Below are 115,343 nucleotides of genomic sequence, written 5' to 3' on the forward strand. Positions count from 1 at the left end.
TCCTGAGTAGCATCTTGGTTTAGTATATCCTCTGTATTAATGCCCTCTGCAAGAGTGGGTTCCCCTTTTGAATAGTTATCTTTTTTCATAACTGTCACCTCTGCCGATTTATTTGTGTTAGATAAACACTAGAGTTATTTTCTGCAAAAAGGGAAAAGGCATACTTAGTAATGGAGAATAATGAAGCAACCTATATGGTTTGTGTTTTTTTACAGTGTCATAAAAAGAAGGGATTTTATTTTATATAGAGAATAACTATCTTCATACTTTATGGAACGCAGGAGGCCAATATGAAATTTGTTTTGATATTTGGTCCACAGGCTGTAGGAAAAATGACTGTTGGGCAAGAATTAGCCAAAATTACGGGTTTAAAGCTTTTTCATAATCATATGACTATTGAACTGGTTACGCCTATTTTTGATTTCGGTACGAAGGAAGGACAAAGATTAGTAACCATGTTTCGGCAGGAGATATTCGAGGCCGTTGCAAAAAGTGATTTAGAAGGATTAATTTTTACATATGTATGGGCCTTTGACCATCCATCTGATTGGGAATATATAAAAAATGTCTGTCAGATATTCGAATCTAGAGGCGCTGATGTTTACTTTGTTGAACTTGAAGCAGATCTAAATGAGAGACTTGAGAGAAATAAAAGTCCTCACCGTCTAGAGCATAAACCGACTAAAAGAAATATTGAATGGTCTGAAAATAATCTAAAGAAGTCGATGGAAAAATACCGGTTGAATTCACTAGAAGGCGAAATTACAAAACCAGAATATATCAGAATTAATAATACAAACAGAAGTGCAGAAGAAGTAGCGAAAGTAATAAAAGAGAAATTTCAATTATAAATATCATTAAATTGAGATTTTAGAAAAGGAGACCATCATGAACACAAATTTCTTCAAGTTAACCGAACCAACCCAATACGATGTTGACGCATTTAACCGCTGGGAAAACAATCCGGAGTTAATACCGTTTACACGGCCTAACCTAAACCAAGCAGCATTGGAACGACATGACACTATGACACTGGATGAATTAAAACAAAGACTGGAATACCACCAAACGTACCTGATTTATCTTGATAACCAGTTGGTTGGTGAAATGAACTTTATGATTGATCCTGATCACCTTTACAAGAAAGAAACAGGAACTGCTTGGATTGGTATAACCATTGGAGAACCTGCAGGCAGGGGAAAAGGAATTGGATATCAGGCGATTCAATATTTAGAAGAAGAAATTAAGAAAGCAGGATTAACTCGTGTGGAGCTTGGCGTGTTCGAGTTTAACACACAGGCAAGGAAGCTATATGAAAAGCTAGGATACAAGGAAATCGGGCGCATCGAAAATTTTACATACTGGGCAGACAAAATGTGGTTTGATATACGAATGGAAAAATATTTATGAAGATAAAGGATGCAGGCAGCATGACCAATATTCAAACATTAGACACACCAACATTACTATTAGATCATCAAAAACTGTTAACCAATATAAAGGATATTGCTAATTTTGCAAAACAACAGGGTGTTTCTTACCGTCCCCATATTAAAACACACAAATCCGTCAAAATAGCTCAAATGCAAGTGGAAGCAGGAGCAGTGGGAGTAACAACGGCTAAAATTAGTGAAGCAGAAGTAATGGCCGCTGGGGGAATTAAGGACATACTAATTGCCTACCCCATTTCAAATCCAGAAAAAATTAATAGATTAATAAAACTCTTACAAAAAGGGGTTCAACTGAAGGCAGCTGTAGACAATCCTGAATCATTGCGTTATTTACAAAGTGGATTAGAGCATACTCCTTATACATTAGAAGTATGGATAAAAGTCAATTCTGGACTCAATCGATGTGGAGTGGAACCTGGGGAAGAAGCCGTTCTTTTAGCAAAGGCCATTAAGAATCATTCCAAACTTAAACTTGGTGGGATTTTTACACATGCTGGTCATTCGTATGCAGCAAAATCCTATGAAGAAATCCAAAACATTGGTCTACAGGAAGGTTATGCAGTAGTAAAAAGTGCCATACTATGTGAGCTAGCTGGTATTCCGATACCAGTTCGAAGTGTTGGTTCTACCCCAACCTACAAGATTGCAGGAAAAGTACCTGGCATTACAGAAATTAGACCTGGAAATGCAGTGTTCTTTGACGCCATTCAAGTAGGTCTCGGTGTAACAAACATCGAGAACTGTGCCGTAACACTTCTAGCATCTGTGGTGGGTGTCTATAATGATCGCATTGTTTTCGATACAGGCAGTAAATGCTTATGCTTAGACAAGGGTGCACATGGCAATCAAACAGTAAGCGGATTTGGTAAGATCATCGGGCATCCTGAAGTGATGATTGAGCGCTTATCGGAAGAGCATGGTGTAGGAATTTTTGTGAATGGTACCAATTTAAAGTTAAATGATAAAGTACAAATCATTCCAAACCATGCCTGTACCGTCGTTAATCAGTTTGAAGACTATACCCTGCATGAAAACGGACGTGTAATCGACGTATGGAAAGTAGACGCTAGAGGAATGGTTAAATAATGATATATCTAATGACAATAGTAGGGGTTTTGGCGATTGTAATAATACTTTTTATTACTTTACACCCGGCTTTTGGGGGCAGCGATAGTAAGCAGGAACGTGAGCGGTATCATAATTTCGGCCATTATAATGGGAGATTTGCCAATCAAAGTCCTACCGACATGAAAATGGGTGTATCTACGATTCTCTCTTTAATGAAAGACTCCTTAACAGGAAAAAAGGATCGCAGTCCCACTAACTCTATTCCGATTTCTATCGATTGGGATAAGATTAACAGTACCGAAGACAGCTTAACGTGGTTTGGTCACTCAACGATGCTTCTCACATTGGACAAAATGAAAATCCTGATTGATCCGATGTTTGGACCTTCTCCATCACCCGTCTCGTTTGTGGGAAGTAAGCGTTACAGTGAAGATCTCTTATATGTGCTTGAAAAATTACCGCAAATTGACCTAGTGTTAATTACACATGATCATTATGATCATCTAGACTACCCATCCATTATCAGGTTAAAAAATAAAGTAAATCATTTCATTGTTCCGCTTGGGGTGGCTGCACATTTAAAGAGGTGGGGAATTAACGGAAACCGAATAACAGAATGTAATTGGTGGGATGAGGTCAAGTGGGAAAGTTTAACGGTTGCATCCGTTCCGTCACAGCATTTTTCCGGCAGGGGATTGTTCAATCGAAATAGTACCTTATGGAACGGCTGGGTCATTCTTGGAGGAAAACAAAGAATTTATACGAGTGGGGATGGCGGCTATGGACCCCATTTTAAACGTATTGGTGAAAAATATGGTCCTTTTGACCTTACTTTAATGGAAGGCGGCCAATATGATCAACGGTGGTCAGCGATCCATATGCAGCCAGAAGAATCCGTTCAAGCCCATCTTGATGTAAAAGGTAAAGATATGATGCTGATTCACTGGGGAGCTTTTACATTAGCGTATCATACCTGGACAGATCCAATAGATCGAGCTATACGTGCAGCTGAAGAAAAGGAAGTAACTTTAATTGCACCAAATTTAGGGGAAACGGTTGTCTTAAATGGCAGCTTCTTAAGACCTGGTTACTGGTGGAAAGAGCTCAATACGAATAAAGCTCCTGAAATAGAATCATCAACACCACTATAGTTGTGCCTCACTAATGTCAACCAAATTGACATCCGTTTTTGGATTTTGTATAGTAGGGGTGTAAGTTATGATTGGAGTGAATCAGTTGATCCCAACCTCTGAATTACAAAATTTAGATCTGATTGACCTGTTGAGCGAACGTCATAGTTTGGTCCGAAGAATCTCTGAGAAAGCATGGAACAGCCAAAGTGAGATTCATATTTCTAATTCCGAATGGTATATCATGGCTAGGATTTATAAAAAACAGCCTACCATTTCGTATATCACAAAAAATGTAGAAATTTCTCGTCAAGCTATACATAAATTTATCAATAAGCTTGCTGAAAAAGGATTAGTTGAAGTTAATAATGTTGAAAATAATAAGAAAGAAAAGTGTATTCGATTAACAGCTTTAGGAGAAGTGTGTTACGAGAAAAACGAAGCACTAAAAGCCCAACTTGAACATAAAATCGCCGAAAAAATAGGTGATGAGCAAGTAAAAATTCTTAAAAATCTATTAAAGTTAGATTGGGACATTAAATAAGAAAGCATTGAACCCTCGATTTTGAAAATCGGGGGTTTTTTTATATTCCCTTAAATAATTTAATTACCACGTGCGGAATAGATAACCAAATCTCCAATATTAAACATTTGATCACTCCTACAATATCGTCAACTAAGTTGATCATAACGCGAAAAATATTTTTTGTCAACCAAGTTGACATTATCGAAAAATTTTTGGTATATTGAACAGGTTCATTTTTTAGAGGTCAAATTTATTAATAAGGAGAGTAATATGAGTACACAAATTCAAGTTAAAAATCCTAAGACGATGGCATTTATCTTAATGTTAGGTGCTTTTGCCGGATTATTTGGTGAAACAGCATTAAACATGGCATTATCAAATATTATGGAGCAATTTTCTGTTCCTGCTGCAACGGCACAATGGTTGACCACAGGATATTTATTAGTATTAGCGATATTAGTACCAGTTTCAGCATTATTAATGAAATGGTTTACGACAAGACAATTGGTAATGGGAGGAATGACGATATCTCTGGCAGGGGCAATATTAGCAGCGTTAAACTTCAACTTTAGTATTCTATTATTAGGACGAGTTGTTCAAGCGGTCGGAACAGGTCTGTTATTACCGGTCATGCTGAGTGTTATGCTGATTATTTTCCCCATTCAGAAGCGCGGAGTCGTTATGGGGCTTATGGGTCTTGTTATTACTCTAGCACCTGCCTTAGGACCAACACTTTCGGGGGTCATCATTAGTACGTTGAGCTGGCCATATATTTTTTGGTTTAGTTCTATTGCTTATGTGTTATTGATCTTGGTTGCAATGGCGAAAATTGAGAATGTTTCTGAAATGACAAAACCTAAAATCGATATTTCCTCTATCCTATTATCAACCATTGGTTTTGGAGGATTAATTTTTGCATTAAGTACGATGGCGGAAGTGGCTATTTCCTCACCTAGAGTGTGGGCACCTTTACTTGTCGGTGTTCTCGCGCTGATATTATTTGTTATTCGTCAAAATAATATGGCACAGCCTATGGTTAATTTACGTGTTTTTAAATATCCAATGTTTACCTTAGGAACATTGACGATGTTCCTTGGTATCTTGATTATTTTATCAACGGGTATTTTATTACCTATGTATTTAAAAGGCGCCTTATTATATAGTGCTGCGATGGCAGGGTTATTATTACTTCCTGGTAACGCCGTCAATTTTATTCTGTCACCTATTGTAGGAGCTCTATTCGATAAAGTTGGAGCACGTCGTTTCACCATTTCTGGCTTTATTTTAGTAGTGATGGGGAATATCGTTTTTCTTGCCACACTCTCTAGCCAAACTCCGGCATGGCAAGTTGTAGTAGCGTTTATGATTTTATTCTTTGGGTTAACGATGGTTATGATGCCGGCCCAAACTAATGCAATGAATCAATTACCACGTGAGTTATATGCCGATGGATCAGCGGCTATGAATACATTAAACCAAGTTGCAGGTGCTGCAGGTACTGCAATTGCCATCACATTATTTACAAGTGGACAAAACAGTTTTGTAATGGATTTCCCTAATGCCACTCAGCCTGAAATTTTAGCTGCTGGGATTAAACATGCATTCTACTTTATTACAGGAATTTCCGTCATTGGCTTAATATGTTCTTTCTTTGTTAAAAAACCAAGTCCAGTTCCCGAAAAAGCTGCAGCTGCGGTGAAAACAGCAGAACCAGTACGTAATTTGTATCTTTCATGAACACTAAAAAACCATTCGAAGAGTTTTCGAATAGTTTCTTTTATTTTGAGGAAATTATTTTTTTAGAAATATTAGAAATGATTTCTCCTCTGCTGAGTACACCAATGACACGACCCGCACCATTAACTACCGGTAGTTTTTTAAAGTGATGTCTCGCTAATAAACGGAGGGTCTTATCAAACTCTTCATCAGGCGATACGAAGAGAAGATTTCTTTTTGTCATGATATCTTTTACGAGTGTATCCAGCTTTTCTTGGAGAACCTCCTCAATTTCTCCATCTTCGATAATATAAACAAGACCAGCAATGCCAAGAGGTAAAACGCTGTTCTCTAATAAAAAAATATGTGATTTTGCGACCTAAGCTGGCAACTCCATATAAAAAGGAGGAATTGTCAAGTATTACTATTTTTCTTTTGGAACAGTATAATCAGGGATGGGAGTTGAGAATATGAATTCAAAAGATATCGCAAATATCCGGAAGCAATTTAAGTTAAACAACAATCTCATGCAAATACGAGAGATTTTAAATGTGTATGTTCAGAAAGAATCAGGTGAAATCTACCATTCCGTCATTTCACCCTTTGAAATGTTAGACCAAGAGTCTCAAGAATTATTCTTAATGAATTTCAAAAAGGTTTTAACGGGACAACTCGATGCAAAACTATTTGAACTGAAATTTAAACGGGATGTGGAAGACAGTACCCAAATCATCCTTTTTGACGGTTTACAGGCAGCAACCACCGATGATTGGATTGACCATATGCATCAAATCGTCGGAAAGATGTTCGCACATACGGTTTATGAATTTGATACTGTGGTAACATTTATACGAGGTGAGTATAGAAAAGCGACCAAGAAACGAGATCAAGAATCAGAAGAAGGCGGGGATGATGAAGTTTATTCCAACGAATTTATCCTCTGCAGCCTGAATAAGACGGATCAGCCGAAACGGGCCTTGGTGTTCGATTATGTTGAAAGAGAATTTAGATCAAGTAATGCCTTTGATCCTATCATTAATTTAGCTTCTCCGATGACTGGATTTTTGTTTCCTGCTTTCAATGACAATGCGGCCGATGTGAACCATATTCTTTATTGTGCAGGTAAAGCGAATCAGCCAGATGAGACATTTATGGAAGAGGTACTGAATTGCGAGGAAATTATTACCGCATTAGAAGAAAAGGACAGCTTCGAAATCATCCTTAATAAAGTAATTGGTGACAAAGTAGAATCCCAGGTCATTTCGAATGTCTATGAGGAAATTGACAGGGTGGTCCAGGAGAGCAAAGAAAATGAAGAAAGTGAAGCTCCGATGTTGGATTCCCGGGATATCGAACGCATTTTAACGGTCAGCGGTGTTGAAAATGTAAATACTGCAAAAGTGGAGCATGCTTTCAAAGCCATCTTGGATGATGAAAAACATGAACTGAAAGCAAGCAGTTTACTTCCTAAGACTATAAAAATTGAAACAAAGGTAGCGAATTTATCACTAAGCCCGAAAGAATTGAAATATGTAAAATATATAATGTTCCAAGGAAAACGGTGCCTGATGTTGGAAATAGATGATGATGTAGTTGTCGAAGGATTTACATTAGAGTCTGAAATAATGTAAAGGGGTTATGCAAATACTGCTTGATTCTATAAATGCAAGTTGGTTCTCTAGTAATAGAAGAGGACCAACTTTTTTGTATTGGTTAACAGACAACTTGTTAGCTGACTTACTGATTTGATATCATCTGCTTAGGTGATTAACTTGGAAGAACTGATAAGTAAATGTTGGCAAATTAACAAAGCCTTTCAAATTGGTGTAGAAGCAATAGATGATCAACTAAAGACAATCATACATATTGCCGATGATAATGAACCTTTGATGATCATTGAAGCCCGTAAGAGAATGGTAATAGACATTCAATCAGAATTAGAACAGGCAAATAAAGATAGTTTTTATTATCAAAATGATACTTTTCAATTATCTTATTTAGCAGTACCCATGCACGAAGATGTGAGGTATAAGGGAACGGTCGTTGTTGGACCATTTTTGAGTGAACGGGTAAATGACCAAATGATTTGGAATGTAATAAAACACAATAATCTGGAAAGTAGTTGGCTGAAACCAATAGAAACCTATTATAAAACATTACCTATATTGGCAAACTCCTATCTAGCAATTGGTGATTTGATCGTTAATATCGTAAGGAATCCACATGTTAAAGCTCAAATCATAGCCTCTAAAAATAGCGGAGGACACTATCGTCTAGATGTTGAACCTCAGGACTTTGACGAGAATGGTTTTGAAATCATAAAAAGGTATGAGGCAGAAGAAAAATTATTGCACTACATTGAAATCGGTGATAAAGAAAACGCTAGGAAAGCAATGCTTGATCATCATTCAGGAGACTTTTTATATCGAGTGCCGGGAAATCCATTGCGAGCCAGAAAAAACATTACCTTTTCGGGCAATACCATGTATAGGATAGCTGCTGGAAGAGGCGGGGTTGAACCACAATACTTACATGCCATTTCTGAAAAATTTGCACTTAGGATTGAGTCAGCGGTGGTAATGTCCGAATTGAATACGATTGATGTTAGTATGGTAGATGAATATTGTGAAGCGGTAAATAATTTTGCTATCAAAGGCTATAGTTCGGTTGTAAAGAAAGCGTTAATGTATATAAATCTTCACTTCAATGAATCGATTAATTTGCAATCTGTTGCAGATGAAATAGGATTCAATCGAACATATCTAGCGAGAAAATTTAAATCCGAAACAAACTTTTCAGTGATCGATTATATCCAAAGAAAGCGCATTGATGAGGCCAAGTTTCTAATTAAATTGGGCCGGTTATCGATAACAGAAATTGGTCTGCAGGTGGGTTTTAGCAGCTATAATTATTTTTGTAAAGTATTTAAAGAACTAACAGGAATAACGGCTACGGAGTATAAAAGCAGGAACCAAACGAAAAATGAGGCACATGCATAATGCATGCCTCATTTTATTTTTTCAAACTGAAAAAATTTTAAAATCTAAGTTGCAATTTTATATAAAAGGAAACAATATTGGGTGTGAAAGCCTCACCAAATTGCTAATATTAACAGTAGGTATTAAACAAGGTTTAGGAGGCATTACATTGGAGAGTAACCAAAAACAACCGAAATTAGAAGTAAGAGTTAAAAATATCATTGAGGTAGACGGGTTAAAATTTAAAGATTTAAATAATAGCGGGAAACTAGAACCTTATAAAGATTGGCGTTTAAGTCCGAAAGAACGCGCTGAGAACCTGGTCTCATTGATGAATATGGATGAAAAGATCGGTATGATGCTCATTAATACTCGTAAAATGGGTCTCTCCCAAGAAGATAAGAGTAAGACCAGTCATGATGGTGTACTTGATGAAGCAATTGTTGAAAAAGGTGAAAACATTTTTGCTGTTGCAAAAATATATGGAACTACTCACACAATTGAAAATATGCATTTACGACACTTTATTCATAGAGACAATCATAGTCCAGCACAAATGGCAGAGTGGATCAATAAGATGAATGAAGTAGCGGAGGGGACACGTCTTGGTATTCCTTGCTTAATCGCATCGAATTCACGGAATGAAAATGGGGAATCTATCTTTGGTATGAACGATGCAGTTGGTATTTTTTCAACATGGCCAGGTACGTTAGGGCTTGCTGCTGCAGCAATGGGAGATATCAAAAATGGTGGTGATGCATCACTTATTAGTGAATTTGCTCAAATTGCACACGATGAGTGGGATGCAACAGGAATCAGAAAAGGCTATATGTATATGGCTGATACCGCCACAGATCCTAGATGGCAGCGAACATACGGTACATTTGGGGAAGATCCTGAATTTATATCAGATGTAATTGGCCGAATCATAGACGGATTCCAAGGAAAAGAGTTAGGGAAACACAGTATTGCCATGACAACGAAGCATTTTCCAGGCGGTGGTGCAAGGGAAAATGGATTTGACCCACATTATGCGGAAGGAAAATGGAATCTATATCCAACTCCAAGCAGTTTGGAAAAATATCACCTACCGCCTTTTAGAGCAGCGGTGGAACATGGAACTTCCTCCATTATGCCATATTATTCAATACCAAGTATAAGTAAGAGTACAGTTCAAGAATTCGAGGGTGAAGACATTCCATTCGAAGAGGTTGGCTTTACGTTTAATCATTATTTCTTACAACATATCCTAAGAGAAAAGCTTGGGTTTAAGGGCTATGTCAATAGTGATAGCGGTATTACGAATAAAATGGCATGGGGCCAAGAAACGAAAACGGAAGCTGAGCGTTTTGCAAAAGCAATCAATGCTGGAACAGATCTCGTTGCGGATACAAATGATATTGAAAATCTTAAAATTGCAATCGAAAAAGGCTGGATTAGTGAAAAGCGTATTAATGAAGCCAATGTTCGTTTACTAGAGGAAATGTTTACGTTAGGATTATTTGATGATCGTACGTATGTTTCGCCAGAGCATGCGACTGAAGTGGTAAGTACTCCAAGGCACTGGGAAGCATCATATGAAGCGCATAAAAAGTCTGTAACGGTTCTAAAAAATTCAAATATGACGTTACCTTTAAGTGCTGAAAAGCTTGGAAATAAAAAGGTTTATGTAGATGTTTTCCATAAGGATCAAGAACTTGCAGCTACGTATACAGAGCAAGCAAGAAAAGAATGTAAAGAACTCGAAACCTTCACTTTAACGGAAAACCATGAAGAAGCTGATATAGCTATCATGTTCGTGCAGCCGAAATCCGGATCTTATTTCAATGCAACTCCTGGACTATTGGAACTTGAATTAACTGAAAATAAAACAGTAAAAGCTTTAGATGGTTCGGAGTATCAAGAAACAACATTGAGTGGGATTGAGCATCTAAAAGCAGTTTGTGATAACATTCGTAACCGTGGTGGTAAAGTTGTAATAAGTGTTAATGTTACATTGCCATGGATTCTTGGAAATGTTGAACCTTTAGCAGATGCATTGGTTGCTGGGTATGATACTTTCTTCAAGCCGCAATTTGAAGTGATCGCTGGCGGGTTCCAGCCAGTGGGTGTATTACCGCTGACATTACCTGCAAGTGAAGAGGTAATTGCTGTTGATGAAAATGGTGATTGTGTATCGCCAAATGATGTACCAGGCTATGACAAGGACAAATATATGCCAGAGGGACTTTCTTATGCATATAAAGATAGTGATGGAAATGTCTATAAGCTTGGTCATGGATTAACTTATTAATGAATTGTTTTTTTAGCTAAGGCAAAATTGCCTTAGCTTTTTTTATACAAACATCATGATGGTAACTATGAAAAATAGGGAATATGGACTAACAATCACTGCATATATTTGGGGGGAATGTATAGTTAAGGAGGGTCAACATGGCAAATCCCATTGTTGCTCGGTCGTTAGACGAAATTAAATTTTGGTCTAGGATTATGAAAGAACATTCATTGTTTTTAAGTCTTGGATTCACGTATGAACAGAAACAATTAATTGCAGAAGCCCAACAGTTTATGGATTTATTCGAGAGGATTGAGGAAAAGCTTTCTAGATTTACGGTAAATTCTGATTTGCGGCAAGTCCAAGCCTTTAATACAGAGGTTTATCAAGCTGCAGCATCTATTTATGCGTATAAAAGAAAGATATTGGATTTAACGTTACGCTGTCAAATTAGGCACAACAATTTCCCTTTATTAATTGACCATATTAGCAGAGAAGCTGCGTATTTTGCGAATCGGTTAAAAGAATTAAATGAAGGGAAATTAGCCCCGACACCAGATACGGTTATTCAAGAAAATGTATTTTTCTTAAAAATTATGGCTGATCATGCAAAGTTTATCGGACACCTTTTAGATCCTTCAGAAAGAAAATTAGTTGACCAGGCTAGAGAGTTTAGTCATGATTTTGACCAATTATTGTTTCAAGCAGTGGATTTGGATTATATGCGACCTCAATCTGAAACAGAACCATTACTTAGTCAGTTTTTAAACCAAAATAAAGTTTCCGTTAGATCCTTAAGGGACTTTAAGAAAACTGCTAGAGAATTAATTGAAGCCTGTCGAATTAAAAGCATTATACACCCGCTTTTAGCAGACCATACATTTAGAGAAGCCGAAAGATTTCTAGAAATTATTGATTTATTTGAGGCAAATCTGAGTAGCCAGCAATAAAACATAACCAACCTTCTGCTAGAAGGTTGGTCTTATTTGTTTTTGGATGCTTACTAAGCCTCTTTTGTTTTTCTCTCTAAATCTAAAAGTTGGCCGACAAAAGAAATTTCTTTAATGGTCACCAACAGTTCTCCGGTTGGAATTTTGATTGAAACCTTGTCACCGAGATTTTTAAAAAGGAGCTGTCTGCCAACAGGGGACAAAAAGGAAATATAGCCCAAGTCTGGATCAGACTGTTCCGGGTAACAAATGACATAATCCTCTGTTTCATCTTCCTCATCGTATACTATCGTAACCTTTGTTCCGATAAAAACCTTTGGAAAAAATGAAATAATCTCATTACGTTTATTCGTTTTTAATAAGTCCTCAACTTCTAACACATATAAATTAAAAAAATGCTTTAATCGTTCTTGTATAGGAGTGGAAGAAAGATATAGATTTGTTAACTCTTTTATGTTTTCGTCTATATAATGCAATTGTTGAATATAGTAATCCTTGGTTTGATGCAGACTATGGTTCATAGTAGATAACCCCCAAGCTTGGATTGAACTTCTTGCAAAACTTCATAGATTGTTTCATTGATAACTCCTCCTAAATATAAAAAATAAACCTTCCTTACAGAAAATAAGATAACTCACAGTAAAAGTGGCGGTATCTGTATTCCTGTACATAAAGAGGACGAATCCCCTTTACTTAACGGAAGATATTAGTTCTATATTACCATATATCAACAAAAATAGCATGATATGCAATTATTGTTGAGAAGTACTTACCGAAAACTAAAAATATAATAAAAAAACAGTCTCTTCAAATGAGAGACTGCAATTAAAATCATTAGGTTTTAAAAAGTACTATTCACTTCATTTCTTAGAGTACCAGCGCCAAACTTTCTTAAAGATGAGTAAACCAAAAATAATACAAACAAGAAAGCCGATTAACCCAATGATGAAGTTTAAAATAGGGGCAAGAGCGCCTAGAGTAAGAATTGTAAGCACAGTAGTAATAACACCTAAAGTGGTAAGCAGCAACCATACTAAACCTGTTAAAAACCCAAGGAAAAGACCTAAAATGCCACAGCAAGAATGACCATTACTCATGAAATTCACCCCCTCACTATGGTAGTACAATATCATCGTATGCTGTTGGTGAAGAGCATGTTTTACAACTACAGTAAAAGGGGCGCAAAATAGGCGAGAAAACGGTGAAATAAACGGTGACAGGCACCGCTCGTGGACACTGTCCACCTCAGGCGGACAGTTGTTAGGAGGTTATATGAAAAGCGATTACCTTAATTCAGTAATCGCTTAAAACGAGATCATTGCCCCTCTTTCATCAAATACAGATGAAGGGTTCCATGCTACTTCCCAGAGGTTGTTTTCGGGGTCGGCAAAATAGGCTGTTCTTCCTCCCCAAAAGGCGTCGCTGGGTTCTCTGAGTATTCTGCCGCCTGCATTCCTTATTTCTTCAATCGTTGTATCAACCTGACTAGGATTATCTACATTGATTGCAAAAGTCACACCATGATACGTTTCTGGCTTTTGTGCGAATTCCACTCCCGCATCTTTTGCTAATTCCGTAATAGGAAAAATGGATAGGAGAACTCCAGCTGTTTTGAATACCGCATAATTGTCTGAGCTTATTTCTGTTTCCTTCCAACCTAAACGTTTATAAAAGGATCGTAGATCAGGTACGTTATAGGCTCCAATTGTAATCAAACTAACTCTCTGCATAACCATTAAACATTCCTCCGCTGAAATAAAGTTAACTTTCTAAGTATTCGAGTAAAGAAAGCATAAATCCTTCAACAATCAAAAAGGATTAATTGGAAGGGTTAACGATTCACTAAGTATAAATTGAACTTTAATTCGGGAATTCTAAGTATTATGGAGGGATACCAATCACGAATAAAATAGAGATAGTTAAATTAACGAGTGCTGAAATATCAGCACTATGGACAGCCAATATTAATATCAGTATAGTAATCTGCATGATGACGCACTTTTTAGAAACATGTACGGATCCTGATATCCGAACACTTATAGAAGAAACCAAGAACAGCCTCCCCAATTTGAGGCAGCAAAATAAGGAACATTTCTGAGAAAAGAGCAGTTGGCTACTGCTCTTTTCTTGTATGTTTCGAGTACGGGCTGTAAAATTACTATCAATCACATAGGTTGAGGTATGGTTATGAAAAGATATAGATTAATAAAAGATTACAGAGATATACATAAGAAGGGGACCATTTTCTTTCTCATATCCGAATCTGAGTTTATTGGTGTAAAAGAGTATGTTTTACAAACAAAGAATTTAGACGGCAAAATCATTCTATCTGAAAAAGAATTAAAGGACCACTTTAGGCAAATATATTAATTCATTAAAGATGACTTTAAAAAATTCAAAAAACGAGTTGTGACTTTTTTGAAGATTGTGCAAAATAAAGTATATAGTTGTATATAGCTAAAATACCATTTAAAGAAATGTTAGTTGTAAAAAACGAGAGGGGTAATTCAAATGATAAAAGTAGTGGCAAAATGCAAATTAAAACCAGATGCAAATGTGGAAGATTATTTAAACCAAGCTAGAGAACTAGTAGCAGAAACCAGAAAAGAAAAAGGATGTATCACATATGGTCTTCATCAGGATATCAACGATCCTACTATCGTCACTATGCTTGAAGAATGGGTAAATGAAGAGGCTTTAAATCTACATAACGAGACGGATCATGTCAAAAGAATTGTACCTGGACTTAGAGAACTACGAGAAAGCACCGAAATTAACATTTATAAAGAAGTAGAATAGAACGCAGCATGAGCTGTTCATCAACCCCTAGTGGAAACTATTGTAACAGAATTAACCACTGATACGCGCAGATGTCCTAGTGCCGAATGGATAGGAGAAATGGTAAAGAAATATTACCTTTAAGGGATGATGATAATGAGTGAAAGCATAATAGAAATCATTAAGTATAACCCCAGCTATGCTGCTGAAACAGTTGAAATGTGGCGGAACAGCAAGGAACAGGCAATAGGTCAGAAAGAAATGCACAGCTTTGAAAATCACGTTGATTTTTTAAATCAAATCTTAGCAAAACAGAATCAAGTAGATATTGCATTCATGGATGAGAAGGTAGTCGGAATGATTGCCTATAATGAAAATGAAATCAGCCAGCTTTATATTCATTTAGATTATCAAGGACTGGGAATCGGGCAGATTTTACTAGAAAAAGTAAAAGAACAATCGGCAGGGCGATTAACGTTATATACTTTTGAAGTGAATAAGAGAGCACAACGATTTTATGAAAAGAACGGATTTAACATTATTGGCAGAGGAAATGAAAACGAAGAAGGTTTACCTGATATACTTTATGAATGGAAATACTAAAAAAAGTAACCACCCCTTAAGATAAGGAATGGTTACTTTTTTAGCTATTAAACTAAAATAAGTCTGACGGCACCAATTAAGGCAAATCCAAGAATAAGAGTTTGGAAGACTTTTTGTGGAATGAGTGGCACCACTTTAATTCCGATAAATGCTCCTATTAGAATAGTAGGAATCAACCACATATTAAACGTAATAGATTCAAAGGTAATTAAACCTAAACTGATATAGAACGGTATTTTTATCAAATTTACGAACATGAAAAACCATGCCCCTGTCCCAACAAACTCATTTTTCGGCAAGCCTTTCATTAATAAATAGATGGCCATGACGCCGCCTGCAGCATTTCCAATCATGGTTGTAAATCCTGCTAAAATTCCCATTGAGATAGTAAACCATAACGACTTTGGCAGAGCTTTCGTAAACTTTTCTCCAAATCGTTCACGGCTGATATGCAAAATAATGAGTGCTAGTACGATGACGCCGATAAGTGGTTTTAACTGATCACTGTTTATAGCATTAAGAACAAAATAACCAAAAACAATTCCAATCATAACCCAGGGAATTAAAGAAATTAGGTATTTCCAAACCACACTTCGACGGTAAAAAATGACAGCAAACAGGTCACCGACTACCAACATAGGCAATAGAATTCCTATTGATTCTTTCGCTGGAAAAACATACATTAAGATCGTTGCAACAAGAATACCCATGCTGGATACACCTGTTTTGGTAAATCCAATAAACACTGTACTTAAAATAACAATCAACCATTCGATGTAGGATAGTTCAAAAATGATGACTCACCTCAGTTTTTTAAATAATTCTCTATATTATTTTAAAGCAGAAAAGGATTAATTTCTATGTTAAGTTTTGTTTATTAGTAATAACAAAAAGATTCGAGATATTAAGTAAGAAGAATTCACAAAATCTTAAAAATGCCCTTATTAGGAAGAATAAGATAGTAGGTTGAAAGGAGTTTTAATATGAAGAAAATTGATGAGTACTTTGAAACTGCGATGGAAGCGTGGAGTATGATGCAAGAAACATCAGGTGATGAAGGGGCAGAATGGGCAGAAAGGTTTGAACGCTACTTTTATGAATTTATCGATGAACTAAAGAAATGGTGGGCAACGCTTGATCCTAAACCCCAAAATATAGAAGAGGCAGAGGACCTGCCTCAAATAAAAAAGTGGATGGAACGAATCCCCGCTCCCGTACAACTCAATTTTCTTACAGAATTAGAGGATATTTTGGATGGGGTAGACACAGTACGGTTCGATTAAGATGCAGCAGGGTAAAGTTAGTTGTAAACTTACTGGTTAAAAGGAGGAAAACTCACCAATAACGGTGAGTTTTCTTTTACTATTTGAACAATACTAGTTCTTTTTAAATTTGCTGCCTCTACTTTGTGAACGTAGCGCTGCCATCAAATCATCCACTTTTTCCTTTTCAGTCTCAGTTGTTTTCTCGTCCAATTTCATCGATGTGATTTTGTCATTTTCGACTGTAATCTCAAAATAGGTATTTACTTTGCTTCCTTCTGGCAATTCCTGTTTTGGAACAATAAATTCTTTTTTGATATCCTCGACTAATATAACTGCATATTGATCATCTTCAATTCTATCTAAGTAGCCCTTAATGATCCTAACCTCCTACGCAAGCCAGGCCTTGCGATTTTATATCTGCGATTCTTGCTGGTCCAATCCCTTTAATTCTTCCTAAATCATCCACTGAGCTAAACGGCCTTAAATGAATCAAATCTTGTGCACGGGCAAGACCGATATGTATGATCTCTTGCAACTGTTCGATGTTTGCTGTATTAATGTCTATACATTTGCCAACAATTGGCGCAGGCTCCACTTTATCCTCATCTTTTGGAGTGCTTCCGCTGTTCGAGGGTGTAATGGTCCCATCTTTTTTCGTCAGTACTTTATAATTTTTTCCATCTGTTTCCACCAGTATGGTCCCGTGTACATCGGTCCCATAAAGCTGGATACCAGCATTTTGAACAAGATGGACCACTTCATCATGGGGATGACCATATGTATTGTTCAATCCGGCACTGTAGATCGCCACAGCTGGCTGCACTGCCCTTAAGAAAGAAGGGTGCGTTGATGTAGAGGAGCCATGATGACCAAGTTTGAGAATTTCAGCATCGACCTCAATTCCACTTTGAAGCATTTTTAATTCGTCATCCGTTGTCGCATCACCTGTTAAAATAAACCGAATGTCACCATAAGTTAGTTTTACCGCAATCGATTCTTCATTATCCTGTTCACTAATACTTTTAGGATATAAGACATCAATTTTGAGCGGACCTACTTCAAACTGTTCTTCCATTCGGGGTTCAAAATAGTCAACTTGTTTAGACTGGATTGCTTTTAACAGTCTTTGGAAGGTTTGGGAGGGATTTGTGTTTCCTGATAACCAGACCTCACCAACATTGAAGGTATTAATGACCTGATCTAACTGCCCAATATGATCGGCATCCGGATGTGTTCCAATCGCGATATCAATTTCTGATACCTGCTGTGACCTGAGATAATTGACAACCTCATTACCATTCCAGTTGCCAGCGTCAATCAGAATCGTGAAGTCCTTCCCGCCATCAGAAAACTGAAATAAAGTCGCATCACCTTGACCGACATCAATAAAGTGAGCCTTAAGTCCAGTTGAATCGGATGGCAGCACCTTACTTTCTTCAGTACTTGGTGGTTTTTCTTTTTCTGCTGGGACTGATTTTTCTACAATGTTTTCTTCCCGTTGCGCTATATCTTTGGATTCGAGGTGTTCTTGGCCACATCCACTTATGAGAAATATAAGAATGAAGCTATATAGAGCAAAAAGGTAACGTTTCTGCATTCAATTCCCCCTTTTCACCTATTAGCTTAACACAAATCAACCATTTTCAGATAATTTATATCCGACCTAGTTTTTTGTCTAGTCAATGATAAAAAGGGAGTATAGTATAAAATTAAAAGGGAGAGTGGCTTTAAATGGAGATTACAAAATTGGAAATAAGTGATATTAAAAATGCTCTGGATCTAATTTGGAAGGTATTCTTAGAATTTGAAGCCCTTGATTATTCACCCCAGGGAATAGAGGAATTCAAGAAATTTATTACGTACGATTCAATGATAAAACTAGTTGAAAAAGAAGAAATCATCTTTTGGGGATGCCGTGTTAACCTTGAATTAACTGGGGTAATCGCAACTAAAGGCGGCAATCACATATGCCTGTTTTTTGTAGATAAAGAGTATCATAGACAAGGGACTGGGAAACGTTTATTTCATAAAGTTTTAGAGGAATGTGTAAGAAAGAACAGTAGGAACTCCATTACCGTTAATTCATCTCCTTATGCGATTGAAGTGTATCATCGTCTTGGATTTGTTAATCTTGATCAAGAACAGATTGTGAATGGATTGAGATTTACGCCGATGAGGTATACATTACAGTAATTTTAAAAAGATTAAGTTAATATCTGGCCGAAATTTTATCACTCTTAATCTATTTTCTCGCTGATGATAATTCAACAGCTTTTTTATTTACCCACAAATCAAATTGTAAATATTTACAAAATTGTTGATAGTAAACTAGATTTACATTATACTTAAGATAACTTAAATGTTTATATAAATAAAATTTTAATTAGAAAGAAGTAAGGGGTTGTTAATGATGGCAAAGGCAGCAGAACTGGGAGAATATCAAGGTAAAGAGGGGCAGATCCTTTTTACTTATCATAAACAAACCGGATATATCGGATTCATTTGGGCGATGGTCGCTGTGATGGTTCTTGAAACAGCAGGGGTATCGTATCTTCTTTATAATTGGAGTCCCATCCTGCACTGGATTCATCTGATTCTATCATTCTCGGTCATATTATTTCTAATCGCTGATTTAAGAGCAGTCATCAAAAACCCAATCATGGTAAAAGATCATGAATTGATATTGAACATTGGCGTCCGTCCGAGAGTCATCATTGCAGCAAATAATATTAAAGAAATAAAGAGCGGGAGTGGCTATCAGGAGGGTAGAAAGAATAAAGATGTTTTGGATTTATCACTGATCAGCTTTGACGACCCAACCTTTGAAATAGTGTTAGACCTGCCAATTGTAGATAAATCAATGTTCGGAAAAACCAAGCAAATTACGAGAATTTTCTTCAGTGTTGACGACAAAACCAAGTTCTTAAATTTATTTAGCGAGCAAAAATAAAGGACAGAGTAACAGCTGGGATAGGAGGTTGTTACTCTTTTTTTGTAGAGAAAGAAAAATGTGACTGAATACCCAAATCAAATCATAGTTGAAATGATAGATTACTATACCATTGATGGAATGTGAAAATAGAGTTGCAGCTGCGGCACTATTTTTTCGTAATTAAAGGGATGCCTAGGAAATAAATGGTATAATTAAAAAAATAGAATAAAAGGAGATGTGAGGATTGATGAATTATAATGGGCGAAAGTTTGTTTCAATAGAAAATACGGAAAATGGAGAGGTTTCTTCACAAACAGTCTTTGAGTATAAACAAGATGGTAGAATCATCTCTGCAACCTACAGCGGTGGGGAAATACTACAAGGGACTTTAATTGGATTGGTCATGGACGATGGGAGCTTAGAGTTCAGATACAATCACGTGAATTCAAAAAATGAACTTAGAGGAGGAAAATGTATTTCTACACCAACCATCTTACCAGATGGAAGAATAAGACTATATGAAAAATGGAAGTGGCATGACGCTGAAGCTACAGAGGGAAGTTCAATTATTGAAGAAATGATTTGATGTATACATCGGTTCAATTGACTGTAAGAGATATAAATTAAGTGCGAGTTACCGCCCAATTCATTGGAAGGTGACTCGCACTTTTTTAGCAGACAGTAGTATCAAGACGATTTAACCCTGTTCAATCTGATTCAGACGCTCCAAGATTCTCCGTTTCCGAAACAACATTTTTCCTGCCTCGGCAACATCATTTATAGACGAGCGATTGATAAACGCACCAAAGATCATACCCGCAATCGGGATCATTTGAAATAGCTTTTTCCATCCAAAGGTATCCCGGTAGGTTGTAACCACTTCACGCCATCCCTGCAATTGAGAGATCATTTGTTGGTTCTGACCTTCCTGTTTAAAGGATGATAGCTCCTCTAAAATCGCCTTTTTCCCAACAATATCAGAAGATGTAAATTGCAGACATTTCACGATAAAAATTCTTTCGGATTTTTCCTTAGGATCATACCCATAACAAATCGAAATTTCTTGAAGGACTTTAAGTGATAATCCTAATAAAACCGGAATATCAATTGCCAGCGTAAATAGCCCGCCGATTCCAGTAGTTGCACCTTGTACCGTTGCCATTTTTGAACGGGAATTCCTTAATTCTTCTGCAATTTCATCCATTTTGCTTATAGGGACCTGTTCAAGCAACCCCATGTGAAGGTCATCGGAAGATGAATTTGGTGCAAACTTCTTTAATATCGTTTTTTCATTTACTAAATACTGCCCGCCTGTCTGGATGTAGTTCCCTATCTCATCGAGCGCCAAGCCAATTTTATCTTGAATAAATTTGGGGGTTAACTTATCAAGGAGCATGAAGGGCAAACGGCCGATTTTTTCCCAAAACCATAAATCCTTTTGTTCATGCTCCCAAATTTCAATTTTTTTCAATTCTTCCTGTAAATAATCTATTGATTCTACTGTGTTCAAACCCTTCCACTCCGTTTTCAACATTTATATTAAACTAAATAGGTATACGAAAAAAAATAAAATTGGTTTCACCCAAGTCTGATGTCGTGTCTTCATAAAAATCATTTGGAACTAAATTTACCAAGAGGTACGTCTGTCATTTGTGTCTTTAGAATAAACTCATAGTTCATTTACAAACAATAATAAAGATAATATTGTGTTTATCAACTCAGTTTCCGGAATACATCAAGAAAGGAAAAAGTAAATGAAAAAACCATTTGTAATTTCATTTTGTTTGATTTTCTTACTGCTTATGTATACTTCTCCTGTACTTGCAACTAATAACCCAAGAAATATATATGAAGTGAAATCAGGGGATTATTTATGGAAAATAGCCACAACCTACGGGACTTCTGTGGAAGATTTGAAATTAATAAATGGACTTCAATCTGATTTGCTAATTGTGGGTCAGAAATTGAGGGTTCCGATTATGTACGAAGTGGTTTCAGGGGATACTCTTTGGAAACTATCACAAACATTTAATTCTACAGTGCAATTAATAAAGACAGCTAATGGACTTACATCCGATGCAATTTATGTTGGGCAAAAAATAAAAATTCCTCCTAAAAAACTGAACATGCAAGGACAATTTATACTTATGAATAGAGAGGAATTTAAAGATTGGATCTTTAACCAAAAGTTTATTAGAAAAGTGGGCAAGATCCAACAACATCATACATACCAACCGTCTTATCAAGCATTTAATGGGTCAAATCATTTTGCTTTGTTAAATGGTATGAAGGATTATCATGTAAATGGGATGAAATGGAGTGATATCAGTCAGCAATTAACCACATTTCCAGATGGAACTGTAGCAGTAGGAAGACCATTTAATACGCCTCCTGAGGGGTCATTTGGGTTACTGAATAAGTCAGTTATGCATGCCATTGAAGCTGACGCTTTAGCAATTGAAAACGTTGGTAACTTTGATGCTGAGCATATGACGGCTGAACAAAAAGAAACTATTATAACGGTCACAGCATTACTTATGTTGAAATATGGATTAACGCCCTCCATTGACAGTATTACCTACCACCATTGGTGGGATATTAATTCGGGGGAACGGGTGTTAGATAACGGTCATGGGCACGCCATTAAAACATGTCCTGGAACTGGTTTTTTTGGTGGAAATTCCACAGCGGATGCAAAAAACAATTTTTATCCGCTAGTGACAAAAAAAATGCAGGAAATTTTAATGACAATCAAATAGCCCAACATGCCTTAAATACTAGAATAAAATGTCAGGACTTTCAATTTTGGAGGTCCTATTTTTTCTGAATTCTAAATACAAACATGATTAGTACAAGAAGGAATATTTCCAGCCTGAGTAAAATATTTATATAAAAAACCACCATTGTCCCTGTAGAGATTCTAGAAGGGAGCAAAGTCTTTGAATCGGAATCGAAATCGAAATGTCCAATTAACCATATTTCTGTTATTTTGCTTACTTATCATTCTGATTGTTCATGCAGTTCTTCATATTAAAATTTACATTGTGTACAGCACAGGAATTGGTCCGATTTTTGTGATCGGATTGATTATTTTCCTAATGGTCCTGTTATATTACAAAGGTTGATAGAAATGTAACAAATAAATTGAATTTACAATTTATTAATGGTAAAATATAGCTCCATTGTGAATGAAAACATCTGCAAAAATGATTTGTAGATGTTTCTTTTTGTGTCTGTTCGGCATGGCTAAAAGCTGATAGGGAGAGGTGACCGTTTAAGAGAATGAGTTCAAAAAAAGAGAAATCAGTTCGTGATCACAAAGATTATCAATTAGAAGTTGAGCGCTTAGAGTTTACCAAAGAATACATAAAAAATGTTTTGGAAATGTCAAAGGGGAATAAAGAACAATTCGTAGAAAATCTGAAGGAAGCTTTTGCTGAGCTGGATACATCTGATAGTAGTTTAAGTTACATGACACTACTAACGAATGCACAGTACCTAGAATTAGCACAGAGTGAATTGGAAAGATTGGCCAGCATCATTGGTAAGCCTTACTTTTCAAGAATTAATTTTAAAAGCAGCGGCGATACTGACGAAGAAATCCTGTATATCGGAAAAGCATCGCTCTTTGACCGTGTCAACCAGATTCCCATTATTGTTGATTGGCGCTCACCAATTGCAAACGTTTACTATGATGGCAGGCTGGGTGAGGTTTCCTATGATGCCTACGGTGAAACACAAAGTGGTTATCTATCTCTAAAAAGACAATATGAAATTGAGGACGGGTTTTTAAGAGAAATTAGAGATATTGATTTAACTACACATGATGAACTCTTGCAAAAATCCTTATCGGGTAAGGCGGACAATCGCTTAACCGAAATTGTGGCGACCATTCAAAATGAACAAAATGATGTCATCCGGGCCTCTCTAAAACATCCGATTATCGTTCAAGGAGCTGCTGGAAGCGGTAAAACAACGATTGCACTCCATAGAATTTCTTACTTTCTCTATTCTTCAGGATATCGATTTCCTCCAGAAAAATTAATGATTCTTGCACCAAACCGATTATTTATTGATTACATTTCTGCTGTACTCCCTGATTTAGGGGTAAACAAAATTAAACAAACCACGTATATCGATTTTATGAGGAATTGCCTCGGCAAGAAAATTAAATTATTAACACCGAACTCAAAATTAATGGCCCTTATGAAAGGGGAAGAAAAATCAAAATGGTTACAATGGGTGTCTGGTTATAAAGGATCCATGGATTTTAAAGAACTAATCGACAATTATGTAAACGAAATCGAACATACCCTCGCACCAACAAAGGATTTTATTATTGAAAAATCGCTTCTGATGAGGGGGCAAAAAATCAATAAATTATTTTTAAAAGAATTTAACTACTTACCCATTTATAAAAGGCTGGATAAAATAAAAAATTTATTAGCCAATGATTTGCGATTAAAAAAATCGATCATACTGACCAAGATTAATAGTAAGTATGATGAAGCTTTAGAAAAGGCGCTTTACAACAACCGAATGAATGCGGATAAAAGAAGAGAAAAAGTCGTCACTATCATGGATACAAAGGAAAAACGCCTTCGTAACGTAGAGCGGGAGTCGAAAACGGCTATTAAAAATTATATGGATCCTTTTGTAAAAAAAGATATATTTACCTTATATAAGGAACTGATAACATCTCCTGAACTGTTACAAAAGTACTCACACACTCTCACTGAAAAGGAATGCAAGAAACTGAGCCTCTATAGTAAAAAGATTTTTGCGAAAAAAGCATGGGAGCTCGAGGATTTAGCCCCATTATTTTATATGAAAGCGAAACTAGAGGGTATTGATGAACCATATAAAATGAAGAGTGTTTTCATAGATGAGGCACAGGACTACAGCTATTTTCAGTTTGCTGCCATGAAAGAAGGTTTTGAAACAGAATTGTTTACAATTGTGGGAGACTTAGCCCAAGGAATTCATTCTTATCGCGGGTTAAACAGCTGGGAGCCGCTAGTCACGGAAATTTTTCCAAATGCTAATTATCATGCCTTGCAAAAAAGTTATCGAACTACGGTTGAAATCATGCATTTAGCAAATGACATTCTTGCGATTATGGGCAAAGACCTGCCAATTGTACAACCGGTCATCCGACATGGGGACAAACCACGCTTTACAAAAATTGACCCTAGCAACCTTCAACAACAAAGAGAATTACTAGAAAAAGACATTCATGCACTCAAAGAGCGAGAACTCAACTCAATAGCGGTCATTGGAAAAAACGAAAGCGAGTGTTTGCGGATTTATAAAATGCTCGAGACTTGTGATTTTCCTATCCAGCTTTTAGAAGAAAAAGAGGATATGAAAAAGGGGAGCGTCGTCATCGTACCTTCCTATCTTTCAAAAGGATTGGAATTTGATGCCGTCCTGATTGTCGCCTTGGAAGAACCGTATCGTGAAGAAGAGCTGGACATTAAATTATTGTATGTAGCCATGACAAGGCCAATGCATAGGTTGTATTTGTATTCAAGCGAGCCATCACAATTGTTATTAGAAAAAGTAAACACTTCTCATTTTGAAATATAAAATAAAAAGTGCCAGGCACCATTCAATTTACGAATGGTGCCTGGCACTTTTCGGATATGTAACACCGTGCACCTGCCTTTGATGAGAACAAACAAGCGTTACTTGTAAAGATTAGCTCAAACTAGGCTTCCCCACGGCACATGGTAGTGACTACTTATGGCTGCTTCCTTCCAGACCTGACCAGATTCATAGGTACCATTGCGCAGGACCCAGTTTTTCAACACTATTTTTACAAGGCAGACCTTACATGCTCAAACCTCGGGCAGGAGTTCAACCCCGCTATGGCGGATTGCGGGTGATAGGGCACCGCCAACTCCCCGTCTAGCACGGTATGTATAGGCTAGACTGTTACTTATGTTAAGTTATAAAGCCGGCGCATGAAATGGCTGTAAGCCAGGTTCTGTTCCTGCGTGCTCAAACGATGCCAATCTCGCACAACAGGTGTAATCATATGACTATCAGTCACAAAGACCGATCCATCCGTTTGGTTCATCATTCCCGCAGGATGGTGCCCCTACCAAAGTTTGGGTTGCTCGCTCGTGGGGTTTACCCGTTCCATTTCTTCTGTTTCCAGAAGAATTCGTCACTGTGGCACTTTCAGGGTACTCTCAGCATATCCAAATGGACTTAGCATAATTTCCCCGCCGTCAGCAGAATGGAATCTGCTGCCCACCTTTGCAGATGGCACGAACACTCCGGGCATCTCAGCACCGGGCGAGCCTGGACTTTCCTCAACTCATGTAAACATGAGCCGCGATTACTCACCATTTCATGTTTGTTTTGTTACTCTCGACTACGTTAACTAATATATCATAGTAAAAAGATTGTGGTCACTAGGAGAATCGACCCAGAGGTGGAAAATTAAGGATAGTCTAAAAATGAAAAGCAAGATTGACATAGTTCACACCTTTTTTGGGGAAAGTATTGGAAAAAAGATCAATGGAGTAAAAAATGAAATACATTTCTCGTGGATTTAAGAGACATATAAAGAAAGGATTCAAACAAGTTCCTTCTGATCAGGAGTCTAAACCATTTGCAGAGGTATTTACTTCAATAGATCAGAACATTTCTTTTATAAAAAATACTTTTTCATGTTCAGATGATTTAATCATTAAGGAATTTAAGGTGAGAAATAACCGGGGAATCCTTGTCTACCTAAATACGATGAGCGATTCGGAGAAAATTCAAAATAATATTTTAAGTCCGTTACTAGAAGCAAATGGTGACCAACTCGAAAGTGTACTTAATGCTAAATTTCTAAAATCAGAAAACTTAAACAAAGCGAAAGAAGAACTTTTAAATGGCTCTTGTATTATCCTCTTCGATAGAGACAACAAATTTTACAGGTTAGAAGTGGCGATCTCCAAAGATCGGGCAGTCGTAGAACCTAATAATGAACAAGTAATAAAGGGATCTCATGAAGGTTTTGTTGAAAACCTTTTAATCAATCTACATTTAATTCGAAAATCAGTAAGAACTGCAGACTTGGTCATGGAACATGTTTCTGTGGGTGCGAATATTGAATCCAAACTAACCATGGTATATCTGAAAAATCTTGCAAATCAAGACATAATAAAAGAATTTAAACGCAGGATTGATTATATTTCTATGGATCATATACCAAGTATTGGATCTCTTCAGGAATTAATAGAAGATTCTACCTGGTCACCTTTTCCACAGATTTTAAGTACAGAAAGAGTAGATCGTGTAATCGGTCATCTAAATGAAGGTCGAGTAGCGATACTTATGGAAGGCGGTCCTTCTTGTTTACTTATACCAGTCACATTCTTTGCATTTTTTCATTCACCTGATGATTATAATTCACGATGGATGATTGGAACGTTTATCCGTTCCATGAGACTTGTGAGCATTGCTATTGCGGTTAATTTACCTGCCATTTACATTGCGGTCATTGGTTTTCATTTCGAAGTACTGCCGGATGATTTAGTTCTGCCGGTTGTAAGTTCCATCCGTAATATTCCATTTCCCCCATTAATTGAGGCACTTGTCATGGAGTTAACCATTGAGCTGATCCGTGAGGCAGGGGTAAGGCTGCCAGCGAGAATTGGTCAAACCATTGGTATAGTAGGGGGTCTTGTTATTGGCGACGCAGTTGTCCGTGCAGGACTCGTTTCGAATACAATGATTGTAGTTGTCGCAATTACGGCGGTTGCAGCCTACAGCATCCCTTCAACAGAAATGAGCGATGCCGTTCGATTTTTGCGCTTTCCCCATATGATTCTTGCTTCAACGTTTGGATTCGTTGGGATTGTTTTTGGATTTATGTTTACATTAGCTCATTTATGCCGGTTAGAATCATTTGGTACACCCTATTTTGCACCTTGGGCACCATTTCGATTGAAGGATATAAAAGATACTTTTATTCGGCTGCCACTTTGGAAATTTAATACGCGTCCGCTCGATTCAAAACCGAAAATGTTGAGAAAGCAATCCTTGTCAAGAGGGTGGAAGACGAATGAAACAAACCGCGAATAAAATCACAAATAAACAGCTGGTATTTATGATTATTCAGGCACAAATTGGTGTAGGAATATTATCATTACCACATGATGTAGCATCGATCTCTAAACAGGACGCCTGGATTTCAACTATCATAGCAGGAGTCATATCACAAGCGGTTGTTTTCGTCTTTTGGGGACTATGCAGAAGATTTCCTGACCTGTCACTGTATCAAATACTTCCAAAATTACTAGGGAGAGTGTTCGGGAAGATACTGATTCTCAGTTATTCCTTGTACTTTATGTTAACAGGGAGTTTAGTTCTAGCGAGGTATAGTGACATTATCGATAAATGGATTTTGCCTCATACCCCTAATTGGATCACGATGATTTTAATGCTATTAACGTGTATTTACATTGTCAGTGAAGGTTTAACTAGTATTGCAAGATTCTATGTACTGGTATCGCCAATTTTGGTGGTATTAGTAGCTTTGATTTCTTATGCAATGAAAGATGCGAACTTACTGTATCTCTTTCCAATAGGGGATCATAGCATACCAACGATCTTGAAAGGAACAAAAGAAGCAGCTTTCTCGTTGTTGGGCTTTGAACTTTTTCTCTTTATCCATCCGTATGTTCATTCTTCCGGAAAAGAAAAGCTCATTGCGATAACGACAGCAAACCTCTTTGTCATAAGCTTTTATACCTTTTTGGTGATCGCTAGTCTTGTCTTTTTCGAACCCAGTGTGGATATTGGACTGACTCCTGAGCCGTTATTGTATATGATTAAAGCTTATTCGTTTCAGGTTCTCGAAAGGACGGATTTATTTTTCCTATCACTGTGGCTTGTTATCGTAGCGACTTCCATTGCAAACTGGCTATTATTATCGTCAATGGGGTTAGCCAGTCTAGTTCAAAAAAAACACTATGCCCCATTTCTGCCGATTGTTGCTGGGATCTATTTAGTTTTGGCTCTTATCCCCGATCAAGGGAAAGACTTTGAACGATTTAATCAGATACTTGGGCCTTCGCACTATATTTTTATTGTCATTATTCCTGTACTTCTATTTATTCTTTCGTTTATTTTGACAAAAAAAGAAGTGGTGAATAAGGCATGAAAAACAATAAGATTCTCTTACTCATAATCTGTTTGTTACTAACTGGCTGTTGGGATCAGCACCTGATGAAAAATGCCGTATTGGTTCAGATTTTAAGTTTTGATTTAACTCCAGAAGAAGAACTTTTATTAGGGGTATCCATCCCGATTATCGAGGAGTCCTCTGGGGGTCCGCAAGCCATGGTGAAAAGTGAAACATTCTCTGCCACCGGTCATACACCAAGGGACAGCCGTATGAAAATCGACCGTGAAATTGCTGGAATATTAGATACATCTAAAAATAAACTAATCCTATTCGGCGAACGTATGGCTGGTACTGGGATTTATTCCTCACTGGATGTCATTTGGAGAGATCCACGTAATTCACTGGGTGCTACACTAGTGGTTGTGGAAGGGGAGGCAGTCGACCTGCTTGGGATTAAACCAAAACATGAGACAAACGTAAGCGAATATATACAAGATGCTATTACAAGTGCAGAAGAAAACTCAATCATTCCGAGTCAAACGATCCAGACGCTTGCTTCAGAAATGATTGATCCCGGAGAAGATATCGTCCTCCCTTTTCTAACAATGGATAAAAAGAAAAGCGCAGTGGTTGTTGGACTAGCCCTAATGAATGAGAAAAAGTATGCAGGAAATTTACCGCCACAAGAGTCAACCCTCCTGCTTTTATTGAATAACAAAAAAGGTAAGAACGCACGGTTTACAAAAAAAGTAAATAATGAAAATCAGGAATTAAATGACTATATTTCCTTTAATATCCAAGATATGAAAAGAAAATTAAAAGTACAAGTTAAAGATAGGGAGATAGCTGTTTCGATAAAGTTAAATTTAAAGATAAGCGTTGAAGAGTATCCAAAGGGGGATGTTCCGGAGGACATAGATCGTCTAAATAAGTTATTATCAAAAGAGCTTACAGAAGACGCGAAAAAGGTTATTAAAAAAATGCAGCAGGCGAATTGTGATGCATTTGGAATTGGAAGGAGACTAATCGCCTTTCACCCCAAAACCTGGGAAGCTCAAGATCAAAAGGAATACTTTAAAAATATTACATTTAATACAGTAGTCGAAGCTGAAATCATCAAACACGGAATTGTTAGGTAACGATTTAAATTAGAAACCACGAGCATTAATTAGCTCCGTAGTTTCTTTTTTTAAAAAAGACGGAATATTCTTGAATTAAAAGTATATATGTATAGAGAAAGGAACTAACCTAATGAAGGGATGATGTCTGAATGGATTGGCTATGGCTGGTTGGTCGGGCAGTATTTGGTCTTTATTTTGCTTATTCAGGTCTAAATCATTTCATCCAATTTCAAGGTTTAAAACAGTATGCTTCCTATAAGGGAGTACCAGCACCAGGATTATCAGTAGTCGTAACGGGATTAATGCTGCTAGCGGGCGGTTTGAGTATCCTTACGGCATACTGGATTGAATGGGGACTCTATTTATTAGCAATATTCCTAGTTGTTTCAGCTTTCATGATGCATAATTTTTGGAAAGAAACAGATCAGAATGCAAAAGTAGGAGAAATGAATCAATTCCTAAAGAATATTGCATTAGCTGCCGCTGTTTTAATGTTACTTTCTATCACAAATTGGACTTGGTAAATTTTTTTTATACTGTAGTAAGGAAAAATATTACAAGAATAAACCGGTGAGGCAATTTTCCACCGGTTTATTTTTTTAATATTTAAATAGTATTGTAATTTTAAAACTTTTAGAATATAATAATTTTAGTTTTTATTATTGCTATGTTGTATATATAGTTTCACAAAATACATATGATTTACCTTATCAAGAGAGGCAGAGGGACTGGCCCGATGACGCCCGGCAACCGCTATTTTTAAATAGTATGGTGCCAAATCCTACAGAACAAGTATGTTCTGAAAGATAAGGAAGAGTATAGTAAAAAACCCTCTTCCTATTTTTCGGAAGAGGGTTTTTTAATGGAGCGAAACAGCAAAACACGAACATTAAAATAAAATATTTTAAAAATGTTCGATTTTGTATTGCTATATTTGATAATTTTTAGTAAATTAATAAACAAATAGGAATAAAAACGAAATATATCACAGGGGGAACAACATGAGAAAACTATTTTCACTTATCGCATTAGCCTTAGTCCTGCTTGTCGCAGGATGTGGAGCACAAGAATCATCCGGGAAAGATACATCGCCAAGCAAAGAGGATAAGAAGAAAATCGCACTTGTCCTGCCTGAGAAAATCGGTGTTAACCCATTCTTCCAGCAAATGGATGAAGGGGCGAAACAAGCGGCTGAGGAATTTGGAGTTGAATTAAACACAATCGAATCTACGGATCATTCAGCGATCGAAGAAAACCTTCGTGTAGCTGTGGCAGAAGGATATGATTTAATCATTACCTCATCATTTGAATCAGAGGATGCATTGAAGAAGGTAGCAACAGAAAATCCAGATCGCCAATTTGCGATTATTGATACAGTGGTAGACCTTCCAAATGTTCAAAGTGTTAATTTCAGAGAACACGAAGCGGCATTCCTACTAGGAGCTGCAGCAGGTCTTTCTACCAAGACAGATAAAGTCGGTATGGTAGTAGCGATGGATATTCCGTTAATGAAAAAATGGACAGTTGCCTTTGAACAAGGGTTAAAGGAAACCAATGCAGACGCAGAGTTTCTAGTAAACTATGTTGGAGGATTTACCGATCCTGCAAAAGCTAAAGAATTAGCATTGTTACAAGCTTCTAAAGGGGCAGACTTTGTGGCAGGGGCTGCTGCAGTAGGCGACCTAGGTGTATTTGAGGCAGCAAAAGAACAAGGCTTCTTTACTTCTGGTCAGGACGTAGACCGTACAGAGGTAGATCCAGAGCACGTGGTTCTGTCACAGCTTAAAGGGACAGACGCTGCTGCATATGAAACAGTAAAAGCATTTGCAAATGGCAATTTTAAATCAGGTGTTGTCGAGTATGGATTGAAGGAAAAGGGCGTTGGCTTAACATATGTAACACATGAAAGCAAAACTCCTCTTAACAGCTTTGTTGGACAAGAAGTGATTGACCAAGTAAAAGCTCTTCATGAAGAAATTGTATCTGGAAAAAGAGAAATTAAAAATCCACTGAGCAATTAATCTGAAAACGTAAACCGACTGCACCTTGTAGTCGGTTTCGATTTTTAAAGGGGGGGTAAACCATGACCTACGTGTTAGAAATGAAGGAAATGACCAAAAAGTACGGCGAGTTCCTTGCGAATGACAGGATTTCGATACGGCTGAAAAAAGGAGAGGTTTTGGCCATTGTCGGAGAAAATGGTGCCGGCAAAACGACCCTTATGCGGATGCTTTACGGTCTGGAGCAGCCTACAAGTGGTGAAATCCTACTCAATGGAAAGACAATCAAATTTTCAGGACCGCTTGATGCGATTGAGAACGGAATCGGTATGGTGCATCAGCACTTTATGTTATTTTCTGATTTTTCGGTAACGGAAAACATTGTTATTGGTCATGAACCGAATCGGAATGGTTTTTTTAATAGAAAAGCTGCGGCCGAAAAAGTAAAGGAACTAAGCGATCAGTATAAAATCAATGTTAACCCATTGAAAAAAGCAGGGGAATGCTCGATAGGGGAGCAGCAGCGGATTGAAATATTAAAAGTGTTATATCAGGGTGCCGATATAATCATACTCGACGAACCCACAGCGGTCTTGACACCTCTTGAAGTTGAGGAACTTTTAAAAACCATTGAATTTTTAGCAGAGCAGGGCAAGAGCATTATTCTCATTACCCATAAGCTTCCAGAAGTAATGAAGGTAGCGGACCAAATTACCGTGCTAAGAAATGGCCGGGTGACAGGAAATGTGTTAAAACAACATACCGATGTTGAACAGTTAGCTACCTTGATGGTTGGACGTGAGCTCCAAAAGCTTACACAACGAGTCCAATTGGACGGTGAACCGCTTTTAGTAGTCGATAACCTTTCCATTGGCGGGAAAGAGGAGAAACCAATCTTGGATGATCTTTCCTTAACCGTACACCGCGGAGAAATTGTCGGAATTGCCGGAGTATCAGGGAATGGTCAGTCCGAGCTGATCCAGGCAATTACAGGTTTAAGAAAAATCGATAGTGGCAACATTCGCTTAGGAGAGACAACATTAACAGGGAAATCTGTTGCAAATCGAAGAAGTGCGGGTCTTGCCCATATTCCTGAAGACCGTTACCTATGGGGAGCGGCGAAGGAAGCTTCGGTCGAAGAAACAGGGTTAATGGGATATTATCGCAAGAAAAATTACAATCAATCTTCCTTTATTCGTGTCAACGCATTCCGCAAGCTTCTTAAAGGATGGATTGACCGATTCGAAATTAAAACTCCTTCATTAGATGAAAAATCAGGAAACCTTTCTGGCGGAAACTTGCAAAAACTAATTGTCGCCCGTGAACTAGGATTTGAAACGGATTTTCTTATTGCTGCAGAACCGACTCGAGGTGTCGATATCGGTGCGATGGAATATATTCATGAAGCAATCATTGAGAAACGAAATAATGGAGATGGAATTCTCCTGGTATCTTCGGAGTTATCGGAAATACTCGCTTTATCAGACAGAATTGCTGTCATGTATGAAGGGAAAATTGTCGACATTCTCAATCGAAAAGAAGCAACGGAAGAGAGATTAAGTGTACTAATGGCAGGAGGAAACAAGAATGAATCTTCAACGAAAACTACAACAACTGCTTAAATCGTTGGTACAGCCTCTTACGGCCGTGTTGATTGGGCTTTTGACAGGTGCTGTTGCGATTAGTTTAGTAGGGGCTTCTGTTTTAGAAACCTATAAGGTCATGTGGGACGGGGCATTTGGTAACTTTTACTTTGTTACTGCTACATTTGCGCGCGCCACTCCTATCATTTTGATCGGTTTAGGGTTGGCCATCGCCTTTCGCGCTGGTGTCTTCAATATGGGTGCAGAAGGGCAAATGGTGTTAGGTGCTGTCAGTGCGGCCCTTGCTGCTTTATATGTTCCTGGATCTGGAATTCTTAAAATACTAGCTGCATTGGCAGCGGGATTTTTAGCTGGAGGCTTATGGTCACTCCTTGCAGGATGGATGGAGACTAGATTCAAAGTACAATTATTAATATCTACGTTACTGTTAAACTATGTAGCGGTATTTTTTGCAGGTTATTTAGTTTCGCACCCGTTTCAAGACAAAAGTGGATCGGCTGCATTAGCGCAGACACCAATGATAGATCAGGTTGCATGGCTGCCTAAATTATTCCCGGGTATGAGTGTTCATGTGGGATTTGTGATTGCCATTGTATTAGCGATTATTCTATTCATTATTCTGCGTTTCACATCAGCGGGGTACGAAGTAAGAATGCTTGGTTATAACCCATTTTTTGCTGAGTATGGCGGAATTAACAAAATAAAGGTTCTATTGTACAGTATGTTCTTTAGCGGCGGGATCGCAGGACTAGCTGGGACAGTGGAAGTTCTCGGATCACAATACCGCTATGTGGAAGGTTCCCTGACGGTTCCAGGCTATGCATGGACAGGGCTAATGGCAGCACTTTTAGCAAATTCGAATCCTCTTGGCACGGCGGTAGCGGCAATTCTGCTTGCCGCACTTCAAACAGGTGCAATGGGCATGGAACGCAATACGGAGGTTCCGCTTGAAATTGCCAGTGTGATTCAGGGTGTGCTCATCCTATTTGTAACAGCTAAAATCACCATGAATTGGTGGAAAGTAAAGAAGAAAGGCGGGGACATCCATGGAGCTGCTTGATCTCTCCTTTTTTACATCAGCGATTCGAATGATCAGTCCTATTCTTTTGGCAGCTTTAGGCGGAGCATTATGTGCCCGCGTTGGAATTTTTAATGTTGGCCTTGAAGGTTTAATTTTAGCAGGTGCTTTTTCTGCCATTGTTGGAAATTATTTTAGCGGTAGTGTGCTTGTGGCCGTTTTAGCAGGTGCACTGGGTTCCGTACTTGTTTCATTGCTATTCGGTCTGGCAGCGATTCGATTAAAAGCAAACCCGATTGTAGCAGGTATTGCGATTAACTTTTTAGTGCTCGGTTTGACTACGTTTGGATTGCGAGCCATTTTTGATGTAAAAGGGGCTTTTTATGATAAAAACATGGAAGGACTTCCAAAGGTCGACATTCCGGTAATTGAAGGGATTCCCGTACTAGGGAAACTTCTTTCGGGACATTCACCACTTGTTTATATTGCCTTTCTAGCGGCCATTGTGTTGTACATTTTCTTTTACCGTACCGTTACCGGCTTCCGGGTCCTTGCGGTAGGCAAAAATGAAGCAGCAGCCAGAAGTCTTGGCCTAAAGGTTACCCTTTTACAATATGGTGCGATTGTTGCGTGTGGAATCCTTTGCGGTTTGGCTGGTGCCCAGCTCTCACTTGGACAAGTAACGATGTTTACAGAGGGCATGACGGCTGGACGGGGCTTTATCGCTCTTGTTGCCATGATGTTAGGTCAATCCCATCCAATCGGTATCGTTGGGTCAAGCTTACTATTTGGATTGATGGATGCGCTGAGCATCAGACTTCAGGGCTTTTCAATGCCAACTCAATTCACAGCGATGCTGCCATATATTATCACCATCTTCGCGATGTTCTTCCTAAAAGACCGCGGAGCAGATTCACAGCTATCAGGGCAGCAAAGCTCTAGGTAAGGTTAAGGAGGAAAAGGTTCATGAACAAGGCAGAAAGAATTAAAAAGACGAGAGTTCCGGCTGTTGATCCGAAATTGGCAAAACGCCTGCCGCCTGGACAGGCATTAACCGAACGTTTCCCGATTCTCCATGAAGGAGACGTACCCGTGTACGATATGGATAAATGGGATTTAAAAGTGTTTGGTGAAGTGGACAAAGAGGCTGTTCTATCTTATGAACAAATCAAACAAATGCCACAGACAACCATCAATGTCGACATACACTGTGTAACGCGCTGGTCTCGTTTTGACAATGGCTTTGCCGGTGTCAAATTCAGTGATTTTCTTAAGGAAATTGGTGTGACTCCTAAAAGTAAATATGTAATGCTGCATGGTGATTATGATTATACCGCTAATATTGCTTTAGAGGATCTGCTCAATGAGGATGTTATCTTGGCACACTCCTTTGAAGGAGAACCGTTAACAGCTAAGCATGGCTGGCCGCTGCGACTGGTTGTACCGCATCTATATTTTTGGAAAAGTGTAAAATGGATCCGCGGTATTGAGTTTATTGACGAAAATCAGCCAGGGTTCTGGGAGCAAAACGGTTTTCATATTAATGGTGATCCGTTTAAAGAAGAAAGATTCTTAGGAGAAGACCTGCCAATACCAGAAGATGAATGGGAGCGAAAAGACTTTGACTAAACAATTGCCAAATTTAAAATTAACATCAGATATCCTGCCGGAACGTGTTCTTGTATGCGGAGATCCTGGTCGTGCGAAAATTATTTCAGAGTTATTGGATAATCCTGTCCTACTTGCACAAAACCGTGAGTATCACACATACAGCGGCAGCTGGAAAGGACGTCAGGTAGCAGTTGTCAGCCATGGCGTTGGAGCACCTGGTGCAGCAGTATGTTTTGAAGAATTGATAATGGGCGGGGTACAGTCAATCATTCGAGTTGGGACAGCTGGCTCTTATCAAAAAGAGGTTACACCTGGAAGTTTGGTCGTTAGCACCGCAGCTGTCAGCTGTGATGGATTAACAAAACAAATTGTCCCTCCTGGATTCCCAGCCGTTGCAGACCGCAAAATCATCGAGGCATTAGTGGAAGCTTCGGGTACAGCTGGAAGCGACATTCCTTTAACAGAGGGGATCACCCTGACACTCGATGCCTTTTATTCGGGAGTACTCGAATTTCCACACCAGCTTTATAAAAAGGCGGGTGTTGTAGCTGTCGACATGGAAAACTCCGCTTTATTTGTTATTGCCGCATTAAAAGGGGTAAAAGCCGGAGCGATCATGGCGATTGACGGTTATGCGGACGCCGAGCTTCGTGATGAATACAATCCACACAATGACTTGGTTTCTAGCGCGGTAGAAGCGGAAATGAAAATAGCTTTAGATGCGATTGTATCGTTATAAAGGTCAACGGAAACCGTGGGATGGGTAAAACCATCCCTTTTCTTTGTTTTAGGTTTATTTTCGTGTAGTGCTGAGAATTAATAGGCGGAGAATTTCCGGCTAATGTTTATAGAGGCAGCTTAAGAAGCAGATATAAGCGGAGATATTCCGGTTAACTGCTTTAAAAAAGACAAAATCCCAAGGATTTAGATTCAATAAGCGGAAAAACTCCGCCTATTTTTAAGGAAATATGGGTATTTCCGAAGATAAACGGAAATTCTCCGCTTATTTCCAAACAAATCAACATTCAGTTTTAACAGAGCCTTGTTTTAATAAAAATTTTTCTAGTGCCAAGTAACGGTTATTTGAGATAATATTTGCATGTGTTTATTTTTAGGGTGAATGGATGGCGAAAACATGAAATCAAATACGTTTTATTATTTAGGATTAATTTTTGTATCGATTGTTTGGGGAATCAATTTTGGGGTTTCACGGTGGGCAATGGACGTGTTTCCTGCCGAGGTGTTTGTATTTCTCCGATTTGGGCTGGCGTTGCCTGTCTTATTTATTATTTTAAAGTGGACAGAAGGCAGTGTAAAAGTGGAGAAGCGTGATTTGCTGACACTCGCGGCTATTGGGTTGATCGGCGTGACGGCTTTAGAGATCATGGTTATGTACTCTATCAAATATACAACTCTTGCAAATGCCTCTTTATTAAATGTTGCACCTTGGCCGATTTTTGCTGCTCTTTTTGCACCATTATTTACTCGTGAAAGAATAAGCGTAAGAGTGGCAACTGGCGGATTTATTGCTTTAATCGGGGTAACGTTGATTATCCTAGGGGGAAAAGATGGCTTTGACCTCAGTTCTAAATATATGATAGGAAACTACATTGCTTTAGGTATCAGCTTAATTGGTGCATTATTCAATTTGGCATGCATGCCGCTGATGAAGAAATACTCACCTCTGCGTGTAACCACATGGTACGTCTTGTTTGGTTCACTGTTTTTATTACCGTTTACCCTTGATAAATGGAGCAATATCCAATGGGGGAATCTCTCTATCATTACGTGGGGAGCCGTTGCGTATAATGTATTGCTTTGCACTGTCGCTGCCTTTGTTATCTGGAATATCTGCATGAAGCACGTGGGCGCAGCCAAAGCCAATTTCTTTCGCTATTTCGTACCAGCGGCCGCTGCTGTCGCGGGTGCTTTATTTTTTAATGAAGCAATTTGGATTACACAAATTGTTGGAGGATTAGTTATTGTTCTTGGTTTAGTTTGGATTGGAACGGAGAGAAAACAGCAAATCCCACCGATTATGAAAATCTCAAATTCTAATAGATAAAAATAATCACTTCATGAAAGGCTCGGTCTTCATTGGACCAAGCCTTTCAGTGTACCTCGATACAATTTTTTACGCAATAGAGTGAATCCAGTCGGAAATGTCATTGATGACTTGTTGATCTACATTTTGAGCAACTTTATACTCTTTTTGTACTTTTAAAATATTTCCATAAATCGAAGGCATAAACAAATGATTTAAGTTCGGATAAAGTTTAAATGTTACATTGCGTTTCTCCACCAATATTTTCTTATAACTCTCGAAATCTTCTTCAACCTTTGCTTGAACATCTTTTTCTCCTTGTAAAATCAATACAGGTTTATCCAAATTACGCAGATAATTACTGGATGGATGTTCGCCCATTTCTTTGAAATAGTAAGCTCTAACGTTGCCAAGTACTTTGGTTGACTTTGCTTCTTCATCCGTTAGATTGTATATATTTTCAAACTTGTGCGATAATGATGCTATTTGTTTTCTCGCAATCATTTTTAAAAACCAATTCAATGAATCTAAAAGATCATCATTTTGAGACAACATTATTTCCTCAAGTTTTCTTGGAGAACCAGCCATCAAAATCAATCCTGCAAAATCGCCGCCTTCCGCATCAATTCGTGGTGCTAACATACCTCCAAAACTATGACCGATAATAAATATTTTGTTTGAATCAATCCGTGAATCTTTCCGTAATAGTTCAGCTGCAAGAATGGCATCTTCAATGGTTTCTTCTTTCACTGATAATCCAGTATTATCTTTCATTTTTTTCCCATATTTAAATGTTCTCTTGTCATAACGAAGAACGGCAATTCCGTTTTCCGATAAACCTTCAGCAAGGTCTTTAAATAGGTACGTATTCCCAGCTTTAGAATCCATATTCCCGGGCCCTGAGCCATGAACCAATATGACACCAGGAATCAATCCGGCCGCTTTATTTGGGATGCTTAATATCCCATTAAGTGGAAAGGTGGTTCCAGCACCTATTACAATTTTTTCATCTGCCATTTTTTTACCCCCAATTCAGTTACCTCTTACCTTCGGACCTTATTATGTATATCTAGTTAAAATTTCCTATCTTTTATTTTATTCTAGGTATTTTCCAAAAAGTCCTTTTTTACGGTTATGTTAAGGAGTTTTTATAGATATGAGGGCTAGAGAGGGGTAGGTAAATATAAATAAAGGTATCGACAGATTAATAGGAAAAGTGTAAAATAAGAAAATCTTAATAAAAAATCCGCTCACTGCGGTCGAGGTTGTAGCACCCCTCGCTAAAAAAACTAAGATGAAGCGGCATTTCTCTTAGAGGTGCTGTTTTTTTATTTTTCATCTTAGATTGTAAAGGGAGAGTGTTTTTTTGTGAGAATACTATTGTATTTAGTTTCAATCGTTACTGCTAACGTTGTGACAGCAGCATTCGCACCATTAACGATGGGTATGTTCATCGTTCCAATGGGAACATTTCTAATCGGGGCAACATTTATTTTCCGTGATTTAGTTCAAAACAAGTATGGAAGAAAGAAAACATATATGTTTATCGGATTAGCACTGTTATTATCCGCAGTCGTTTCATCCATTTTAGGCGACACCCTAATTATTGTTTTAGCATCTGCAGTTACATTCGCGATAGCAGAAACAACTGATACAGAAATTTATTCAAGACTAAAATTGCCAATGAGTTTACGTGTTCTTTACAGCGGTATTGTTGGGGGAATCTTGGACTCAGCGATTTTCGTGGTTCTTGGTCTGAGTCCGTTAGGTGCAAACTTCCTGCCTTGGGAAGCCGTTCCGGCAGCAATCTTAGGTCAAGTGATTGTTAAAACGATTATTCAAGGAATTGCAGCCCTTATTATTCACCAAACGAATAACATGAGCAAAAATACAGTTGCAAATTAAAGTAAAGCCCCAAACTCAATTAGTCGAGTTTGGGGTTTTTAATTAATCATAGTCCGGACTATGATAGTCATATATTCTTATTATCCTTGAAAACTGAGAAAAGAGGTGTTTGTTATCATGTTTTCTGTTACCGGAATGCAGACTTTCACATTCTTTTCAATGCCTCATGTTATGGCGTTTTGTCTTTTTTTTCTAACCTGTTTTCTATTTATCTACTACAGAAAAAGTCTTAAATCATATCAGACCATTATTAAATGGACCTTATTTACAACATTAGTCCTTTGTGAAGTTTCCTTTCATTTGTGGTTAATTCTAACGAACCAGTGGGAAGTGGGCGACCTCCCGTTACAGCTTTGTTCATTGAGTACTTTTTTATCATTGTTCTTATTTTTAAAGCACAATCAAAAAGTGTTTAACCTCTTATTTTTCATTGGACTTCTTCCTGCGATATTAAGTATGGTCACACCGGACATCGTCTACCAATTTCCTCATTTTCGATTCATAAAATATTTCCTTCATCATTCCGCCATCCCACTAGCTGTTTTGTACTTTATCCTTTTTGAAGGGTACAGAGTTCCTAGAAAAGCTGTGATCACTAGCTATCTTACGTTGAATGTGATAGCTGTACCAATATTTTTCATCAATATATGGTTAAACACCAACTTCTTCTTTTTAGCAAGCCCTTCGGAAACAGAAACCTTACTATCCTTTTTCGGCAGTGGAATTATGTATTATATTAGTCTAGAAATAGCCGCAATTATTGTATTTATCATTACGTATATTCCGATGGGAATTTTACAAAGGAAAGAGCAGCGTGTTGAATGACAAGGTGTACATTTAGGTAAAACCGTACAGGTATTTATGAGAAACCGTACTGTTTTTACGAAAACCGTACAGTGTTTATGAAAAACTGTACAGTTTCTACGAGAAACCGTACAGTTTCTACGAGAAACCATACAGTTTTTACGAGAAACCGAACAGTTTTTACGAAAACCGTACAGTTTTTACGAGAAACCGAACAGTTTTTACGAAAACCTTAGAGTTTCTACGAAAACCGTACAGTTTTTACGAAAACCTTAGAGTTTCTACGAAAACCGTACAGTTTTTACGAGAAACCGTACAGTTTTTACGAGAAACCGTACAGTTTTTACGAGAAACCGTACAGTTTTTACGAAAAACCGTACAGTTTTTACGAAAACCGTACAGTTTATACACAAAAGTGTACAGCTTCTACAAAAAACCATACAGGGTCAACAATTACCCCTAAAGTTTCCAAAAACCACCCCTAAAAGGTATAAATTTAAACTTATTTGTAAATAAAAGGAAAATACCTTCTCCTTCTCGAATAGTTTTACTAACAACAAGAACCTACAAAAACTTCTAATTAGGAGGAGGAGGCTAATGACTAAAACAATTGTTGAAATCGCTTACGGAAAGCTACAGGGTGAACAAGTCAATGGTGTATTTGCATGGAAGGGCATCCCATATGCAAAGCCGCCAGTAGGATCATTAAGGTTTCGTGCTCCAGAGCTGCCGGATTCTTGGGAAGGTATTCGGGACGCGACCGCATTCTCACCAGTTGCGCCACAACCGCAGCGAGAAATCATGGAGTTTTTTGGTAATGACATCTCGAATATGAATGAAGATTGTCTTTACCTAAATGTATGGTCACCATGTGCAGATGATAAAAAGCGGCCGGTAATGGTTTGGATTCACGGCGGTGCTTTTGTATCTGGATCAGGGTCCAGCAGCTGGTATGACGGTACTTCATTTGCGGCGAACGGTGATGTAGTCGTCGTTACGATTAATTACCGATTAGGAATTTTAGGTTTCCTGCACCTAGGAGAAATTGGCGGGGAAGAATACGCAACATCAGGAAATTGCGGCATTATGGATCAGGTAGCTGCATTACAATGGGTGCAGGAAAACATATCAGCATTTGGCGGTGATCCGAATAATGTAACGGTATTTGGGGAATCTGCTGGGGCAATGAGCATTGGGGTTCTGCTTGGTTTTCCTTCAGCTCGAGGTCTATTTCATAAAGCAATACTCCAAAGTGGTGCTGCCGCTAATGTTCATTCCTCGGCAAAAGCAACTAAAATAGCTAGTCATCTTTTAGCGGCTTTACAAGTTGAACCCACGAATTTATCAAAATTAGAGCAATTGCCAGTGGAGCAATTAATACAGGCCACAGACCTTGTACCACCAATGAGTTTAGGGCCGGTAATTGATGGTATTTCAATGCCTAGACATCCGGAAGAGGCAATCGCAGAAGAATCAGCAAAGGATGTCTCCATACTAATTGGGACTAACAAAGATGAATACAATATATTTAGTGTGTTTGATCCTGAATGGAAAAACGCCGATGAGACAAAGGTTACAAAGCTATTTGAAAAAACGTTTGGGCCACTGGTGCCAATTATTTCAAGTTACCTCGGAGGAAACAAGCCGCTCTCCCAAGTACTTTATAACAAAATACTAACGATGAGTATCTTTACATATCCTGCACAAAAATTAACGGAACTGCAGGTGAAACAAGGTGCTCCTGTTTGGATGTATCGTTTTGATTGGGAAACACCGGTATTTGGCGGGGCGCTTAAATCTACCCACGCGTTAGAAATTCCATTTGTTTTTAATACACTCAATACACCAAATACGGAGAACTTCACAGGAACATCCCCAGAACGTCAGTTGGTAGCAAACCAAATGCACCAGGCATGGATAAACTTTGCACATAATAGCAATCCAAATACAGAAATCCTTCCTGAATGGCCGAAATATAACCTGAATGAACGTTCAACGATGATTTTTAATATCGAAAGTGCTGTAGAAAACGATCCAAACCGTGAAGTGCGGATGATTTGGGAACAAGCAGCAATGATGATGAAATTTTAAAAGAGGTGCCAGGCACCATCCACTATAAATAGCGTCTTGCCAAAACTCTCTTCAAAAATAGAAGGGAGTTTTGTTTAGTTAATCCTTCATTTTCATGTATAGTAGAGGAGTACATAAAAAGAAAATACTTGTTCCCAACAAAGATTTTCAAAAATAAATCGAAAGGCTGATGATATGAAGGTTGCTATTTTTGATTTTGATGGAACATTATTTCCTGAAGAGACTTTCCCGCTTTTAATGAGTCATTTAAAGAAACATCCTGTCCACTTTCAAAAGTACCGTAAATTCTTTCTCAGAATCCTGCCGGTTTACATTGCATACAAATGTAAACTTTACCCTGAACAAAATATGAAAGAGTACTCGATGTGGTCGTATCTAGCGGCTTTTGGTTCTTCATCGAAAACAGAAATTGATGAGTTTTTTTCTCAAATTGGCGGGATGATGAGTCGAAACTTGAGTCTTGATATGTTAAATCGACTGGAACAGCATAAAAAAGATGGATATTATACCATGCTGGTTTCAGGAGCATATGAGCCGCTTCTGAATTCCGTTACGGAGGATGTTACTTTTGATTGCATCATTGGAAGCAGGATTCCGTACGAGGATGAAAAATTATCTAAGAACACTTCTATCCATTATATTTATGGTGAAAGAAAGAGAGAATTCATCAATGCTCATCTTTCAAATACCGAAGTGGATTGGCAAAACAGCTTTGCATATGGAGACAGTTACAGTGATTTAAATGTACTCGAGTTAGTTGGAAATCCTGTGGCTGTGAACCCAGAACCTCGTCTTTTAGAAATTGCACATGACAAAAGATGGGAAATCATTTCGTAACCATACAGTCTTTTCGCAGTTTAGATGAAAGGAGAGCGTATCCTACTGCTGGACACGCTCACCTCATTAGAAAATTGCACAACTAGACAATATTTTTAACAGTTCAATCCGTGAGTAAGTAACCGAATAAATAAGTTTGAATATAATGTACCCAGGAAATTACAGTTGACTTATTTAACTGTAAAAATTAATATTACAGTATAGATGTAAAGTTAAGCTCTCAAATAAAATAGTTTAGTTGAAAATAACTGTAATGATTTTTGTTACATTTAAATAACTGCAAGCATAGGATAATGGAAATGATAAAAAGGAGAGTGTAATAGATGGTAACTCTATTTACAACACCAAGCTGTGGTTCTTGTCGAAAAGCAAAAGCGTGGTTTGAGGAACATCAAATTGACTATATTGAAAGAAACATAATAGCTGATCCACTTACAATCGATGAGATTAAATCGATTCTTCGTCTGACAGAAGAAGGGACGGACGAGATTATTTCTACGAACTCAAAAGTTTACCAGGAATTGAATGTCGATATTGACTCTCTGCCACTTAATGCATTATATAAATTAATCATCGACAACCCTAAAATGTTGCGCCGTCCAATCATCATAGATGAAAAACGACTGCAGGTTGGATATAACGAGGACGAAATAAGCAGGTTTTTACCACGTAGGCTTCGTACATTTGTAAGCACCGAATCGCAAAAAGCGGCTAATTAATAAAACAGATAAAATTGAAGTTACGCTGCGTCCAATCTGTAACGTTGATCATTACAGTATAATAAATGTTATAATAGTTGATAGTAGCAATATCTGTAATAGAAAAATGATGAATGTATAGGAGGCAGGTCATGAACAGTGATTTTACACTTGCCATTCACAGTTTAACTCTACTTGCTTTACAGCCAGACCGGATGTCAACAAGTGAATATATTGCAGAAAGTGCCGGTGTCCACCCAGTTCGTATTCGAAAAGTATTAAGTTTATTAAAAAAACATGGATTTATTAAATCAAAAGAAGGAACAGGCGGCGGGTTTATATTTGCTTTAGACCTTAGTGAAGTTAATCTCTGGGACATCTATAAGATTACCTCTGAAGGTGCACTTCAGCCTAAATGTCCAGAATCAAATGAACAGTGTCTTGTGGGGGCAAATATGCAAAGAGTCTTGTTTACCATTTTTTTAGGTGCTGAAAAACATCTGGGTGAATATTTAAAGGATTATACTATTAAAGAAATTGTTGATTTTATCAATAAAAAACAATAAAGAAGAATTGGCTGGCCTTTGCAAAAGGTTTCTTCTTACTATAACTGTAATAAAATAATTTACAGTAAGATTTCGTGAAAAAACTTTTTAAGTAGGACTATACTTTTCAAGCAGGTGAAAAATCATGTTGAATAATAATCATTTTCCAATTTTAGAAATAGGTGATTGGGTTAAGGGAAATTTGCATAGTGGGGAATTAATTATAGGTTATGTTGAATCGCTCAGCAATTTAGAAGGAGTGGCAAAGGTCACGATTGTGACTAGCGACAACAAAGATATAAATGGCAGAACAATTGCATTATTAACCAACCAGCTTAAACGTCTACCTGCTGGTAATGTGACCAATAAGGAACAAATACTTTTCCTAATTGACCTCGCGTTATCAACTGGAGATGAAGAATGGTTTAATGAGCTGTCAGCCAAGTTGCATTCAATCAATCAGCTGGTAAAGGAAGTTAATGCATAACCATTATCTGATGATATTAAATAGACAGGTGTAAATTACACCTGTCTGTTTTTATTATTAAATTGAACACACATAATCGCTTTTGATTGGTATGATTTTAGAAGATATCGTTCTATATGTAAAATTTATCAGCCAGTAATGGCTCCACCTGCGCCAATTACCATGATAGCCACACATGCTATCCCCACTAATGGTAGAATAATACATCAATGTTAAGAACCTGCTTAGTTGATGTTAAGGTTATGTAAAACCTGTTAACCATTGGAAAAATAATAAGCCGAAGACATGCAAGGATTACTAACTCTTGCATGTCTTCGGCTTTGTTAAGCTTTACATTTCCATAGATTGTTCAGAGGATTTAGCCATTCTTTGTTTCTTCGATTTTTTAAAATACAGTAATTCATACACACATGGGATGACAATTAACGTCAATAGGGTAGCTAGCGCAAGCCCGCCAATAACGACAACCGCCAAGCTTTGAGAAACTAAGCTTCCAGTCTGAGATGCTTTAAATAATAGTGGTATCATTGCACAGATCGTGGCGATAGCAGTCATCATGATCGGCCTCATTCTGGTTGCCGTAGCTTCCACAATTGCTTCGCGAATCGTCATTTTTTCTTCATTTTGTCTTACACGGTCAATAAGAACAATCGCATTGGTTACGACAATTCCAATCAGCATCAGCGCTCCAAGCAGTGCGGTGATATCAACACTGATCCGGCTGATTAAGATTCCTAAAATCGCACCGATGGCTGCTAGCGGCAGAGATGTTAAAATTGCGATTGGCGCTTTAATTGACTTAAATGTGATTACCATAATCAAGAACACAATTCCGATGGAAACAAGCATGGTCAAGAATAGATCCGTAAAATCCTCCATTTGCTGAGCACTTGCTCCCCCAACGAGAACGTCTACATCATCAGGAATGACCATTCCTTTATTGTCTTTTTTATCTCCAAATAATTCCAGGTTAATCTTTGTTGAGATTTCAGAAAGCTTAGCAGGATCAACGGCTGCAATCACACGAAGATAGGTCTCACCGTCTTTATGGAATTGGCTGGTTGAACTCTCTGTCACTTTTAGTTCAGCTATCTCAGAAACGGGTACCATTCCGTTTTCTGTCATAATCGGAATGTTTTTCAAGTCGTCTTGTGTTTTTGTGTTAAGTAAAGGTTCGAGGACAACCATTGTCTGTTTATCATTTAACGTGATTGTCCCCATTGGTGTCTTGTTTAACATAACCCCAAGCTGCTGGGCGATTTGCTGTGTATTACCTTTAGCTGGATCTACGACTAGAGAATAGACGGTTTTCTTTTCATCTTGATTGGTTGTGACTTCCTCGACACCGTCAATATCCGCTACTTTTTCTTTAATACTGTTTGCCGTTTTTTCTAGTTGATTGATATTTTCACCAATCACATCAATAGTAATATTGGTTGCTGATCCACCCATCATAAACGAAGCCGTGGCGACATCTAATACAGCGTCTGGATAATCGTCCTTTTTCTTTTCGATTTCTTTTAAAACCTTATCTGTTTCTTTTTTATCTTTTAAAAGAATACTGATTACCGCTTCGGTTGGAGAACCGATTTGGCCAAATTGAGCGAAATCAGCTGAAGAACCGACTTGGTTAAACAGATATTTAACCTCATCCATCTCTGAAATATCATTTTCAAGTTCGATCGCCTTTTCTTTGACTGTTTCAAAAGGTGTTTCATTTGGGTATTTCAAGGTCGCTGTAACGAAGTCAGCAGAAGAATTGTTAACGGCACCCTTAGGTACAGCGAAGTACGCACCAATTGATCCGACGAACAATAAGAAGCTAATCGTGAATACAATCCATTTATGATTTAAAGACCATTTTACTGCTTTTGGAAAGCGTACTGCCGGTTTGTGTTCTGGGAGTTTGGTGTTCTTCAGCAAACCTGCACTCATTAACGGTACTAATGTTAAGGCAACCAAAAGCGAAGCGAGCAGGGAATAGGTAACCGTCAAAGCAAATGGTAAAAGAAATTCTTGAAGTCCGCCGTTTAATAAACTCATCGGCAGGAAAACCGCGACGGTTGTTAACGTGGAAGCCGTTATCGCAACACCAACCTGTTTCGTTGCATCAATCACCATTTGAACGGAAAACTTCTCTGTTTGCATTTTACGATAAATATTTTCAATGACCACGATACTGTCGTCTACTAGCCGCCCAACGGCCACTGCAACCCCGCCCAGTGTTAAAATATTTAACGTTACGCCGGAACGTGACAGTAAAAACAGGGTAAAACAAAGTGATAGCGGGATAGAAACAATCGTAATAAACGTTGTTCGGATATTACGTAAAAAAATCATAATCACAATCGTTGCAAACAAAGCACCGAGAAGGACTTCTTTCATCATCGTTTGCACAGATGTTTCTACCATATCAGCTGAGGCCACATAGATCGTCGATTCTTGTGTATTGTATTTTTTGTTAATTTCCTTTGTTACTTTTTCGATTTCTTTGCTAATGGTCACAGCATTAGAGTGACTATCCTTTGTAATGCTAATGCTTAATGCTTCGTTCCCGTCGAAACGATTTAGAAAATTGGAATCAGTTGTTTCTTCAATCGATGCGATATCCTTAAGTGTTACATTTGGTGCGACTGGCAGACTCTTAAGTTTTTCGAGGCTGGATACGTCGCCAATCACCTTAATGTTGCTTGTTTTTCCGTCAATATTCTTTTCGCCAATGGCAAGGGCACTGTTTTGACCTTGAAGAATTCCGAGCACACTCTGAAGGGATACTTGGTTTTGTGCTAACTTTTGATTATCAATTTTTACAGTGATAACAGGATCAACTAGACCATAGGTTTGTACTTGTGAAACACCGTCAATTTCTTTATATAGCGGTTCAATTTTTTCTTTTACCAATTCTAGGTTTTCTGTCGTAAGGCCATCTTTAAAGGTTACAGCGATGTTGGAGATGGGAATCATGGAGGTATTTAGCTGTGAAATGATCGGCTTGGATATGTATGCTGGAAGTGCCACATTTGATAATGCCTCTTGAACATCTAATTTTGCTTGTTTCATGTCGGAACCTGCTTCAAAAAATAAATCTACTTTTGAAAAGCCGTCTCCAGTGGTGGAATAAATCGAATTTTTTCCTTTAATTCCTGTAACCGCCCGTTCAATTGGAGAAGTAACATCACTTTCCATGGTTTTTGAATCGGTTCCTTGCCCCATTGTAATAATGGTTACTTGCGGATTATCTGCGGAAGGCAGGAACTCCATCGGTAATCGAAAATAACTAACAACCCCAATAATCAAAACTAATACCGTTATTAATGAGACCGCAGCTTTATTTTGAAAAGCCCATTTTGTGAAAATTGACATAGGTACATCTCCCTTTTGGTTTGAAATAAAATTCCAATTTGAATTTTAACACAATTTTGTAAAAACTAAACCTTATTTACTAGTAAATTTCAATATTTTTACAATATTTTAATGAATATGATTATACCGCCTCCGATTTAAAGTGCTAATTAACTGTCAGTGCGCCCTGCTACCTAAATATCCCATATTTTTCATGGTTTGAGGAGACTGAATTTTCTCTACGACTTAAGTCTTACCAGCAATGCTGCCCAAGAATGTATGAAGACGGAATTGTTTGATATGATGATAAAGAAGGGAGTGTAAAAGGATGGAATTTGAAATCGTCATGCAGGAACTGGAAGCTTTGGGTAAAGAACGAATGAAAAAGACTTACATAAGTAATGGTGCACATGAACCACTCTTTGGCGTGGCTACAGGTGCAATGAAACCACTCGCAAGGAAGATCAAGAAAAATCAACCTTTGGCCGAGCAGCTTTACGCTACCGGGAATTATGATGCCATGTACTTTGCCGGTATTATTGCGGACCCAATGATGATGACGGAGATGGATTTTGAACGTTGGATGGATGGCGCGTATTTTTACATGCTCTCAGATTATGTTGTCGCTGTAACGTTGTCAGAAACGGATATTGCGCAAGAGGTTGCCGATAAATGGATCACAAGTGGGGAAGAACTTAGAATGTCCGCGGGCTGGAGCTGTTACTGCTGGCTTTTGGGGAATCGCCCGGATAGTGAATTTAATCCAAACAAAATGGCCAGCATGCTGGAACAGGTAAAAAATACGATACACGAATCTCCTGAACGGACAAAATCAGCGATGAATAATTTTATTTACACCGTCGGGGTTTCTTATTTGCCGCTCCATGAACAAGCGTTTGAAATTGCAAAGGCTGTAGGTCCAGTCGAAGTCAAGCGGGACAACAAAAAAAGCAGTATACTGCTTGCTTCCGAAAATATAAAAAAGGAATTGGATAAAGGAAGAATCGGTTTCAAACGCAAATATGTAAGATGTTAGAATAATTGGAGCCTTTCATAACAAGCACCTACATCAAATCGTCTAAACTGGTCATCTTTTCCTAAAAAAGAGCCAGGCACTATCCAAAATTTTGGCTGGTGCCTGGCACTTTTTTATTCTCATAAAATATGTAATCAGTTGTTCATCTACAGTTCATAGTCCGATTATAAACTATGAATGTTAAAAAGAATTGGAGGAATGAAGATGAACATTGCATGGAAAGAAATGAAGAAAAATAAAGGCAGGTTTTTGATTTTAGGTTCCATTGTTTTTCTTGTTAGCTTATTAACGTTCATAATATCTGGTTTGGCACATGGATTGTCAGAGGACAATGCTGCATTAATAAAAGATTTGCCTGACGGTCATTTTTATATGTCTAAAGATGCTAATCAAACGAATAGCCTCTCAAAAATAGATACTGAAGTCCAAGATCACATGTTAAAGAAACATACAGATGCTGTTGCATTTTCAATTCAAATGGGGTTTTTGAATGATGAGGATGATAAGCAGCGAAGTGTTGCCTTTGTTACTTCAACTGAATCTGAGTTGTTTGTAAAGGTCAATAAAGGAGAAATAGTATTAGATCGGTCTATGGAAGAAAAGGGGATAAAAATGGGGGATACCTTAACGAATAACCTGTACAGCGGCACATTTGTTGTATCAGGTTTTGTGGACCAAAAGAAATTCAGCCATGCACCTGTTGCATTTATTAATCACCAAGACTATAACGAAATTTACCGAGCTAATGAAATGCAATTGATTTTTGTACCAGGAAAAAATTCTCCTGATTCAGTCACAGGATTAGATGTTTTTTCTAAGAAACAATTCCTAAACACAATATCCAGTTACAAGGCAGAGCAGACGTCACTAAATATGATTGTTTGGTTTTTAGTTGTCATAAGCGGAATGTTATTCGGGATCTTTTTCTACATGATGAACGTTCAAAAAATGGGTTTATACGGTATCTTAAAGGCAATCGGGGTAAAAACAAGGACATTGTTTCAAATGATGTGGACACAAATGTACGTTATTACAGGTATGGCTTTAACGATATCGATTGCTCTTAGTCAGATTTTTAATATGCTTGCACCAAAAGACATGCCCTTTAGTTTGACCCTGGAAATAACAGTACAATTATCCATAGTCTTCTTTATGATAGGTTTTATTGGGGCTACCATTTCAGGCATACGGATTAAAAAAGTCGAACCATTACAAGCGATTCAACAAGGAGAGGTTTAATATGACAATATTTACGGTTGATAATGTTAGTAAAACGTATATAAATGGCGAAGTAAAGGAAAAAATTCTGAAAGGAGTAAATCTTTCTCTTAGGGAAGGTGAGTTAACAGCATTAGTCGGAGCCTCAGGTTCTGGTAAAAGTACACTTCTAACCATTGCAGCAGGACTTCAACCCGCTTCGGAGGGACAGGTAATTTTCGAAGGGGAAAATTTGACCTCAATGAATGGAGAACAAGTTAGAAAAATCCGGGCCAGTAAATTTGGATTTGTTTTTCAATTCGCTCATTTGGTTCCTTTTCTCACCGTAGAAGAGCAGCTATTGCTGATGCTGGATGTATCAGAATCTCAAATAAAGAAAACACAACAACAAAAGGAAATTGACCAAATACTAGCATTAGTGGGAATGGAACATCGAAAGCATGCCTATCCGACAACATTATCTGGCGGGGAAAAGCAGCGGGTTGCCATTGCTCGTGCTATCATCCATAAACCAAAGGTTCTGTTCGCTGATGAGCCAACTGCCAGCCTCGATTCAACAAAATCAAAAGATGTGATGATGCTGCTTCGGGATTTGACAAAGAGGTTGAACTTGACGACTTTAATGGTTACCCATGACGAGGAAATGCATTCTTATGCGGATTGTGTCATTAAGATGAGTGATGGAAAGGTTATACTCAGTCAACATTAGACTCTAACGATTGTAAGGGTATAATGAAGCAGACGATTTTTTTGGGGGAGAAAAGATATGACGACTATTTTAATTGTTGATGATGACATTCATATCTTAAATTTAGTCAACATTCAACTATCTAATCATGGCTATAACGTACTGCTGTCAAAAAATGGGGTTGAAGCCTTAGAAGTACTTAAAAAGGAACCAATTGACTTAGCTATAGTCGATGTGATGATGCCATTCATGGACGGCTTTGCACTAACAGGGGAAATTCGAAAACAGTATGATATTCCTGTCCTCCTGTTGACAGCTAGAGACCAAATTGAGGATAAGGAGCAAGGATATCTAGCTGGAACAGATGATTATTTGGTTAAGCCCTTCGAACCAAAGGAATTACTTTTTCGAATAAAAGCATTGTTACGGCGATATGAACATCAAACGGATGAAACCCTTGTGCGTATTGGCAGTACAACCATTAATAAAAAAAGCTATGAAGTTCAGATTGGCCGCCGAACCTTGCTTTTGCCTTTAAAGGAATTTGAATTATTATCATATCTATTTTCTAATCCGAAGCAGGTATTTTCCAGAGTACACTTAATTGAACGGATTTGGGGTAGGGATTATGAAGGAGATGACAGAACGGTAGATGTGCATATAAAAAGATTAAGGGAACGTTTTTCTACATTAAGTGATGATTTTCAGATTAAAACCGTACGCGGGGTTGGTTATTTTTTGGAGGTTCAAAGGAAATGAGAACCCTTTATGTAAAATTTATTGTTATAACCACTGGAATGATGCTGATAAGTTTTATCTTGGCTTTTTTAATCTCAAATACCTATTACCACAAAAAAATAAAGCCATACAATGACGAAAAAAACACAAAGGTTGCGTTAAACATTGCCACTTTTGCAAACGAACATCCTGACAGCAACCTAGGAGCCTATTTAGAGAACATTTCTGATGTTGGCTATCAACTTTATTTAGTCGACACCCTTGGATATGAACATTATTTTGGTGAGCCTTTCAGAAATAATAGTCTTCCTGCTTCAACAAAAGAACGTGTATTATATGGTCATATTTTTCACGGTATCCTTCATTACCCGCGTGAAACCTTTGTTACAGGCTTTTTTGCCAATGAATTGAGGAACACGATAGGTGTTCCATTAGAACATAACGGGAAAAACTATGCTCTTTTTATAAGGCCGGATATCAAATTTCTCTTCAAGGAAATGCATGTTTTATTTGGATGGATCCTGCTATTAGCCATCTCTTTATCCATTGTGATGGTACTGATTAACACAAGATATCTAATTAAACCTATTTCGACACTAACGAAAGCAACAAAGTGTTTAGCTAATGGAAATTATAATGTGGAACTAGATAGTAAACGTGATGATGAGTTAGGACAGCTTTCCCAAAGTTTTTTACAAATGGCGAGAAAGTTAGAACAAATGGAGGAAATGAGAAAGGAATTTATCTCCAATATCTCTCATGATATCCAATCACCCCTCTCCAATATTAAAGGTTATACGAACCTATTGGACCATGAATCAATCAGCAAAGAAGATAGGACCCAATACGTTTCCATCATAAATAGTGAAATTAGAAGACTATCTTCCTTAACAAAACAATTATTACTTCTTGCATCGTTAGATCGAAATGAGGATGTGATGAAGAAAAAATGGTTCAATGTTAGTGAGCAAATAAAGGGGTTAATTCGAAAGCACCAATGGGCAATCAGTGAAAAAGGATTAACACTTAGTTACTCTTTACCTGATATCGAAATCATGGGTGACCCCTCGTTACTTGAGACAGTTTGGGATAACCTAATATCCAATGGTATTAAATATAATGTACCTGATGGCAGTATCGAGATATCCATTGAACAAAGAGGAAATTCCGTCTTCGTGACGTTTGTTGATACAGGTTTAGGGATGAGCAAGGCGGAAGTGGAACGGATATTTGAACGCTTTTACCGTGCAGATACATCCCGTACAAGAAGTGTTGAAGGGACGGGCTTAGGCCTCTCAATTGTTGCAAGTATTGTCAAGATCCATAATGGGGTTATTACAGTAAAGAGTACAGAAAAAGAAGGGTCTACTTTTATTATTGAATTGCCAGTAAAATAGAAATTGATAATAGAATAGCAGAAGCATCATTTTCATGCTCCTGCTATTTGTATCTTAGATAGGATTAATCTCGGTTAATTACCTTAATTCCTCTATAGAAAACCTGTTTTATCTTATCAATCTCCGTAATTTCCAGTCCAGGTACACCCTCAGCTACTAAAAAATTGGCTTCTAAACCTACTTCAAGTCGTCCAAATCGGTCATCTTTTCCTAAAAGCTTAGCTGGATTATCTGTTAGTAATGATAGAATCTTGTTTTCATCATAATTTTGCTTTTTTAAAAGCTGCATAACAGGCTGAGCGATTAACATTAAGACGTCAGGCCCTTGTAATGATTGGTCTTGAAACGGAAGCCATGAAGTTCCAAGATAGGGTGGGAGATAGGAGTCCGTTGCAATGGATACAGGTATGTCTTTTTCCACATATTTAAGAATTTCTTCTGGAGAGTTAGGCGCTAAATGTGTACCACCCATTGGGGTAGCAACAATTTTAACTCCTTGTTTTACAGATTTCTCCATTTGTTTATCTGTCATTCCGTGTGCATGATGCAAGACATCCACGCCAGCATCTAAGGCTAATTGGATACCCTCTTCACCAGCCACATGGGCACCCATCCGCTTGCCTAATCGATGATAGATGGTTACGATCTTTTGTAATTCTTCAAGCGTGTAGATGATTTCTCCTGCCCGCGGTACTTCTTTATCAGTGAAATTTGCTGGTGTCGCACTGATAAAAATATTTTCCCCAGGATAATCACTCTCTAGAGCAATCATTTGCACGAGTACAGGGTCCGCTAAATCGTAATGAGTAACTCTACGTGATTGTGTAATAGAAGTAAAGTGGGCTAAATTCTCAAAACCTATCGAAATGCTAGTTGTGGCAAAGGAAACATCAATAGGTAGATCACGAACGGCTTTCTGGTAATCTTCTTTTGAAAAATCACAAAGAGGATGCCCGCAAATTTGCTCACCAAGTGCCGTAATACCCGATGACAAGGCATGTAAGAGAATGGTTTTACCTGCCAAAAAATGGGTTTCCGGTGTCACGGGATACAGTGAGGTTGGTGCAAATTCTAGTAAATGAGTATGGCAATCGACCAGAGAGGGGGTAATCACATAACTCGAACAATCAATCACATCGAGATCAGGATATCCCTCCTTCAACCTCTCCCAGCTGTCAATCGCAGCAATTTTTCCATTTTCTATGACAATTGCACCGTTTTCCAATGATCCAAGCTGACTAACCGTTACGATTTTCTTTCCTCGAATCATATATCTCATTTTTCGTCACACCAAAAATGGAGTTAAGAAATATCCCAATACACACACAGTAATAATTCGAAGAATCATGCCGATAATCGCAGCCTCTAATGTTTCTCTTTCATTCAGGCTGGATGTTTCAGCCCAGGTGACAGGCACCTGTCCAAAGATAACTGATAATGGCAGCCCGGAATTGGCTAACACAAACGAACCAACAATTAAACGGGGGTCAATGGTGCTGGCGAGATCTGCTAGCTGGGCAACAGCAAGAGTCGGTGCGGCGAGAATAGATACAATCCCTGTTGCTGGTTCAATACTTAAGTATGTGAGGACAGAAGATAAGCCTGATTCTATGAAGCTCCATACACCTATGAATTTTAAGGCTCCGATGAAGAAAAATACGGCAGCAACGGCTGGAATGATGATTAAAAACAGCAGTTCAACACCTTCTTTAGCGGAGGAGAAAATCGTTTGAGAAAATTTTGTTGCAGGTGTAAACCGCGGTAATTCCTCTAACTCGACTTTCTTTGTATCTCGATAAATGGTTCTAGATAAAAGAAACGGCACGGCAATAATTGGAACAAAAATAGATAAGATGACAAGTGGAAAGGCATTTATGTTAAATGCTGAAAGTGCGATAAGACCTAACACAAAGGTTGCAAAGGATTGAGGGGATTGAATCATCGTCGCGACAGCTATTTTTTGCTCTGCTTTGGTTGCATTCGCTTTTACTAAAATTGGACCCGAGATTTTTCCGGCAGCGTTAATATCTCCAAGAATATTATAGACACTTGGAATGATCACGGAAGGATTAATTTTGAACCACTTCATAATCGGAACAAATAGGCGAATTAACCCATCCGTAAATCCTAAACGTTCCAATAGACGGCCAACAATAACGCTTACTATAATGGCAATTCCAACTTCACTTGTTAGAAAAATATCAACAACGATCGGTTTTACTTCTTTAATAATCGTCTCAAATAGGGTAGACAGTGAATTAGGAGCAAATAAGAGCAGAATCAATGACCCAACGACTAACAATATACCAATGACTTCAAAAGTCTGCCATTTTAATCTAGAGGAATTAGAAACTGAAGCTTGTTCCTTCTCCATAGAAAAACCTCCTGCCATTTTTATTTATGGTATGTATGGGCGGGAAATGTGTGTATATCCATTTCTTGGTTAAAGATGCAGGAAGGAACAGTGAACGGGGGATATTCCTATCTATAGTAGAAAAAATAAAAAGCGAATCTCTTGAGTTTCAAGGATTCGCGGCTGCTTAGGGGGTAATTCTTATAGCAATCATCTACTTTATATTGTAACCTTAACCTCGGTCCCATCCTTAGCCTTGACGTCGACCAGCACGATTCCTTTATGATATTTCAGTTCCTTGATGATTGGTTTTAGCGCTTCTTTATCTATTTGTGGAATAGTGAAGTCAAGTTTTTTTCTTTCAAAATGTTCTTTTGTCCATTTGTTTGCCTGTTGATGTACAAATTTTGAAGACAAAATCGAATTAACAAGTGTTAGAATGGCATATGGAATTGGGATGGTAAACCGAACGTCTTTTGCTTTCACTTTTACATACAGCATAAGCAATTCCACTATTCAATAATGACAGAAACGGTATCACCGTTTGCCGACTTAACATCAACGATTTGGCCATCCAATTCGTTTTCGATTGCTTCAATAATAAGATTTATGTCAAGATCCTTTACATATTTTTCTGATTGAGGAATACTGGCTGCGATGCTGTGTCCAGCCATTAATACTACCTTGATAAGTTTTATCGGTAAATTGACGGTAACGTTATCATTTTCAGCTGACACAACACGAATTTTTAATGTTTTCTCTAAATATTTAGTCGGTTTTTCTACTAGCTTACTTCCTGCTTCTTCTTTCTCTTTTAATACTTGAATCAGTTCTGATCCTTTATCTGCATCAATTTTTCCTTCTTGCACCATCGTTAATACTCTTGCAATTTCGTCTTTCATGGTTAATTCCTCCTATTCCTCTTTTAAAAGCTTAATGGCTTCCTCTGGAGTGATTTCGCCATTTTCCAACATGGTCACAATCTTTTTCTCGTCGACTTCATTTTTCTTCTTCTGCACATATCCAAGGGATGAAATGATATCAGTCAGCTTGCTTCTGACCGTTGGATACGATATACCCAGTTCCTTTTCAACTTCTTTGATATTGCCTCTGCATGTTAAAAAGACTTCCACAAAATGAAGCTGGTCCTTTGATAATGACGCTAACTTGGTTAACTCAAACTCATTTTCAATCGTAGTGTGACAGTGAGAGCACTGCAGCTTCATAATCTTCAATGTCTTGCTGCAGACAGGACAATTTGTAATTACTTTATAAGCCATAATGAAATTCCTTCCTTTTATTTGATTTGATTATATATCGATAAATTCAATTAGTAAATAATGAAAATTAATTTTTTTAATAAAAACATTAAAATTATTAATTTATAAATTGATTTTATTAACTAAATCAAGAAATGAAGTTAGAATGACTCTTTTTGCAGGTAAGGTGCAAAATAAATAAGGATAGTGCCAAGAAATTTGGCATATTGGTTTCACAGAAAGTTCACAAATAGTGGTTTTTACATTTGGCACGAAAATTGCAATTTACTAGTTTGAAATAGTGGTAAATCATTAAAGGGGGCTTAACATTGAAAACAGGTACGGATCGTGTAAAAAGAGGCATGGCTGAGATGCAAAAGGGCGGCGTCATTATGGATGTTGTGAATGCAGAGCAAGCAAAAATAGCAGAGGAAGCAGGAGCGGTAGCTGTAATGGCATTAGAGCGCGTTCCTTCTGATATCCGTGCAGCTGGCGGAGTAGCAAGAATGGCAGATCCGCGAATTACGGAAGAAGTCATGAATGCGGTTTCCATTCCAGTTATGGCAAAAGCACGTATCGGACACATCGTAGAAGCCCGAGTTCTTGAAGCAATGGGCGTTGATTATATTGATGAGAGTGAAGTTTTAACACCAGCAGATGAAGAATACCATCTAAATAAAAAAGCTTACACGGTTCCATTTGTTTGTGGCTGCCGTGATCTTGGCGAAGCAGCGCGCCGTATTGGTGAAGGCGCATCCATGCTTCGTACAAAAGGAGAGCCGGGAACTGGTAATATCGTAGAAGCTGTTCGTCATATCCGTAAGGTAAATGCACAAGTACGTAAAGTCGTTTCGATGAGTGAAGATGAACTAATGACAGAGGCTAAGCTACTTGGAGCTCCATATGAACTTCTTCTTGAGATTAAACATCTTGGACGCCTACCTGTAGTCAACTTTGCAGCTGGTGGAGTAGCAACGCCTGCAGATGCTGCACTTATGATGCAGTTAGGTGCTGATGGAGTATTTGTTGGTTCAGGAATCTTTAAATCTGATAATCCAGCAAAATTCGCTAGAGCGATTGTGGAAGCAACAACCCATTACCAGGACTATAAACTAATTGCAGAGATTTCAAAAAATCTTGGAATTGCAATGAAAGGTATTGAAATTTCAACTCTGCCTCCAGAAGCACGTATGCAGGATCGTGGTTGGTAAGGAGTATTTCTAATGCTTAAGGTTAATAGATAAATACGATTTCATAGAAGACTTAAAATTGTTTGCTGAAGAAGGAAAGCTGATGTTTAGATTTGTTCTGATTTAATTATATTGGAATAGAATATTGTTAGCTATGATGCTCCATATATCGGAGCAATGGACGTCTCTGTAGAACGCAATTCATTTGGGCGTCAGGGGGAAACCTTTGAAACGAATCTTGATATTTAGGATATATAAGGGCGCGTTCGCTTTTCCTACAAAAAAATTTCTTGTCTTTCTAGAAGGGTTATGGCATACAAGAAGAGAATTATTTATTTATAAAATGTTATATCTATATAAAATAATCGTAAGCGTTTAATTGCAGTTGAAAGCGCTTTGACGTTTTTGAAAATTTAGAAAACTTGTATTGACATTGTTTTTTCTGACCCATATACTCGAGTTAGAAAAAGAAAATGTTCAGTTGGTTTTCGAAAGGAGTTTTAGGGGCATGCAAACACTTGAAACAGTGATTGTTACAGGATATGCAAAAGCTCCACAGGGAACTTCCATGTATGAAATGTATAAGCATGCGGGAATTGTACTCGAAGTGGATCTAAAAGAGCATAAAATTATCGGCGCCGAATTCACATTCGTAACAGAACTAACAAAGAATTATTTTCAAAAACTGCTAATAGGCTACTGTCTTCAAGACGGGGTTGAGCCGCTGATTGCACGAATTCAAAGCTTTTATTTTGCTCCATCCCAGCAAGCGATCATTGTGGCTCTCCAAGCTGCAGTTCAACGCTACTGGGATAACGTGAAGCAAATGAATACATAACGTTTGGTTATAGTAAAGTGGGAAGATGACCTCTTCCCATGGTCTTATTAAAACCGGGCAGACATGGACTCTTTGTAAGGAATGTTCGTTGGAACGACATTCTTTATAGAGGATCTATGTTTTGCTCGGTTTTTTATATTTCCGAACTGTTAAAACCCAATAAAGTCTATGGAGAGGAAGGAAAAATGGATGAGCAAGCTGATTACATGCGAAGAAGCTGTAAAAAAGGTTAAAAGCGGCTCGCGAATTATGGTTGGGGGATTTGGGCTAGTAGGAAGTCCGCTTAGTTTAATAGACGCTTTGGCTCAAACGGAAGTGAAAGACTTAGAGATTATTAGTAATAACCTGGGTGAACCAGGCAGAGGACTTGGAGTTTTAGTACGGCAAAAACAAGTAAAAAAAGCGATAGGTTCTTATTTTACAAGCAACCCGGAGGTGGTTAAATCCTATCAGGATAAGGAAATGGAAGTGGAGCTTCTCCCTCAAGGAACGATATCTGAAGCTATTCGAGCGGGTGGTGCAGGACTAGGAGGGTTTTATACACCGGTCAGCGTAGGAACAAAAATAGCCGAAAACAAAGAAGAGCGTACCATTAACGGTAAAAAATATGTGTTCCAAGAGCCGCTTAAAGCAAATTTTGCTTTAATTAAAGCGAAAAAAGCGGACCAATTAGGAAATCTCATATACAACAAATCAGCAAGAAACTTCAATCCGATGATGGCAACAGCTGCGGATGTGGTTATTGCAGAGGTGGACGAAATTGTGGAGGTTGGCCAAATTTCTCCTGAAGAAATTGTGACCCCTCATTTATACGTTGATTTTATGGTTTTGAAGGGAGGGAATTAGCTTGAACGTGAAACAATACATTGCTGCAAGAGCGGCGAAGGAATTAAAGCATGGTGATATCGTCAATTTGGGGATAGGGATTCCAACGCTTGTCGCTGATTATATACCATCCGATGTTAAAGTTTTCTTACACTCGGAAAACGGAATTCTTGGAGTAGGACCTACCCCTGACTTAGAGCACATTGACCAAAATCTTGTCAATGCAGGGAAACTTCCTGTCACAGTAATGGAAGGGTCATCCTTTTTTGATAGTGCATCCTCTTTTGCGATGATTCGTGGAGGACATGTAAGTGTTTCAATTCTTGGGGTGCTGCAAATTGACGCGATTGGGCGGATCGCCAACTGGGCCGTACCAGGAAAAAGTGTTCTTGGTGTAGGCGGGGCGATGGATTTATTGGAAGGCTCCAATAAGGTGATCGTAACAACGCTGCATACGAATAACCAAGGGGAGTCAAAAATCGTTAAGGATTTAACCTATCCAATCACCTCTGAACGAAAAGTCGATTTAATTATTACCGATTTGGCGGTGTTCGCTGTAAAGGAAGATGGACTTCATCTTATTGAGTTGTCCCCTGGAGTTTCCCTTGAGGAAGTTCAACTGAAAACAGAGGCACCCTTCCTTATTGCTGAATCTTTCAATAAAGGCAAAGAGGTGACTGCCTAGTGGTTGTAATCGTAAATGCATTTCGAACTCCAATCGGAAACCTCGGAGGATCACTGGCGAATACGCGCCCGGAAGAGCTTGTATCCCTCATCATGAAAAATAATCTTTCGGCTTCCGGTTACAGTGCCAATATTGTCGATGAAGTCATCGTCGGACAAACAAAGCAAAGTGCGCATGCTCCAAATATTGCTAGGGTCGCTGCCTTACAAGCCCAATTTCCTGAATCGATTCCTGCTTATACTGTTCATCGTCAGTGTGGTTCGGGAATGCAGGCCGTCATTAACGGAGCGATGTCCATTTTGACTGGTCAGGCAGAGGTTGTTTTAGCAGGAGGTGTAGAAAGTATGTCTCAAGCTCCCCATTATTTGGTCGGTTCACGATTCGGCCTTAAGATGGGAGATTTGACACTGTTTGATTCAAATACAGAAAGTCAGCCAAAATCCCAGCCTGAAGAGATATATGGTCGTTTTACGATGGGGCAAACAGCCGAATGGCTTGCTGAAAAATATAACATAAGCCGCCGGGAACAAGACGAATTTGCCTTCACGAGCCAGCAGAGAACGTTACGTGCGATTGAAATGGGCCGGTTTGAGGAAGAAATCATTCCAGTTCCGGTAAAGGAAGGAAAAAAGGGGATCAGACACTTTGCGACAGACGAGTACCCTAGATTGACGGACATTGAAAAGTTAGGAACACTAAGTCCTGTGTTTCAAAAGGATGGGACGGTAACAGCTGGAAACTCGTCCGGCAGAAATGATGGAGCCTCAATGCTCCTATTAATGTCGGAAGAAAAAGCGGAACAGCTTGGAGTAGTTCCTATGGCAAGGATTCGTTCCTTTGCTGCAACGGGCGTATCACCAAAAGAAATGGGAATTGGTCCGGTTCCTGCATCCCAAATCGCATTGAAAAAGGCAGGTCTTCGCTTAGAAGATATCGATTTGATTGAATTAAATGAAGCATTCGCTGCTCAAAGTCTTGCTTGTTTAAAAGAATGGGGCTTGAAAGGGGACAACGTGAATGTTAACGGAGGGGCGATTGCCTTAGGTCATCCACTTGGGTGCTCCGGTGCAAGAATCGTCACTACATTATGCCATGAGCTTGAAAAGCAAAAACGGCAATATGGCCTTGCAACGATTTGTGTAGCGGGTGGATTAGGAATGGCAATGGTGGTGGAAAGATGGATGGGATAAAAAAAGACTATGTGTTTCATCGAGATTTAAAAAAGGAGTACCCGATTATTACCCACGGTGAAGGGGTCTATCTCATAGATGAAAACGGGAAAAAATATTTGGATGCTTGTTCGGGGGCGGTTGCAGCCAACCTAGGTCATGGGATTTCTTCTATTGGAGAGGCGATGGCAGAACAAGCAAAAAAAGCGGCTTTTGTCCATACAATGCGTTTTGAGACGAAAGCGTTGCACGCACTGGCTAAAACAATCGGAAAAATGGCACCTGACCATTTAAATAAAGTGTATTTTACGACCGGAGGCTCTGAAGCAAATGAAAGTGCTATGAAGTTGGCGAGGCAATTTCATAGGGATGCCGGCAGACCCCAAAAACACATTGTGATCGGGCGTTGGCAATCCTATCACGGTAACACCATCGGTTCGTTATCAGCAGGAGGAGACGTTAAAAGAAGGCATGCATACACTCCTAATCTTTTAAACTATGCCCATGTCTATTCTCCGTACTGTCACCGATGTCCATACGACCGTCTAAAAGATGATTGTCTCTCCAAACAAAACTGGACGTGTGTAACTGATATTGAAAGAACCATTTTAGAGCTTGGCCCTGAGAACGTGTCGGCATTTATCGCCGAACCGATTGTCGGAAGCCAGCAAGGTGCTGTTCCACCACCGCCGGGGTATTTTGAGAAAGTTCGAGAGCTGTGTGACCGTTACGAAATCGTCTTAATTATCGATGAAGTGATGACCGGATTCGGCCGAACTGGTACCAACTTCGCCACAGAACAGATTGGAATCGAACCTGATATTATCACGTTTGGAAAAGGGGTTTCGGCAGGATATGCTCCGCTGGCCGGCATGATTGTTCATGAACGGTTGATAGATGGGCTCATTCAAAACAGCGACGGAAAATTTATTCACGGCTATACCTATAGCGGGCATCCTGTGGCAGTGGCAGCCGGCCTTGCTGCCCTTGATGTATATAAGCGTGACAGGGTGCTGGAAAATGTGAAAGAGCAGAGTTCTTACCTTTTCGATAGGCTTTTGGAACTTAAGCAAAAACATACCTGTATATCCGATGTCCGGGGCAGGGGGCTTTTAATTGGAATGGAGCTTATCAAGGATTGTGAGCGTGATCTACTGTTCAATCCTTCTGAAAAGGCAGCTGAAACATTGAATGGTATTGCGATGGAACTTGGTGCGGTTTTTTATCCGGGTACCGGTTCAATTGACGGCACAAATGGTGAACATCTAATCATCAGTCCCCCTTTAAATGTCACGAAAAAAGAGATTGATGAGATTGTGAGAATATTAGATGAATCATTATCGATATTCGAAGGTCAATTAAGAAAGGATGAGGCATATGAAATTGCAAAGTAAAACAAACGAAATTCAAGAAAAAGCACGAAAACATTTATCTCCTGTCATGACAAGGGTCACCGAACTAGTCATTGAAAAAGCGCATGGAGCAAAATTTTGGACAACAGACGGAAAAGAATATATCGATTTTGTATCAGGAGTGGCCGTCAATGCAGTTGGACATACGAACAAAAAAATGGTGGAAGCCATTCAGAAGCAAGCTGAAGCCTTGATACATCTTGGTTTGAACTATGGTTATTATGAAACGGCGGCAAATTTGGCAGAAAAGCTTGCTCATATCACTCCAGGAAATTTAGACACTGTTTTTTTCTCCAATTCGGGAGCTGAAGCCATTGACGGTGCGCTTAAACTGGCAAAAGCGGCAACAGGCAGACCGGCCATTATTGCTTTTGAAGGATCGTTTCATGGCCGTACATTAGGAGCAACAGCCATTACGGCATCAAGTTCTAAATACCGTCGTTATTATGAACCAATTTTAGGTGAGGTGTACCACGTTCCATATCCGTACCCAACCCAGCTGAAAAACATTAAAGAAGAAGACGCAGAAGAGTACTGCTTGAATCAGCTTCAAAAATTGTTCGAATTACGTGTGGATCCTTCACGTGTAGCGGCCATCGTCATTGAACCGGTAATGGGTGAAGGCGGCTATTATCCGGCACCGCCAAGCTTTTTGCAGCAATTAAGAAAGATTACAGAGGAACACGGCATTTTGCTTATTTTTGACGAAGTACAAACAGGATTTGGCCGTACAGGTAAAATGTTCGCGGCAGAGCATGCAAATGTAACTCCTGATATTTTGGTTCTGGCAAAAGCCCTATCTGGCGGCATGCCTCTTGGTGCCATTGTAGCAAGTCGTGAGCTTCATGAAAAATGGCCGACGGCTGGTCATGGTTCGACATTTGGAGGAAATCCAGTTTCTTGTGCTGCAGCATTGGCAAACATTGAGGTCATTGAAGAAGAGAAGTTAGTAGAACGCAGTGCTAAACTCGGTGCCGAGATTGTCGGCCGAATTCATAACTCGGTAGGACATTTACCGGGCATTGTTGAAGTCCGAGGAGTCGGCATGATGATCGGTATTGAATTCGATTCAGAATCTGCTGCTGTCTTTGTACCGAAAATTAAATCGAAAGCACTGGAAAATGGCTTGCTTATTATGAACTGCGGTGTAAGCGGGCAAACAATCCGATTAATGCTTCCTCTTAATATTCAAGAAGATGTGCTTGATAAGGGATTAACCATTTTAGAAGATGTGATAACAGAAACAATTTCAGGAAACTAATTTTCAATTCTTCGGGAATACCACAAAAAGGAGGTCAAGTTTATGTCTAGTCAGATCAAAACAGATATCCTTCAGGGAGATCTTTATATAAATGGAAAATGGGTTAGTGCCCCCGATCAATCCTACTTTGAAAGCTTAAATCCGGCAACGGGGGAGCTTGTCGGTATATGTGCAGCCGCCACAAAGGAGCAAGTGAATGAGGCTGTCACAAATGCAAATGAGGCGTATTCACAATGGAAGAACATTCCTATTCCAGAACGTGCCGCTTATTTAACGAAAGCAGCCCAATTGTTTGAAAAACGAAAAGAGGAACTCGCTCGTGTCATGACAATGGAGATGGGCAAAGTGCTGCATGAGTCTTTAGGAGAAATTGGAGTGGTCATCGCGACTGCTCAATATATGGCAGGCGAGGGACGACGCCTCTATGGAGAAACGGTCCCTGCAGGGTTCCCAGATCGAAATGTAAGAATGGTTCGTGAACCTCTTGGAGTTGTGGCGTGCATTACCCCCTGGAACTTCCCAGTGGCACTTGCTTCCTACAAAATCTTTTCAGCTTTGATTGCTGGTAATACCGTCGTATGGAAACCGGCTTCAGAGGTGGCGCTATCCGCAAAGATTTTCGTAGAAGTGTTAGATGAAGCCGGATTGCCAGCAGGGGTTGTGAACTTAATTACTGGTTCAGGTAGAACAGTCGGTCAAACACTCGGAGAGCATTTGGATGTGAAAGTCATTTCGTTTACAGGCTCAACGGAAGTCGGACAAAAGCTGGCTGAAATGAGCAGTAAAACGTTAAAACGTATTTCATTGGAACTGGGTGGAAAAAATGCAGTGATCGTCTTGAAGGATGCGGACTTGGACAAGGCAGCAGACGGAATCGTAAAATCAGCTTTTACGACAACTGGTCAACGCTGTACAGCGGCAAGCCGAGTAATTGTCGAGCGTCCAGTAAAGGAACTGCTCGTACAAAAAGTAGTAGAATTAGCAAAGTCTATGAAAATAGGAAATGGACTTGAAGAAGGGAACCAAGTGGGCCCTCTCGTAAATGAAGACCAGCTTCATACAGTCGAAAAATATGTAAAAAAAGCGATTGAAGAAGGTGGGAGAATTGTAACAGGCGGCCAGCGTGTCAAGAAATTGGGCGGCTATTATTATGAGCCGACAATTATTGAGAATGTGAAACCGAATGATACCATTGCACAGGAAGAAATATTTGGTCCTGTTCTTGCCATCATTGAAGTAGATTCATATGAGACAGCAATGGAGGTAAATAACGGGACGATTTATGGGTTATCGACTTCCATTTATACAGAGAGCCTTCATTATGCAAACCGTGCGGCAAAGGAAGCGGTAAGCGGACTTGTCTATATTAATAACGGAACGTCCAATGCCGAAATGGGTGTGGCGTTTGGAGGCATGAAAATGTCCGGAAATGGCCACCGTGAAGTTTCCCATCATGTATTTGATGTCATGACAGAGTGGAAGTCGATTTATACAAACTATTAATAAACGGCCATATCTATTTTAAGGTGGGAGAATATGAGAAAACACCGTATTGGAATTGCATTCTTTTACCATGAATCCCACAGTTTCAGCCCGATGAAAACCGAAATCAAACAGTTTCGAAACGAAGGCTATTTTATCGGTAATGAAATTTATGATGTTTATACAGGAACGAAAACAGAAGTGGGCGGGTTTCTGGATGTATTGAAACAGGAGGAGGAAGTAGAAATCGTGCCGCTGCTTTGTGCGGCAGCGGTCCCATCGGGCGTAGTATCAGCTGAAGCGTATTCTATCATAGAAGAGCAAATGATGCAGTCTATCCGGGAGGCTGGACGGCTCGATGGTTTATTGCTGGCACTGCATGGAGCAATGGTCGTGGAGGACCTATTTGATCCGGAAGAGCATTTACTAGGAAAAATTCGTGAGTTGATCGGACCAAGTGTCCCGATTGCGACAACACTGGATATGCACGCCAATTTAAGTGAAAAAATGATTCATTACACACCACTTCATTTTGGATTTAAAACATATCCACATGTTGATATGTATGAACAAGGGGTTCAAGCTTCAATGGCTTTAATGAAGCAATTAAAGGAAGGTGTACATTATTATGCTTCTTTTGAAAAATTGCCGATGATGCCTCCCTCTATCAATATGAGGACTGCAGAAGGGCCGATGCACAAAATGATAGAGTGGGCGAAACAAGCCGAAGAGGCAGAAGAAATTTATAATGTGTCCGTATTTGGTGGCTTTCCTTACTCGGATATTCCCATGGTCGGTGCAAGTGTACTTGTTGTTTCGCTTGATCCACAAAAAGGAAAAGAGACAGCCCAAAAGATGGCTTCCTTGTTCTGGAGTGTAAAAGAAGAATTTATCATGGATTTGCCCGGTGTAAAAGAAGGACTCGATTTGGCGATGTCTATTAAAGATGACAAACCGGTCGTGCTGGCGGACATCTCGGATAATCCTCTAAGCTGTGGGAGCGGGGATACAACAGAGCTGCTGCGGGAGATGGTGAAAATGAACATTCCTGACACCCTGTTTGGAGGACTCTACGATCCAGAATCCATTGAGGCTTGCCGCAAGAAGGGAACCGGAAATAAGGTATTGTTGTCCCTTGGAGGGAAAGTATCGCCTGAATTTGGGGAGTCCGTACAAGTCGAAGCAACGGTAGTGGCCTTATCAGACGGTGTATTTCACAATTCTGGACCGTTTAATCAGCATTTAAGAGTCGATTTAAAGGGTGCGGTCCACATACGTGTTGGCAATTTAGATATCCTCCTCGTTGGAAGGCCGATGTCAGCAAATGATCCGGAAATGTTTCGTCATATTGGCCTTGAGCCTCAGGCAAAGAGAATTCTTGGGTTAAAGGCAAAAAACCATTTTCGGGCAGCCTTTGAGCCGATTGTGGGCCGTATCATTTATGTGGATGCACCTGGTGTTGCATCCAATCGGTTAACAACTTTTACGTATCGTTACATTCCTAAGCCAATCTGGCCGCTGGATGATATCGAATATGAAGTAGAACCAAGGGGGACAGAAAAATGGAAACATTGAACAAAACCTTTTATGTCGAAGTACCAGCTTCATTGAATCCAGAACAACTAAAAATGATGATGGAGCTTGAGCAAGATGCGTTTCCGGGATTAGGAGCAGTAGATGAGCAAACCCTTGTCCCGCTTACACGCTACGGGAAACTCATTCAATACCGGCAGCAAAATGATCCAAGGCCGATTGCAATTTGCGAAGTGATGAGAGCTTACAATGATATTCAGAAAGCCTACATTTTTGGGTTTTATGTCCGTTCCGACCAGCAAGGGAAAGGAATCGGGAAATTATTTTTACAGGAAATTTATCCGATTCTAAAGCAAGATGGTTTTTGTAAGGTTTGCTTAACGGTCAGTACTAAAAACAAGGCCGCCGTCAAGTTGTATGAAAAATTAGGGTTTGTCATAAAAGAGACAAGATTAGATGAATTTGGCCAAGGGGAAAATCGCTATTATATGGAATACCTCATTTCTTAATATCGTAATGATCGAAGGAGAAATCACAAAAAATGGTCGATAAAAAATAGGCTGATTTTAGGAGGAGTTTATGATGAGAAACACTTTATTCAAACCAAAAAGACATTGGAAAGAAATCGAGCTTTGGAAGGATGTTACAGAGGAGCAATGGAACGATTGGGTTTGGCAATTGACGAATACGATCAAAAATTTAGAAGACTTAAAGAAAGTAGTTAATTTAACACCAGAAGAAGAAGAAGGGGTTTTAATCTCAACAAAAACAATACCATTAAACATCACGCCATATTATGCATCGCTTATGGACCCAGATGATTCAAGATGTCCGGTGCGAATGCAGTCTGTTCCAATTTCTGCAGAATTGCATAAAACAAGATATGATTTAGAAGATCCCCTTCACGAAGATGAAGATTCACCAGTACCTGGGTTAACACATCGTTATCCGGATCGCGTGTTATTCCTAGTAACAAACCAATGCTCCATGTACTGCCGTTACTGCACAAGAAGACGCTTCTCCGGACAAATCGGAATGGGTGTACCAAAGAAACAGTTAGACACAGCAATTAATTATATCGCATCTAACTCACAGATTCGAGATGTGTTAATTTCCGGAGGAGACGGGCTCCTTATTAATGACAATATTTTAGAATATATTTTAAAGAATTTACGTGAGATTCCACATGTAGAAATTATTCGTATCGGTACAAGAGCACCTGTCGTATTCCCACAGCGTATTACCGAAAATCTTTGTAATATCTTGAAAAAGTATCATCCAGTTTGGTTAAATACACATTTCAATACATCTATTGAAATTACGGAAGAATCGAAGCGTGCATGTGAAATGCTTTCAAATGTTGGTGTACCTGTTGGTAATCAGTCTGTTATTTTGGCAGGTATTAACGACAGTGTACCGATCATGAAACAGCTTATGCATGACCTTGTTAAAATCCGCGTACGTCCATATTATATTTACCAATGTGATTTATCAGAAGGGATTGGCCATTTCCGTGCACCAATTAGCAAAGGATTGGAAATTATGGAAGGACTTCGTGGTCATACATCGGGTTATGCCGTTCCGACATTTATTGTTGATGCCCCGGGTGGAGGAGGCAAAATTCCATTGCAGCCGAACTATATCATTTCTCAAAGTTCTAATAAAGTCGTATTACGTAACTTTGAAGGTGTTATTACATCTTATCCAGAACCAAACAATTATCAGTCAGGCAGTGCAGAGGATTACTACAAAAAGGTATATCCTGAAGTATTTGAAAAGTTTGAAAGTAATGGTGTTCTATCCATTATTGATGATTCAAAATTTAACCTTACACCTGAAGGATTAAAACGGTTAGATCGCCGCAAAACGTATAATGAAAATACTGAGCATAGTTCCTTAAAAGATAAACGTGACAAACGTGACGAGTTAAAAGAGAAAAAATTCCAATCGCAAATGAAGAAATATGAAACAGTGGGAGCAAAGGAGGAATAATTTTGATTTGTCAATGGTGCGAATCTGACACAGCACGTGAAACAAGCAACACCGTATATTGGGAACTTCCAGATGGAACGAATGCGATCGAAATTAAGGACACGCCATCCATTCATTGCTTGGAATGCGGTATGACCTATCAAACAGATAATACGGTGAAAGAAATTGAGGATCATCTATTTTTAATCGATTGCTCAAAGCTCGAAAAAAGTATGAAGTATGCTACACTTATGGCCGCTCCACGCTTATTGAAGCGAAACTACTTTGATTTTTCGAAATAATTATCAAGCCATCTCTCGTTTTTTCGATATTAAGCGAGAGATGAATTTTATTCTTATGGACAATCAATCCTCGTCATCCTCAATGCGGGGATAAATTGCCCATAAGAAATAGAAGGTTTAGCAACCAATCAGTAGGGATAACATCATTCAACTGATTGAGGTTTATTTATTATGATTATTTGTATGCGTTTTCTTGTCAGCTAAGTACCTACATCGAAAAAACAGATGGATAATGCTTTCTAAAAAGTTAGATAGATGCTTATCGTACAAAAATGAAGGAGGACAAGAATGGAAGCACTCAAAAACTATAAAAACGACCAAAATAATCAGAAGGTTCAGAATAGTGATGAAAGCAAAGGGCATGTTAAACGCAGTCTAAAGGCACGTCACATGACGATGATTGCTATTGGAGGGTCAATCGGGACAGGGTTATTTTTATCAACAGGGTCATCCATTCAAACAGCTGGACCTGGTGGAGCGCTAATAGCTTATGGAGTTATTGGCATCATGGTTTACTTTTTGATGACAAGTCTTGGAGAAATGGCTACCTTAATGCCGTTTTCGGGATCCTTTTCAACATATGGCAGCCGTTTTGTTGATCCAGCATTTGGTTTTGCGCTCGGTTGGAACTATTGGTTCAACTGGGCTGTTACACTTGCGGTTGAAATAGTTGCATCAGCTATTATTATGAAGTTCTGGTTTCCGGATGTACCGAGCATCGTGTGGAGTACATTGTTTTTAGGTCTAATCTTTTTATTGAATGCATTGTCGGTGAAAAGTTACGGAGAATCCGAGTATTGGTTCTCCTTAATAAAAGTAGTGACAATCATCGTTTTCATAGGAGTCGGTTTGCTCACCATTTTCGGCATTCTGGGCGGACAGTATATCGGGTTTAAAAACTTTACAGTAGGACATGCGCCTGTTAATGGCGGCCTTTTCTCCGTTTTAAGTATTTTTTTAATCGCAGGTTTTTCATTTCAAGGAACGGAGCTCGTGGGGATTGCTGCAGGAGAAAGCGAAAACCCAGAGAAAAACGTACCAAGGGCGATTCGACAAGTATTTTGGCGGATTCTACTATTTTATATCGTTGCCATTGCTGTCATAGGCCTAATTATACCTTATACAAGTCCTGACCTGTTGAGCAGGGATGTCGACAACATCGCTGTCAGCCCTTTTACCCTTGTATTTGAGAAAGTGGGCATTGCATTTGCGGCATCTGTTATGAATGCTGTCATTCTGACATCGGTCTTATCGGCAGGTACTTCCGGTTTATATGCATCGACACGCATGCTTTGGTCCATGGCAAAGGACGGTCAGGCACCTAAATTTTTACAAAATGTAAATGATCGCGGGATTCCGATGAATGCCCTTGTCATAACGACCATTATCGGAGGATTGGCCTTTTTAACGTCCATTTTTGGAGATCAAGTGTATACATGGTTATTAAATGCGTCAGGTTTAACGGGATTTATTGCATGGCTTGGAATTGCAGTCAGCCACTACCGTTTTAGAAAAGCTTATATCGCCCAGGGCAGGGACATGAATGATTTGAAATTTAAAGCGAAATGGTTCCCGCTTGGTCCAATTCTCGCTTTTGCGATGTGTGTCATTGTCATTTTTGGTCAAAATTATCAAGCTTTTTTAACTAGTGAGATTGATTGGTATGGAGTAGCCGTGTCCTATATTGGTTTACCAATCTTTTTAGGATTATGGCTCGGGTATAAACTTGTTCATAAAACGAAGGTCGTTCCACTAAACGAATGTTCATTTGATGAGATGTCATCTAAATAGAGATACCGTGATTCGTTTTGCTCCGCTACTCATTATTAGCCATGGGGAGTTAGATTGGTCGATTGAACGAATGCAAAAAGTGTTGTCTTTGATTTCCAATTAATACAGTAGGGGTGCCATATGGGTGAAGTAGGGGTAACAGAGCGCATTACAGAACAAAAATCAAATGAGTCTTTGAACCTTTTAACATCAACACAGATTGTGATAAAAGAAGCCTTAGATAAATTAGGGTATACAGATGATATGTACCAATTATTAAAAGAACCATTGAGAATGCTCACTGTTCGTATGCCTGTTAGAATGGATGACGGGTCGACTAAAATATACACTGGATATCGTGCTCAGCATAATGATGCGGTTGGACCGACTAAAGGAGGAGTTCGTTTTCATCCAGAAGTGGATGAGGACGAAGTTAAGGCATTGTCGATGTGGATGAGTTTAAAATGCGGCATCGTCGACCTACCATATGGAGGCGGAAAAGGCGGTATTATTTGCGACCCAAGAAAGATGTCAATGGGAGAACTAGAGCGGCTAAGCAGGGCTTATGTTCGGGCAATAAGCCAAATTGTAGGACCTACTAAGGACATACCTGCTCCAGATGTTTATACAAATTCACAAATTATGGCGTGGATGATGGATGAATACAGCAGGCTTCGTGAATACGATTCGCCTGGATTCATTACAGGAAAACCCCTTGTACTTGGTGGCTCGCATGGCCGTGAAAAGGCTACCGCACAAGGAGTTGTTATTTGCATTGAGGAAGCTGCAAAAAAACTTGGAATTGCCATCAAAGGTGCTAGAGTGGTCGTTCAAGGTTTTGGGAATGCAGGGAGCTTTTTAGCAAAATTTATGCATGATGCAGGTGCAAAGGTCATTGGGATATCGGATGCTTATGGTGCGCTTTATGATTCAGATGGTTTGGATATTGATTACTTATTAGATCGTAGAGATAGCTTTGGAACGATAACAACATTGTTTGATAACACGATTACAAATGAACAGTTGCTCGAGCTTGACTGTGATATTCTTGTTCCTGCTGCGATTTCCAACCAGATTACATCAGCTAATGCAAATAATATCAAAGCTTCGATTGTTGTCGAGGCAGCTAACGGCCCAACAACCCTAGAAGGGACTAAAATACTTTCTGATAGAGGAATTCTGTTAGTGCCGGATGTTTTAGCGAGTTCAGGAGGAGTAACTGTTTCCTATTTTGAATGGGTTCAAAACAACCAAGGCTATTATTGGAGTGAAGAAGAAGTTAATGAAAAGCTTCGTAAGGTGCTCGTCCAATCGTTTAATAATGTTTTTGAAACATCCGAGAGACGGAATATTAATATGCGTTTAGCCGCATACATGGTAGGTGTTCGTAAAATGTCTGAAGCCTCAAGGTTTAGAGGCTGGGTATAAATTTTATAAGGTGAAAGCTAGAATCACTTCAGTCACAAAAAAACCTTGCAGGTATAATGCGAGGTTTTTTGTGATTATTGAATAGTTACTTAGCTACTAGTGATAACATTTCTAATGAAACAGAAAATTAGTAACGATAAATATTTTTATTAGTTCATATAATGTCTTTATTAATAAAATAGAAGGTGGACAACCAATGAAAGTTGAGTCTTTTTTTAGTTCTGCCCCTCACAAACGTGTAAGTGAAGATTCAATCGTATTAAATGAAAAGATAAATATTTATGGGGTTTTTGATGGCGCAACTCCAATAGTACCATTCAAAGATGAAAACGGAATGAACGGGGCATATTTAGCATCAAATATTTTTAAAGATTATTTCTTTGGACTATACCGAAATGACCTTTCATTAGTGGAAGGAATCATGGCTGCTAATAAAATGTTGAGAGAACAAATGGAAAAATACAAGGTGAATCAGGAAAAATATGAAGAACTTTGGTCCACATGTGCTGCCATAATAAAAGTTGAAGATGAAGGCAAGATTTCTTATGCGCAGCTTGGAGATTGTATGATCATTGCTGAGGATCGAAATGGAACCATAAAACCTTTAACAAGAGATACCGTAAAAGATATTAGTTTTCGAGCGAAGGCTTATCGTGAGGAACTAAGAATGCAAGGAGTTAATCTTCCAGATGAGGCGTATTTTCAGGAGCATACTCACCAGCTAATCTTTAATCGTTCATTAGCCAATAAGGAATATGGTTACAGTGTGGCCAATGGGAAAGAAGAGGTAGCAAATTTTATTCAGTATGGTCAAGTCCCTTCCCGTGAAATCAAAAGAATATTATTACTAACTGATGGCCTGTTTCATCCTAATTATTCAATTGAAGAAACATTTAAAATGATACAAACAATCGGCTTACAAGTATATTCTATGGAATTAGAACAATATGAGAAAAAAAATAATCTTAGGTCAGATGATAAGGCTGGGATCATAATTAGCTTACGTGATGAGGAGTTAAATCCATGTATGTAGAACCAGGATGGATTAAAGATAGTAATTTATTGTTTAAAGAACCCCTTGTTGCTCTAAAAGTTGTGATGTACATCATTGTGCACCATACCGAACAAATAGGTTGGGATGTAAATAAGACCCATCGTTTTCATCAGGATGATCGTGGATGGAGTGGAATAGGGTACAATTTTTTTATTGAGGAAAATGGTGAAATCATGAAAGGCAGAGGATATCATGTCGGAGCACATGCCTACGCCTATAATCAAAAATCAATTGGTATATGTTTAGCAGGAAATTTTGATATTCATCCTCCCTCAATTGAGCAGCTAAAATCATTGAGTAAACTCTGCCGTTTCCTATTAGATCAATATCATTTATCAACTGCTCAAATTCTTGGACATCGTGAAGTAAATGGCATGGCAAAAAGTTGTCCAGGTAAAAACTCCAATATGAAGAATTGCGATATAAGCTCCTGGTGGAAGGCGATCTTGACCAGGTGAATCCAGAAAATGTAGCGCTGCTGCTGGATTATATCGAGGAACTTCAGAAAAACGCCGGGTAAAAACCCGGTGTTTTTTTAATTACTGGATACGAGATTTACCGTATATACTACCTCGATTTTGTGGCCCTCGGTAGTGTTATAGAGAGTAGTGAATGTTTGGAATCCAGCGATTTCGTCAAATGGTACCTTTTCGCTGTATGGGCCAAAATACCACAACTCTTCAGCGTTCCCGGAGACAACATAGCGTTGCTTCAGGTCTTTCTGAAAGACCAACATTTGGTTAAGATGCCCTTCGCTCTCCTGGCCATAGTAATGAACTGTAAGTCGCTTATTTACGCCGATAGTCCGACTCTCACCTGGCGGAATGTTCACTGGCCCATCGTATAGGACCTCTGACTGAAATATCTGATCATCGTCTACAGCGCGGACAATCCTTCCCCAAATAAAGCCATCTGGCGAGACGTGCTTAGTTCCATAGTTTCTTATAGTCGCGATTGAGACGTCAATAACCTTCTTGGTTGACATAGGTATCCCCCTAAAATGTTGTGATCGAAAATAGTATGCACTTTAATCCTTATTTTAATTAAAAAGGTTGCATTAATATGGACCAATTCAGAGAATGTATTAAACTTAAAAAAAGCTGAGAAGAGACGAGGCATTAATAGTAGAAATGAAAAACCAAGATGAAATTTAAGTTCATCTTGGTTTCTTACATTTACAGATTTCGTTAATTAATCAAAATAAACAGCTTGATCGGGATTTTTTAAGTAGTTAAAAGCCATCTCAATTTGTGATTTCGTATTCCGAGCGATAGACAGGGGAGGCAGTTCGTTTTCCGCAAAGAATTTCACTTCACTTGTCTCGATTCCTTTAGCTGGCTGCCCGCTAATAATTTCACACTGAATAAATATTTTATAAACATGATAAGCGGACGGAGGGTGTGGATGGCACTTTTTATCGGTTACCGCTATAACTCTGATCGGTTTTACAGTAAATCCTGCTTCTTCTTTTACTTCCTTAACAGCAACTTCACTTGGGGTATGTCCAATATCAGCCCAACCGCCAGGTAATGCCCATTTTCCATCTGTATTTTCCCGGACCATCAGGATTTTGTCATCCTGAAAGACCACGGCCCTAATGTCAACTTTAGGAGTTGCGTAACCCGTTTCACCTACAAATAAATCTTTGATTACAGGCCTGTCCATCTCTGTGTATTGCGCTAAAATGTCTACGCTGATATTTCTAATTAATTCAAATCGCTCCAAGTCATAAACATCTTTTGAATACGTTAATCCCGCCTGTGCTATGGATTGAAGCTGTTTCGCCCAATCCAGCCATTTCGGTTCCAATAACAACACCACCAGCTTGTCTAATAATATTTACTATTACCAATTATATGTAACAAGCAAACATTTGCTACAACTTTTGGGAAAATTACTAATGCATTACTTTTGACAATTGAATTCAATGTGAGTAAGGTTACATAGTAAGATTATTAATGATTGGGAACCCCCCTTACTAATATAAGAATCTTTCTTAAAATGTTCATAGTAGAGTTGAACAATACGATCATGTGATACTAGGAGGAATTATAATGTCAAACTCTCAAACTTTAGAAAAAATCGAACAGCAAATGTTCTTAGATGTTATCCGTGAACGCCGATCTGTCCGTGCGTACGATCCATCAGTAAAGATTTCACTTGAAGAAATGACGGAAATGCTAGAGCTCGCAACCTTAGCTCCATCATCTTCAAACTTGCAACCATGGCGTTTTCTCGTCATCGATAAACCGGAGTTAAAGGAAAAACTTTTGCCTATCGCTTTTAACCAACAACAAGTAGTGGAAGCTTCTGCCGTTATTGCAGTCCTTGGCGATGTGAAAAGCTACGAGAAGGCTGAAAAAATCTATGGACAAGCTGTTGAAGCAGGATTTATGCCGGCAGATACGGCTGCCTCATTCATCGAACGAACTGTGGGCATGTACTCAAACCTGTCTCCTGAAGTAGCCCGCCAAATCGTATTTACAGATGGCGGCCTTATCTCCATGCAGCTTATGCTTGTCGCAAGATCCAAAGGGTACGACACGGTCCCAATGGGAGGATACGATAAAGCGAAGTTCGTTGAAGCGTTCGGAATTTCCGAGCAGTTTGTGCCGGTCATGCTGATTGCGATCGGAAAAGCAGCAAAACCGGGACATCCTACTACACGTCTTCCGATTGAAGATGTAGCTTTCTTTAATGAAATGCCTGAAAAAGATTGATACAATCCTATAAAAACTTTTAAAAACGAACCCCGTTCAAACTGAGAACAGGGTTCGTTTGTTTCAGGACAGCAACCCATTTAGCGAAATTATCTAAGAATTGTAATATTTGTTGTCTTTCGCAATGTTGCCATGCATGTTAAAATGAATAACTATATATTAGAAGTATTTTCTTAGATTATAATTTTAGAATAGTAATAGGTTGTGATTATTTTGAAGAAAAAAAAAGGAACGCTTATGAGTATAATAATTGGTCTAATAGTATTAAGCGGCTGTTTATATTTCCTATTACCAGATCGAAATGAAACGAAGATAGAAAATGTAAAGGCGGTTGCTTCTGTTAACCAAGAACAATCAGAAAGTACAGAAGACCGTACAGTTCAAACTCCCGAAGTGGAAAAAGAGGGTAAAACAGAACAGGAAGATACCAGTAATAAGCCAATAACCGAAAATATAAAGGATAAGGTAAGGGAAGCACTACAAGTTGCACTAGACTTCTTTAAGAAAGAACAGCAGATTGTAGCCATCGGGGACTCTCTCACTGAAGGTATCGGAGATGAGTCAGAATATGGCGGTTATGTAGGAATTCTCAATCACACGTTTGAAGACAACAATCTAAAAATTACCGTAGAAAACTATGGTAAAAAAGGAAATCGTTCAGATCAATTACTGAAAAGGCTAGAGAAAGAGGATATTGAATCTGCGATTAAAGAAAGTGATATTGTCCTGATTACAATTGGTGCGAATGATATTATGAATGTACTAAAGTCTAATTTTATGAATGTTACAATGGACCCCTTTCAAGAAGAGAGGGTGAAATATGCAGAGCGGTTAAGGGCTATTTTTAATAAAATTAATGATTTGAACAAAGATACCGAAATATATTTAATTGGTTTTTACAATCCATTTGAACGGCATTTTGCTGAAATAAAAGAACTTGAAATGATCATTGACAGCTGGAATGCTGCTGGAGAATCAGTATCAGAAGAATATGAGAATGTGAGGTTTATTCCAACGAAGGACCTATTCAGTAATTCTAACACCGACTTGTTGGCAGAAGATGAATTCCACCCAAACACCACCGGCTATAAACTAATGGCTCAGCGCGTGTTAGATTATTTGAAAGAAGCCCAGATTAACACAGTAGATGTTTCGTCATAAGGCCCAGAAGAGTAAAAAGCTTCTAGTTCGTTTGTCTTATTGTATTCGCAATAATATTTAAATTCTGAAAATTTGTTTGACATTTCAATATTCATAGACTAGTATAAATTTATATTTCATACTAGCGGATGAATATTGTGGGAGAGACTAAACGGATTGTTTAGCACCGAAGGAGCAAGAGTCCCAAACAGGGCTCAATCTCTCAGGTAAAAGGACCACAATAGGACGCGTCTCTGGAGAGCGCCATGTGCCACCAAAGGAGTTATACTCTCAGGTAAAAGGACAGAGGAAGATAGGAAACACGCCTATTTTTCTCTGCCCTTTTTTTGTGTTTTTTTGATGAGAAAAATAGAGAATACCAGAAATAGGAGGGTGTAAAGCAGTCAGAAAACAAATTAGTGGAGTCCAGCGGTACCAGGTGCCAAATAAGGCTTGTCGCTAAATATTTATTTTTTAACAAAATGTAAGCGCTTATCTCTGCGGATTTGACGAATAGGAGACGAAACTTTATAGGGATATTTATGATCCTGAAAAAAGAAGAAAGAGGGGATTCATTTGCAGGAAGAAAAATTGGCGCGGGGGTTAAAAAACAGGCATGTACAACTTATCGCAATTGGCGGTGCTATCGGTACAGGATTATTTCTTGGAGCAGGTAAATCGATTCATTTAACAGGTCCATCGATATTATTTGCTTACTTGATTACCGGTGCAATTTGCTTTTTAATCATGCGTGCACTGGGAGAACTGCTTTTATCAAATTTGAAATATCATTCTTTTGTGGACTTTGTTCGAGACTATTTAGGGAATATGGCAGCATTCATTACTGGCTGGACCTATTGGTTTTGCTGGATTTCAATTGCAATGGCCGATTTAACAGCAGTAGGTCTCTATACTCAATTTTGGTTTCCGGAAGTACCACAGTGGATGCCAGGATTAATTGCACTAGTTGTCTTGCTCATCATGAACCTAGCTACCGTAAAGCTTTTTGGCGAGATGGAATTTTGGTTCGCTATAATCAAAGTCATTGCGATTCTTGCGCTCATTTTTATCGGAATATTCATGATAATTAAAGGCTTTTCAACAGATTCCGGCGCATCCAGTTTCTCCAATCTATGGAGCCACGACGGCATGTTCCCAAATGGCATAAATGGTTTTATTCTATCATTCCAAATGGTAGTGTTTGCGTTTGTTGGGATTGAGCTTGTTGGACTTACAGCAGGCGAAACCGAAGACCCCGAGAAAGTAATTCCAAAAGCAATCAATAATATCCCTATACGCGTTTTAATTTTCTATATCGGCGCCCTCATTGTCATCATGAGTATCTACCCGTGGAATGCTATTGATCCAGCGAAAAGTCCATTTGTCCAAGTGTTTGTAGCAGTTGGTATTGCAGCAGCTGCAGGGATTGTCAATTTTGTGGTACTAACTTCAGCAGCATCGGCCTGTAACAGTGCCATCTTCAGCACAAGCCGGATGGTTTACGCGCTTGCTAAAGATAAAAATGCACCTGTACCATTAGCAAAACTAGATTCTCGTAAAGTACCTGCCAATGCATTGTTCTTTTCCACTATTGTCATCCTGATTGCCGTCATATTGAACTATGTTATGCCAGAAGGGGTGTTTACACTGATTACAAGTATCTCTACAGTTTGTTTCATTTTTATCTGGGGAATTACGGTCGTCAGCCATTTGAAATACAGAAAAACTAGACCTGATTTAGCAAAAGTGAACAAATTCAAATTGCCGCTTTTCCCATTTTCTAACTACTTAATCCTTGCTTTTCTGGCGTTCGTTCTTGTCGTCCTTGCACTAGCGGAAGACACCCGCATCGCTTTGTTTGTAACACCTGTTTGGTTTATCATGCTGATAGCAATTTATAAAATAATCATATCGAAGCCGGATTATGCAGAACCGGAGAATCAGCCAAATTTAGCAGATATTAAGCGGTAACGAAAGAATATATTCTTTAAAAATTTTGATTCCGCTTACAAAAAAGCTTGACTTGAATTACGGTTCCTATTATTCTGAAAATATTAAAAATTAATACGCGGAAGATGGTTGTGGGAGAGTGCAAGCTAAGACGCCACCGAAGGAGCAAGTTCCAAAAAGACCCTTGGAACAAATCTCTCAGGTAGATGGAACCACAACTGGACGCAACTCTGGAGAGCGCATATCAATGTATGCCACCAAAGGGGAAGGTTCTTAATCGAACTTAAACTCTCAGGTAAAAGGACAGAGAAGGGTAGAAGCAAGCCGAGTGCTACCCTTTTCTGTCCTTTTTTGCGTGCAAAAAAACAGGTGATAACCAGATTAGGTAGCAAATACAACACTCAAGGGGGAAACGGGAATGAGTTTACAACAAAATGACTCCACTATTTTTGAAGCCATTCAGAAAGAGCAGCAGCGTCAGCACCAAACGCTGGAACTAATTGCTTCTGAAAATTTTGTAAGCCAGGATGTTCTAGAAGCAATGGGTAGTGTGTTGACGAACAAATATGCAGAAGGCTATCCAGGGAAGCGATACTACGGGGGCTGTGAATTTGTCGATGTCGCAGAACAAGTTGCCATTAACCGTCTCACTCAGCTGTTTGGAGCAAAATATGCCAATGTTCAGCCTCACTCAGGTGCTCAAGCCAATTTTGCTGTATTCTTTGCCTTGCTTCAACCTGGAGATAAAGTGATGGGGATGAACCTCTCGCATGGCGGACACTTAACGCACGGAAGTCCTGTTAGTGTTTCAGGTAAATGGTTTGAGGTTGTATCGTACGGTGTCAGAGAAGATAATCAATTGATTGATTACGATGAACTAGAAGCAATTGCAAAAAAGGAAAAACCTAAATTGATCATCGCGGGCACCAGTGCTTATCCTAGAACAATTGATTTTGCACGGTTTAGACAGATTGCAGATCAAGTTGGTGCGAAATTGATGGTGGATATGGCCCATATTGCAGGACTCGTTGCAGCAGGTCTTCATCCATCACCAGTTCCATATGCGGATGTTGTAACTAGCACTACACATAAGACACTCCGAGGACCGCGCGGCGGTATTATTTTAACAAATGACGAAGAAATCATTAAAGCGATGAATAAATCAGTGTTCCCAGGAATTCAAGGCGGTCCGCTCATGCACATCATTGCAGCGAAGGCAGTTGCATTCAACGAGGCATTACAGCCAAGCTTCAAGGATTATGCGAAACAAGTTATTGAAAATGCTGCAACATTAGGAGAAACATTAAAGAACCATGGTGCTGCCCTAGTTTCTGGCGGAACAGATAATCATATCGTACTTTTAGATTTACGTCCGTGGAACTTAACGGGGAAAGCAGCAGAAAAATTATTAGAAGAAGCGGGGATCACAGTCAACAAAAATACCATCCCTTATGATCCGGAAAAGCCATTTGTTACAAGTGGGATCCGGATGGGTACAGCAGCTCTAACAACTCGTGGAATGAAGCAGGATGAAATGGTGAAGATCGGGGAAGTAATCGCAGCTGTTTTGAAGAGTAAAGGGGACGAAGCCGTTCTAGAGAAAGCAAAAGAAACAACCAAAGCCATCTGTAGTGCCTATCCGTTATTTCAACAGGCAATCACAGTATAAGAAGGGAGTATGAGGATGGAATTTCAGAGTTGCTTTGACATTATTGGCCCTATTATGGTGGGACCATCAAGTTCACATACAGCAGGTGTCGTATCGATCGGGAAATTTATTTATGAACTTGTAGGAGACATTCCAAAAGAGGTCAATATTGTTTTTTATGATTCCTTTGCTGAAACGTATCAAGGACATGGAACAGATAAAGCCCTTCTTGGCGGATTGCTTGGGATGGACACCGATGATACCCGCATTAAACATTCGTTGGAGTGGGCAAAGGAAGCTGGCATGCAATATTATTTCGAATTCGAAAACAGCTGTAAGTTTTATGATCACCCTAATACTACAGTGGTAATAGTGAAACACGATGATCGCGTTATAACGGTAGGCGGTGCCTCACTTGGCGGCGGCTTATCTAAAATCTTCATGATAAATGAAAAGAAGGTAGATATTCGTTTAAGTGCAGGCGATGACTTCAAAGTTCTCGCTAGACGCTATCAACCAAGAGGGAAAGCACTTATGGAGGCAATATAGATGAAGGTACAGTCTATGAAAGAGCTGATAGAAGTTTGTGAAAGAGAACAAAAAACCATTGGTGAAATCATGCTGATGATGGAAACAGAAAAATCAGGAAAAGACCAAAATACCATTATTAACATGATGGAAGAGCGCTTAATCAAAATGAAAGAAGCCGTTGACTGCGGTATAAAGGATGCCTCAACCGCACCAAGTGGAATTTCTGGCGGGGACGCCGTAAGAATGTATGATTACGTAAATCAAGGGAAATCTCTGTCAGGAAATTATGTCAGCAATGCAATGAGCTTTTCATTGGCAACTTCTGAAAACAATGCACGGATGGGGGTTATAGTTGCCACTCCAACTGCCGGAGCAGCGGGCATCTTGCCTGGTGTATTGTTTTCGCTTCATAAGAATGATGGCACACCCTATAAAGATTTAGTCATGGGATTGTTCACCGCTAGTATGCTCGGGTTTATCATTGCGAACCGTTCATTCATCTCAGGTGCAGCTGGAGGCTGTCAGGCAGAGGTTGGATCTGCAACCGCTATGGCAGCAGGAACAATTTGTGAATTAAAAGGCGGAACGCCGCAGCAGGCTGTTAATGCAACAGCAATTGCCATGAAGTCACTCTTAGGTTTAGTTTGTGATCCAGTAGCAGGACTTGTTGAAGTTCCTTGCATTAAGCGGAATGTGATTGGAACTTCCATCGCTTTTTCCGCGGCTGATATGGCTCTAGCTGGGATTGAAAGCCGAATTCCATGTGATGAAGTGATTGAAGCGATGTATAGGGTTGGAAAAGATATGCCTCGGACACTACGGGAAACAGCGCTTGGTGGTCTGGCCACGACAGAAACCGGTAAACAGGTAAAGGAACGGCTATTTTGTAAAAAATCTTAAGCAGGAGGGTTAACAATGGGGATAGCAACAGCGTTAAAGCAAACACCACTTTTTGAAGTTTATGGGAAGTTCGGAGCGAAGGTCATTGATTTTGGAGGCTGGGCACTGCCAGTACAGTTTTCCAGTATTTTAGATGAGCATGAGGCGGTTCGTACAAAAGCAGGGCTTTTTGATGTGTCTCATATGGGTGAAGTGCTTGTTGTAGGAAAAGATGCAGAGAGATACATCAACTACATTTGCACGAATGATGTTACAAAGCTTGGCATCAATCAAGCTCAGTATACCGTAATGTGCTATCCGGACGGCGGAACGGTCGATGATTTATTAGTGTACAAATTAGAAAATGAAAAATATTTACTAGTCATTAATGCGGCAAACATTGAGAAGGATTTCGAATGGATGCAACAGCAGGCAAGAGGAGAGATGGTACTACAAAATATTTCGAGTCAAATCGCTCAGCTTGCTATCCAGGGTCCAAAGGCTGAAAGTATCGTGCAAAAGTTAACGGGAATCGATCTTTCACAAATTCGACCATTTACTTTTGCTCAACATGTTGATCTGGACGGGGTGAAAGATGTACTCGTATCACGCACAGGTTATACAGGAGAAGATGGTTTTGAGCTTTATTTATCTGCTTCGCAAGCAGAAGCACTTTGGGTAAAGCTTTTAGAAGCAGGCAGTGAAGATGGCTTAAAACCATGTGGACTTGGCGCACGTGACACTCTTCGTCTTGAAGCACGTCTTGCACTCTATGGTCAAGAGCTATTAAGTGATATTAGTCCCCTTGAAGCTGGCATCGGGTTTGCAGTCAAACTGAACAAAGAAAGTGATTTTATCGGTAAATCCGCACTCTTAGTACAAAAAGAAGCAGGATTAAAACGAAAATTAGTAGGGATAGAAGTAACTGGCCGTGGAATACCGCGTCATGGGTATAAAGTAGTTTCAGCAGATGGAGAGGAGATTGGTGCAGTAACATCAGGAACTCAATCACCATCTTTAAAGAAAAGCATTGGTCTTGCACTCATTGCAGTACAACATGCAGAAGTTGGAACACCTGTGAAAGTGGAAATTCGAAATAAGTTGATTGAAGCCGTTGTGGTTAAAACACCTTTTTATAAAAAAGGTTAATAGAGTCATAGAGTATTAACTTGTATGAACAAAAATTACAATTGGAAGGAAGAGAAACAATGACAAATACAACAGCAACTTTACTATATAGCAAGGAACACGAATGGGTATTACAACTAGAGGGAAATCGAGTACGAATTGGAATTTCTGATTTTGCACAAAAGCAATTAGGAGATATCGTCTTCGTTGAAACACCAGAAGTGGATGATGAAGTAACAGCGAATGATTCAATGGGAACCATCGAATCTGTAAAAGCAGTTTCAGATCTATATTCTCCTGTATCAGGCACGGTGGTTACAGTAAACGAAGAGTTAGCAGACGCCCCTGAGACGATTAATGAACATCCATACGATGCAGGGTGGTTAATAGAAGTAGAAATGTCAAATCCAGAAGAACTGGAATCACTTTTAAATGAAGAAGCATACCAAGCATTTATTAATGGAGGAGAGGAATAAGATGACTTCTACTTATCGTTACCTCCCTGATACGAAACAAGATCAAGAGGAAATGCTATCTTTTTTAAATATTTCTTCAATCGATGAGTTATTTGAAGATATTCCAGCAGAGATACAACTAAAATCAGAACTGAATATTCCAGCGGCTGTTCCAGAATCACTTCTTACCAAAAAAATGAATCAGCTTGCTTCTAAAAATAAAAATGCCAATCATTACCCAACCTTCCTTGGTGCGGGGACTTATGATCATTACATACCAAGTGTGGTCAATCATATGATATCACGTTCGGAATTTTACACCGCCTATACACCGTACCAGCCAGAAATCAGCCAAGGGGAATTACAAGCGATATTTGAATTTCAAACCATGGTGTGTGAACTGACTGGAATGGATGTCGCCAATTCATCGATGTACGACGGCTTTACCTCACTTGCTGAAGCCGCATCACTTGCCGTTGCAACGACAAAACGTTCAAAAGTACTTGTATCCAAGGCCGTTCATCCTGAATCACGTGCCATTTTAAATACAGTAGCAGATGGCCAAGGTTATGAAGTTGAAGATGTCAACCTTACTGATGATGAAACAAGCTTAGTACAGCTGCAAGGCCAAATTGATAAAAACACTGCTGCCGTGATTGTTCAATACCCAAACTTCTTCGGTTCCATTGAGGATTTAAAAGAAATTAAGAATATCGCGGATACAAAAGGAGCGCTTTTCATTGTCAGTGCCAATCCATTGGCACTAGCACTCCTGCAGGCACCTGGTAAGCTTGGAGCGGACATTGTAATTGGGGATATGCAGCCATTAGGAATCCCGATGTCATTCGGCGGCCCGCACTGTGGTTATTTTTCCGTAAGTAAGAAATTCATGCGAAAGATCCCAGGACGAATTGTCGGGCAAACGCGTGACGAAAAGGGGCAGCGAGGATTTGTCTTAACCCTGCAAGCTCGTGAACAGCATATTCGCCGTGATAAAGCCTCATCCAATATTTGTTCGAACCAAGCATTAAATGCGTTAGCTTCTGCAGTTTGTATGAGTGCTCTTGGAAAACAAGGAATTCGTCATATGGCACAGCTAAATTTTGAAAAAGCTGATTATATGGCAAAATCTCTATCTAAAAAAGGTTTTACCATTATCAATCAAGCCCCATTCTTTAATGAATTTGTCGTCAAATTGCCTCGTCCAGTAAAAGAAATCAATGCGAAACTGTTTGAGGCAGGCATTATAGGCGGGTTTGATTTAGGTAATGATTACGGTTTAGAAGATCAAATGCTGATTGCCGTAACAGAGCAGCGGACAAAAGAAGAGATTGACCAATTTATCGAGGTATTGGAGGCAGCTGTAAATGGTTGAATATAATGATTTAATTTTTGAAATCAGTCGTGAGGGACGTGTTGGTTCAAGCCTGCCAGAGAGTGATGTTGATACGGTTAATCTTAATGATAAACTTCCCAAACATTTAATTCGTGACCTTCCGGCAGAACTCCCGGAAGTATCAGAACTACAGCTCGTCCGACATTACACCGCGCTATCAAATAAAAACCATGGGATTGATAATGGGTTCTATCCGCTTGGATCTTGTACGATGAAGTACAATCCGAAAATAAATGAAGACGTAGCACGTTTGGAAGGGTTTAGCCGCATTCATCCATACCAGCCAACTGAAACGGTACAAGGCGCATTAGAGGTTTTATATGAATTACAGGAAGAATTAGCTGTCATCACAGGAATGGATGCCGTCACATTACAGCCTTCAGCAGGTGCTCAAGGCGAATGGACCGGATTAATGATGGTCAAAGCCTACCATAATCAAAAAGGGGAGACAAGAAAGAAAGTCCTTGTTCCGGACTCTGCACACGGAACAAACCCTGCAAGCGCAACGGTTGCCGGCTTTGATACGATCACGATTCCATCTAATGATCATGGGTTAGTCGATTTAGAAGAATTACAGAAACATGTAGATGATAATACAGCCGCTTTAATGCTGACAAACCCAAATACTCTTGGACTATTTGAAAAAGAAATAGTAGAAATTGCGAAAGTGGTTCATGAAGCAGGAGGCTTACTCTACTATGATGGAGCCAATGCCAATGCTATCTTAGGGAAAACCACTCCTGGTCAAATGGGCTTTGATATCGTGCATTTAAATCTTCATAAAACATTTACAACACCACATGGAGGCGGCGGTCCGGGTGCAGGCCCAGTCGGTGTGAAAGAAAAACTAATTCCATTTTTACCAGTACCGCGTGTAGAAAAAGTTAATGAAGAATATGTACTAGACTATAACCAACCGCTTTCGATTGGCCGAGTGAAAGGTTATTATGGAAACTTTGGTATTCTATTACGGGCATACACCTATATTCGAACTATGGGGGGAGAAGGGTTACGTCAAGTATCGGAAAGTGCTGTTCTACATGCGAATTATCTCCGCAAAAAACTAGAACCATATTTTGATGCACCGTATTCACAAATTTGTAAGCATGAATTTGTCTTATCGGGAACAAGACAGAAAAAGCTTGGTGTCAGAACACTGGATATGGCGAAGCGCCTGTTGGATTTTGGCTACCATCCGCCTACCATTTACTTCCCGCTAAATGTAGAGGAATGTTTGATGATTGAGCCAACAGAAACAGAGTCAAAAGAAACATTGGACGCTTTTGCAGATGTCATGATTCAAATTGCAAAAGAAGTCGAAGAAAATCCAGGCGTCGTATTGGATGCACCACATACAACGGTAATTGGTCGATTAGATGAAGTTCAGGCTGCTAGACAACCAATCTTGCGTTATACCAAAGAGCAAACTGTAAAGAAAGAAACGGTAATGTCGTAATTCTAAACATGAACCGCTGGGGATGGCAATTCATACGCTGCCATTCCTGGTGTTTCACCTAAATCAATAAACTTCATGACAGTTCATAGGAGTGTAAAAAATGGCTACTGATTATGTTCGCAAACCAGATTGGCTAAAAATAAAATTAAATACAAACGAAGAGTACACGGGCTTAAAAAAAATGATGCGTGAAAAAAAGCTGCATACCGTTTGCGAAGAAGCAAAATGTCCCAACATACATGAATGCTGGGCTGTCCGCAAAACCGCAACCTTTATGATTTTAGGAAGTATCTGTACCCGTGCGTGCCGTTTCTGTGCGGTACAAACAGGGCTCCCGACAGAGCTGGATTGGGATGAACCTGAACGTGTTGCAAAGTCAGTGGAACAAATGGGATTAAAGCATGTCGTGATTACCGCCGTTGCTCGTGATGATTTATTAGATGGCGGAGCTGGGGTTTTTGCAGAAACAGTACGGGCAGTAAGACGACGCAATCCATTCTGCAGCATTGAAGTCCTCCCGTCCGATATGAAGGGTGAGTATAACAATTTAAAAACATTAATGGATGCCAAGCCAGACATTTTAAATCACAATATTGAGACAGTCAAACGGTTATCACCAAAAGTTCGTGCTCGGGCAACATACGAGCGTTCCTTTGAATTCCTAAGACGCGCAAAACAAATGAATCCTACGATTCCAACTAAATCTAGCATTATGATTGGTTTAGGAGAAACAAAGGAAGAAATTATCGAAACGATGGATGATCTTCGTGCTAACCATGTAGATATTATGACGATCGGTCAATATTTACAACCAACCAAACATCATTTGAAAGTCCAGAAGTATTGGAGTCCACAAGAGTTTGAAGAGCTAAAAACGATTGCCATGTCAAAGGGCTTTAGTCACTGTGAATCAGGTCCGCTCGTTCGCTCCTCGTATCATGCTGACGAACAGGTGAATGCTGCCAAGGCGAATGCGTAAACATTAAGGAGGATTGAATTCCTATGGTGATAAAAATGACAGAAGCGGCAATGATTAAGCTAAAGGAAATGGCCGTCAATGGAGAGCAGACTCCCCGGCTTGACGCCGACGTGGCTGGCGGCTGCGGAATGACTGTTAAGTTTTCCATTGTATTTGATGAACCACGACGAAATGACTTAATCATCGAAACGGAAGGAATTCAGATTCGACTAGATCGTTTTACAAAGCGATATTTAGATGAAGAAACACAAATTGATTATAATCCCGAACAAGGTTTTTTAGTTGGAGAAAGCTTTATCTCTAGTGCCTGTTCAATTCAAATAGATTAATAGGAACATTTGTAGTTCACTATGACAAATCCAAGTTTTCATATAGAAATAGATACATATTATTAATTAAGGGGAGTCGAAGATGACAAAAGATTATGATGTTGTAATAATCGGCGGTGGAACAGGCGGGTATGTTGCTGCCATACGCGCTTCACAATTAGGTTTAAAAGCAGCGGTGATTGAAAAAGGAAAGATCGGCGGCACCTGCCTTCACGCTGGCTGCATCCCGAGTAAGGCTTTATTAAGAAGTGCAGAAGTGTATGCGCAAACAAAAACTGTAGAAAAGTTCGGTGTGATTGCCCCAGAAGTTGGACTAGATTTCTCAAAAGTACAAGCTCGAAAAGAAGAAATTACAGAACGGTTGTTTAAAGGTGTCCAGCATTTAATGAAAAAAGGAAAAATTGATGTGTATGAGGGGAAAGGCAGTATCTTGCAGTCTAGTAATGTGTTAGTGGAAATGAACAATGATGAAGGTGAAGTCATTTTAAACACCAAGAATATTTTAATTGCAACAGGCTCACGTCCAAGAACACTTCCTGGCCTGGAAGTAGATGCAGAATATGTGATGACATCGGATGAAGCGTTGAAAATGGAGGCACTTCCAACTTCTATTATTATAGTAGGGGGCGGAGTGATTGGAATTGAATGGGCATCGATGCTCGTGGACTTCGGATTACAAGTAACCGTAATTGAATATGCCGATCGTATATTACCAACAGAAGATCAAGAGGTATCAAAGGAAATCCAGCGTTTAATGAAGAAAAAAGGTGTAAAAATTGTCACTAGCGCAAAGGTGCTGCCTGAGACACTTGAAAAGGGTGACGGTGTTTCAATAAAGGCAGAACATAAAGGAAAAGAAGCTTCATTTTCTGCTGATAAACTTTTAGTTTCTGTAGGACGATTACCCAATACAGAAGGTCTTAACCTGGAAAATACGACGATTGATTTCGATCGTGGTTTTATTAAAACGAATGAGTTTTATCAAACGAATGAACCGAACATATACGCCATTGGTGATGTGATTGGCGGGCTGCAGCTTGCCCATGTTGCTTCACATGAAGGAATCATAGCCATTGAACATATGGCAGGAGAAAACCCGGTACCACTTGATGTGACTCTTGTTTCAAAATGTATTTACAGCAGTCCAGAAGTAGCAAGTGTGGGGCTTACAGAAGAAGAAGCAAAGGGAAAAGGATATCCTATCAAGACTGGTAAATTTTCATTCCGTGCAATCGGAAAGGCTTTGGTTTTTGGAGAATCAGATGGTTTTGTCAAACTGGTCGTTGAAGAAGGATCCAATAAGTTGTTAGGAGCCCATATGGTAGGGCCGCATGTAACCGATATGATTACTGAAGTTGGCCTTGCTCGTGTATTAAACGCAACTGCTATGGACATTGCTCATACGATCCATCCACACCCGACACTGGCTGAAGCCATTGGTGAAGCGGCGCTTGCAGTAGATGGAAAGGCAATACACGCATAAATCATATCATAAGGATGGTGAAAGAGTAATGAACACGAACCGTGCAAGATTATTAATTTCTTGTCCAGAAAAGCCAGGGATTATCTCGACAGTAACGAACTTTTTATTGGAACACAAAGCAAATATTGTTCATTTTGACCAGCATACAACCGATCCGCAAGCAGGTATATTTTTTATGCGGATTGAGTTTGATTTGGAAGAATTTGATTCTACATATGAAAAAATTGAAAAAGATCTCCATGTGTTGGCACGGGATTATGCTTTGGATTGGCAGTTGAGCAGTAATGAGAGAAGAAAGCGAATGGCCATCTTTGTTTCCAAAGCAGACCACTGTCTCACTGAGCTTATTTGGAGGTGGAAATCGAACGAAATTCCTGTAGACATCCCGATGGTGATCAGTAATCATGCCGATTTAAAAGAAATGGTTGAGGGTTATGGAATCCCTTATTATCATATCCCGCTGTCGCAGGAAACAAAAGAAGAAGCCGAACAGAAAGCATTAGAACTGTTAAAAGGACAGGTAGATTTTATTGTTCTGGCCAGGTACATGCAAATTCTTTCTCCAAAATTCATTTCCCATTATCCGAAACAAATCATTAACATCCATCACTCTTTCTTACCAGCTTTTGTGGGGGCAAATCCCTATGTACGAGCGTTTAACCGAGGGGTGAAGTTAATAGGGGCAACAGCACATTATGTAACGAATGATCTGGATGAAGGACCAATTATCGAACAAGATGTACAGCGTATTAATCATCGCTATACAGCAGCCGATTTAAAAACAGCAGGACGTCATGTGGAAAAGAGAGTTCTCGCTGAAGCCGTTTCTTGGCATGTTGAAGATAAAGTACTTGTCCATGGTAATAAAACGATTGTCTTTGCATAAGAGTGGGTCTCATTGATTATAGGAGATGGTGCTAATGGCAGGAGATGAACAGGTACTGGACATTATTCATATCGTCTTAGCAATACTTTGGATTTGGCTATTTCTTCAAAATAAACGACAGCGTAGATTAAACTATATACATATCATGCTGCTCCTTTTTGCCGTTGGTATACTAGTTCATTCATTCGTGAAGTGGTCGTAGAGACTTTTTTCTCTTGATTTGGTTAGGATTGGTCTTGGAGTTGGCGAATCTGTCAGAAAGAGCCCTCGATTCAGACAGACTTGCTCTAAGAAAAGGCGAATCTGTCAGAAAGAGCCCTTGATACTGACAGACTGACTCAAGGGAAAGCTGAATCTGTCAGAAAGAGCCCTTGAATCAGACTGACTTGCTCAAACGAATAGCCAAACCCGTCCAAAAACAACAATGTTTAAGAAGATACCACAAAAAAGTGTTAGGTGAATCCAATGATTTGGACATCCCTAACACTTTTTTATGACAAAATTACGTGAGATTAGTAGTACATAGAGTAATCAACTCTTTTTTATTTGCCATTATCCAATTACATCGTATCGCAGACTTTTGAATATATTCATTAACGTTATCGATGGAGCTAACCTGATCGAAATAACGTCCCAGGAAATGTATGAAAACGTCAAGACTCCTTAGTTGGATAAGAACAGGAATTGCATTGATTTCAGCTTCTGTAAATTTTATAGATTGCCCATAACCGGAAAGAAAGGCATTCATTTTTGCCCAAGTAATGGTTTTGTCTTCGTTTGGCCGGGTGAAGTCTGATAAGCAAACAGCCAATTCCATTACCCGCAGGTCGTTCGTAACAAATTCAAAATCAAGAACAACTGACACCCTTCCATCTTTGTTAACTAGAATGTTGGAGGCATTTAAATCGCCATGAACAAGCTGATGCGGCAATCCCCTTAAGGCTGGTACTTTTTCCATAAAAGAGGTGAGCTGTTCATAAATAACGAGTAAATCTGCAGTCTGTTCCGAAAATTCCCTCGGTGGTTCTTTGCAAAAGCGCAAAATATCCTGTAAAGAACAACTAGGATGAGTACTTTCAATCTCGTAATACGGTTTGTAAGCAGGCATCTGATTGATTTGGATATGTGCCAGCGAAGCTGACAACAGGCCACTAGTTCTCCCATAAGAATGAATTTCTGCTAATTCATCCAAAGCAGGGTTTACACCTTCCAAGAACCGAAATAAACCAGCAATTTTTCCATCCCTCGTTCTAACAATTGTTTTCCCATCACGTGTTCGGACCGTCTGAGGTATCGAAAAAGTTAGAGGCAATTCTGCTAACGCAACTAGAACAGCATGCTCATACTGAACCTTAGCTTCATCCTGATGGGTTTCATAAACGCGAAGTACATATTGCTCGTTATCCACACGAACAAATCGAGTGGTGTTGTTTGCGCCACTTTGCCCAACCCAAGTCTCCCAGGTGCCTACTGGAAAGTATTGGATAAGGATATCATCTATGTATGTATTCTTATGTAACACCATAATTCGTAATCCTTTGCATTTTTTTATGTTTCTGATGTAAGTATATCATGTTGAGATGGAAGCTTTTAAAGAAGAATTTATTATAATTTAGAGAACCTTTACTCTATCTTTAAAAAAACTTTAAAAATAGTTTTTATACTAAAATCATCGCTTAACCGAAGGGGAGAGCGAAAACAACCTAAAAATTAGGAGGAGAAATAAGATGGAGATTTTGACAATAGATTCATGGTATATTTTGATTCCAGCATTCATTATCTTTTTGCTATCGCTTTTCATTGGGGCTAGAAAAAAGAACTATCAAGCTGGTCAATATTTTACATTAATAACATTAGCGATTTACCTTTTAACAGTGATTCATTTAGTATTTTTCCCAATAGAAGTTTATCCGGGTGGTTATGAATGGACAGGCCCATTGTGGCTGGCGATTTTAAAAGAAATTCAGTTTATTCCTATTCTAACCATTGATATTCCAACGTTTGTTTTAAACATCATTATGTTGATACCTTTTGGAGTGTATTTACTGTTACTAAATGATAAAGTAGATTCAGCAAGAAAAGCAGCAAGGTACGGTTTCTACTTAAGCTTATCAATAGAAATCCTGCAGTTAACGATCGAAGTCACTTTGGGAAGTGGCAGGATAGCAGATATTAATGACCTTATTGCCAATACGCTCGGGGCAGTAGTAGGATTCTTAATCATAAAGAAATTGGTAAAAATAAAACTATTTAAGGTTTTAGCTGCTAAAGTTTCATTAGCAAAAACGGCGTAAATCCTCTAATCCAGGGGATTTATGCTTGAATCCGACTGGTTTAGGGGTGGTTATTTTGAGTAAGTCCATACTTGTTGTCGATGATGATAAAGAGATTGCGGAATTGATTGAAGTTTACCTCCGCAATGAAGGCTATACCATCAATAAAGCATTTGATGGAGTCCAAGCAATTCTTTTTTTGGAAAAGAATCAGGTGGACCTCATTGTTCTAGATATTATGATGCCAAAAATGGATGGGTTAGAATTTTGTAAACAAGTTCGTAAAGTCAATCAAGTGCCAATTCTGATGGTGAGCGCAAAAGTACAAGATATGGATAAAATTATTGGACTAATGTCAGGTGCCGATGATTATATGAGTAAGCCATTTAACCCGTTGGAATTAACGGCAAGAGTGAAAGCATTACTCAGAAGAGCCAGTTACCAGTCTACTGCAGCAGAGAATGACATCATTCAAATTTCTTCACTAAAAATTGACAAACATAGTCATGGAGTCACGGCAAACGGAAGAGAAATAAAATTAACGGCGATTGAATTTGATATCTTATATTTGTTAGCCAAGAATCGCGGCAGAGTCTTTGGCTCTGAAGAGATTTTTGAAAAAGTATGGAATGAGCCTGGAACAGGGTCGAATAAAACGGTTATGGTTCATATAAGCAACTTACGAGATAAAATAGAAGCAGCTATGCCTGGGGAATCGATTATTCAGACAGTCTGGGGGGTTGGCTACAAAGTTGAAAAATAATTTCCTTCATGTCGTAAGGTTTATTCCTAATAAAAAAATCTATTGTTATCTCTTTCTTTCTGCATTAATGACAATGATTACCACCTTTTTTGTGATTCCTTCATTAGAGTATTACGATGAGCACTCAAGGTTTTTTTCACTGATAGTTAGAATATTGTCTTATTTTGGGCCGTTAGTCATTATTCTTTTCTATTGCTCTATTTTCTGTGCGTTCCTTTTTCTATTTTATCAATATGAAAAACAGCGATATACAGAATTTAGGATTTCTATGCTATCAGAGGAAGTCCAGTCAATCGCAAAAGCTAATTTTGATAAAAAGGTAGTCGAAATAGATGGAAACGGATTAGGACTTCTAGCAGAGAGTATTAACGAAATGATCAATCAAGCCCAAAAGGCAATTGAGGAAGAGAGAAGAGCCAAACAAATTAAAAATGATTTAGTAACGAATGTTGCCCATGACCTTAGGTCACCTCTAACCTCAATACTTGGGTACCTAAACCTTATCAATAATGACCAATATCGTGATGAGATTGAATTACGGTATTACACCCAAATTGTCCAATCAAAGGCAGAGAGATTACATCATTTGATCAATGATTTATTTGAATACACGTTTGTACAAAACAAAGAAATCCTAATGGTAAAGGCCCCCATAAATATTGAAGAAATGATAAATCAAATTGCTGTTCAATATCGGATTCAGCTGCAAGAAGCGGGAATGCAAGTAAGACAATCCACTGCCACCGAAAATCCGATTACGATGGGTGATGGGACTAAATTGGTAAGAGTATTTGAAAACCTGATTCAAAATGCCATTCGATATGGGAAAGATGGGAAATATTTAGATATTACAATAGTGGAACATGAGGAAACGATAGAGGTTGCCATCAGTAATTATGGTCAGGCTATACCAAGTGTAGATCTTCCGCATATTTTTGATCGGTTTTACCGATTGGAAAAATCACGCTCAGAATATACGGGTGGTTCCGGATTAGGACTTGCTATTGCCAAAAGTATCGTTGAATTGCATAATGGTGCGATTACTGTAGAAAGCACTGCTATGAAAACCACCTTTATCGTTACCTTATTAAAGGAGTAGAAAGTAACTAATTTGGGTATATGCGAAAAATTTGGTTAAAATGGTAAATATGTAGTATTTATCCATAAAAGAAGAGGTGCCTGTCACTTGTCGGATGCGACAGTACCAGACATCTCTTCTTTTTGTATTATTATAGATTAAAATATTCTTTTCTTATTTCATTGAATCTTCTTTCATCAATGGTTTCCTTATTCAATGTATGAAAGTCATGTTCGGTAAACGATGTGTCGGTTAATGTAATGTTGCCATTGTCAGTTATTTTAGTGATTAATGGTTTCTTATTAAATGCAGATTCAGGATGTTCAACGATAATTCTTTGAACATCATTCAAGTCAGTTAGATTATGAACCTTGTCTTTAGAATTAAAAGCGTATCCGATCTTCCACTCTTCATCTTTGCGATTTAATTTCATGAACAAAATATAATCTCCATGTTCACTTTCTACAGGATCTACTCTAAATTCACCATTAATTGATGCAACACACTCACCACTTAACGGAACAGGCTTTAACGGCAGGTTTCCTCCGAATCCCGTATCAACAATAAAAACCTGCCCATTATGGGTAATGAGATTAAGTACATGAGTATTCCCAGTCGCACTCCACTGTTGTTCCATATGATTATACGTTACTCCGCGGACTAAGGTTGGGTTAAAGTGATTTTCATTTAAAAAAAGATAAAGAATGGTATTTAGTTCATAACAAAGCCCGCCTTCGTTTTGTTCAAGGATTTTACTCGTTAAATTTTCTTTTGTAATTTCCTTCATTCTATTCTCGATAATACATAAATTCTCAAATGGAATGGACTTCGCGGTCTTTTCAAGAACATTATCTAGATAATGAAAAGTGATTACTTCATTTTGCGGGATACCTACTCTATTACGAAAAAGTACGTTTAAGTCGTTCATTCCTTAATCCTCCTTGACGTATACCTATATTAAATGATATCAAAAAGTGTTTAAGTATCCCAATTTTAAAAACTCCTTAAGGACGGTTTGAACTATAACAAGAATAGTGTTATTACTAAATGGTTTATTTGTATAAATGTAGATCAGGCAGTGAAGTATTTTACAACAGACTTAAACCACAAGGTTTGCTTAAGAATTTAAGGGAAGTCTACGAAGAAATTTAATTTTATTGAACAGATAGCAAAAAAAACTCCTACCAAAGAAAGTAGGCGTTTTTTTATGTTTAAGATTTTGTAAAAGCCATTTTAACTATCATAAAAAGAAAAAAACTTGGGTAAATCCTAAAACGAAATAAACCTATAAGTATTTTTCATTTGTGGGATAGTGTATAGCACATTTTCTTTTCCGTTGCCATTTCCTTGATTTAAAAAAACTGTTTTTCTCAAGATTCTCAATTAAGTAACTGAAAAAGCAAAAAGAATTTGAAATGTATTAAGATTATATATGACTATTTCTTACTTTTTTTAAATATTTTTGTGAATAACTTAGTAAGACTATTTTGTTCTCTTTTTAATTCTAAAATATCATTAGCAATATTCTCTAGTTTTTGAGATAAAGAAGACAGCTCTACATTTTCTTTTTTTAATATTGAAATATCATTAGCAATATTCTCTAGTTTTTGAGATAAAGAAGACAGTTCTACATTTTCTTTTTTTAATACTGAAATATGATTAGCAATATTCTCTAGTTTTTGAGATAAAGAAGACAGCTCTACATTTTCTTTTTTTAATTCTGAAAGATCATTAGCAATATTCTCTAGTTTTTGAGATAAAGAAGGCAGCTCTACAATATCTTTTTTTAATTCTGAAAGATCAATAGCGATATTCTCAAGTTTTTGAGATAAAGAAGACCACTTTTTATTTTCTTGTTTTTCAGAAACTTTAGATACTGGAAGTGTAGGGTTTTGCTTAATTTTACTAAGTCCCGCAACAGAGTTCATGAGCGAATCGTTTTTTAGAAGAGTTGTTGTCAGCTGCATGATCGAATTCAAATCCATCGAATTTTCATTTTTCACTAAATTGTTGGTGAGATTCTTGAGAGTCTCCTTATCTACATTATTATCTGAAATATTATTAGCGATATTCTCCAGTTTTTGAGATAAAGAAGACAACTCTGGATTTTCTTGTTTTTCAGAAACTTCAGATTCAGGAAGTGTAGAATTTTGCTTAATTTTACTAATTCCCGCAACAGAATTCATGATCGAATCGTTATTTAGAAGATTTTTTGCCAGCTGCATGATCGAACTTAAATCCATCGAATTTGCATCTTTTACTAAATTGTTGGTGAGATTCTTGATAGTCTCCTTATCTACATTATTATCCGTATTCTGTACACTATTTTCATTAATGATTTCATTATCATTCATTATTTAACCACCTTTTTATTTCTAAGATGAATATGTTCAGAAATTTTATTATATCTTATGTGGTTTGACTTAAAATGTAGTGTGTTAATATCATCATGGAAGGAAAAATAATCTTCTATATTTATTCACTCATCCATTACGAATTCCTAAAAGTTCGTCTCAGTTTGCTGATGCGATTTTACGCAGGGCTCCTATGCTATTTATTCACTCAAATATCAGTCCAAATGAATACTCTATAGTAAACATGCTATGGAGGTGTATTTATGTATCCTTTAGATAGAAATAAAGGTTTTGAAAGTCATTTTTCTCGATACGGATCAACGTTAGTTTATAAGACTTCAAGCGCTTATCAAGATATTTACGTTATGGATCGAAACGAATACGAAGGAACGCGAGGGAAATTCCGAATACTTCAATTTACATCTGATGCTGTCCAAGGAGTAATAAATTTGGAACAACCGCATTGCCTGGTCGCTTCATACAGTCGAATCACCGTTGAACTAATTGATCACTATGCATCTGATTTTAAAAAAGGATTTATTATTGGCCATGGAATTGGCACTGTGAGCTCTTATTACTCGCATAAATATTTGGTAACAGCGGAGATTGACCCGATGGTCGTCGAGGTATCCAAGAAGTACTTTGGACATACGGGAAAAAACGTGGAAGTCGGTGATGGACTAGCACTCTTAAAAACTCAGGAGGTACAATCTCAGGATATCATTTTTTTGGATGCATACAGCAGCAATGAAATTCCGATTCACCTAACAACAAAAGAGTTTTTTACTCTGACAAACGAAAAGCTGTCCGACAAAGGAATACTAATCATGAATTATATTGGAAAGGTAAGAAAGGATGAATTCTTGCAGTCGCTATACGCGAAGATTTCAAAAATCTATCCCTACGTGAAGCTGTTTGCTACCAATCCCAAGAAAAGATCTAAACAAAATATTTTTTTCGTTGCAAGTCGGCGCGTACTGGAGGACTATTTACCTCGTGAGGCGACCCCGTTGCAGATTATGGGTGAATAGGTGTGAGTATCAATCTTCTTAGCACAATAACCAGAATTTCATAAATTGAGTTATCTAACTAGAACCTATCGCTCTCTTTCAACATAGCTTGTCTAATATAAGGGGATGAAAAAAAATTTCCTTATATAAAATGATAGAAAGGGGGCGATGACCAATGGCAGGACAAACTTGTACTGTAAGTCTGGTTGAAATTGTTATAGCACTGCTATTGTTTTTGGCTTTGGTAGTGGCAATTTTGCTCGGCGCTCGTCCGGACGTTATTGAATGTCTTCAAGAATGCTTAGCTACTACTCTTTGCTTATAATTTAGGCAGGATTTAAATGCGTAGTCTATTAAAGGATCTTCTTAGTCTAGTCTAAGAGGATCTTTTTTATTCCATAACGTTATTTTGCTTATACCAACCATTTGGAACATAAATAGTCTATTGGTAAGTAAATATTCTCAAAAAGGTGGTTATCTCAATGACGAACAGCAATGTGGAATTATGATATATCGTATTTTTTTAAATGAATTTTCTATCGTAGATGTAATTCATCTATATTATGAAAAGGAAATGCTAAATAATATTGAGCAGACTACAAACAAAGTGGAGTATAATTAGAATGCTCACTGTTGCATCTCTAAATAGGAGTAGATCTAAATTGAGATGTGTAGTTTATGTTAGAGTTTCAACCATCATGATGAACAAAAAAACAGCTTAGAAAATCACAACCAAAAACGATATGTATAAGGTGATAAAAATGGAAGCAATCGTCCTAGCTGCTGGATATTCCAGCCGAGCGAAAGCATTTAAAATGACTTTACCACTGGGGCAAATGAGCGTGTTGGAGCAAACAATCCTTAAATTTGATGGATTATGCAGCAGAGTCATCGTGGTAGCTGGGTTTCAAGCGGAAATAATCCAAGAAGAAATTGCAAAAATCAGTAGTAAAAATGCCTATTCTTTTCAGATAAAATTTGTTTACAATGAAAACTTTGATCAGGGAATGTTTACTTCCATTCAAAAGGGCTGCAACGAAATTAAGGCTACAAGCTTCTTTATTACACCTGGAGATTGTCCACTTGTGAAAAAAGAGACACTTCAGCTTATCGCAGACCATAAAGGGAACATAGTGATTCCTAGCTTTCATTATAAAGGTGGACATCCTATCAAGTTATTAAAAGAAGTAAAACAAAAAATTCTCGAAACTGATCCGGAAAGTAATTTACGTGTAGTCCTGAATGGTTTTGAAAAGGAATATATAAATGTAGATGACCCAGGAATACTCATGGATGTTGATACGAAGGAGGATTACCAAAGAGCAGTTCAGTATTATCACGATTATTTTTCTAAATAAATTAATATTTGCGCAGCTCAATTTAATCCACTTGTTTTATTATAAACAGGCAGATTGGAAGGAGCTGCTTTTTTTTAATTGTTTATTGCTAATAGAAAACCGAAAATGAAATTCTTTGTCAAACTCTCTTACATAGTTAGCTAAAGTTTCCCGACATTAAAATATAATGAAAAGAACTAATTTCTTTAATGAAAGTAATCATAAAACATCATCCTCATTGATAAAATCGTAGGAAGAGGCTTCTATTAATCATGTATTTTTTATAAACATCAGTCGAAGGGTGTTGTTGGAATGTGAATCTTAAAGACATAAGCACCTCAGTGCCCAGAAAGGACCATAAAGGAAAGGTATCTGGCCAGTTGGCCTATATTAGTGACGTAAAAGTGGAAAATATGGTTTATGGTGTTTTATATAGATCTCCCATTGCATACGGTAAAATCAAATCCATTCAATTACCAAACCTTCCAGAAGGATATGAGGCGGTTGGAGCAGAGGAGATCCCCGGACCAAATTACGTAAAAATAATTAAAGATGATCAGCCCATATTCGCCAATGAGTGGGTCACATATATTGGTGAGCCGATTCTCATGCTCGTTGGAGAAGACCTAGAAATTCTGTACCGCTTGTTAGAAGTAGTGAAGGTTGAACTGGAAGAACATAAGGCTATTTATACGCTGGATGAAGCAATTAAACAAAAGTCAGCTCCAGGGGTTACGATGGCAAACTATGAATTTGGGGAAAGCTTAGATAGCATTTCAGCTATCGAGCAGGAAGCTCATCAGATCATTGAAGAAGAGTATTATACAGGTTATCAAGAGCATGTTTACCTTGAGCCGCAAGGAATGCTAGCCATTTATAAGGATGATGAAATTGTCGTCCAAGGATCAATGCAATGTCTTTATTATATAAAAAATGCTTTGTTAAGTGCCTTAGCATGTGGTGACGATGACGTAAGAGTGGTTCAAAGTCCAACTGGCGGAGGGTTTGGCGGGAAAGAAGAGTTTCCGTCGATGATGGCGTGTCACGTAGCCGTTGCCGCAAAAGCAGTCAAAAAATCAGTCATGCTCGTGTTCGACCGGTCTGAGGATATGGTCGTAACAACGAAACGGCACCCAGCCAAACTCAAGTATCGAACAGCGATTGATAAGGAAGGAAATATTCTGAGCATGTATGTGGAGATTTATCTTGATGGCGGAGCGAACGTGGGATTGAGCTCAGTCGTGCTGCAGCGCGCATTACTAAACAGTGCCGGTGTTTATAAAATTCCGCATTTTCACGCAAAAGGATATGTCTTAAAAACCAATACCGTTCCGAATGGTGCCTTCAGAGGCTTTGGGGCTCCACAAAGCTTTGCTGGAATCGAAAGTCATATCGGTCATCTTAGTAAACGAGCAAACATCGACCCACTTGAATATAAACAAAAATACCTCGTCAAACAGGGAGACCCCACGATCACCAAAGGAAATTTCCGCGACCCAATATTAATGGAAGAAATGATTGAGGACTTGCTTAACGCGTCCGATTACAAAAACAAAAAAGCAGAGTTTCAAACGTTCAATCAACAAAATCAGCGCTATAAAAAAGGGATTGGAACGTCGTTGTTCCTCCACGGCTGTGGGTTTACAGGCAGCGGTGAACGAGATCATATTAAAGCAAAGGTGAAGCTTGTTAAATCAAAAGACGATAGGGTGTCACTTAAAATATCAAATTCTGATATGGGACAAGGTATTTTCACAACCCTAAGTAAGATTGTCGCCAAAGAACTTGATCTTCCATACGAGGAAATATCGTTCCCTTATCCCGATACAAAGGAAGTTCCAGATTCTGGTCCGACAGTAGCCTCCAGAACGACCATGATTGTTGGGAAATTACTTGAACGAGCCGCGAAAAAACTGAAGGCACAGTGGCAACCAGGGGTTGAACAGGAAGTGGTGGAAGACTATGTTCACCGTGAAATGATTCCGTGGGATGAAAAAAACTTCACGGGAGACGCCTATCCGGCTTATTCATGGGGTGTAAATTTTGTAGAGGTAGAAGTTGATACATTGACAGGGAATGTAAAATTAGAAAAAGTATATGCCAATTATGAAGTAGGGAAGGTCATCGATGACCGTGTGATGAAAGGCCAAATTGACGGCGGCTTAGCACAAGGATTAGCGTACGGATATCTAGAGAAGATGACTTCAAAACAAGGTAAAATTCAACAAAAGAGCATATCCGATTATGGACCTCCCACATCAATGGACGTAGTTTCCATTCAAAGCAAGGTCTTTGATAATCCCTATGCCGATGGTCCATATGGGGCGAAGGGTGCAGGTGAATTGACGTTAATTGGCGGCGCGCCAGCTGTCCAAGCGGCAATTGAGGATGCACTGCAAATTCCTTTTCAGCAAATTCCGGTTACACCTGAAGTCATTATCGAAAGTCTTTTGATGAAAGAAGGTGAAGAAGGATGATTACATTTACGCTAAATGGAAGAAAAATAGAAACAGAAGCTCCTCCTACAGCAAGATTGCTAGATGTAATAAGAGATGAGTATCTGTTAATCGGAACAAAAGAAGGCTGCGGCGAAGGGGAATGCGGAGCATGCAGCGTTTTTGTTAATAACCTTCTGCAAAACAGCTGCCTTATTCCAATTGGGTCGATTGAAGGAGCGAATGTTGTAACCATTGAAGGAATCATGGATAGTGAACAATTTAAAATCATAGACGAGAGTTATTCAAATGCCGGCGGGGTACAATGCGGTTACTGCATACCAGGGATGGTTATGGCAAGTGCAGCTTTATTGTCCAATAATCCTCATCCTTCAGAAGATGAAATACGCGAAGGGATTTCCGGAAATCTGTGCCGATGTACGGGCTACAATATGATTGTCGATGCGATCAACTCTGCAGCGAAAAAAGGGGACGGCTTATGGCAGAAAAAATAACTTCATATCGATTTGATCAATTAGATCAAACGTTGAGCCAAATGAATAAAGAAGACTGTTTAGTTATGGCTGGTGGTACCGATGTGATGGTCCTTCACAAAAGCCGAAGAGGAGTACCACCGAAAATCCGGAAACCCATTATCTTTATTGACCATCTCACTGAGCTAAAACGGGTGTATCAAAAAGGTGGGGATCTCCATATTGGTGCCTGCTGTACCTATAGTGAATTAGTTGATGACCCGTTAATCCCCATTCCTTTAAAGAAGGCAATCAAAACCATTGCCGCACCGGCCATTCGAAACAGAGGGACTTTGGGAGGAAATATTTGCAACGCTTCTCCAGCTGGAGACACACTGCCGTTATTATATGTTTACAACGCAAAGCTATTGCTGCGCTCTGTTAATGGAGAGCGAATCATACCGATTAGCGATTTTATACAAGGTGTACGCAAGGTGCAACGTGAGTCAAATGAGATACTGGCTGAGATCATACTGCCGTCGGTATTAGAAGAGGGTGCTCATGTTGTTTTTGAAAAAGTCGGCAACCGCAATGCAGACGCCATTGCCAAAGTAGGATTTGCAGGATATGTCCGTGTAAATGGTGCTGTCATTGAAGATGTTCGCTTTGCCTTCGGGGCGGTCGGACCTACGATGGTTCGTTCCCTTGATATTGAAAAGAAACTGTGTGGAAAAACATTGCCGCTATCAGACTCAGACATCGCGCAGGTAGTGGCAGCCTTCGATAGAATCATAAAACCAATCGACGACCATCGCTCCACTGCTTTATATAGAAAAACAGTGGCTTTAAATCTATTGCGATATTTTCTTAGTAAGAAGCAATATCAACCAAACTAAGTCAAAAGCAGCATAAAAGGCGAGGAAAGGCAAAACAGAAGATTCCTAGTAAGATTAGTCCTTCATGTGTGGGATGAAAGACAAATCAGAAGAATTCCCAGTAAGATTAGTCCTTCATGAGTACGATGAAAGACAAATCAGAAGAATTCCCAGTAAGATTAGTCCTTCATAAGGATTTTCGTGAAAAAGGGGGGAGCTTAATTATGCTATTGATGGAAAAAGTCGCTTTGCTGAATCGTCAAAACGAAACCTTTGCACTAGCCATGATTATAGAATCAAAGGGCTCAACTCCCAGGCATGTTGGAAAAATGATTGTATACCGCGATGGCACTATAGAAGGCACGGTCGGAGGAGGCTTGGCAGAACACTATATCATCGAAGAGAGTGTAAAGGCCATTCAAAACGGGAAATCAAAACTCGTTGAATACAAACTAAATCGCCACGCAAAAGATGGAATTCAGATGAGTTGTGGCGGAACATTGCGGGTGTTCATTGAGGTGTACACAAGCAGGCCGGAACTGGTTCTGGCTGGAGCTGGTCATTTAGCACATGCGTTATCGAAGCTCGCCGATTCCCTGGAATATCCTTATTGCATTGTCGATGACAGGGTTGGTTATGCAACGAAGGAACGCTTCCCAAATGCAACAAACCTTTTTGTAAACGAGAATATAGAAGACGCTTTACTCGCTGCCAACCTAAATGAAAAGTCTTATGTGATTATTGTGACAAAAGATGGTGATGATCGAGTGTTAAAAACAGCACTCCAATTTCCGATTGCCTATGTCGGAATGGTTGCCAGCAAGCGCAAGGTAATAACCATATTTGAAAAATTAAAAAGTGAAGGTGTCACAGAAGAACAGCTTGAGCAGGTTCGTTCTCCTATCGGATTGGAAATTGGCTCCGAAACCACAGCAGAAATTGCCATCAGTATTATTGGTGAGATCATTAAACTTACCAGAGAAAATAAGCCTGTAAAAGTGAAACAATTAAATAGATCATTACAATGAGATACGGTAGAAGAGGAGAATCCATAAGGGTAATCCTCTTTTTTATTTAGGGTATCGTATAACAGCACTTTGAGAAAATACTTACGTCAAACTCGATATCCTTCATTTTCTAAAATAATCACTTTTTCATTAAAACTGGAATTACCAACCTGTATCGTATTTTGTACCAACCGATAAATAGTATCGCAGGAATGCTTGGCACCAATCACTAACAATGGTACACCAATGATATCAATGTGTAACTTTCTTGAAAATAAACCACCAAGTGACATGGTAAGTGGAACAGTAGGTGATGTATTGGAGAAAATGACTTTTTCATTTACATGAAATTTTTCTAGAAAAAGTAAAGATATTTCTTTCAACGCCGGGACTACAAGTTTGTCCCTTTTCCGTCCTATGGTGTAAACGGAGTTACCATTTTTATCGGTCCCGTGAAATAAAAGTTTTCCAAAATCATTATTGGAAAGTTTGTTGAAAAATTGTACATTTAATATTTCTTCTGAAGTTAATTTTCTCTCCGATTGAGGTAATTGTTTTAGATGATAGGCGGCAGCCAAAGCGGTTGAATGTGTTCCTGCAAAATCATTATAAATATATATCATAAATAATCATCCCTTAAGTAAGAGAACATAAAATAGTGCAGCAACTCGTATCTAGAAAGATTTCTTCTTTTGCTCAAAAGGAAATTGAAATGTACGTAACTTTTTGGAAATGTGATAGTGAATCACAGCAAAAATTCCCCCCATTAAATCGGAAATTAAGTCAAGGTTCGTATCTAAAAGACTCGGTTGATTCTTTATCTTTGGCTTAAAAACTTCATCTTCTATAAACTCCAATAACTCATAAATGGTTCCCAATGCTAATGCTAGACTAAACATAAATAAAATAGTCAGTCTTTTTGGTGTTAATTTACGCTGTATAAATTGCTGGATAACCAAAAATATCCAAAGTGTTAGTGCATATGTGCCAAAGATATGCTGAAGTCTGTCATATAAACTAGAGGTTACATACCAGTTTAAGTACTGCCCACAGTAATCGTTTAAGGTTATAGAAAGTAAGGTGGTAATCCTGATGTAAAGCGGGATCCTCCAATTTTGTTTATTTTCTAAAATCATATAAATGACCCAAAAGAGTAGATTACCCAAAGCCATTCTCATATAGTCAAAATTTTCACCTGCAATAAGTGCTGCGATACAAATGATTTGTATCAATATAAAAAGCGTATCAACAACTTTTTCTTTATACAGTTCAGACACCTCGGATTTTGACTATTCTACATTCATATCTGTTTTCTATAGGCCAATATCGTTGTTTTCAATGAAGCATAAGAACCAATCGCTGCATATCCATAGAACCACCCCATAAAAATACCGGCGATAAAGTGGTGACGATGGCTTATAAAGATTGAAATGCTTAAACCAATGATAAGAGCGATTGTTGGAACGTACTTTTTCTTTACTTTTAATAAAACTTTTATTAATTGTGTAATCAACATGACTAACGGAACTGCAATCACTGCATCCCAAAAGTTCGTATGGATTGTAGGAAAGTCCACACCAATACACCTGCTTATCTTAAAATTCGCCAAAATCAAAAGGCGGCTAAAAATATATATTAAGATTAATATTTGCTAGGCAATATTTTTTTATAAACAATTTAATGAAAAAATTCGCCCTCTGCTTAGGTTATTCCAACTTGTACGTTCAACATTTTTGAAAGAATTTTAAAAGTTGTTCAACAAGTTAGTAAAAACCTATTGAGAATTTTAAAAAAATATAGTATTGTTTAAGAATCGGGTAGCTGTTAAATAGCTATTTGAAAGCGTTTTATCGGTTGTAAGTACAACTATACTATTAAATAAAGGGGGATTAGTATAAGTTAAAAGGTCTATTATAAGTGGTACGTATATTTACGCATCTATGAATCTACATAATAAATATATCTCTCACTAACTTAAATGACTTCAGTATTCAGAATATTGGCTAAAACTTACTATAGGTACTAGGAAATAGGTGTGAGTGGATAGAGAAATCAAAATGGTTGGTAACATAGGAGGAGAAAAGTGAAAATTCATTTTAAAAAATTGCTATTTATTTCTCTCGTATTGCTGTTGTTAATTCCAAGCGGTGTACTGGGCAACGAGCAAACCAGTAACACTAGTAACGCTGAACCACTTGAGTTTCGAAATGCTTCGGTTCATGACCCTTCTATTATCAAAGATCCCAAAACGGGGACTTACTATGTGTATGGTTCTCACATTGATGGTGCAAAATCAACAGACTTAGTAAATTGGGATCGATTTACGAATGGCTATACCACCCCAAATAATAAAGTGTACGGTGATTTGTCCGCAAACCTGGCTGAATCCTTTAAATGGGCTGGAGAAAATGATTCAGACTCAAGAGGCGGCTATGCCGTTTGGGCTCCGGATATTTTTTGGAATAAACATTATGTAAATGAAGATGGTACGAAGGGTGCCTACATGATTTACTACAGTGTGTCTTCCACGTATATCCGATCTGCCATCGGGATAGCAGTATCAAAAAATATTGAAGGACCGTTCAAATATGTCGACACCATTATGTATTCAGGATTTACCAACAAGGAAGTTTATGATCGAAACAGTAAGGTGAATAAGCACTGGAAAAATACGAATATCGCAGCTCTTATTGAAAATGGTGTGATTGATGACGTTAATCCAGATTGGTTTACGGTAAATGGAGAATACAATAATAAACTCTACACCAACGCCATTGATGCCAACATTCTTCAGGCTAAGAATAATAAGTTATATATGACTTACGGCTCGTGGTCTGGCGGTACCTATATTTTAGAATTAGATAAGAAAACAGGATTGCCAAAGTATCCGGGTAAAGACGGAAAAACAGAAGACGGCCGAATGATTGACCGATATTTCGGGACTAAAATTGCTTCAGGCTACGGACGTTCTGCTGAAGGAACGTATGCTGTATATGATAAGGAAACAGGCTATTATTATCTATACATCACGTATGGCGGTTTAGCCTCTGACGGCGGATATCAGATGAGACAATTTAGATCAAAGAATCCTGATGGTCCATATGTAGACGCAAAAGGAAATCCTGCTGTATTCCCAGAGTCCTTTGATATCGGGGTAGGGAACTTCCCAAGTAATAAGGATCATAAAGATATCGGGAATAAAATGATTGGTAACTTCTTATTTAAAAGAGATCTTGGCGAAGCGGGCACAGGAATTGGTACAGGATATCTTTCACCAGGGCATAATTCTTATCTCATTGATGCAGAACTAGGTAAGGAGTTTATTGTTACTCATACTCGTTTCCCGCAGCAAGGGGAAATGCATGAAGTTCGTGTACATCAAACATTTAAGAACCGTGATCAGTGGCCAGTACCAACACCGTACCGCTATGCGGGTGAAACCATTAAAAAGGTGTCCGAAGGTGATGTAACGGGTGATTATAAATACATTAATCATGGAAAAGAAATCACTGGCGGCTTAACCGAGTCAACATGGGTGAAATTGAACAGTGATCACACCGTATCTGGAGCCGTAACAGGAACATGGAAGCTTTACGGGAATTACAAAGCAGAGTTAACCATTGATGGTGAAGGTACGTATGATGGTGTATTTATCCGCCAATATGACCCTACTTCGGAACAGTGGGTGATGACGTTTAGTGCCATGTCGAATGAAGGAATTGTCATTTGGGGAAGTCATGTGGATGCTTCTTCAGATGAAGAATTGGTACAGGCAATCAAACAAGAATTAAGTACTAGTTTCCCATCTAGTGTAATTAGTAATTTGACGCTGCCAACTGTTGCTACAAGAGGGGCGCAAATTACTTGGGAATCTTCTAATCCTGAGGCAGTGTCTGTTGATGGAGTTGTCACACGACCAAGTTCAGATAGTGAAGATGCGGTAGTAGATTTAACCGCGACGATTCAATTAGGTGATGCTAAGGAAACATTGTCCGTAACCGTTACTGTGCTTAAAAAGGAAGCAGGAGGCTTATCAGCTCTCTATGACTTTAACGATGGTCTTAAAGACGCTTCTGGAAAAAAAGCTGACGCAGTCGTGACAGGAGACCGCTTAAATAATACCGGCGGACAAATTACGTTCGCAGAAGGTAAAGTGGGTCAAGCCGCTAAATTTGACGGGAATTCTGGACTGCGTTTAGCAAACGGCTTAATTACGGGTGATACTTACACGGTATCCTTGTGGTTAAAGCCTGAACAAATTACTGAATTTACAACCTCTTTCTTTGGGGCAGAAACAGCGAACAATTGGATTAGTGTCGTCCCTAAAACAGGATGGGGCAATACGATGGTATGGTCACACAATGGCGACCAGTGGTATGACGCTGTAACAAACAGGGTTATACCTACAGGTGAGTGGTCACACCTTGCTTTAACGGTCAATGAAGGAAAAGCTGTTTTTTATATCAATGGTGAAGCTAAATACACAGGTGAAAACTTCCCGAATGTATTTACCTCCATTGATGCTGAATTTGGGTTAGGTGTTAACTACTGGGATATTCCTTTTAAAGGATTAATGGATGAAGTGCGTGTATATGATGGATTAGCCCTTCCGGCAGATCAAGTATTGTCCCTTTACCAAAATCCTAGTCAAACTGAATAGAAATTTGATCAATTAAGGGTGATACATTTTTTGTATCACCTTTTTGGGCTGGTTGAAATTGCTGAATGAGGTGGAAGTGTACATTTTCTACGGAAAAGTGTACATTTTCAACGAAAAAGTGTACAGCTTTTACAAAAAAGCGTACAGTTCCTACAAAAAACCATACAGCTTTTACAAATAATTCGGCATTAATCTGCTCTAGAACATTTCGGTGGTATTTAGAAGGAAAACAATGTAATCTGTAACAGTATATTTTTTATGAGGAGTTGGATGAATGAAGAGTTCAGAGAATAAGCAATCATTAATCGTAGGCCTTTTGTTAGCTGGGGCTTTTATTGCGATTTTGAATCAAACGTTAATGATAACAGCAATCCCTCCAATCATGGATGAAATGAGCGTTACTGCAAATAGTGCACAATGGCTGACCACAGTCTTTATGTTGGTAAATGGGATTATGATTCCAATCAGTGCCTTTTTATTAGAAAAATTTACCACAAGACAGCTATTTATCTCTGCAATGAGTGTTTTTGCATTAGGAACGGTTGTCAGTGGGATCGCCCCCAATTTTGAAATTCTTCTTGCAGGAAGGGTCATTCAGTCTGTAGGGGCGGGAGTCATGCTGCCATTAATGACCACCGTATTCTTACTCATCTTCCCGGTGAATAAACGTGGTGCCGCAATGGGTCTTGTTGGACTTGTGATTTCCTTTGCACCAGCCATCGGACCAGCATTATCCGGATGGGTGACATCTAATTTTTCATGGAGAGTGTTATTTTTTATTATTTTGCCTATTGCTCTTATCGATATTGTTGTCGCATTCTTTTTCTTGAAAAATGTCACAGAGATTTCGAAGCCAAAAGTGGATGTTATTTCAATCTTATTATCGTCATTCGGTTTTGGCGGCCTGCTTTATGGATTTACGAGTGCAGGAAATTACGGCTGGACGCATCCTGCAACCATCCTATCACTTACAATTGGCGGTGTATCACTGATCGTATTTATTTTCCGCCAATTAAGACTGAAACATCCGATGTTGGAATTTCGTGTTTTTACGTTTTCGATATTCCCTTTTTCCGTAGCAATTGGAATGATCAGCTTTATGGGCTTAATTGGCGCAGAAACCATCATCCCGCTGTTTATGCAGAATATGAGAGAGTTTTCTGCCTTTGAGGCAGGGCTTGCTTTATTACCTGGTGCAGTGATTAGCGGGATTATGTCCCCAATTGTTGGAAGAATATTTGATAAAGTCGGTGCAAGGTGGCTTGTGATGGTTGGATTGACTATCATGACTGCTGCTTCATTTGCTTTTACGACTTTAAGTCCGTCGACCACGTTGACATATATTACTGTGCTCTATGGAGTCCGAATGTTTGGACTTTCGATGGTCATGATGCCTGTTCCAACGGCCGCCTTGAATCAGTTGCCAAAACGATTAATTCCCCATGGAGCCGCCATGGATAATACGATGAAAATGATTGCCGCTTCGGTAGGAACTGCAATCCTTGTAACCGTTATGACAACAACAGCGGAAACAGCACAACAGCGACCGGACATTGCCTATCCGGACATACATGGAGCGAACATCGCTTTTATGGTCGTATCTATTCTTTCTTTAATCGGATTGGTTCTTACCTTTTTCATTAAGCATAAATCCCTGCCAAAGGGTGAATCAGAAGGAAAAAAACAAAAAAATGTAGAAGTGAAATTTCAGGAGTAGCAGCTGAGATTTCCAAAAACGTTCCTTACATTTGTAAGGGGCGTTTTTTATTTTAGCGAACAGCTATATTACTCCAAGTTGATTATCCTCAATTCTAGTAAATTCTATAATCTAGGAGGAAGGTTATGGGAAATTGTTCTCGTTTAAGAATGAATAATAAATAGTATTATAGGGGTGTAGAATTGGAAATTTTGTTTATAAATGTAAATATTATTAATGATATGTATAAAGCGAGTAAAGTTTTCGTTAAATAGAACGAAACTAAAAGGAGAAATGGTAAGTTAGAAGTATATTTGTGGTACTTCCCTACTTAAGAAAGGAGGTAAAATTCATAGATTAGGAAAATTATTTGGGGGTACTACTTTTATAGATTTACTTTAATAGATTTAGAGGAGGGATACTCATGAAGAAGCTTAGAAAACAGTTTTTTGCTTTAACAACAATCTTGGTCATGTTGATAGGGATGGTTCTCCCTTATCGGGCACAGGCTGCTGAACCAATTACGGTTGCAGAAGCAATTGCAAATAATACTGGAACAGCAACCGTTGCAGGTTACATAGTCGCTCATACTACGAATGGGCCAACATATAACTTTACCGGTCCATTCGTGGATGATTTTAACTTTGCGATTGCTGATTCACCGACAGAAACGGATAAATCAAAAATACTTCCAGTGCAGCTTCCTAGTAGTTTCCGTACGACATTCGGTTTAAAGTCTAACCCTTCAAATATTGGAAAAAAAGTGGTCATTACAGGTCCACTTCAAGCCTATTTTACAGTACCTGGTTTAAGATCTCCAACAGCCATTACCTTTGACGGCACAACAACGCCCCCAGGAGAAGACCCTATAGATGGCATATCAGGACTAAAAATTCGCGACATCCAAGGTCAATCTCACACTTCACCTTATAAAGATAAAAATGTAGTAGATGTAGCCGGGGTAGTAACGTATGTCGCAGACGGCAGCAATTTCTACATGCAAGATCCTAATCCAGATGACACTACACAAACTTCGGAAGGTATTCTCGTATACAAGCCATCGCATGGTGTTGCTGTAGGTGATAGTGTAACCGTTTCAGGCCTTGTAAAAGAGTGGGTTCTAGACGGTTACGCCGAAAAGCTCCAAACCGATTTAGCGATGACAGAAATCAATGCTCAATCCGGTAAAATTACTAAGGTTTCTAGTGGAAATGAACTTCCGACTCCACTTGTAATCGGTAAGGATGTGATTCCACCGTCTTCAGTCATTGATAACGATCAATTCGGGACATTTGATCCTTTAGAAGACGGCATTGATTTTTATGAAAGCCTAGAAGGAATGCTTGTGACCCTAGAAAATCCAACGGTAACAGGACCGCAGAAATACGGGGAAGTGCCTGTTATTTTGGGTCAAGTGGATGGGAAAGCATATACAAAAGAAGGAACACCACTATTAACAAAAGAAAATCAAAATCCAGAGAAGATGCTTCTACAGCTGGACGATCGCAACTTTGTAACCAAAGCGGGTGACTCTTTTAATGGAAATGTCACCGGTGTGGTTAGCTATACATTTAGTAACTTTAAGATTCTAGCAAAAGCAGCAGATTTACCAGAGTTAGTGGAACGTGAAAGAACGAATGAAGTAACGACGATTCAAAAAGAAGAAGATAAATTAACCATCGCAGGCTATAATATCGAAAACTTTGTAGCAACAGATACTGCGAAACGCGATAAGCTCGCAAAATCAATGGTCGAGAATTTAGGTTCTCCAGATATCATTGGTCTTGTAGAGGTTCTTGATGAAAGTGGAGAAACCAATAATGGTGTGGTCAAAGCGGATGCTAACTACAAAGCATTAAGTGATGCCATCCAAGGTTTTGGCGGACCAGCCTATGCTTGGACAGAAATTGCTCCTGAGAACGGTAAGGATGGCGGCGTGCCAGGAGGAAATATCCGTGTAGGATATCTATACAATCCTGATCGTGTGACGCTAAACGAGGCACCAAAGGGAAATGCCACAAGTGCAGTTGCGTATGAAAATGGTTCTTTAACATTAAATCCTGGCCGCATTGATCCAACAAATGCTGCATTCAACAGCAGCCGTAAGCCGCTTGCAGCGGAATTTACCTTCCAAGGAGAAGAAGTTATTGTCATAAACAATCACTTCAACTCAAAAGGTGGAGATCAGCCTTTATTTGGAAAAAACCAGCCGCCGTACCTTGAAAGTGAAGCGCAGCGTGTGCAAATTGCAACCATTGTGAATAACTTTGTTTCTGACATAAAAGAAAAGAATGAAGACGCCAATGTAGTGGTATTAGGCGACTTAAACGATTTTGAGTTTTCCGCACCTCTAGCAGCATTAAAAGGTGATGACTTAACGAACTTAGTTGAAACACTGCCTGCTTCTGAAAGATACACATATAACTATCAAGGAAATGCACAAGTGCTAGACCATATTCTAGTATCTAATAACTTAGCAGAGGCAGCTACATTAGATATCGTAAACTTTAACTCTCCGTATATGGAAGAACATGGACGTGCAAGTGACCATGATGCACTAGTGGCTCAATTAGATTTAGCAGCAGAAGAAGGACCATTTTCGCTGTCGCTTCTTCATACAAATGATACACATGCCTATGTAGAGCAATTCCCTCGACTTATCACAGCTGTGAACGAGTTGCGTTCCCAGAAGGAAAACAGCCTGTTGTTAAACGCAGGGGATGTATTCTCAGGGACTTTATATTTCAGACAATATTCAGGTCTAGCAGACTTGTATTTTATGAATCAATTAGGGTTTGATGCGATGACACTCGGAAATCATGAGTTTGATAAGGATTCGGCGACGCTGGCCAACTTCATTAAGCAGGCAAAGTTCCCAATCGTGTCTTCCAACGTAAATATGGCAGATGATGCTGAACTAGGACCAATATTTAATACCTCAATCGGTGGAAGTAATGAACAAGGAGAAATCTTCACGGCGATTATTAAAGAAGTGGATGGAGAAAAGGTAGGAATCTTCGGATTAACTACGGAAGATACAGCGTTCTTAGCGAATCCTGAAGATAATATTGTGTTTGAAGATGCCGTTGAAAAAGCAAATGAAACAATTGATAGACTTGAAGCACGAGGTGTAGACAAAATTATTGCTTTATCCCACTTAGGCTACCAGCCAGATTTAGATTTAGCTGAAAAGGTAGACGGCATTGACGTAATTGTTGGCGGACATTCCCATACAAAACTAGATGCCCCTGTTGTTGTCGAAAAAGAGGAGCCGACATTAATCGTCCAAGCCAATGAGTATTTAAAATACCTTGGTGTTCTTGATGTAACGTTTGATGAAAATGGGGTAATAGCGAATTACTCTGGAGAATTAAAGGATTTAAGTAAGTATACAGAGGACGCAGCTGCAAAAGCGAAGGTGGAGGAGTATAAAGCTCCATTAACAGAACTACAAAAACAAGTAGTTGGAAATACATCCGTTCCGTTAAATGGTGAACGTGCGGATGTTCGCAGCAAGGAAACCAATTTTGGGAACTTAATTGCAGATGGAATGGCTGCTAAAGCAAATGAGTTTATCCCAACGTATATTGCGTTGCAAAATGGCGGCGGAATACGTGCCTCTATCGATCAAGGAGATATCACACTAGGGGAAGTATTAACGGTGCTGCCTTTTGGTAACAACCTAGTGACACTTGATTTAACAGGAAAAGAAATACTAGCAGCGTTAGAGCACAGCGTGAGCGCACCTGGTCAAGGTTCATTCATGCAGGTATCAGGGTTAAAGTTCAAATACGATCCTGCGAAGCCTGTTGGTGATCGCGTCTGGCATGTTGAGGCATTAACCGCTGATGGTTATGAAGAACTTCAGATGGATAAAATTTATC

The 115,343-nt window shown here is 38.8% G+C and carries 112 protein-coding genes, 2 other RNA genes, 1 pseudogene and 3 riboswitches (2 of these 118 running past the window's edge); of the genes and pseudogenes, 89 read left to right on the top strand and 26 right to left on the bottom strand.

All coding sequences use genetic code 11. The features are described from left to right. On the bottom strand, nt 1-89 hold the 5' portion of the coding sequence (locus tag QNH29_RS13180) for a hypothetical protein (RefSeq protein ID WP_283865203.1). Its footprint begins 67 nt before the window's first position; the window shows 89 of its 156 coding nt (coding positions 1-89); the start codon lies at nt 87-89; its stop codon lies off the left edge, out of view. Between the two features lie 201 nt (nt 90-290). Here QNH29_RS13180 and QNH29_RS13185 point away from each other — a divergent pair, with 201 nt between their 5' ends. The 6 genes from QNH29_RS13185 (at nt 291) to QNH29_RS13210 (ending at nt 5,912) form a co-directional block, all read left to right on the top strand. Beyond that, nucleotides 291-851: an AAA family ATPase gene (locus QNH29_RS13185; protein WP_283865204.1), complete on the top strand. Its 561-nt coding sequence runs from the start codon at nt 291-293 to the stop codon at nt 849-851. A 37-nt stretch (nt 852-888) separates the two neighbouring features. Next, entirely contained in the window at nt 889-1,410 is a 522-nt protein-coding gene (locus QNH29_RS13190; RefSeq protein WP_283865205.1) for a GNAT family N-acetyltransferase, read from the top strand. Beyond that, complete coding sequence (locus tag QNH29_RS13195) at nt 1,407-2,537, top strand: D-TA family PLP-dependent enzyme (protein ID WP_283865206.1); 1,131 nt, start codon at nt 1,407-1,409, stop codon at nt 2,535-2,537. Before QNH29_RS13190 ends, QNH29_RS13195 begins: the two co-directional genes overlap by 4 nt. Next, on the top strand, nt 2,537-3,670 hold the full coding sequence (locus QNH29_RS13200; RefSeq protein ID WP_283865207.1) for an MBL fold metallo-hydrolase: 1,134 nt from the start codon (nt 2,537-2,539) through the stop codon (nt 3,668-3,670). Before QNH29_RS13195 ends, QNH29_RS13200 begins: the two co-directional genes overlap by 1 nt. A 67-nt stretch (nt 3,671-3,737) precedes the next feature. Then, a complete protein-coding gene (locus QNH29_RS13205) occupies nt 3,738-4,193 on the top strand; it encodes a MarR family winged helix-turn-helix transcriptional regulator (RefSeq protein ID WP_283865208.1) in 456 nt (151 codons plus the stop codon). A gap of 252 nt (nt 4,194-4,445) precedes the next feature. Further along, nucleotides 4,446-5,912 (top strand): DHA2 family efflux MFS transporter permease subunit, encoded by a 1,467-nt coding sequence (locus QNH29_RS13210; protein WP_283865209.1) that lies wholly within the window; start codon nt 4,446-4,448, stop codon nt 5,910-5,912. A 40-nt stretch (nt 5,913-5,952) separates the two neighbouring features. Here QNH29_RS13210 and QNH29_RS13215 read toward each other — a convergent pair whose 3' ends face one another. After that, nucleotides 5,953-6,135, bottom strand: coding sequence for a CBS domain-containing protein (locus tag QNH29_RS13215; RefSeq protein WP_283865210.1), 183 nt, complete (start codon nt 6,133-6,135; stop codon nt 5,953-5,955). Nucleotides 6,136-6,361: 226 nt separating this feature from the next. Between QNH29_RS13215 and QNH29_RS13220 the strand changes: the two genes are divergently transcribed. The 4 genes from QNH29_RS13220 (at nt 6,362) to QNH29_RS13235 (ending at nt 12,094) form a co-directional block, all read left to right on the top strand. Continuing rightward, complete coding sequence (locus tag QNH29_RS13220; protein ID WP_283865211.1) at nt 6,362-7,522, top strand: DUF4317 domain-containing protein; 1,161 nt, start codon at nt 6,362-6,364, stop codon at nt 7,520-7,522. 141 nt (nt 7,523-7,663) lie between these two features. Beyond that, complete coding sequence (locus QNH29_RS13225; protein WP_283865212.1) at nt 7,664-8,890, top strand: helix-turn-helix transcriptional regulator; 1,227 nt, start codon at nt 7,664-7,666, stop codon at nt 8,888-8,890. Nucleotides 8,891-9,038: 148 nt separating this feature from the next. Next, nucleotides 9,039-11,162, top strand: a complete 2,124-nt coding sequence (locus tag QNH29_RS13230; protein ID WP_283865213.1) for a glycoside hydrolase family 3 protein — start codon at nt 9,039-9,041, stop codon at nt 11,160-11,162. Nucleotides 11,163-11,302: 140 nt separating this feature from the next. Beyond that, nucleotides 11,303-12,094 carry a DUF2935 domain-containing protein gene (locus QNH29_RS13235; protein ID WP_283865214.1) on the top strand — a complete coding sequence of 264 codons (792 nt, stop codon included), beginning with the start codon at nt 11,303-11,305 and terminating at the stop codon, nt 12,092-12,094. A gap of 53 nt (nt 12,095-12,147) precedes the next feature. Here the strand turns inward: QNH29_RS13235 and QNH29_RS13240 are convergent, their stop codons facing one another. The 3 genes from QNH29_RS13240 to QNH29_RS13250 form a co-directional block, all read right to left on the bottom strand. After that, complete coding sequence (locus QNH29_RS13240) at nt 12,148-12,615, bottom strand: GreA/GreB family elongation factor (RefSeq protein ID WP_283865215.1); 468 nt, start codon at nt 12,613-12,615, stop codon at nt 12,148-12,150. Between the two features lie 339 nt (nt 12,616-12,954). Continuing rightward, nucleotides 12,955-13,191, bottom strand: coding sequence for an ABC transporter (locus tag QNH29_RS13245; protein WP_283865216.1), 237 nt, complete (start codon nt 13,189-13,191; stop codon nt 12,955-12,957). Nucleotides 13,192-13,398: 207 nt separating this feature from the next. Then, nucleotides 13,399-13,830, bottom strand: a complete 432-nt coding sequence (locus tag QNH29_RS13250; RefSeq protein ID WP_283865217.1) for a VOC family protein — start codon at nt 13,828-13,830, stop codon at nt 13,399-13,401. 179 nt (nt 13,831-14,009) lie between these two features. On the opposite strand from QNH29_RS13250, the gene QNH29_RS30420 reads away from it, so the two are divergent. The 4 genes from QNH29_RS30420 to QNH29_RS13265 all read left to right on the top strand — a co-directional run bounded on the left by QNH29_RS30420 (nt 14,010) and on the right by QNH29_RS13265 (nt 15,475). Beyond that, nucleotides 14,010-14,192, top strand: a complete 183-nt coding sequence (locus QNH29_RS30420; RefSeq protein WP_481858831.1) for a DUF3231 family protein — start codon at nt 14,010-14,012, stop codon at nt 14,190-14,192. 89 nt (nt 14,193-14,281) lie between these two features. Continuing rightward, nucleotides 14,282-14,464 (top strand): hypothetical protein, encoded by a 183-nt coding sequence (locus QNH29_RS13255; protein ID WP_283865218.1) that lies wholly within the window; start codon nt 14,282-14,284, stop codon nt 14,462-14,464. A 141-nt stretch (nt 14,465-14,605) separates the two neighbouring features. Further along, nucleotides 14,606-14,893 (top strand): putative quinol monooxygenase, encoded by a 288-nt coding sequence (locus QNH29_RS13260; RefSeq protein WP_283865219.1) that lies wholly within the window; start codon nt 14,606-14,608, stop codon nt 14,891-14,893. A gap of 135 nt (nt 14,894-15,028) precedes the next feature. Beyond that, nucleotides 15,029-15,475: a GNAT family N-acetyltransferase gene (locus QNH29_RS13265; protein ID WP_283865220.1), complete on the top strand. Its 447-nt coding sequence runs from the start codon at nt 15,029-15,031 to the stop codon at nt 15,473-15,475. Nucleotides 15,476-15,522: 47 nt separating this feature from the next. Here QNH29_RS13265 and QNH29_RS13270 read toward each other — a convergent pair whose 3' ends face one another. Beyond that, nucleotides 15,523-16,221 (bottom strand): sulfite exporter TauE/SafE family protein, encoded by a 699-nt coding sequence (locus tag QNH29_RS13270; RefSeq protein ID WP_283865221.1) that lies wholly within the window; start codon nt 16,219-16,221, stop codon nt 15,523-15,525. A 237-nt stretch (nt 16,222-16,458) separates the two neighbouring features. On the opposite strand from QNH29_RS13270, the gene QNH29_RS13275 reads away from it, so the two are divergent. Beyond that, nucleotides 16,459-16,758 (top strand): hypothetical protein, encoded by a 300-nt coding sequence (locus tag QNH29_RS13275; RefSeq protein ID WP_283865222.1) that lies wholly within the window; start codon nt 16,459-16,461, stop codon nt 16,756-16,758. A gap of 93 nt (nt 16,759-16,851) precedes the next feature. Here QNH29_RS13275 and QNH29_RS13280 read toward each other — a convergent pair whose 3' ends face one another. Both QNH29_RS13280 and QNH29_RS13285 read right to left on the bottom strand, forming a co-directional pair. Beyond that, nucleotides 16,852-17,118 (bottom strand): DUF3006 family protein, encoded by a 267-nt coding sequence (locus QNH29_RS13280; RefSeq protein WP_349654909.1) that lies wholly within the window; start codon nt 17,116-17,118, stop codon nt 16,852-16,854. A gap of 1 nt (nt 17,119) precedes the next feature. Next, the gene (locus QNH29_RS13285) at nt 17,120-18,337 is read right to left on the bottom strand and encodes an MBL fold metallo-hydrolase (RefSeq protein WP_283865224.1); all 1,218 of its coding nucleotides are present in this window, start codon (nt 18,335-18,337) and stop codon (nt 17,120-17,122) included. 134 nt (nt 18,338-18,471) lie between these two features. Here QNH29_RS13285 and QNH29_RS13290 point away from each other — a divergent pair, with 134 nt between their 5' ends. The 3 genes from QNH29_RS13290 to QNH29_RS13300 all read left to right on the top strand — a co-directional run bounded on the left by QNH29_RS13290 (nt 18,472) and on the right by QNH29_RS13300 (nt 20,258). Further along, nucleotides 18,472-18,933, top strand: a complete 462-nt coding sequence (locus tag QNH29_RS13290; RefSeq protein ID WP_283865225.1) for a GNAT family N-acetyltransferase — start codon at nt 18,472-18,474, stop codon at nt 18,931-18,933. Between the two features lie 214 nt (nt 18,934-19,147). Next, the gene (locus QNH29_RS13295; RefSeq protein WP_283865226.1) at nt 19,148-19,690 is read left to right on the top strand and encodes a hypothetical protein; all 543 of its coding nucleotides are present in this window, start codon (nt 19,148-19,150) and stop codon (nt 19,688-19,690) included. 226 nt (nt 19,691-19,916) lie between these two features. Beyond that, nucleotides 19,917-20,258: an avidin-fold protein gene (locus QNH29_RS13300; RefSeq protein WP_283865227.1), complete on the top strand. Its 342-nt coding sequence runs from the start codon at nt 19,917-19,919 to the stop codon at nt 20,256-20,258. 111 nt (nt 20,259-20,369) lie between these two features. Here QNH29_RS13300 and QNH29_RS13305 read toward each other — a convergent pair whose 3' ends face one another. Continuing rightward, nucleotides 20,370-21,182, bottom strand: a complete 813-nt coding sequence (locus tag QNH29_RS13305; protein WP_283865228.1) for an EcsC family protein — start codon at nt 21,180-21,182, stop codon at nt 20,370-20,372. Nucleotides 21,183-21,426: 244 nt separating this feature from the next. Between QNH29_RS13305 and QNH29_RS13310 the strand changes: the two genes are divergently transcribed. The 3 genes from QNH29_RS13310 to helD all read left to right on the top strand — a co-directional run bounded on the left by QNH29_RS13310 (nt 21,427) and on the right by helD (nt 25,261). Beyond that, nucleotides 21,427-22,431 (top strand): peptidoglycan recognition protein family protein, encoded by a 1,005-nt coding sequence (locus QNH29_RS13310; protein WP_283865229.1) that lies wholly within the window; start codon nt 21,427-21,429, stop codon nt 22,429-22,431. 180 nt (nt 22,432-22,611) lie between these two features. Next, nucleotides 22,612-22,797: a hypothetical protein gene (locus QNH29_RS13315; protein ID WP_283865230.1), complete on the top strand. Its 186-nt coding sequence runs from the start codon at nt 22,612-22,614 to the stop codon at nt 22,795-22,797. A 157-nt stretch (nt 22,798-22,954) separates the two neighbouring features. Next, nucleotides 22,955-25,261: an RNA polymerase recycling motor HelD gene (gene helD / locus QNH29_RS13320; protein WP_283865231.1), complete on the top strand. Its 2,307-nt coding sequence runs from the start codon at nt 22,955-22,957 to the stop codon at nt 25,259-25,261. A 64-nt stretch (nt 25,262-25,325) separates the two neighbouring features. Here helD and ffs read toward each other — a convergent pair. Next, nucleotides 25,326-25,591, bottom strand: an RNA gene (gene ffs, locus QNH29_RS13325) — signal recognition particle sRNA large type. A 54-nt stretch (nt 25,592-25,645) separates the two neighbouring features. Further along, nucleotides 25,646-26,030: RNase P RNA component class B (rnpB, locus tag QNH29_RS13330), an RNA gene on the bottom strand. Between the two features lie 182 nt (nt 26,031-26,212). Between rnpB and QNH29_RS13335 the strand changes: the two genes are divergently transcribed. The 11 genes from QNH29_RS13335 (at nt 26,213) to QNH29_RS13385 (ending at nt 38,221) form a co-directional block, all read left to right on the top strand. Beyond that, on the top strand, nt 26,213-27,757 hold the full coding sequence (locus QNH29_RS13335; RefSeq protein ID WP_283865232.1) for a spore germination protein: 1,545 nt from the start codon (nt 26,213-26,215) through the stop codon (nt 27,755-27,757). Then, the gene (locus QNH29_RS13340) at nt 27,738-28,838 is read left to right on the top strand and encodes a GerAB/ArcD/ProY family transporter (RefSeq protein ID WP_283865233.1); all 1,101 of its coding nucleotides are present in this window, start codon (nt 27,738-27,740) and stop codon (nt 28,836-28,838) included. Before QNH29_RS13335 ends, QNH29_RS13340 begins: the two co-directional genes overlap by 20 nt. Next, the gene (locus QNH29_RS13345; protein WP_283865234.1) at nt 28,835-29,941 is read left to right on the top strand and encodes a Ger(x)C family spore germination protein; all 1,107 of its coding nucleotides are present in this window, start codon (nt 28,835-28,837) and stop codon (nt 29,939-29,941) included. Before QNH29_RS13340 ends, QNH29_RS13345 begins: the two co-directional genes overlap by 4 nt. A 131-nt stretch (nt 29,942-30,072) precedes the next feature. Continuing rightward, on the top strand, nt 30,073-30,447 hold the full coding sequence (locus QNH29_RS13350; RefSeq protein ID WP_283865235.1) for a DoxX family protein: 375 nt from the start codon (nt 30,073-30,075) through the stop codon (nt 30,445-30,447). Nucleotides 30,448-30,627: 180 nt separating this feature from the next. Further along, nucleotides 30,628-30,736: riboswitch (SAM riboswitch) on the top strand. A gap of 188 nt (nt 30,737-30,924) precedes the next feature. After that, nucleotides 30,925-31,944 carry a BMP family lipoprotein gene (locus tag QNH29_RS13355; RefSeq protein ID WP_283865236.1) on the top strand — a complete coding sequence of 340 codons (1,020 nt, stop codon included), beginning with the start codon at nt 30,925-30,927 and terminating at the stop codon, nt 31,942-31,944. A 62-nt stretch (nt 31,945-32,006) separates the two neighbouring features. Next, a complete protein-coding gene (locus QNH29_RS13360; protein ID WP_283865237.1) occupies nt 32,007-33,545 on the top strand; it encodes an ABC transporter ATP-binding protein in 1,539 nt (512 codons plus the stop codon). Further along, nucleotides 33,511-34,587, top strand: a complete 1,077-nt coding sequence (locus QNH29_RS13365) for an ABC transporter permease (RefSeq protein WP_283865238.1) — start codon at nt 33,511-33,513, stop codon at nt 34,585-34,587. Before QNH29_RS13360 ends, QNH29_RS13365 begins: the two co-directional genes overlap by 35 nt. Next, nucleotides 34,574-35,491 (top strand): ABC transporter permease, encoded by a 918-nt coding sequence (locus QNH29_RS13370; protein ID WP_283865239.1) that lies wholly within the window; start codon nt 34,574-34,576, stop codon nt 35,489-35,491. Before QNH29_RS13365 ends, QNH29_RS13370 begins: the two co-directional genes overlap by 14 nt. Before the next feature lie 20 nt (nt 35,492-35,511). After that, nucleotides 35,512-36,174, top strand: a complete 663-nt coding sequence (locus QNH29_RS13375) for a sulfite oxidase-like oxidoreductase (RefSeq protein ID WP_283865240.1) — start codon at nt 35,512-35,514, stop codon at nt 36,172-36,174. Further along, a complete protein-coding gene (locus tag QNH29_RS13380) occupies nt 36,167-36,895 on the top strand; it encodes a nucleoside phosphorylase (RefSeq protein WP_283865241.1) in 729 nt (242 codons plus the stop codon). Before QNH29_RS13375 ends, QNH29_RS13380 begins: the two co-directional genes overlap by 8 nt. A gap of 396 nt (nt 36,896-37,291) precedes the next feature. Continuing rightward, nucleotides 37,292-38,221, top strand: a complete 930-nt coding sequence (locus QNH29_RS13385; protein ID WP_283865242.1) for a DMT family transporter — start codon at nt 37,292-37,294, stop codon at nt 38,219-38,221. Nucleotides 38,222-38,290: 69 nt separating this feature from the next. Here QNH29_RS13385 and QNH29_RS13390 read toward each other — a convergent pair whose 3' ends face one another. Beyond that, complete coding sequence (locus QNH29_RS13390; protein WP_283865243.1) at nt 38,291-39,217, bottom strand: alpha/beta hydrolase family protein; 927 nt, start codon at nt 39,215-39,217, stop codon at nt 38,291-38,293. 351 nt (nt 39,218-39,568) lie between these two features. Between QNH29_RS13390 and QNH29_RS13395 the strand changes: the two genes are divergently transcribed. The 7 genes from QNH29_RS13395 to QNH29_RS13425 all read left to right on the top strand — a co-directional run bounded on the left by QNH29_RS13395 (nt 39,569) and on the right by QNH29_RS13425 (nt 45,567). Further along, nucleotides 39,569-40,105, top strand: coding sequence for a VUT family protein (locus QNH29_RS13395; RefSeq protein WP_283865244.1), 537 nt, complete (start codon nt 39,569-39,571; stop codon nt 40,103-40,105). A gap of 135 nt (nt 40,106-40,240) precedes the next feature. After that, nucleotides 40,241-40,930 carry a YwaF family protein gene (locus tag QNH29_RS13400; protein ID WP_283865245.1) on the top strand — a complete coding sequence of 230 codons (690 nt, stop codon included), beginning with the start codon at nt 40,241-40,243 and terminating at the stop codon, nt 40,928-40,930. A gap of 576 nt (nt 40,931-41,506) precedes the next feature. Then, nucleotides 41,507-43,000 carry a carboxylesterase/lipase family protein gene (locus QNH29_RS13405; RefSeq protein ID WP_283865246.1) on the top strand — a complete coding sequence of 498 codons (1,494 nt, stop codon included), beginning with the start codon at nt 41,507-41,509 and terminating at the stop codon, nt 42,998-43,000. A 174-nt stretch (nt 43,001-43,174) separates the two neighbouring features. Next, nucleotides 43,175-43,837, top strand: a complete 663-nt coding sequence (locus QNH29_RS13410; protein WP_283865247.1) for an HAD family hydrolase — start codon at nt 43,175-43,177, stop codon at nt 43,835-43,837. 323 nt (nt 43,838-44,160) lie between these two features. Beyond that, nucleotides 44,161-44,556, top strand: coding sequence for a transcriptional regulator SpxA (spxA, locus tag QNH29_RS13415; protein WP_283865248.1), 396 nt, complete (start codon nt 44,161-44,163; stop codon nt 44,554-44,556). Nucleotides 44,557-44,687: 131 nt separating this feature from the next. After that, on the top strand, nt 44,688-45,101 hold the full coding sequence (locus QNH29_RS13420; protein WP_283865249.1) for an RrF2 family transcriptional regulator: 414 nt from the start codon (nt 44,688-44,690) through the stop codon (nt 45,099-45,101). 124 nt (nt 45,102-45,225) lie between these two features. Beyond that, complete coding sequence (locus QNH29_RS13425) at nt 45,226-45,567, top strand: IDEAL domain-containing protein (protein WP_283865250.1); 342 nt, start codon at nt 45,226-45,228, stop codon at nt 45,565-45,567. A 330-nt stretch (nt 45,568-45,897) separates the two neighbouring features. Here QNH29_RS13425 and QNH29_RS13430 read toward each other — a convergent pair whose 3' ends face one another. After that, the gene (locus tag QNH29_RS13430) at nt 45,898-48,930 is read right to left on the bottom strand and encodes an efflux RND transporter permease subunit (protein WP_283865251.1); all 3,033 of its coding nucleotides are present in this window, start codon (nt 48,928-48,930) and stop codon (nt 45,898-45,900) included. A gap of 307 nt (nt 48,931-49,237) precedes the next feature. Between QNH29_RS13430 and QNH29_RS13435 the strand changes: the two genes are divergently transcribed. The 5 genes from QNH29_RS13435 to QNH29_RS13455 all read left to right on the top strand — a co-directional run bounded on the left by QNH29_RS13435 (nt 49,238) and on the right by QNH29_RS13455 (nt 53,986). Then, entirely contained in the window at nt 49,238-49,945 is a 708-nt protein-coding gene (locus tag QNH29_RS13435; protein ID WP_283865252.1) for a DNA alkylation repair protein, read from the top strand. Nucleotides 49,946-50,149: 204 nt separating this feature from the next. Next, nucleotides 50,150-51,184 (top strand): ABC transporter permease, encoded by a 1,035-nt coding sequence (locus QNH29_RS13440; RefSeq protein WP_283865253.1) that lies wholly within the window; start codon nt 50,150-50,152, stop codon nt 51,182-51,184. A gap of 1 nt (nt 51,185) precedes the next feature. Beyond that, the gene (locus tag QNH29_RS13445) at nt 51,186-51,872 is read left to right on the top strand and encodes an ABC transporter ATP-binding protein (RefSeq protein ID WP_283865254.1); all 687 of its coding nucleotides are present in this window, start codon (nt 51,186-51,188) and stop codon (nt 51,870-51,872) included. A 57-nt stretch (nt 51,873-51,929) separates the two neighbouring features. Continuing rightward, on the top strand, nt 51,930-52,610 hold the full coding sequence (locus QNH29_RS13450) for a response regulator transcription factor (protein ID WP_283865255.1): 681 nt from the start codon (nt 51,930-51,932) through the stop codon (nt 52,608-52,610). Then, complete coding sequence (locus tag QNH29_RS13455) at nt 52,607-53,986, top strand: HAMP domain-containing sensor histidine kinase (protein ID WP_283865256.1); 1,380 nt, start codon at nt 52,607-52,609, stop codon at nt 53,984-53,986. Before QNH29_RS13450 ends, QNH29_RS13455 begins: the two co-directional genes overlap by 4 nt. Before the next feature lie 64 nt (nt 53,987-54,050). On the opposite strand, the gene QNH29_RS13460 is transcribed toward QNH29_RS13455, so the two are convergent. The 5 genes from QNH29_RS13460 to QNH29_RS13480 form a co-directional block, all read right to left on the bottom strand. Further along, complete coding sequence (locus QNH29_RS13460; RefSeq protein ID WP_283865257.1) at nt 54,051-55,265, bottom strand: amidohydrolase family protein; 1,215 nt, start codon at nt 55,263-55,265, stop codon at nt 54,051-54,053. A gap of 6 nt (nt 55,266-55,271) precedes the next feature. After that, the gene (locus QNH29_RS13465; protein WP_283865258.1) at nt 55,272-56,360 is read right to left on the bottom strand and encodes a hypothetical protein; all 1,089 of its coding nucleotides are present in this window, start codon (nt 56,358-56,360) and stop codon (nt 55,272-55,274) included. A 198-nt stretch (nt 56,361-56,558) separates the two neighbouring features. Next, on the bottom strand, nt 56,559-56,840 hold the full coding sequence (locus QNH29_RS13470; protein ID WP_283865259.1) for a hypothetical protein: 282 nt from the start codon (nt 56,838-56,840) through the stop codon (nt 56,559-56,561). 11 nt (nt 56,841-56,851) lie between these two features. After that, a complete protein-coding gene (locus tag QNH29_RS13475; protein WP_283865260.1) occupies nt 56,852-57,241 on the bottom strand; it encodes an SHOCT-like domain-containing protein in 390 nt (129 codons plus the stop codon). Nucleotides 57,242-57,253: 12 nt separating this feature from the next. Beyond that, nucleotides 57,254-57,619 carry a DUF2089 domain-containing protein gene (locus QNH29_RS13480; protein WP_283865261.1) on the bottom strand — a complete coding sequence of 122 codons (366 nt, stop codon included), beginning with the start codon at nt 57,617-57,619 and terminating at the stop codon, nt 57,254-57,256. A gap of 308 nt (nt 57,620-57,927) precedes the next feature. Here QNH29_RS13480 and pdxS point away from each other — a divergent pair, with 308 nt between their 5' ends. From pdxS to QNH29_RS13565, 17 genes and pseudogenes are all read left to right on the top strand, one after another. Further along, complete coding sequence (pdxS, locus tag QNH29_RS13485; RefSeq protein WP_283865262.1) at nt 57,928-58,809, top strand: pyridoxal 5'-phosphate synthase lyase subunit PdxS; 882 nt, start codon at nt 57,928-57,930, stop codon at nt 58,807-58,809. Nucleotides 58,810-58,828: 19 nt separating this feature from the next. Next, nucleotides 58,829-59,034: pseudogene (locus QNH29_RS13490) on the top strand (type 1 glutamine amidotransferase family protein); the annotation flags it as partial. Nucleotides 59,035-59,296: 262 nt separating this feature from the next. Beyond that, complete coding sequence (locus QNH29_RS13495) at nt 59,297-59,626, top strand: DUF3870 domain-containing protein (protein WP_283865263.1); 330 nt, start codon at nt 59,297-59,299, stop codon at nt 59,624-59,626. Nucleotides 59,627-59,815: 189 nt separating this feature from the next. Continuing rightward, a complete protein-coding gene (locus tag QNH29_RS13500; protein ID WP_283865264.1) occupies nt 59,816-60,472 on the top strand; it encodes a CoA transferase subunit A in 657 nt (218 codons plus the stop codon). A gap of 1 nt (nt 60,473) precedes the next feature. Further along, nucleotides 60,474-61,136 carry a 3-oxoacid CoA-transferase subunit B gene (locus QNH29_RS13505; protein ID WP_283865265.1) on the top strand — a complete coding sequence of 221 codons (663 nt, stop codon included), beginning with the start codon at nt 60,474-60,476 and terminating at the stop codon, nt 61,134-61,136. After that, a complete protein-coding gene (locus QNH29_RS13510; protein WP_283865266.1) occupies nt 61,136-62,326 on the top strand; it encodes a thiolase family protein in 1,191 nt (396 codons plus the stop codon). The genes QNH29_RS13505 and QNH29_RS13510 overlap by 1 nt, the downstream gene beginning before the upstream one ends. After that, on the top strand, nt 62,314-63,699 hold the full coding sequence (locus tag QNH29_RS13515) for an aminotransferase family protein (RefSeq protein WP_283865267.1): 1,386 nt from the start codon (nt 62,314-62,316) through the stop codon (nt 63,697-63,699). The genes QNH29_RS13510 and QNH29_RS13515 overlap by 13 nt, the downstream gene beginning before the upstream one ends. Further along, the gene (locus QNH29_RS13520; protein ID WP_283865268.1) at nt 63,683-64,978 is read left to right on the top strand and encodes an aspartate aminotransferase family protein; all 1,296 of its coding nucleotides are present in this window, start codon (nt 63,683-63,685) and stop codon (nt 64,976-64,978) included. The genes QNH29_RS13515 and QNH29_RS13520 overlap by 17 nt, the downstream gene beginning before the upstream one ends. A gap of 42 nt (nt 64,979-65,020) precedes the next feature. Beyond that, complete coding sequence (locus tag QNH29_RS13525; RefSeq protein ID WP_283865269.1) at nt 65,021-66,481, top strand: aldehyde dehydrogenase family protein; 1,461 nt, start codon at nt 65,021-65,023, stop codon at nt 66,479-66,481. 33 nt (nt 66,482-66,514) lie between these two features. Further along, nucleotides 66,515-68,035, top strand: a complete 1,521-nt coding sequence (locus QNH29_RS13530) for a M81 family metallopeptidase (protein ID WP_283865270.1) — start codon at nt 66,515-66,517, stop codon at nt 68,033-68,035. Beyond that, nucleotides 68,023-68,502 (top strand): GNAT family N-acetyltransferase, encoded by a 480-nt coding sequence (locus QNH29_RS13535; RefSeq protein ID WP_283865271.1) that lies wholly within the window; start codon nt 68,023-68,025, stop codon nt 68,500-68,502. Before QNH29_RS13530 ends, QNH29_RS13535 begins: the two co-directional genes overlap by 13 nt. A 73-nt stretch (nt 68,503-68,575) precedes the next feature. Then, the gene (kamA, locus tag QNH29_RS13540; protein WP_283865631.1) at nt 68,576-69,985 is read left to right on the top strand and encodes a lysine 2,3-aminomutase; all 1,410 of its coding nucleotides are present in this window, start codon (nt 68,576-68,578) and stop codon (nt 69,983-69,985) included. Nucleotides 69,986-69,987: 2 nt separating this feature from the next. Continuing rightward, on the top strand, nt 69,988-70,266 hold the full coding sequence (locus QNH29_RS13545; RefSeq protein WP_283865272.1) for a YokU family protein: 279 nt from the start codon (nt 69,988-69,990) through the stop codon (nt 70,264-70,266). Nucleotides 70,267-70,656: 390 nt separating this feature from the next. After that, nucleotides 70,657-72,057, top strand: coding sequence for an amino acid permease (locus QNH29_RS13550; RefSeq protein WP_481858832.1), 1,401 nt, complete (start codon nt 70,657-70,659; stop codon nt 72,055-72,057). Nucleotides 72,058-72,177: 120 nt separating this feature from the next. Further along, nucleotides 72,178-73,464 carry a Glu/Leu/Phe/Val family dehydrogenase gene (locus tag QNH29_RS13555; protein WP_283865274.1) on the top strand — a complete coding sequence of 429 codons (1,287 nt, stop codon included), beginning with the start codon at nt 72,178-72,180 and terminating at the stop codon, nt 73,462-73,464. Between the two features lie 196 nt (nt 73,465-73,660). Beyond that, complete coding sequence (locus QNH29_RS13560; protein WP_283865275.1) at nt 73,661-74,497, top strand: protein phosphatase 2C domain-containing protein; 837 nt, start codon at nt 73,661-73,663, stop codon at nt 74,495-74,497. Further along, nucleotides 74,488-74,976 (top strand): peptidoglycan recognition protein family protein, encoded by a 489-nt coding sequence (locus QNH29_RS13565; RefSeq protein WP_283865276.1) that lies wholly within the window; start codon nt 74,488-74,490, stop codon nt 74,974-74,976. The genes QNH29_RS13560 and QNH29_RS13565 overlap by 10 nt, the downstream gene beginning before the upstream one ends. 77 nt (nt 74,977-75,053) lie before the next feature. Here QNH29_RS13565 and QNH29_RS13570 read toward each other — a convergent pair whose 3' ends face one another. After that, nucleotides 75,054-75,503, bottom strand: coding sequence for a hypothetical protein (locus QNH29_RS13570; protein ID WP_283865277.1), 450 nt, complete (start codon nt 75,501-75,503; stop codon nt 75,054-75,056). A gap of 206 nt (nt 75,504-75,709) precedes the next feature. Then, nucleotides 75,710-76,327: an NUDIX hydrolase gene (locus QNH29_RS13575; RefSeq protein ID WP_283865278.1), complete on the bottom strand. Its 618-nt coding sequence runs from the start codon at nt 76,325-76,327 to the stop codon at nt 75,710-75,712. A gap of 245 nt (nt 76,328-76,572) precedes the next feature. On the opposite strand from QNH29_RS13575, the gene QNH29_RS13580 reads away from it, so the two are divergent. From QNH29_RS13580 to QNH29_RS13650, 15 genes are all read left to right on the top strand, one after another. After that, nucleotides 76,573-77,238 (top strand): nitroreductase family protein, encoded by a 666-nt coding sequence (locus QNH29_RS13580; RefSeq protein WP_283865279.1) that lies wholly within the window; start codon nt 76,573-76,575, stop codon nt 77,236-77,238. Between the two features lie 237 nt (nt 77,239-77,475). After that, the gene (locus QNH29_RS13585; RefSeq protein ID WP_283865280.1) at nt 77,476-78,399 is read left to right on the top strand and encodes an SGNH/GDSL hydrolase family protein; all 924 of its coding nucleotides are present in this window, start codon (nt 77,476-77,478) and stop codon (nt 78,397-78,399) included. A gap of 128 nt (nt 78,400-78,527) precedes the next feature. Further along, nucleotides 78,528-78,627, top strand: a riboswitch (glycine riboswitch). Nucleotides 78,628-78,954: 327 nt separating this feature from the next. After that, complete coding sequence (locus QNH29_RS13590) at nt 78,955-80,349, top strand: amino acid permease (RefSeq protein WP_283865281.1); 1,395 nt, start codon at nt 78,955-78,957, stop codon at nt 80,347-80,349. 101 nt (nt 80,350-80,450) lie between these two features. Continuing rightward, a riboswitch (glycine riboswitch) is annotated at nt 80,451-80,553 on the top strand. 193 nt (nt 80,554-80,746) lie between these two features. Continuing rightward, on the top strand, nt 80,747-81,997 hold the full coding sequence (gene glyA, locus QNH29_RS13595) for a serine hydroxymethyltransferase (RefSeq protein WP_283865282.1): 1,251 nt from the start codon (nt 80,747-80,749) through the stop codon (nt 81,995-81,997). A 15-nt stretch (nt 81,998-82,012) separates the two neighbouring features. Beyond that, complete coding sequence (locus QNH29_RS13600; protein WP_283865283.1) at nt 82,013-82,525, top strand: serine dehydratase beta chain; 513 nt, start codon at nt 82,013-82,015, stop codon at nt 82,523-82,525. Next, entirely contained in the window at nt 82,526-83,407 is an 882-nt protein-coding gene (gene sdaAA / locus QNH29_RS13605) for an L-serine ammonia-lyase, iron-sulfur-dependent, subunit alpha (RefSeq protein ID WP_283865284.1), read from the top strand. 15 nt (nt 83,408-83,422) lie between these two features. Beyond that, the gene (gene gcvT, locus QNH29_RS13610) at nt 83,423-84,535 is read left to right on the top strand and encodes a glycine cleavage system aminomethyltransferase GcvT (protein ID WP_283865285.1); all 1,113 of its coding nucleotides are present in this window, start codon (nt 83,423-83,425) and stop codon (nt 84,533-84,535) included. 59 nt (nt 84,536-84,594) lie between these two features. Then, nucleotides 84,595-84,990: a glycine cleavage system protein GcvH gene (gene gcvH, locus QNH29_RS13615; RefSeq protein WP_283865286.1), complete on the top strand. Its 396-nt coding sequence runs from the start codon at nt 84,595-84,597 to the stop codon at nt 84,988-84,990. Between the two features lies 1 nt (nt 84,991). Then, entirely contained in the window at nt 84,992-86,344 is a 1,353-nt protein-coding gene (gene gcvPA / locus QNH29_RS13620; RefSeq protein WP_283865287.1) for an aminomethyl-transferring glycine dehydrogenase subunit GcvPA, read from the top strand. Continuing rightward, nucleotides 86,337-87,821: an aminomethyl-transferring glycine dehydrogenase subunit GcvPB gene (gene gcvPB, locus QNH29_RS13625; RefSeq protein WP_283865288.1), complete on the top strand. Its 1,485-nt coding sequence runs from the start codon at nt 86,337-86,339 to the stop codon at nt 87,819-87,821. Before gcvPA ends, gcvPB begins: the two co-directional genes overlap by 8 nt. A gap of 100 nt (nt 87,822-87,921) precedes the next feature. After that, entirely contained in the window at nt 87,922-88,800 is an 879-nt protein-coding gene (gene lipA / locus QNH29_RS13630; RefSeq protein ID WP_283865289.1) for a lipoyl synthase, read from the top strand. 23 nt (nt 88,801-88,823) lie between these two features. Further along, a complete protein-coding gene (locus tag QNH29_RS13635) occupies nt 88,824-89,129 on the top strand; it encodes an iron-sulfur cluster biosynthesis family protein (protein ID WP_283865290.1) in 306 nt (101 codons plus the stop codon). Nucleotides 89,130-89,211: 82 nt separating this feature from the next. Beyond that, nucleotides 89,212-90,612 (top strand): dihydrolipoyl dehydrogenase, encoded by a 1,401-nt coding sequence (gene lpdA / locus QNH29_RS13640; protein ID WP_283865291.1) that lies wholly within the window; start codon nt 89,212-89,214, stop codon nt 90,610-90,612. A 28-nt stretch (nt 90,613-90,640) separates the two neighbouring features. Next, entirely contained in the window at nt 90,641-91,498 is an 858-nt protein-coding gene (gene purU, locus QNH29_RS13645) for a formyltetrahydrofolate deformylase (protein WP_283865292.1), read from the top strand. A gap of 34 nt (nt 91,499-91,532) precedes the next feature. Continuing rightward, on the top strand, nt 91,533-91,700 hold the full coding sequence (locus QNH29_RS13650; RefSeq protein WP_283865293.1) for a hypothetical protein: 168 nt from the start codon (nt 91,533-91,535) through the stop codon (nt 91,698-91,700). A 300-nt stretch (nt 91,701-92,000) separates the two neighbouring features. Here the strand turns inward: QNH29_RS13650 and QNH29_RS13655 are convergent, their stop codons facing one another. Continuing rightward, nucleotides 92,001-93,023 carry a phosphotransferase gene (locus QNH29_RS13655; RefSeq protein WP_283865294.1) on the bottom strand — a complete coding sequence of 341 codons (1,023 nt, stop codon included), beginning with the start codon at nt 93,021-93,023 and terminating at the stop codon, nt 92,001-92,003. A 202-nt stretch (nt 93,024-93,225) separates the two neighbouring features. Here QNH29_RS13655 and QNH29_RS13660 point away from each other — a divergent pair, with 202 nt between their 5' ends. Genes QNH29_RS13660 through QNH29_RS13670 form a run of 3 tightly spaced genes read left to right on the top strand, consistent with a single transcriptional unit; the run spans nt 93,226 to nt 95,633 of the window. Further along, on the top strand, nt 93,226-93,792 hold the full coding sequence (locus QNH29_RS13660) for a VanZ family protein (protein ID WP_283865295.1): 567 nt from the start codon (nt 93,226-93,228) through the stop codon (nt 93,790-93,792). A 55-nt stretch (nt 93,793-93,847) separates the two neighbouring features. After that, nucleotides 93,848-94,534, top strand: a complete 687-nt coding sequence (locus tag QNH29_RS13665; protein ID WP_283865296.1) for a response regulator transcription factor — start codon at nt 93,848-93,850, stop codon at nt 94,532-94,534. After that, nucleotides 94,524-95,633, top strand: coding sequence for a HAMP domain-containing sensor histidine kinase (locus QNH29_RS13670; protein WP_481858800.1), 1,110 nt, complete (start codon nt 94,524-94,526; stop codon nt 95,631-95,633). The genes QNH29_RS13665 and QNH29_RS13670 overlap by 11 nt, the downstream gene beginning before the upstream one ends. 130 nt (nt 95,634-95,763) lie before the next feature. Here QNH29_RS13670 and QNH29_RS13675 read toward each other — a convergent pair whose 3' ends face one another. Together QNH29_RS13675 and QNH29_RS13680 are read right to left on the bottom strand one after the other, a co-directional pair. After that, on the bottom strand, nt 95,764-96,540 hold the full coding sequence (locus QNH29_RS13675; protein ID WP_283865297.1) for an arylamine N-acetyltransferase family protein: 777 nt from the start codon (nt 96,538-96,540) through the stop codon (nt 95,764-95,766). Between the two features lie 508 nt (nt 96,541-97,048). Beyond that, nucleotides 97,049-97,966, bottom strand: coding sequence for a hypothetical protein (locus QNH29_RS13680; protein ID WP_283865298.1), 918 nt, complete (start codon nt 97,964-97,966; stop codon nt 97,049-97,051). A 263-nt stretch (nt 97,967-98,229) separates the two neighbouring features. Between QNH29_RS13680 and QNH29_RS13685 the strand changes: the two genes are divergently transcribed. From QNH29_RS13685 to QNH29_RS13715, 7 genes are all read left to right on the top strand, one after another. Further along, nucleotides 98,230-98,997 carry a spermidine synthase gene (locus QNH29_RS13685; RefSeq protein WP_283865299.1) on the top strand — a complete coding sequence of 256 codons (768 nt, stop codon included), beginning with the start codon at nt 98,230-98,232 and terminating at the stop codon, nt 98,995-98,997. A 154-nt stretch (nt 98,998-99,151) separates the two neighbouring features. Beyond that, the gene (locus tag QNH29_RS13690; RefSeq protein WP_283865300.1) at nt 99,152-99,301 is read left to right on the top strand and encodes a hypothetical protein; all 150 of its coding nucleotides are present in this window, start codon (nt 99,152-99,154) and stop codon (nt 99,299-99,301) included. A gap of 436 nt (nt 99,302-99,737) precedes the next feature. Then, the gene (locus QNH29_RS13695) at nt 99,738-100,334 is read left to right on the top strand and encodes a nucleotidyltransferase family protein (protein WP_283865301.1); all 597 of its coding nucleotides are present in this window, start codon (nt 99,738-99,740) and stop codon (nt 100,332-100,334) included. 293 nt (nt 100,335-100,627) lie between these two features. Then, the gene (locus tag QNH29_RS13700; RefSeq protein WP_283865302.1) at nt 100,628-102,790 is read left to right on the top strand and encodes a xanthine dehydrogenase family protein molybdopterin-binding subunit; all 2,163 of its coding nucleotides are present in this window, start codon (nt 100,628-100,630) and stop codon (nt 102,788-102,790) included. Next, nucleotides 102,787-103,263 (top strand): (2Fe-2S)-binding protein, encoded by a 477-nt coding sequence (locus QNH29_RS13705; protein ID WP_283865303.1) that lies wholly within the window; start codon nt 102,787-102,789, stop codon nt 103,261-103,263. The genes QNH29_RS13700 and QNH29_RS13705 overlap by 4 nt, the downstream gene beginning before the upstream one ends. Next, on the top strand, nt 103,248-104,117 hold the full coding sequence (locus QNH29_RS13710; protein WP_283865304.1) for an FAD binding domain-containing protein: 870 nt from the start codon (nt 103,248-103,250) through the stop codon (nt 104,115-104,117). The genes QNH29_RS13705 and QNH29_RS13710 overlap by 16 nt, the downstream gene beginning before the upstream one ends. 116 nt (nt 104,118-104,233) lie before the next feature. Further along, nucleotides 104,234-105,124 (top strand): XdhC family protein, encoded by an 891-nt coding sequence (locus QNH29_RS13715; RefSeq protein ID WP_283865305.1) that lies wholly within the window; start codon nt 104,234-104,236, stop codon nt 105,122-105,124. Between the two features lie 86 nt (nt 105,125-105,210). Here QNH29_RS13715 and QNH29_RS13720 read toward each other — a convergent pair whose 3' ends face one another. From QNH29_RS13720 to QNH29_RS13730, 3 genes are read right to left on the bottom strand one after another with little or no spacing between them, the layout of a single operon-like run. Beyond that, a complete protein-coding gene (locus QNH29_RS13720; RefSeq protein WP_283865306.1) occupies nt 105,211-105,726 on the bottom strand; it encodes a DUF3189 family protein in 516 nt (171 codons plus the stop codon). Nucleotides 105,727-105,777: 51 nt separating this feature from the next. Further along, the gene (locus QNH29_RS13725) at nt 105,778-106,380 is read right to left on the bottom strand and encodes a DUF2238 domain-containing protein (RefSeq protein WP_283865307.1); all 603 of its coding nucleotides are present in this window, start codon (nt 106,378-106,380) and stop codon (nt 105,778-105,780) included. A 23-nt stretch (nt 106,381-106,403) separates the two neighbouring features. Beyond that, on the bottom strand, nt 106,404-106,679 hold the full coding sequence (locus QNH29_RS13730; protein ID WP_283865308.1) for a hypothetical protein: 276 nt from the start codon (nt 106,677-106,679) through the stop codon (nt 106,404-106,406). Between the two features lie 507 nt (nt 106,680-107,186). Here QNH29_RS13730 and QNH29_RS13735 point away from each other — a divergent pair. The 3 genes from QNH29_RS13735 to QNH29_RS13745 all read left to right on the top strand — a co-directional run. After that, a complete protein-coding gene (locus tag QNH29_RS13735; protein ID WP_283865309.1) occupies nt 107,187-109,763 on the top strand; it encodes a lipocalin-like domain-containing protein in 2,577 nt (858 codons plus the stop codon). Between the two features lie 274 nt (nt 109,764-110,037). Then, nucleotides 110,038-111,480, top strand: a complete 1,443-nt coding sequence (locus QNH29_RS13740) for a DHA2 family efflux MFS transporter permease subunit (RefSeq protein ID WP_283865310.1) — start codon at nt 110,038-110,040, stop codon at nt 111,478-111,480. 403 nt (nt 111,481-111,883) lie between these two features. Next, on the top strand, nt 111,884-115,343 hold the 5' portion of the coding sequence (locus QNH29_RS13745) for a 5'-nucleotidase C-terminal domain-containing protein (protein WP_283865311.1). It continues 698 nt past the right edge of the window; the window shows 3,460 of its 4,158 coding nt (coding positions 1-3,460); it begins with the start codon at nt 111,884-111,886; the stop codon falls past the right edge of the window.

Source organism: Neobacillus sp. DY30 (assembly GCF_030123065.1).
Lineage (GTDB): Bacteria > Bacillota > Bacilli > Bacillales > Cytobacillaceae > Neobacillus.

What these genes read in the sequence shown, in the direction of transcription:
- QNH29_RS13185 (WP_283865204.1), top strand. Translation starts at nt 291, where the DNA reads ATGAAATTTGTTTTGATATTTGGTCCACAGGCTGTAGGAAAAATGACT.
- QNH29_RS13190 (WP_283865205.1), top strand. Translation starts at nt 889, where the DNA reads ATGAACACAAATTTCTTCAAGTTAACCGAACCAACCCAATACGATGTT.
- QNH29_RS13195 (WP_283865206.1), top strand. Translation starts at nt 1,407, where the DNA reads ATGAAGATAAAGGATGCAGGCAGCATGACCAATATTCAAACATTAGAC.
- QNH29_RS13200 (WP_283865207.1), top strand. Translation starts at nt 2,537, where the DNA reads ATGATATATCTAATGACAATAGTAGGGGTTTTGGCGATTGTAATAATA.
- QNH29_RS13205 (WP_283865208.1), top strand. Translation starts at nt 3,738, where the DNA reads ATGATTGGAGTGAATCAGTTGATCCCAACCTCTGAATTACAAAATTTA.
- QNH29_RS13210 (WP_283865209.1), top strand. Translation starts at nt 4,446, where the DNA reads ATGAGTACACAAATTCAAGTTAAAAATCCTAAGACGATGGCATTTATC.
- QNH29_RS13215 (WP_283865210.1), bottom strand. Translation starts at nt 6,135, where the DNA reads ATGACAAAAAGAAATCTTCTCTTCGTATCGCCTGATGAAGAGTTTGAT.
- QNH29_RS13220 (WP_283865211.1), top strand. Translation starts at nt 6,362, where the DNA reads ATGAATTCAAAAGATATCGCAAATATCCGGAAGCAATTTAAGTTAAAC.
- QNH29_RS13235 (WP_283865214.1), top strand. Translation starts at nt 11,303, where the DNA reads ATGGCAAATCCCATTGTTGCTCGGTCGTTAGACGAAATTAAATTTTGG.
- QNH29_RS13240 (WP_283865215.1), bottom strand. Translation starts at nt 12,615, where the DNA reads ATGAACCATAGTCTGCATCAAACCAAGGATTACTATATTCAACAATTG.
- QNH29_RS13245 (WP_283865216.1), bottom strand. Translation starts at nt 13,191, where the DNA reads ATGAGTAATGGTCATTCTTGCTGTGGCATTTTAGGTCTTTTCCTTGGG.
- QNH29_RS13250 (WP_283865217.1), bottom strand. Translation starts at nt 13,830, where the DNA reads ATGGTTATGCAGAGAGTTAGTTTGATTACAATTGGAGCCTATAACGTA.
- QNH29_RS13255 (WP_283865218.1), top strand. Translation starts at nt 14,282, where the DNA reads ATGAAAAGATATAGATTAATAAAAGATTACAGAGATATACATAAGAAG.
- QNH29_RS13260 (WP_283865219.1), top strand. Translation starts at nt 14,606, where the DNA reads ATGATAAAAGTAGTGGCAAAATGCAAATTAAAACCAGATGCAAATGTG.
- QNH29_RS13265 (WP_283865220.1), top strand. Translation starts at nt 15,029, where the DNA reads ATGAGTGAAAGCATAATAGAAATCATTAAGTATAACCCCAGCTATGCT.
- QNH29_RS13275 (WP_283865222.1), top strand. Translation starts at nt 16,459, where the DNA reads ATGAAGAAAATTGATGAGTACTTTGAAACTGCGATGGAAGCGTGGAGT.
- QNH29_RS13285 (WP_283865224.1), bottom strand. Translation starts at nt 18,337, where the DNA reads ATGCAGAAACGTTACCTTTTTGCTCTATATAGCTTCATTCTTATATTT.
- QNH29_RS13290 (WP_283865225.1), top strand. Translation starts at nt 18,472, where the DNA reads ATGGAGATTACAAAATTGGAAATAAGTGATATTAAAAATGCTCTGGAT.
- QNH29_RS13295 (WP_283865226.1), top strand. Translation starts at nt 19,148, where the DNA reads ATGATGGCAAAGGCAGCAGAACTGGGAGAATATCAAGGTAAAGAGGGG.
- QNH29_RS13310 (WP_283865229.1), top strand. Translation starts at nt 21,427, where the DNA reads ATGAAAAAACCATTTGTAATTTCATTTTGTTTGATTTTCTTACTGCTT.
- helD (WP_283865231.1), top strand. Translation starts at nt 22,955, where the DNA reads ATGAGTTCAAAAAAAGAGAAATCAGTTCGTGATCACAAAGATTATCAA.
- QNH29_RS13335 (WP_283865232.1), top strand. Translation starts at nt 26,213, where the DNA reads ATGAAATACATTTCTCGTGGATTTAAGAGACATATAAAGAAAGGATTC.
- QNH29_RS13340 (WP_283865233.1), top strand. Translation starts at nt 27,738, where the DNA reads ATGAAACAAACCGCGAATAAAATCACAAATAAACAGCTGGTATTTATG.
- QNH29_RS13345 (WP_283865234.1), top strand. Translation starts at nt 28,835, where the DNA reads ATGAAAAACAATAAGATTCTCTTACTCATAATCTGTTTGTTACTAACT.
- QNH29_RS13350 (WP_283865235.1), top strand. Translation starts at nt 30,073, where the DNA reads ATGGATTGGCTATGGCTGGTTGGTCGGGCAGTATTTGGTCTTTATTTT.
- QNH29_RS13355 (WP_283865236.1), top strand. Translation starts at nt 30,925, where the DNA reads ATGAGAAAACTATTTTCACTTATCGCATTAGCCTTAGTCCTGCTTGTC.
- QNH29_RS13360 (WP_283865237.1), top strand. Translation starts at nt 32,007, where the DNA reads ATGACCTACGTGTTAGAAATGAAGGAAATGACCAAAAAGTACGGCGAG.
- QNH29_RS13365 (WP_283865238.1), top strand. Translation starts at nt 33,511, where the DNA reads ATGAATCTTCAACGAAAACTACAACAACTGCTTAAATCGTTGGTACAG.
- QNH29_RS13370 (WP_283865239.1), top strand. Translation starts at nt 34,574, where the DNA reads ATGGAGCTGCTTGATCTCTCCTTTTTTACATCAGCGATTCGAATGATC.
- QNH29_RS13375 (WP_283865240.1), top strand. Translation starts at nt 35,512, where the DNA reads ATGAACAAGGCAGAAAGAATTAAAAAGACGAGAGTTCCGGCTGTTGAT.
- QNH29_RS13385 (WP_283865242.1), top strand. Translation starts at nt 37,292, where the DNA reads ATGAAATCAAATACGTTTTATTATTTAGGATTAATTTTTGTATCGATT.
- QNH29_RS13390 (WP_283865243.1), bottom strand. Translation starts at nt 39,217, where the DNA reads ATGGCAGATGAAAAAATTGTAATAGGTGCTGGAACCACCTTTCCACTT.
- QNH29_RS13400 (WP_283865245.1), top strand. Translation starts at nt 40,241, where the DNA reads ATGCAGACTTTCACATTCTTTTCAATGCCTCATGTTATGGCGTTTTGT.
- QNH29_RS13405 (WP_283865246.1), top strand. Translation starts at nt 41,507, where the DNA reads ATGACTAAAACAATTGTTGAAATCGCTTACGGAAAGCTACAGGGTGAA.
- QNH29_RS13410 (WP_283865247.1), top strand. Translation starts at nt 43,175, where the DNA reads ATGAAGGTTGCTATTTTTGATTTTGATGGAACATTATTTCCTGAAGAG.
- spxA (WP_283865248.1), top strand. Translation starts at nt 44,161, where the DNA reads ATGGTAACTCTATTTACAACACCAAGCTGTGGTTCTTGTCGAAAAGCA.
- QNH29_RS13420 (WP_283865249.1), top strand. Translation starts at nt 44,688, where the DNA reads ATGAACAGTGATTTTACACTTGCCATTCACAGTTTAACTCTACTTGCT.
- QNH29_RS13425 (WP_283865250.1), top strand. Translation starts at nt 45,226, where the DNA reads ATGTTGAATAATAATCATTTTCCAATTTTAGAAATAGGTGATTGGGTT.
- QNH29_RS13430 (WP_283865251.1), bottom strand. Translation starts at nt 48,930, where the DNA reads ATGTCAATTTTCACAAAATGGGCTTTTCAAAATAAAGCTGCGGTCTCA.
- QNH29_RS13435 (WP_283865252.1), top strand. Translation starts at nt 49,238, where the DNA reads ATGGAATTTGAAATCGTCATGCAGGAACTGGAAGCTTTGGGTAAAGAA.
- QNH29_RS13440 (WP_283865253.1), top strand. Translation starts at nt 50,150, where the DNA reads ATGAACATTGCATGGAAAGAAATGAAGAAAAATAAAGGCAGGTTTTTG.
- QNH29_RS13445 (WP_283865254.1), top strand. Translation starts at nt 51,186, where the DNA reads ATGACAATATTTACGGTTGATAATGTTAGTAAAACGTATATAAATGGC.
- QNH29_RS13450 (WP_283865255.1), top strand. Translation starts at nt 51,930, where the DNA reads ATGACGACTATTTTAATTGTTGATGATGACATTCATATCTTAAATTTA.
- QNH29_RS13455 (WP_283865256.1), top strand. Translation starts at nt 52,607, where the DNA reads ATGAGAACCCTTTATGTAAAATTTATTGTTATAACCACTGGAATGATG.
- QNH29_RS13460 (WP_283865257.1), bottom strand. Translation starts at nt 55,265, where the DNA reads ATGAGATATATGATTCGAGGAAAGAAAATCGTAACGGTTAGTCAGCTT.
- QNH29_RS13465 (WP_283865258.1), bottom strand. Translation starts at nt 56,360, where the DNA reads ATGGAGAAGGAACAAGCTTCAGTTTCTAATTCCTCTAGATTAAAATGG.
- QNH29_RS13470 (WP_283865259.1), bottom strand. Translation starts at nt 56,840, where the DNA reads ATGCTGTATGTAAAAGTGAAAGCAAAAGACGTTCGGTTTACCATCCCA.
- QNH29_RS13475 (WP_283865260.1), bottom strand. Translation starts at nt 57,241, where the DNA reads ATGAAAGACGAAATTGCAAGAGTATTAACGATGGTGCAAGAAGGAAAA.
- QNH29_RS13480 (WP_283865261.1), bottom strand. Translation starts at nt 57,619, where the DNA reads ATGGCTTATAAAGTAATTACAAATTGTCCTGTCTGCAGCAAGACATTG.
- QNH29_RS13495 (WP_283865263.1), top strand. Translation starts at nt 59,297, where the DNA reads ATGCAAACACTTGAAACAGTGATTGTTACAGGATATGCAAAAGCTCCA.
- QNH29_RS13500 (WP_283865264.1), top strand. Translation starts at nt 59,816, where the DNA reads ATGAGCAAGCTGATTACATGCGAAGAAGCTGTAAAAAAGGTTAAAAGC.
- QNH29_RS13515 (WP_283865267.1), top strand. Translation starts at nt 62,314, where the DNA reads ATGGATGGGATAAAAAAAGACTATGTGTTTCATCGAGATTTAAAAAAG.
- QNH29_RS13520 (WP_283865268.1), top strand. Translation starts at nt 63,683, where the DNA reads ATGAAATTGCAAAGTAAAACAAACGAAATTCAAGAAAAAGCACGAAAA.
- QNH29_RS13525 (WP_283865269.1), top strand. Translation starts at nt 65,021, where the DNA reads ATGTCTAGTCAGATCAAAACAGATATCCTTCAGGGAGATCTTTATATA.
- QNH29_RS13530 (WP_283865270.1), top strand. Translation starts at nt 66,515, where the DNA reads ATGAGAAAACACCGTATTGGAATTGCATTCTTTTACCATGAATCCCAC.
- QNH29_RS13535 (WP_283865271.1), top strand. Translation starts at nt 68,023, where the DNA reads ATGGAAACATTGAACAAAACCTTTTATGTCGAAGTACCAGCTTCATTG.
- kamA (WP_283865631.1), top strand. Translation starts at nt 68,576, where the DNA reads ATGAGAAACACTTTATTCAAACCAAAAAGACATTGGAAAGAAATCGAG.
- QNH29_RS13550 (WP_481858832.1), top strand. Translation starts at nt 70,657, where the DNA reads ATGACGATGATTGCTATTGGAGGGTCAATCGGGACAGGGTTATTTTTA.
- QNH29_RS13555 (WP_283865274.1), top strand. Translation starts at nt 72,178, where the DNA reads ATGGGTGAAGTAGGGGTAACAGAGCGCATTACAGAACAAAAATCAAAT.
- QNH29_RS13560 (WP_283865275.1), top strand. Translation starts at nt 73,661, where the DNA reads ATGAAAGTTGAGTCTTTTTTTAGTTCTGCCCCTCACAAACGTGTAAGT.
- QNH29_RS13565 (WP_283865276.1), top strand. Translation starts at nt 74,488, where the DNA reads ATGTATGTAGAACCAGGATGGATTAAAGATAGTAATTTATTGTTTAAA.
- QNH29_RS13570 (WP_283865277.1), bottom strand. Translation starts at nt 75,503, where the DNA reads ATGTCAACCAAGAAGGTTATTGACGTCTCAATCGCGACTATAAGAAAC.
- QNH29_RS13580 (WP_283865279.1), top strand. Translation starts at nt 76,573, where the DNA reads ATGTCAAACTCTCAAACTTTAGAAAAAATCGAACAGCAAATGTTCTTA.
- QNH29_RS13585 (WP_283865280.1), top strand. Translation starts at nt 77,476, where the DNA reads ATGAGTATAATAATTGGTCTAATAGTATTAAGCGGCTGTTTATATTTC.
- glyA (WP_283865282.1), top strand. Translation starts at nt 80,747, where the DNA reads ATGAGTTTACAACAAAATGACTCCACTATTTTTGAAGCCATTCAGAAA.
- QNH29_RS13600 (WP_283865283.1), top strand. Translation starts at nt 82,013, where the DNA reads ATGGAATTTCAGAGTTGCTTTGACATTATTGGCCCTATTATGGTGGGA.
- sdaAA (WP_283865284.1), top strand. Translation starts at nt 82,526, where the DNA reads ATGAAGGTACAGTCTATGAAAGAGCTGATAGAAGTTTGTGAAAGAGAA.
- gcvT (WP_283865285.1), top strand. Translation starts at nt 83,423, where the DNA reads ATGGGGATAGCAACAGCGTTAAAGCAAACACCACTTTTTGAAGTTTAT.
- gcvH (WP_283865286.1), top strand. Translation starts at nt 84,595, where the DNA reads ATGACAAATACAACAGCAACTTTACTATATAGCAAGGAACACGAATGG.
- gcvPA (WP_283865287.1), top strand. Translation starts at nt 84,992, where the DNA reads ATGACTTCTACTTATCGTTACCTCCCTGATACGAAACAAGATCAAGAG.
- gcvPB (WP_283865288.1), top strand. Translation starts at nt 86,337, where the DNA reads ATGGTTGAATATAATGATTTAATTTTTGAAATCAGTCGTGAGGGACGT.
- lipA (WP_283865289.1), top strand. Translation starts at nt 87,922, where the DNA reads ATGGCTACTGATTATGTTCGCAAACCAGATTGGCTAAAAATAAAATTA.
- QNH29_RS13635 (WP_283865290.1), top strand. Translation starts at nt 88,824, where the DNA reads ATGGTGATAAAAATGACAGAAGCGGCAATGATTAAGCTAAAGGAAATG.
- lpdA (WP_283865291.1), top strand. Translation starts at nt 89,212, where the DNA reads ATGACAAAAGATTATGATGTTGTAATAATCGGCGGTGGAACAGGCGGG.
- purU (WP_283865292.1), top strand. Translation starts at nt 90,641, where the DNA reads ATGAACACGAACCGTGCAAGATTATTAATTTCTTGTCCAGAAAAGCCA.
- QNH29_RS13650 (WP_283865293.1), top strand. Translation starts at nt 91,533, where the DNA reads ATGGCAGGAGATGAACAGGTACTGGACATTATTCATATCGTCTTAGCA.
- QNH29_RS13655 (WP_283865294.1), bottom strand. Translation starts at nt 93,023, where the DNA reads ATGGTGTTACATAAGAATACATACATAGATGATATCCTTATCCAATAC.
- QNH29_RS13660 (WP_283865295.1), top strand. Translation starts at nt 93,226, where the DNA reads ATGGAGATTTTGACAATAGATTCATGGTATATTTTGATTCCAGCATTC.
- QNH29_RS13675 (WP_283865297.1), bottom strand. Translation starts at nt 96,540, where the DNA reads ATGAACGACTTAAACGTACTTTTTCGTAATAGAGTAGGTATCCCGCAA.
- QNH29_RS13680 (WP_283865298.1), bottom strand. Translation starts at nt 97,966, where the DNA reads ATGAATGATAATGAAATCATTAATGAAAATAGTGTACAGAATACGGAT.
- QNH29_RS13685 (WP_283865299.1), top strand. Translation starts at nt 98,230, where the DNA reads ATGTATCCTTTAGATAGAAATAAAGGTTTTGAAAGTCATTTTTCTCGA.
- QNH29_RS13690 (WP_283865300.1), top strand. Translation starts at nt 99,152, where the DNA reads ATGGCAGGACAAACTTGTACTGTAAGTCTGGTTGAAATTGTTATAGCA.
- QNH29_RS13695 (WP_283865301.1), top strand. Translation starts at nt 99,738, where the DNA reads ATGGAAGCAATCGTCCTAGCTGCTGGATATTCCAGCCGAGCGAAAGCA.
- QNH29_RS13705 (WP_283865303.1), top strand. Translation starts at nt 102,787, where the DNA reads ATGATTACATTTACGCTAAATGGAAGAAAAATAGAAACAGAAGCTCCT.
- QNH29_RS13710 (WP_283865304.1), top strand. Translation starts at nt 103,248, where the DNA reads ATGGCAGAAAAAATAACTTCATATCGATTTGATCAATTAGATCAAACG.
- QNH29_RS13715 (WP_283865305.1), top strand. Translation starts at nt 104,234, where the DNA reads ATGAGTACGATGAAAGACAAATCAGAAGAATTCCCAGTAAGATTAGTC.
- QNH29_RS13720 (WP_283865306.1), bottom strand. Translation starts at nt 105,726, where the DNA reads ATGATATATATTTATAATGATTTTGCAGGAACACATTCAACCGCTTTG.
- QNH29_RS13740 (WP_283865310.1), top strand. Translation starts at nt 110,038, where the DNA reads ATGAAGAGTTCAGAGAATAAGCAATCATTAATCGTAGGCCTTTTGTTA.